Genomic DNA, 110,408 nt, shown 5'->3' with positions numbered 1-110,408 from the left:
GGCGGGCATGGCGTCGATCTTGAGCGGGTTGTTCTTGCCCTTGCCGGCGGCGATGATGTTGAAGCCGAGGCTCTTGGCGAAGCCGATGATCTCCAGCGTGCAGGCGGGTTCGTCGCCGGCCGCACCGGTGTAGACCACGCCGGCCTTGCGCGCTTCCTCCTTGAGGAAGCGGCCGATCGTAATGTCAGCCTCGACATTGAGCATGACGATGTGCTTGCCGTTCTTCATCACTTCGAGCGCAAACAGCGTGCCGATGTTGGGATTGCCTGTCGCGTCGATGATGACATCAATGCGGCCGGCCGCGGCCAGCGCATGCAGATCTTCGGTGACAGCGATCTTGCCGGCCTCGATGGCGCGGTCGATGGCAGAGGCGTTCGCAGCCTGGACGATGTCGGAGCGGTCATGGCCGGCGAGCAGTGCGGCATCGATCGCCGCTTGCGGGCGCACCTCGGAAATGGCACCGATCCGCATGCCCGGCATCAGCGCCACCTGGACGACGATGTCGGTGCCCATCTGCCCGGCGCCGGCGAGACCGATGGTGATGGGCCCGTGGGCTTCAGCGCGCTGCAGAAGTTCCGCTGCAAATTGCGGATGGGCCATATCGCTTCCTCCAGTCATGACGCGCCGCAGCGTCAAATCATCATTTTGAACATTCCTATTTCCATTTGAAAAATATTTCAACCCGCAAATCGGAGAATGGCTGCAGGACCAAATCTCCCACGGAGGATTCGTGGGGTGACAGCTTCATGCTGCGCTTGATCTCAGCCGATCTCTAGGAAAGGCTTGCCGAGCAGGTCGGGCACGACATCGATGCCGAGGCCGGGCCCGTCGGGAATGCCCATGTGGCTGCCGGTGACCGGTGGGGCGTTGGAGGCCGTGCGCACCGTCACCCACTCATGGAAGGCGATGGCGTGCAGCCGGCGTTCTTCCGGCGTTGACAGCGACAGATGCGCCATCGCCGCCGTGTCGATCTCGGCGCCGCCCGTATCCTCGACGGTGATCATGAAACCGAGATCGACGGCGACGTCGCGGATTTGCCTTGTCCTGGTTACGCCGCCAAGCCGCGAGATCTTCAGCGTCAGCCCGTCGGCGGCGCCCAGGCGATGGATTTCCAGCATCGCCTCGAGCGAGATGACGCTCTCGTCCAGCACCATCGGCTTGTCGAGCATGCGGCGCACCGACATGTTCTCCTCGATCGTCGTGCAGGGCTGCTCGAACGTGTAGTCGATGCCGCGCGTTGCATCGGCGAACTGCCGCGCCTGGTAGGGTGTCCAGCCGGCATTGGCGTCGCAGAAAATCACCGTGCCTTTCGGCACGGCCGAAGCGACTGCGCTCACCCGCTCGATGTCTTCATGCACATTGCCGCCGACCTTGACCTGCAGCCGGCGGCAGCCCTGGGCGATGATCCTTTTGGCCAGTGCCGCCATCTGGTCGAGCGTGCCGTGGGTGACGACGCGGTAGGTCTCCGCCATGTCGCTCTCGCGGCCGCCAAGCATGGTCACCAGCGGCACGTCGGCGGCCCGGGCCGCCAGATCCCAGCAGGCCATGTCGAGCGCCGACTTGATGTAGGGATGCCCCTTGAACACCGTATCCATCAATCGGCCGATGCCGGCGAGGCCACGCGGGTCCTGGCCGATCAGGTGCGGCGCGATCTCGACCACGCCCGCGCGCGTTCCCGCCGGAAAGGCGGCCGAATAGAAATTGCCGAGCGGCGCCATCTCGCCCCAGCCGGTCACGCCGCTGTCGGAGGTGATGGCGACGATCACCGCATCGAAGCAGTCTGCAACCCGCCCCTTTGACATGCGGTAGGGCCCGTCCACGAAGGGCTGCACGACGCGATAGGCCTTGATGGTTTTGATCTGCACTTGTCTGTCCGTTGTCTCTAGGCGTTGAGGAGGGTCAGTCCTTCGATGTTCCGCTGATCGAGGCCACGCGCAAAGGCAAGCAGCTCTTCGAAATCGAGGTCGATATGCTCGCGCGCATGGCGCTGGGCAGCGCGCATGTCGGCGCCCTTCAAGAGCCGCACATAGGTTTCGTGGAGATCTTCGGCCGGCACCGGCTCGTTGCGGGCCTGCTGGTGCAGGGCAAAGTACATCTGCAGCCGGCTGGTCAGCCGCTGCCAGGTTTCCAGCAGCACCGAATTGTCGGCCCATTCATAGATCAGCCCGTGCAATTGCAGTGCGGTCTCGATCTGGCGGGTGGTGTCGCGCGCGCGCGTTGCCTGCTTCACCGCTTCGTGGCGGCGGTCGAGTTCATCGAAGAAGCGCTGGTCGCGCAGCTTCCATGTCCGCTCGATGGCGAATTCATCGAGCACCTTGTTCAGCGAGTAGGCGTCGTCAATGTCCTTGGCGGTGACATCGATGACGAAGGTGCCGGCATAGGGAATGCTGGTCAGGATGCCTTCCTGCACCAGCTCGCGCATAGCTTCGCGCAAAGGCGCGCGGCTGACCCGCATCTGCTCAGCGATCCTCAGCTCGCTCAGCTTTTGGCCGGGTTCCAGCTGGCCGGTCAGGATCGCCCGCCGCAACAGCGCAACGATCTCGGCTCGGCGTGTCGTATCCGCGATCGGATTGAAGTCCAGCTTGGCCATTCCGTCACTCCAGTGAGAGCCGGAAACAGACAAGCAGATTGTCGACAATCCTACAATATGTCTGTTCCGGATTCTTGTGCCTTGCGGTTACTCCAAAAACGGCGTGCGGCGCTCCATAAAAAAACGGCGCCCTCGGCGTGGAAGCCGAAGGCGCCGCAGGACCGGGGCTGATGGGGGTTATCAGCTGGCCGGTTTCTCCTGGGGCAACGGCGAGATCGGCATTCCTGGTCCGATCTTCTGCAGATTGCCCGTTATCACCTGGTCGCCTTCGGCAACGCCGCTGAGGACCGCCACAAGGTCGCCGCTGGTCGCGCCAAGCGAGACGATGCGCTGGTCGACCGTGTTGCCCTTGCCGACGACATAGACATATTTGCCGAGCTGGCTCGAACCCAGCGCCACCTGCGGCACCATCAGCGCGTCGGGCAGCTGCTTGATGTGCAGCCGCACGCGGACATACTGGCCCGGCAGCAGCGAGAACTTCGCATTGCCGATGGTGGCGCGCGCCGTAATCGTGCCAGTCGAGTGGTCGACCGTGTTGTCGATGAAGGTGAGTTCGCCCTTCTGGCTGGCTTCGGTCTCGCCGGGCAGCAGCACCTCGACCTCGATCGGGCCGGCGGCCCGGGCCCGTTCGATTTCGGCCAGGTCCGTCTCGCTCGGATTGAAGGTGACGTAGATCGGGTCGAGCTGCACCAGCGTGTTCAGCACCGTGCCGGCGACGCTGACCAGCGTGCCGACCGAAGCCTGGTTGCGGCCGACGCGGCCGGCAAACGGAGCGTGGATTTCGGCGTAGCTCAAATTGAGCTCGGCCGTGCGCACCGCCGCCTGGTTGACGGCAAGCGACGCTTCGGCCTGGCGCAAGGTGCTCGTACGCTGGTCGAACCCATCCTTGGCCAGATAGCCGCTCTTGGCGAGTTCGGAGCCGCGGCCGAGATTGGAGCGCGCATAGTCGAGGCTCGCCTGGTCGCGCTGCACTTCGGCCTTGGCCTGGTCGAGAGCCGCCTTGAAGTCGTCAGGCGAGATCTTGTAGAGCAGATCACCCTGGCGCACATCCGCGCCGTCCTTAGCCGTCTGCTCCTGCAGATAGCCGGGCACGCGGGCCTGCAAGGTGACGCTGCGGATCGCCTCGATGCGGGCGGCGTAGTCAAGGTAGATCGGGATCGTCTTCTTGACCACGCTCGTCACCGGCACCGGCATGACGAATGCCGCAGGTGCTGCCGTCGCTGCCGCCGTGCCGGCATTGAGGCTGAGATTGCCCATGTCGAGGAAGTGGACGCTTGCCACCGAGATCGCTCCCAGGGCGACGGCCGTTCCCAAAGCTATTTTCCATTTACGCATTTTGGTCTCCAATTCTATTCGGCTGCTTCGGCCAGGCGCATCGGCGCTGGTTCGGCAGTCGGTTCATTATTGTCCTGGTCATGAGCGGCGTTCGGTTCGCTGCGCACGCGGCCTTCGCGCAGCTGCTCGATGACCGCGTAGAAGACCGGCACGAACACCAGCGACAGGATTGTCGCTGCCACCATGCCGCCAAACACGGTGGTGCCGATCGACTGCCGGCTTGCCGCACCCGCACCCGTCGCAAACATCAGCGGCAGCACGCCGAGGATGAAGGCGAAGGCCGTCATCAGGATCGGCCGCAGCCTCAGCCGCGCGGCTTCCATTGCCGCGTCGACAATGCTCAGTCCCTCCTCGCGCCGCCGCCTTGCAAACTCGACGATCAGGATCGCGTTCTTGGCGGCGAGGCCGATCAGCATGACGAAGCCGATCTGCGAGTAGACGTCGATCTGCATGCCGCGCAAGAACAGGGCTGCGAAGGCGCCGAACAGGGCCAGTGGCACCGCCAGCAGCACCATGAACGGCATCGCCCAGCTCTCATACTGCATCGCCAGGATCAGGAAGACGAAGACGATGGCGAGGCCGAAGACGACCGACGCGATCGATCCTGCCTTGAGCTCCTGGAAGGTGATGCCGGTCCATTCGAAACCGAAATCCCTGGGCAAAGCAGTGGCGGCGGCCCGTTCCATCGCGGCAACCGCCTGGCCCGACGAGAAGCCGGGGGCTGCGCCGCCATTGATCGTGGCCGAGGCGTTGTTGTTGTAGTGCGGCACGGTTTCCGGGCCGACGAACGGCACCAGTTTGCCCAGTGTGCTCAGCGGCACCATGCCGCCGGAGGCGTTGCGCACATAGAGCCGCGAAAGGTCGCCTGCGTCGGCACGTGCATCCTTGTCGGCCTGGATGGTCACCCGGAAGGTGCGGCCGAACAGGTTGAAGTCGTTGACGTAGAGCGAGCCGAGATAGATCTGCAGCGTGTTGAAGACGTCGGGCAGGTTGAGGCCGAGCAGTTTGGCCTTGCTGCGGTCGAGGTCGTAGTTGAACTGCGGCGTCGAGGTCGAGAACGGCGAGAACAGCTGCTGCGGGTTGATTTCCGGCTGCTTGCGCGCCTCGGCGATCACGGCTTGCGTCGCGTCGTTGAGGGCTGAACTGCCGCGCCCGGTGAGATCCTCGACGACGAATTCGAAGCCGCCCGTGGTGCCGATACCCGGGATCGAAGGCGGATCGAAGGACAGCGCGAAGGCTTCCGGAATCTGCATCAGCTTGCCGCGCACGTCGGCGACGAGCTTCGACGCGCTCTGGTCGGGGCCGCGCTCTTCCCACGGCTTCAGGATGGCGAACTCGACAGCCGAATTCGACTGCGCCGCACTGGTCAGGAAGTTCAGACCGCTGATCGAGCCGACAATCTCGACGCCGGGCGTAGCTTGGAGGATGTCGCGCGCCTTCTGGGCCACGGCGTCAGTGCGTTCCAGCGAGGCGCCGTCAGGCAGCTGGATGACGACGAAGAAGTAACCCTGGTCCTCGACCGGAAGGAAGGTCGAGGGCAGCTTCTGCCAGACGAAGTAGGTGGCGACCAGGCCGGCCGCGAACAGACCGAGCATGATCCAGCGCAGCCGGATGAGGATGCGTACGCCATGGGCATAGGCATGCGACAGCCTGTCGAAACCCGTGTTGAACCAGCGGAACGGGGCGAACTGCGTCTCCCCGCGATGGCGCAGGAAGGCGGCACTCAGCGCCGGGCTGAGCGTCAGCGAGTTGAAGGCGGATATGCCGACCGAAATCGCCACCGTCAGCGCGAACTGATTGTAGAGCTTGCCGGAGACGCCGGGAATGAAGGCGACGGGCACGAAGACGGCCATCAGCACCGCGGTGGTGGCGATGATCGGTCCGGTGACTTCGGCCATCGCGGCCTTGGTCGCCGCCAGCGGTTTCAGCCCGGCCTCCAATTGTCGTTCGACGTTTTCCACCACCACGATGGCGTCGTCGACGACGAGGCCGATGGCCAGCACCATGCCGAGCAGGGAGAGCATGTTGAGCGAGAAGCCCATCATTTCCATGACCACCATCGTCGCCACCAGCGACACCGGAATGGCGATGGTCGGGATGATCGTCGTGCGCCAGCTCTGCAGGAAGATGAACACCACGGCCACGACCAGCACCAGCGCTTCGCCGAGCGTGATCAGCACGTCATGCATCGATGCCGACACGAAGCGCGTGGTGTCGTAGTGCATGGCGTAGGAGACGCCCTTGGGGAACCGTGCCGACAGTTCCTGCATCTTGTCCTTGACGTGCTGCTGCAGATCGAGGGCGTTGGAACCCGGCATCTGGTAGACGGCCAGCACCACCGTCGGGTCCTTGCCGAAGAAGGCCGACGACGAATATTGCAACGCGCCGAGCTCGATGCGGGCGACGTCGCGCAGCCGCACCAGCGAGCCGGTGCCGGTGTTGGCGCGCACGACGATGTCGCCGAACTCCTTGGGGTCGCTCAGGCGGCCGACGGCGTTGACCTGCATCTCGAAGGCGGTGCCGGCGGGCGCCGGCGACTGGCCGATCTTGCCGGCCGCCACCTGGACGTTCTGTTCCGAGATGGCGTTCTGGACGTCGACAGCGGTGATGCCAAGATTGGCGAGCTTGTCCGGGTCGAGCCAGACGCGCATCGAATAGCGGCGCTCGCCGAATATCTGGACGTCGCCGACGCCAGGCAGCCGCTTCAGCGGATCGACGACCTGCAGATAGGCGAGGTTGCTCAGCGCCACCGGATCGACCGAACTGTCGGGCGAGGTCAGGTTGACGATGAGGACGAAATTCGGGTTCTGCTTCTTGATCGTCACGCCGCCCTGGTTGACGATCGCCGGCAGCGACGAGGCCGCTTGCGAGACGCGGTTCTGGACGTCGACGGCCGCGGTGCTCAAGGAATAGCCGACATCGAAGGTGATGGTGATGGTCGAGGAGCCGTCATTGGAGCTCGACGACGACATGTAGGTCATGCCTTCGACGCCGTTGATCTGCTGCTCCAGCGGCGTCGTCACCGTATCGGCGACCACTTGCGCGCTGGCGCCCGGATAATGGGCGCTGACCACGACCTGCGGCGGCGTGATGTCGGGAAACTGCGAAACCGGCAAAAGGAAATAACAAATCGTCCCGGCGAGCACCATGATGATGGCGATGGCCGAGGCGAAGATCGGACGATGGATGAAAAAATTTACCACGACACGCAAACCTCTTTAGAAGAACCGGCCTCTTTAAAAGAATTGGCAGACCGGGACAGCCGCCGGCCGCGCACCGAACCCGGGTCTTGCAAAAAATACGAAGACGGCGCCGCGCCGCTGAGGCCCTGCTCATCGGCAACGGTCCTCAGCATCGCTTCGAAGGCGCGCGGATTGACGCGGTCCGCTTTCATCACCAGCCGGATCATCGGATCCCGGATGGCTTCATCGATGGTCAAATCCTTGCGCTGCGACATTGGAGCGTCTCCATTCCAGCGGCCCGCATCGGACGATCGCGAACCGGTTTTCATCTCTTCACCGGCCGGAGCCGCATGACCTGCAATTTTCACCCTTTGTGATCTGGCAGGACCAGTTCACGGCCTTGTTATTGACGGAAGGCCACATAGGTGTTACCAGTAAGTAACATTCGGATAGTTACAGACCGGTAACACCCTAGTCAAGAGGTGAACCGAATTTTTAGGGAGACTGCGATGGCAGACGGCATTACCGATCGCGTGCGCCCCCGGGACCGAATCCTGGAGACGGCGCAGGACATGTTTCACAAGCATGGCATCAAGGGCGTCGGTGTCGACGCCATCACGGAAGCCGCCGGCACCAACAAGATGACGCTCTACCGTCATTTTGAGTCCAAGGACGAACTGATCGTCCAATGCCTGCGCGCGTCGGCGGCTAAAGGCGCCGCGATGTGGGACCAATTCGAGGCTGAGCATCCCGGCGACAAGCTCGCTCAGTTGCATGCCTGGATTCGCATGGCCGCTGCTTGCCTGGCGGCTGACGGTCGCGGCTGCGACATGGCCAATGCCGCCGCCGAATTGACCGAGCCGGACCATCCCGCCAGGAGCGTGATCAAGGAGCTCAAGAGCGCTCAGCGCGATCGCCTCGTTGCGCTGTGCCGGGATGCGGGCATCGGTCAGGCCGAGCTTCTGGCCGATACGCTGTCGCTGCTGTTCGAAGGGGCGCGCGTCAGCGTGCAGACCATGGGCTGCCAAGGCCCCAGCACGCAGTTCGTGCGCATGGCTGAAGGCCTGATCAGCTCTTTCAGGGCGCGCTGAATTCCAGCTTTCGGAGTTGAGGAGTCCCCATCCGGCGGGGTGGCTTTTGGCTATTCTCCGAACTTGCCAGTCAACTCTAATTTAGATTCATTTGAGAATGAAAAAAGCCCGCTGCCGGGAGGAGGTGGCAGCGGGCTCGATTTCGAGCGAGATGCGGGAGGAGGTGCACCGCGCTCAGCGTCGGCATCGCATCTGGGAGGAGTAGATGGCCGACACCCAGATGAGTACGGGTTGCCCAATGATTCGGCAAGAATGAAAGTTGCATGGCTGCTGTGCAGATTTGCGGCATCTGCCCGACTTGTCATACAAATCGGAAAAACCGCCACGGCGCGAAATCACTGCACCGGCACGTTTTCCTTGAAGATCAGCCGTGGCTCGATGAACTTCTTCGTCAGGTAGGGCGCGGCGGACGCGATCGAGCCGAGCAGGCGGATCACAGATTGCTCCGCGATCAGCCGCGCATTCTGGTCGATGACGACATCGGCGAGGTCGTCAACGAGATAGCCGCGCGTTTCCTTGGTCAGGTCGTGGCAGATGAAGACCGGCTTCTTCTTTGGCTTGGCCTCAAGCAGCGCTCTCGCCACACCTGAGCGCCCGGCGCCGACGCAGTAGATGCCGAGCAGTTCCGGCTCGTTGTGCAGCGCCTGCATCGTTGCGGTGTAGCTGCCCTCCGGTTCGTCATTGATCTCGACCGCACTCGAGACCGTGAGATTGGGGAATTCCTCTGTCAGCACCGACCGAAAGCCCATCTCGCGCTCCTCGTGCCCGCGATAGGAACGCGAGCCGACGACCATCGCCAGATGACCCTGGCGGCCATTGAGGAAGCGCCCCATCAACAGCGCCGCCGTGCGTCCGGCAACCCGGTTGTCGATGCCGACATAGGCCGAACGCGGGGCGGCTGGAACGTCGGAGACCAGCGTGACAAGGCGGATGCCTGCCTCGACCACATCGCGCAATATGTTGCGCGTTCGCGGATGATCGACGGCAATGACGCCGACGCCATTGGCCTTCAGCGACAGATTTTCAACCGCCGCCTGCAGCGCTGCCGGCGAGATGCCGCCGAGATTGTGGATCCGGCACGAGGCGACCAGCGGCAGGCGCCCCGCATAGTCCTCGATGTGCCCGGCGAGGTCGATCATGAAACCGTTGGCGCCGATCGGCAGGAAGAATTCAAGATGCGCCGGCCGCGACGGCAGCGTCACCTGATCGACCACCGGCAAATAGCCGAGCTGCTTGGCCGCCTCCATCACCCGTTGGCGGTTGGCGGCGCTCGCGCCGGCCCGGTTGTTCAGAACCCGGTCGACGGTCGCGGTCGACAGGCCGCAGCTCCTGGCTATGTCGGCAACGGTGGCTTTCATGGCTGTAGTCATAGAGCATGATCCCGAAAAGTGGGAACCGGTTTTCTCGGACAAACGGGAACCGTTTTGTCAAAAGGTCATGCTCTACAACGAGTTAGAGCGGATGCGTTTCCGTGCCAGACGGCGCGAAGACGGTTCAGCCGTGCGATGGCCCGCCTTCGATGATGGCGTCGCGGATCTCCTTGTCCGACATCCCGGTGATGATGCGTTCGACCTCGGCCACGCTGGTCTTCTTCGGGTCGATGTCGTCGGCCACCACCTTGCCCCGGCGCATGACGACGATGCGGTCAACCACCTGGAAGACATGGTGGATGTTGTGGGCGATGAAGATGCAGGAATGCCCGGAATCGCGCGCGTTGCGCACGAAGCTCAGCACGCCTTGCGTCTCGGCGACGCCGAGATTGTTGGTCGGCTCGTCGAGGATGATCAGGTCGCTGTCGAAGTGCATGGCGCGCGCGATGGCGACGGCCTGCCGCTCGCCGCCGGACAGGGAGCCGATCGGCGTCGTCGGCGGGATGTTCTTGGAGATGCCGACCTGTTTCAGCAGGTCGCGCGCGACATTGTTCATCGCCTCCTGGTCCATGCGGTTCAAAAAGCGCGGCGGTTTGATCGGCTCGCGGCCGAGGAACAGGTTGCGCGCGATCGACAGCTGCGTCACCAGTGCCGAATCCTGGTAGATCGTCTCGATGCCGTGCGCGATGGCGTCGCTGGTGCTGCGCAGATTGACCTTCTTGCCGCGGATGAAAATGTCGCCGCTGGTCAGCGGCACCGCCCCCGACAACACCTTGATCAGCGTCGATTTGCCGGCGCCATTGTCGCCGAGCAGGCCGACGATCTCCCTTTCGTTGACATGAAAATTGGCGTCTTCGAGCGCCTGCACGCGCCCGTAGGACTTTTTGATGTTGGACATGCGGATGAGCGGTTCAGCCATGGTTCTAGGTCCCTGCCTGATGCCGGCGTTCCAGCCATGAGTGCAGCGCCATCATGCCGAGGATGATGGCGCCGATGAAGATGTTGTAGGCCAGCCCGGGCACGCCGATCAGCACGATGCCGTTGCGCATGACGCGCAGGATGAGGATGCCGAGCACGGTGCCGATGATGGTGCCGCGCCCACCGGTCAGCGCCGTGCCGCCGATCACCACCATGGCGATGACTTCGAGCTCGTAGCCGGTGCCGCTGTTGGGGTTGGCGGCCGACGTGCGCAGCGACGAGATGACGCCGGCAAGCGAAGCCATCACCGACGACAGCACGAACAGGCCGATCTTGACGCCGCTGACGTTGACGCCGCGCGCCCTTGCGGCGCCTGGATTGCCGCCGGCTGCCTGGATCCAGTTGCCGGTCCGGCTTTGCGTCAGCACGTAGCCCAGCGCGATGGCCGCCGCGATGAACCAGAAGAGCGACATGTAGATGCGGAACGGGCCGATGAAGAAATCACCGACCAGCGCTTCGGCCAGCCAGCTGCCCTCGGCGCTCCACGTCCGCTGCGGAAAGCCGTCGGTGACGAACAGCGCGGTGCCGCGCACCACCAGCAGCATGCCGAGCGTCACCAGGAAGGATGGGATTTTCAACTGCGTGACGAACCAGCCATTGACCAGGCCGATGAAGGCGGCGATCAGCAGCGCGGCGAGGAAGCCGACCTCCAGCGAGGTCAGACCGCTGTTGAACAGCGTCCACATCAGCACCGGCGAAAAGCCGAACAGCGAGCCGACCGACAGGTCGAATTCACCCGACGTCATCAACAGCGTCATCGCCAGCGCGATCAGCCCGAGCTCGACGGTGAAGGCCAGCGTGTTGGAGATGTTCTGCGGCGACAGGAAATCGTGGTTGATGCTCCAGAACACCGCGATTTCGACGATGAGCAGAACGAAGGGCCCGAATTCCGGCCTCGCGATCAGGCGTTGGATGAGCGAACGGTTTTCCACTGATAACCCGCGACAGGAAGGGAAAGGCTGAAACCTCGCACGTCGTGCGAAGGGTTCGGCGAAAAAGGAAAAAGACAGTCGCGACCGCGGCTGCGGCCGCGACTGTTGAAGGTCTGGGTTATTTACCGGACAGGATGTCGTCGTAGACCTGCGCGGTGTCCTTTTCATAGAGCGCGCCGGTGATGACGTTGAAGCCCGGGGGAATGCCTGACGCCGCCATGTTGGCCAGCGACAGAGCGACATAGCTGGTCGCCTGCGGGTCCTGCCACTGGCCGGCATTGACGTAGCCGGTCAGCACTTCCTGGGTGGTGTCGAGCGAGTTGCCCCAGCCGACGACCGGGATTTCGCCCGGCTTGATGCCGGCCTGGTCGAACACCCGCTTGATCGAGCCGGTGACCAGATCGCCGAGGCCGATGATTGCCTTGACCTTGGCCTTGTTGGCGGTGAGATAGTCGACCATGCGGTTGATGGCTTCGGCCTGGTCGAGGGTCGCTTCGGTGATCTCATAGGTGATCCCCAGCGGTTCGAAGACGCTCTTGATGCCTTCCTCTTCCTGGACGCCGTAGGTGGCGCCGGGGATTTCGACCGGCATCCAGACGAAGTCGCCCTTCTTCACCAGGCCCTTGTCGACCAGATATTGCGCCCAGTGCTTGCCGAAGGTGACGTTGTCGCCGCCGACATAGGCGTCGAAGCTTGCCTTGGGATCGGGCGTGTTGAAGTTGATGATCGGGATCTTGGCCGTGTTGGCTTCCTTGGCGATTTCGATCAGGCTGCCCGGATCGGGGCTGGTGGTGACGATGCCGTCGGCCTTGGCCGAGATCGCGGCGCGCACGGCCTCCTGCTGCGAGGCAACGTCGCCATTGTGGAACGAGGTGTTGACGGTGTTGCCGGTGTCCTTCGCCCATTGCTTGGCGCCGGCCAGGAAGTAGGTCCAGACCGGGTCGGCCGGGCCGCCATGCGAAATCCAGTAGAACGTCTTGGCCTGTGCCGCCGCCGGAACGGCCAGCGCCACAATCAAGCCAAGCACGAGTAATCGTAGCCTCGTCAGCATTTGCTTTCCTCCCATGTTGAAAAACGACCTCCACGTCCGGCGATGATCCGGGCGATGCCCTTGATCCTCTCCTCCTGCCAGCGCCGACCCGGATGCGCAGAGCATCTTCTTTTGCGGCCGATGGCAAGCCTCCATCCGCTCAATGGATGGTGGCGCGATGCAACGCGCCATCAGCGATCCCATCAGATCGCATCAGTTAGAGAGCAATTCCAGGAAAAGTGTGAAAACGGTTTTCCGCCCGGAATTGCGTCAAACCAAGAGATAGAGATATTCCCCGGCAAGCAGGCGGGGCTCAAACTCAGGCGCGCGGATTTTCCTGAAAGCGCTCGGCCTGGCGGTTGCGCAGCACCTTGGCCAGCCGGTCGAGCGCGAGCGCCAGCACCATCACCGCGCCGATCACGAAGGGGCTCCATGCGGCGTCGATGCCGAACAGGGTAACGCCGCTCAAGATGACCTGGACGATCAGCATGCCGATCACCGCACCGAAGACGGTGCCGCGCCCGCCGGAAAGCGAGGTGCCGCCGATGATCGCCGCGGCAATCGCCATCAGCACGAAACCGCCGCCTTGGTCGACGTCGGTAACGGGAGAGCCAAGCCACAGCGCGCCCGCCAGCCCCGAGACGACGCCCATCAGCACCAGCGTCTGCAGCCGCACAGCACCTGTCGGGATGCCGGCATAGAGCGCCGCCTGCGGATTGCTGCCGACGGCCTGGATCCGGTAGCCGAAGCGGCTGCGGTGAAGCACGAGGTGCATCACCACCGCCATTGCGACGAAGACAAAGACAGCCGTCGGCACAAGGCCGAACAGCTTGCCGTGAACGATCTCAAAGAAGTCGCCGCCTGGGCTGGCCGGAGCTGTCGCTTGCATCTTGACGGCCACCGCCGCCAGGCCCCGGAACATTGCAAAGGTGCCCAGCGTAACGACGATGGCCGGCAGTCGCAGCGCCACCACCAGCAGGCCGTTGACGAGGCCGAGCCCGGCGCCGAGCAGCACGCCGGCAAGGGCGGCAAGCCACGGGTCGATGCCGGTGGCCAGAAGGAATGCGGTGAGAAGGGCCGCGAGATGGAATATCCAGCCGACGGAAAGGTCGATCTCGCGGAGTGCGAGCACGAACACCATGCCGATCGCCAGCATGCCGGGATACGCAGCGGTTTCCAGCAACGACAGCACATTGGCCTCATCGAGGAAATCCGGCCGGGCAAAGCCTGTAATCGCCACCAGGACAACGAGCCCGATGAGCGGCCTGAGTTCGACGGGCAGGCGAAGGCTGCGCTTCGGGTGGGCAGCCGAACCGGCAAGCTGTAGCATGGGATCCAATCGTGTCATGCCATGGCTCCCACGAGTTTCTTTTTCGGCCGCTCCGCCTCCGGCATCTCGCCGGTGGTGGTCAGTTGCAGCACTGTCCTTCGCTTCATCTCGGCGCCGGACAGCTCGCCGGCGACCCGGCCGCGGTGGAAGACAAGGACGCGGTTGCTGAGGTTGGTCAGTTCGGACGGCTCGACCGAACGCAGCAAAACGATACAGCCATTGGCTGCCATCTGCCGGATCAGCGCATAGATCTTGCGCTTGGCAGCCGCCTCGATACCGCCAGCCGGATTGTCTAGGAGCAGCACTTGCGGCGCCGTCTCCAGCCATTTGGCGACTACGATCTTCTGCTGATCGCCGGCCAGCAGCGAATTCACCGGCGCGTCCGGCAGGCCCTTGATGCGCAGCGCATCGATGTGCCTTGCGGCGGCGGCGATCGCGGCCTTGGGCGAGTAGCGGCGCGACCCCCAGTTGCGGGCGCCGGTAGCGATGTTGTCTATGTTGAAGGCCAGCGACCGGTCGGGCATCAGGCCGTTGCACAGGCGGTTGGCCGGCACCAGGCCGATGCCGCGCCGCGCCGCTTCGGTCGGATTTCCAGGCAAGCCGTAGCCGTCGGGGAGCCGCACCCTGCCGCTTTGCGCCTTGCGCAGGCCAAACAGCATCTCGAACAGGTGTTCAACGCCTGACCCCTCAAGCCCGGCCAAGCCGAGGATCTCGCCGGAGCGGGCGGTGAAGCTGACGCCGGAAATCCGGCCGCCGCTCAGACCCTCCACCGTGATCCGCGGCTTTATCGTGCTGGCATTGGCCGGCAGTGCAGGCGGGAACAGGCTGCCGCGCTGCTGGCCGATCATGGCGTCGATCACATCGGCTTCGCTCAACGCCGAGCGCCCACTTGTCAGCACGTCACGGCCGTTGCGCATCACGGTGACCTGGTCTGCGATCGCAAACACATCCTCCAGCCGGTGCGAGACATAGAGCACGCTCGTGCCCTTGGCCTTGAGGTCACTTAGTACGGTGAACAGGTGCTCGGTCTGGCGCCGGTCGAGCGCAGAATTCGGTTCATCGAGGATCAGCAGCCTCGGGCCTTCCAGAATTGCGCGGCCGAGTTCGACATATTGCCGTTCGCCCATGCCGAGTTGTCCCACAGGAGCGTGGACATCGACGTCGAGCTTGAGTTGCCGAAGCAAGGTGCGGCTGCGTGCCTCCATCTCGCGCCTGGAGACGAAGCCATTGCGCAACGGCTCGCGATTGACGAACAGATTGGCCAGCACCGAGCGGTCGGCAAACAGGCCGAGCCCCTGGTGGACGACGCCGAAGCTGTGCTTGCGTGCAGCGATCGGGCTGTCGACGGTGACGATCTGGTCGCCGACGCGGATGGTGCCGCTGTTGGGCCGGAGCACGCCGGCAAGCACCTTCACCAGCGTCGACTTTCCGGCGCCGCTTTCACCGACGACAGCATGGATGGTCCCCTGTCCGACAGACAGGTTCATATCCCTGAGCGCGACAACGCCGCCATAACGCATGGCGAGATTGCGCACCGATATCATCGGCAAACCGAGCATGCGATTCGGCCCCCACAGACCGCGCCCCGATCCTGGAGCGAATTTCCGATACAGTCACCCGGATTCCGCTAACAAACGGCTTACAGGGACCGGATACGAACGTTTATCGGCTATCCGTTCGTCCCGCTGCTCCGAAATCAGATCAGGTCGGCCTTGGCGAGGTCCCGCATGAGATGGCTGGCGCCGTAGGTCCAGTGCGGGCAATCGGGCGACAGAAGCACGCGGTTCACCAGCGCGCCGAATTTCTCCGACGAGATGGTGACGATGTCGCCGATCTTGTGGGTGAATCCCTTGCCCTTCTCGCCGCGATCCTTCGACGGCACGAACATGGTGCCGAGATAAAGCGCCAAGCCGTCGGGATACTGGTGGTGCGGCCCCATGGCGGCCGCGACCAGCTCTTCGGGCGAACGGCTGATCTCGGCCATCGAGCTCGCGCCCTCCAGCGAAAACCCGTCCTCGCCCTCGACCTTCAGCCGCACAGTGGCGCGCTTGACATCGTCGATGGAAAAGCTTGCGTCGAACAACCGGATGAAGGGCCCAAGCGAGGCCGAGGCATTGTTGTCCTTGGCCTTGCCGAGCAGCAGCGCCGAGCGTCCCTCGACGTCGCGCAGATTGACGTCGTTGCCGATGGTGGCGCCGACGATCCTGCCGGTGCTGGCGGCGATCATGGCGATCTCCGGCTCGGGGTTGTTCCAGGTGGAGACAGGATGCAGCCCGACATCGGCACCGAAGCCGACGGACGCCATCGGCTGGCATTTGGTAAAGATCTCGGCGTCGGGGCCGATGCCGACTTCCAGATATTGCGACCAGGCGCCGCGCTGGATGAGCTTGGCCTTGATCTCCATCGCCTCAGGCGAGCCGGGCTTCAGCTTCGACAGATCGTGGCCGATCAGCCCGGCAATGTCGGCGCGGATGGCGTCGGCCTTTTCCGCCGAACCGCGCGCCTGCTCCTCGATGACGCGTTCGAGCAGGCTGACCACGAAGGTCACGCCCGACGCCTTCACCGCCTGCAGGTCGACAGGCGAGACCAGATAGGGTTTTGCCGGGTCGCGGGTGGCCTGAAAACTGTTGGCGGCGATCGCGTCGAGCGAGCCGATCGGTTCGCCCTTGGCAGAGCGCACGTGTCCGGCCGGATCGGCCATCTCGCAGATGTCGCGCACTGTGGGTGCGGTGGTCGAGGTGATGTCGAAAACGATGCCGTCGCGCACGGTGACCACCAGCGGATGCGAGGCATCGCTTGCCCTGGCTCGGCCGATGAAGAGCCCGTCGGCGGGAAGCTGCGTTGGGTTCGTCATGGCTTACGGTCCTTTGATGATCGGGATGGCAGCTGGGCCGCGGCACTTTCACCGGATTCACGCCAAAGGTCTATCCCGTGGCAGGCAATTGTCGGTTCTGAGGCCCGCTCTTTCAAAAAAATGAAACTGGTACTAGAATTTTCATTTTTCCGCATACTCCAGGTGAAGCCTTGCCCGTACCGTTTTCCGTTCCGATCTGGCAGAAGCCGCAGACCGCATCCGCCTTCCAGTCGCTCGTCACTGCGCCGGTCGACGTTGCAATCGTCGGCGGCGGCTTCATGGGCCTGTCGACCGCCTTGCACGCGGCCCGGCTCGGTCTCGGTGTACAGGTGCTGGAGGCCGGCGAGATCGGCCAGGGCGCCTCGGGCCTCAATGGCGGTCAGGTCATTCCCGGCCTGAAATACGATCCCGAATGGCTGCTTGAGCATTTCGGCCCCGAGCGTGGCCAGGCGCTGGTCGATTTCGCCGCCTCGACGGCGGATACGGTGTTCGACTTCATTCGTGACGAGAAGCTGGCGGTGCCGTTCACCCGCAAGGGCTGGATCCAGGCCGCACATACCGAAACCGCATTGAAAGCGGCGGCGAACAGGGATCGTCAATGGCGGGCGCGTGGCGCCGATGTCCGGCTTCTGAATGAAAGCGAGATCGCCGATATGACCGGAGCGCAAGGCTATCTCGGCGGCTGGCTCGACCGCCGCGCCGGCATCATCGATCCGCTCGCCTATACAGTGGAACTGGCGCGCATCGCCGCCGCCGCCGGCGCCAGCATTGCCGAGCGGCAGAAGGTGGTGAAACTCCGCAAGGAGGCCGGCCTTTGGCGTGTCTCAACCGAAAGCGGCGCCGAGGTGCGGGCGAAAGCGGTTGTCCTGGCGACGAACGCCTATACCGATGGACTGCTTCCGGGCCTCGCGGAAACGATCGTGCCGCTGCATTCCTTCCAGGTCGCGACCGCGCCGCTGTCATCCAACCTTGCGGCGACGATCCTGCCGGAAGGGCAGGCGGTGTCCGACTCCAGGCGCATTCTCGTCTACTACCGCAAAACAGCCGACGGCCATCTGGTGCTTGGCGGCCGCGGCCGCATGGCGCGGCCGAGGAGCGAGGCCGACTGGGCGCATCTGCAGCGCGCGCTGGTGCGGCTCTATCCGGCGCTCTCCGATGTCTTCATCGAGAAGCGCTGGTTCGGCCGCGTGGCGATGACACCGGATCACCTGCCGCACATCCATGAGCCGGAAAAGGGCCTGCTCGCCGTGGTTGGTTGCCAGGGCAGGGGCGTCGGCCTGATGACCGCGCTGGGAAAACGCATGGCGGGCTACCTCGCGGGCGGCGATGTCAATCAATTGCCGTTCCCGCTGTCGCCGGTCCGGCCGATCCCGTTCCACGCCTTCCGCCAGGTCGGCGTCGCCGCGACCATCGCCTGGTACCGGATGCTCGACGCCTTCGAGCGCTGATTGGGCGCCGGTCGCCTAGGCCTCGTGGATTCAGCTTGACAGTTTCACAAATATGAAAAAAGCTAAGCCGATTTCATATTTCCGTTGAGCAGTCCGATGTCGAGCATCGTTGCAACAGAAGCGCCGGCAGGGTCGTCCCGAGGCTTCCGCTTGGCCATGTTGCTGCCGGGCGGGCTGGTCACCTTGTTCCTGATCCTGTTTGCCCTTGGCCTTGTGCTCTTCCTCTCACTTCGCGGCAATGACGGTTCGCTGCTCGGCGCCGGCTTCACGGCAGGCAACTTCATCACCGTGGTCTCCGATCCGCTCTACTGGACGGTGACGCTGCGCTCGCTGGTGATCGCCGGCCTGGTGACGCTGGCGACCGTCGTCACCGCCTATCCCGTCGCCTACTATCTCGCCTTCTATGCCGGCCGCCGCCGCAGCCTGCTTTTGTTTCTGGTGACCCTGCCGTTCTGGACCAGCTATCTCCTGCGCGTCTTCGCCTGGAAGATCGTGCTCGCCTACAACGGCGTCTTGAACTCGGCGCTGATCGAAAGCGGCATCTGGTCGGAGCCGACGCTGGCCTTCCTCAACACGCCGGCGGCGGTGGTCGTCACGCTGGCGCATGCCTATGCGCCCTTCGCCATCCTGCCGATCTATGTGGCGCTGGACACCATCCCGAAATCACTGCTCGAAGCCGCCTCCGATCTCGGCGCCAGACCGTTCACGGCGTTTCGCCGCGTCGTCTTGCCCAATTCGATGCCGGGCGTTCTGGCGGCCGCCCTCGTCGTCTTTGTGCCGACGGTCGGCGACTATGTCACCCCGGCCATGGTCGGCGGTCCCGCCAGCACCATGATCGGCACATTGATCCAGTCGCAGTTCGGCAAGGCCAATGACTGGCCGTTCGGCGCGGCACTTTCAGTCTGCGTGATGCTGGTCATCCTCTGCGTGGTGCTGGTCGCACGCGGCGCCGACCGCAAATTCGGCAGCCGCACATGAGCGCGGCGCGGAGAGATGATGGCCGCGGCTGGCTCGGCGTCTATGTGCTTGCCTATCTCGTCTTCCTCTATCTGCCGGTGCTGTTGATCCCGCTGTTTTCCTTCAACAACTCCATCCAGGCCGCGTTTCCACTGCAGGGCTTCACGCTCGAATGGTATGCCACGCTCTATGGCAATCCGGCGCTGTCCGGCGCGCTTTTGAACAGTCTCGTCATTGGCGTCGTGGCCGCCGCCGGCGCCACGCTCTGCGGCATCACCGTCTCCTATATGGACCTCTACGGTCGTTCGCCGCTCGCCGCCACCATCAGCGCCATCTCCAGGCTGCCGATCCTGATCCCCGGCGTCATCGTCGGCATATCGTTGCTGATCCTCGTCAATCTCATCGGCCTCGGCCCGTCGCGCATCGCCATCGTTCTCGGCCACATACTGGTGGCGCTGCCGACCACCGTGGTGATCATGCGCAGCCGGTTTGCCGCAATTCCGAAAACCATTCGCGAGGCCGCACTCGATCTCGGCGCTTCCGACTGGACGACCTTCCGGCGGGTGATGTTGCCGCTCTCGCTGCCGGCCATCGTCTCGGCCTTCATGCTGGCCTTTCTGATTTCCTTCGACGAGTTCATCGTCGTCTTCTTCCTCGCCGGCACCGAGCCGACGCTGCCGCTCTACATCTGGAGCCAACTGCGTTTTCCTCGCTCGCTGCCGACCGTGATGGCGCTGGGGACAGCTATCCTTGCTGTGTCCGTCATCATCGCCGGCATCGCCGAAATCCTGCGCCATCGCGGGCTGAGCACAGCCCGTCGGACGGCGCCCACCAGTCCAGCCTGAACCATAACAAAAGAGGAGAACCGAAATGGCATTCGACCCGAAATCAATTACTGGGCTGAAATCGATCACTGGCCCGAAATCGATCACTGCAAAGACAGCCCGCACCGGGCTTGCCGCGCTTGCAATCGTCCTGTCGTCGACTGTCGCCTTCGCCGCCGACAAGCTGCAATATTTCACCTGGTCCGGCTATGAACTGCCCGACTTCAACAAGAGCTTCCTGACGGCCCATCCCGATGGCGTCGAGGCCTCGATCTTCGGCGACGACGACGATGCCTTCACCAAGGTCAAGGCCGGCTTCCGCCCCGATATCGCCCATCCCTGCTACGACAAGGTGGCGCGCTGGAACAAGGAAGGCCTGCTGCAGCCGATCGATACCAAGCGCATCAAGAACTGGGATTCGATCTTCCCGGTGTTCAAGAACCTGCCCGACATCCAGGCCGGCGACGGCAAGGTCTGGATGGTGCCGTGGGACTGGGGCAACACCTCGATCCTCTACCGCACCGATCTGGTGAAGAACCCGGAAGCGAGCTGGAACCTTCTGTGGGACAAGCAATATGCCGGCCGCATGGCGACCATCGATGCCGTGCATGACACGCCGATCGTTGCAGCACTTCTGGCCGGCGTAAACCCCTTCGATATGACGCCGGAGCAGATGGACAAGGTGGCGGAAAAATTGCGCGAGCAGCGTCCGCTGCTCTCCAACTACACCACCGAGATGACCTCGGTCGAACAGGCGCTGGCCAGCGGCCAGCTGGTCGCCGCCATGACCTGGAACGCGTCGGCAACCTCGCTGAAGAAGCAGGGCGTGCCGGTCGAGTTCATGAAGCCGAAGGAGGGCATGCTGACCTGGGCCTGCGGCTTCGTCATGCTCAAGGACGCCAAAAACGTCGACCTCGCCTATGACTTCATCAACAGCCGGCTCGACGCCGACTCGGGTAAGTACCTGATCCAAGCCTACGGCTATGGCAGCTCGCTGAGCACCGCCTTCGCCGGCGTGGCGAAGGACGAACTGGACAAGCTGCAATTGCCGGCCGACCCGGAGGTGATGCTGAAGACCACCATCTTCACCGGCCCGATGAAGCAGAACGACGATGTGGCGAAGATGTTCGAGAAAGTGAAGGCGGGCGGGTGAGGGATCCATCGCCGACGGTTGCGCTGCCCCTCACCTGCCTGCCGGCATCCTCTCCCCGTATAGAGACGGGGAGAGGGGCGCTGTCACCAGCGATTTCGCAAACCGCAAACGTTGCAGAAATGGCGCCGAGTTTGCGACCAGCCGCTTTCTCCCCGTCACTATACGGGGAGAAATGTCCGGCGGGGAGGGGCAGCGCCGACGGCAGGTAATTGTGACTAATCTCCTGAAGCCCGCGGGTCTTGCCGCCGCGCCAAAGACTGCAACAAGGACCAACTGATGGACATGCTTGAAGCGAAACCAAAGGCCGACGCCGACATTCGCGTCGGCCGGCGCGTGCGGGCGCTGCGGCTGGAGCGCAATTTGTCGCTGGCCGAGCTGGCAGCAAAAGCCGGCGTCTCCATCGGTGCGCTGAGCCAGATCGAGCGCGGCCTGTCTTCGCTGCGCGTCAAGGTGATCTGGCCGCTTGCGGCCGCGCTCGACATCGAGCCTTCGGCGCTGATCACCGACGGCAACGAAGCCGCCAACGATCTCTATTGCGTGCGCGCCGACAAAAGGCGGCAGCTCCCGGTCAAGTCGGAAGGCATCGCCAAGGCGCTGCTGTCGCCGCCGGGCGCGGCGCTGACCGGCCTCTTGGTGACCGTGGAAGCCGATGGCGGCACGGCGGAAGCCTATGCGCATATCGGTCACGAGTTCGGCTATGTCCTGTCGGGCGAGGTCGAACTGGTGGTGGACTCGACAAAATACGTGCTGAAGAGCGGCGACTCCTTTGCCTTCAAGAGCACGCTTCTGCACGCCTTCCGCAATCCCGGCACCGAGCCTTGCCAGATCCTCTGGGTCAACACCACCAAGCCGTCCGAGGTTCGCGATGGCGCCTGATGCGCTGGTACGCCTGGACACGGTCTCGAAGGTTTTCCCCGGCGGCATTGTCGGGCTCGACGCCGTCGATCTCGACATTATCAGCGGCGAGTTCATCACCCTGCTCGGGCCCTCGGGCTGCGGCAAGACCACCAGCCTGCGCGTCATTGCCGGTTTCGAGAGCCCGTCGAGCGGCAAGGTGCTGCTCGATGGTCGCGACATCACCGCGCTCAGGCCGTTCGACCGTCCCGTCAACACCGTGTTCCAGGATTATGCGCTGTTCCCGCATATGAACGTCGCCGAGAATGTCGGCTTCGGCCTGTCGCTGCGCAAACTGTCCGGCGCCGAGCAGGCAAAGCGCGTCCGCGAAGCCCTCGACATGGTCGGCCTCGCCGACAAGCTCGGCGCCCGCGTTTCCGAACTGTCGGGTGGCCAGCGCCAGCGCGTCGCGCTCGCCCGAGCCATAGTCTGCGAGCCGCGCGTTCTGTTGCTCGATGAACCGCTGTCGGCGCTCGATGCGCATCTGCGCGAACAGATGCAGGTTGAACTGAAGCGGCTGCAGTCGCGGCTCGGCACCACCTTCGTCATGGTCACCCACGACCAGACCGAAGCGCTGTCGATCTCCGACCGCATCGTCGTCATGAACAAGGGCCGCATCGAGCAGATCGCGCCGCCGGCCACGCTCTACGACCGGCCGGCGACGAAATTCGTCGCGAGCTTCATCGGCACGATGAACCTGCTGCAATCGCGCTTCATCGGCCGCGATGGCGACCGCCTGCGCTTCGCCGCCGGCGGGCTCTCGCTGGAGGCGACATCCGAAACCGGCGACACGCCCGGCGAAGGTGCGACGCACACCATCGGCGTCCGTCCGGAGGATCTGCTGGCCACCACCGACGCCGCCGCCGGCACCACGCCGGCGCGCGTCAACTCCATCGTCTTCCACGGCCGCACGCTGCGCCTGCATGCCGAACTCGGGCAGGGGCTGCCGGTGGTGATCGATGCGCCGCGCCAGGCCGAGGGCTTTCAATTCAGCGTCGGCGACGTGGCGCATATCAGCCTGCGCCGTGGTGCCAACTGCCCTATGCTGCCGAGCTGATCCAACCCAATCCCTTCATCGACGGTTGGATTTAACCTGCTGTGAAGATCGCCAAGGTGGAATTAAGTGTGAATTGACTCGCAAAGGAACATATTCCTACTTTGCGGGATGCCCGAACTAAGCACCCGACCGCGCCGAAATGTGCAAACCCTCTGCTTGGCGCATGAAGTCGGGCAGCTAATTCGTGTTCGATGTCGGAACTGCAACATCACTCGACACTATCTGCCTGGCGATCTCGCAAAGCTGGTTGGTGATATCCCCTTTTGGGATGTGGAGCGGCACATGCGGTGCGAGCGCTGCAAAGGTCGTGAGCTCGATGCAGGCATCATTCTGCCAAGCGCTGCTGAACGCCTTAAAATTCGCGTCAGACGTCTTGTCGAAATCCGCATGGTTCGCCGGGTAATCTGGCGAGACGACGATTGAGGAGAGCCGATTTCGGGCTAAAACAGAGACCCTTGGGCCGGGGCCCGTGGTGGGAACTTGATCTGTGTGGCTGGCTTCTCAACGATCACCAACGCGTCGTTGGGCGCCGTCCGCTGCAAATGCCGTGCTTCCGACCATGGCGCCGTCAGCCAAGCCTCGGTTTCCTCCGGCGTGGTGAGGATCACGGGCATAGCCTTCTCATGGATCGGCGCAATGAGAGCATTAGGCTTGGTGGTCATGAAGGCGTATAGCTCGAAGTCGCCGGGACCGTCCTTGACCTTTCGCACGCCCTGCCAAGACGTCCAGAAACCAGCGAAGAAGAACAACGGCCGGCTCTCGCCACGGGCAAACCAGTAATTTCGCTGGATTCCTGTTTCCGGGTCTTTATCGTTCGCCGCAGGGCTGGGCTCGGCAAAGCTGGTCACCGGCACGACACATCTGTGCTCGACGCCCACATATTGCTGCCAGTGCGAATATTGCGGATTGCGAACGTTGGTGGTGCCGTAGTCGGCCTTACCTTTCATGCGCTCGGGCGGCGTTGGCAAACCCCAAAGCAGTTTCGCCAGTTCACGCTCCCCATCCGCCCTGTTGCGAACGACAAGCCCAGGTTGATTGGGATAGACATCAAGCGAAGGTTCGAGGTTGCCGCTGATATCGCGCAATGTGCGGGTCCATTGGCGGACCGCCTCTTGCGTCGTCGTGATGTTGTAGAGGTTGCACATGCACCCAGCATTGCGGAATTGGCTTTTGTCTGCAACCGAAGTCGCTGTCCGACGCCGCCGCAATCGTCGTCACACAGCCGCGCTGTATCATCGTCCTGACACACCTTGTCAGCTGTCGTGCGGGTAAAGGTGGCGGGCCGGCAAGCGCTTCCCTACTTCAAACCAGTCTGAACAGGAGGAACACACATGACCATCGCGGATGTTGCCAAGGATTTCACCGAAATGCTCCAGCAGGGGGATCACCTGGGTGCTGGTGAAAAGTACAATGCCGATGATATCGTCAGCCTCGAAGCGATGGAGGGCCCGATGGCCATTGCCCGTGGCAAGGAAGCTCTCAGGCAAAAGGGCGAATGGTGGCAAGCGAACCACGAAGTCCATGGCGGCTCTGTCGAAGGCCCCTATGTCAACGGCGACCAGTTCGCGGTGCGCTTCAAGTTCGACATAACGCCCAAGGCCACCGGCGAACGGGTCACCATGGACGAGGTTGGCCTGTACACGGTCAAGAACGGCAAGATCACCGAAGAGCGCTTCTACTACTGAGCCCGGGTGCCGTAGGGTTCCGGCGCACTTCGCTGCACGACCCAAAAACCAGGCGGCCGGGACAAAGTCCTGGCCGCAGTGGGAAAAGCTCAAATGGTCTTCACATACTGCGCCAACTGATCGGCCACCGTGCCCCAGCCGTCGAAGAACCCCATCTCTTCATGATTGTTGCGGGTAGCCTCGTCGCGATGGATGGCCGTTGCCGTGTAGCGCGTGCCCTTGTCATCCGACTGAAGCGAAATGACTGCGGTGATGAAGGGCTCGCCGGAGGGCCGATAGCCCGGCAGCAGCGCATCGGTCCACACCAGCCGCTCGTTCGGCACGATCTCGAGATAGCAGCAATGGCGGTCGTTGACCTCCTTGCCGTCGGGTGATTGCATGCGCGTCCGGAACAGTCCGCCCGGACGAAGGTCGATCTCGCAATCGGTGATCAGCCAGGGCTTGGGCGTGAACCATTGCTTGACATGCTCCGGCACCGTCATCGCGCTCCACAAGAGTTCGCGCGGCGCGTCGAGCTTGCGCTCCAGCACAAGGTCCAGTCTGGGGTCGGGCTTGAAGGGATAGCTCACTTTTCTTGCTCCTTGAGGCTCATCACATAGGCGTCGAATTGATCGAGTCGGCGCTCCCACAGCGTGCGCTGTTCGGCCAGCCAGTTTTCGGCGAGCTGCAGCGGTTCGGGCGCCAGCTGATAGGTCCTGGTGCGGCCGATTTTTTCCGATCGCACCAGACCGCAGCCTTCCAGCACTTTCAGATGCTCGATGAAGGAAGGCAGCGCCATCTCGAAAGGCTGCGCCAACTCGCTGACCGAGGCCGGACTGCGGTTCAACCGCTCGACCACGCGCCGCCGCGTCGGGTCAGCCAGCGCGCGGAAGATGCCGTCGATCGGCGGGAGACTTGTAGTTGGGGCGTGGAGGCTTGGCATGGGCGATCCTGAGGTCCGTCGACGGGTATAGAAAGATACTTAGGAAAATTCCTTAGTATTGGCAAGCCCTAAAAATGGGCTGATGTGACCGGGGTGCTGGCAAAGCGGGAAGGACGGTTTTAGGCTGTCCGGCGGATTCGACCATCAGCCCAAGGGAAGTGCGTTTTGACGATCACCATGTACGGCATCACCACCTGCGACACGATCAGGAAGGCGCGCACCTGGCTGGAGGGCCACGATGTGCCTTACCGTTTTCACGACTACCGGGCCGAGGGGATAGAGGTGGGCAGACTGGATGGATGGATCGGCAAGGTTGGCTGGGAAAAGCTGCTCAACAAGGGCAGCACGACCTTCCGCGAACTGCCCGACAAGCACAAGCAAGGGCTCGACGAGAAGAAGGCCAGGAAGCTGATGCTGGCCAACCCGACGATGATCAAGCGCCCGGTGCTCGAGGTCGGGGATGAGATTTTGGTGGGGTTCAAGCCGGAGGCTTATGAAGGGGTGGTGAAGTAGCGTAGCCTCGCTTCGTCATCCTGTGGCGAAGCTAGGTTCGAAGCGACGCAGCGCAGACCATGGGATCCTGTCGGTCTCCTTCCCACCCCAAACATAGCATGGGAACAACACACAGGATCCTCGGGTCAGCCCGAGGATGACGAACGCGTGGAGGGCGATCGCTAATTGTGAAGGCTTTCGCTTGCGGCGTATGCAGCGGTTCGCTGTCTCTCAACCCGTCCCGCGCAAATACCCCGCCAACGCCACCGCATTGTTATGCGCCTCGTCATGCGCGCCATAAAGCAGCGTCACCTTGGCCTTGCCGAGCAAGCCACGCAGTTGCGCCACCGCTTCGCTATTCCCATCCAGTTCGACCGAATACCGCACCTGAAACTCCGCCCACCGCGCCGGCTCATGTCCGAACCACCTCCGCAATTCATCGCTCGGCGCGATGTCCTTCAGCCACAGCGTCAGCGCGGCATCCTCCTTGCTGACGCCGCGCGGCCAGATGCGATCGACCAGCACCCGCTGCCCGTCATCGGGCGCGGGTGCTTCGTAAATTCGCTTGACCGTCAGGTCGAAGGCCATCCGCCCCCTTTACGCCCACTCGCCCTTGCGCATCACCGGCACGCGGCGGCCATCCTTGTGCACGCCGTCTATGTCGATCTTGTCCGAGCCGATCATCCAGTCGATGTGGATAAAACTCTTGTTGCCGCCGCGCTGGGCGATTTCGTCCTGGCTGAGCGAGGCGCCGTCGACGAAGCATTTTGAATAGCACTGCCCGAGCGCGATGTGGCAGGCGGCGTTCTCGTCGAACAGCGTGTTGAAGAACAGCAGGCCGCTGGCCGAGATCGGCGAGGAATGCGGCACCAGCGCCACCTCGCCGAGCCGGCGCGAACCCTCGTCGGTGTCGAGCACTTTCTTCAGCACGTCCTCGCCCTTCGAAGCCTTGGCCTCGACGATCCTGCCCTCTTCGAAACGCACCGAGATATCGTCGATCAGCGTGCCCTGGTAGGACAGCGGCTTGGTCGAGGAGACATGGCCGGAGACGCGCCGTGCATGCGGCGTGGTGAAGACCTCCTCGGTCGGGATGTTCGGATTGCAGGTGACGCCGTTCTTGGCGGTCGAGGCGCCGCCCATCCATTCATGGCCATCGGCCAGCCCGACGGTGAGGTCGGTGCCCGGGCCGCTGAAATGCAGATCATGGAAATTGTGCTCGTTCAGCCACTTTGTGCGGCCGCGCAGCGCTGCATTGTGCGCCGTCCAGTTTGCGATCGGGTCTTCCACATCGACCCGTGATGCCGAAAAGATCGCATCGGCAAGCTTGACCACGGCGACATCGTCGGCATCGCCGGGGAAGACCTGCTTGGCCCAGGCGAGATCCGGGTAGGCGACGATGTTCCAGTTGATGTCGAAGCCGGTGATCTTTTCCAGCGCCGGCTGGTAGGCCATCGAGTTCGCCTTGTTGGCGCGCGCCACTTTCGCCGGGTCCTGCGCCGACAACAGCGACGGGTCCTCGCCGCGCACGGCAAGCCGCGCCGCATTGTTGGAAAAGGCCTTCGCCATGCCTTCATATATCCAGCCGGCGGCGCGGTCGAAGCCGGCATCCGCGCCGTAGCGGAAGCGCGCCAGCGTGATCTCGTCATCATTGAAGATCGGCGTTACCAGCCCGGCGCCCGCCTTGTAAGCGTGCTCGACGATGCGCCTGGTCAGCGGCAGGGCTGCGATCGACGAGGTCAGCACCAAATCCTGCCCCGGTTGCAATTGCAGCCCCACCTTGATGGCGACTTCCGCCAGCCTGTCGAGCTTCACCGGGTCGATGGTTGCGGAAACGCCGCGCGAATGTGTGGTCATGATCCTGCCTGCCTTGGTCTTGGAGGTGAAGCTTCCAACATAGATCGGCGCGGCTGTGCTTTCCAGCACCGTCGCGACGGACAGCCCTAGGCAGCGCTTTCCAGCGCGCTGAACTGCGCCACGGTCGCCGCGATTTCCTCGCGGATCCAGATCTTGAAATCGCGCACCTTGCGGCTTTCGGTCTTGGTCGCCGAGGTCACCAGCCAGTAGCCGAGGCCGCTCTGCGCCCGCACGCCGAAAGGCGCGACGAGGCGGCCGTCGGCCAGCGCATCGGCGGCCAGCAATTGCCAGCCGAGCATGACGCCATGGCCGGCGATCGCCGATTCCAGGCACAGCATCGGGTCGGTGAAGCGCGCGCCCTTGCGGAAGCTGACCGGCTCGGCCCCGGCAGCCTTGAACCAGCTCTCCCAGTTGATCATCGCCCGCTCGTCGGTGATGGCGCAGGTCTGCGCCAGGTCTTCGATCGACTTCAGTTTCTTGGCGATCACCGGCGCGCAGACCGGAAAGACTTCCTGCGCCAACAAAAGTTCCGCCCGGCCGCCCGGCCATTTGCCGTCGCCAAGCCGGATGGCGATGTCGATGTCGGAACGTTCGAGATCGGCGAGGCGCACCGAGGCGTCGATGCGCAGCAGCACGTTGGGATGGCGGTCGAAATGCCGCGACAATCGCGGCAGCAGCCATTTCGAGGCGAAGGCCGGCGCCACCGAAACCACCAGCGTGCATTGGCTTGCCTCATCGGCCAGCGCCACCGCCTGCGCCAGCTCGCGAAAACCGGCGCCCAGCCGGGCGGAAAAAACCGTTCCGAATTCGGTCAGCACCAGCCCGCTTGCGGTGCGTTCGAACAGCGCCTGTCCGAGCTGCTTTTCAGTGCGGTTGATCTGCTGGCTGACGGCGCTGACCGAGACGTTGAGTTCGCCGGCCGCCGCCGCGAGCGAGCCGAGGCGGGCGACGGTTTCGACGGCGCGCAGGCCGTTGAGATGGACGCGGTTCAGCATAGCCATTTCAGTTTTTCTAAACCGGCGCGGCTGAAATCTCAATTGAAAGACAGCCCGACAAGGCAGATTTTAGTGGGACAGTCAGACCGAGGAGGCGAGGATGACGATCGTATCATTGTTCAAGATCTTAGCCGCTGCCGGCCTCCGGCCGGACCGCTATGATGGGATGCACGGCGGCGATGTCATCGACTGGGTTACCGACCCATTGTCGCATCCGGTGCTGGACACCATGTCGGAACGCGAACTCGGAGATATCCCGTTCCGGCTGACGGCGCGCCGCACCGCCTACGAGACCGGGGCGGTCGGCTGCGGCTGAGATGCGGGGGCGTTAGTCGCGCCCGCTGGCCCAACACAAAGCGGATTGTTTCATCGGTCGCCAATTCTATGGTGCGCTGCAATGAACGCCGCTCCATCACCCTTGCGCCAAGCTCTCGCTGGCATGATCGCCATGGCCGTTGCCATGGGCATTGGCCGTTTCGTCTACACGCCGATCCTGCCCGGAATGATGGAAGAACTGCATCTGTCGCCGGCCGATGCCGGCTGGATCGCGTCGGCCAATTATCTCGGCTACCTCGTCGGCGCGCTTGCGGCGGCAGGCGGCTGGGCGCATGGGCGCGAGCGCCTGCTGATGTTTGGCGGCCTTGCCGCCAGTGCTGCGCTCGCCGCCCTGATGGGGCTGAGCGAGACGATGACCGCCTTTGTCGTCCTCCGCTTCCTTGCCGGTCTCGCCAGCGCCTTCGTCATGGTGTTCATGGCCTCGATCGTCTTCGGTCACCTGGCAGCCGCCAACAGAAGCGACCTGCAGGCGCTGCATTTTGGCGGCGTCGGCCTCGGCATCGCGGCATCCTCAGCGCTGATGGCGGTTCTGGTCACCGAACATGCCGGCTGGGCTTCGGGCTGGCTGTGGTCGGCAGCGATTTCCGCCGGCGGCCTTGCGATGGTCGCCTTGCTCGCCGGCAGCACCGCACCTGGCCGCGGCGTGGCCGACCGCGAACCGGCACTGCCGAGGGACCGGTCGTTGGCAAAAGTCATCGTTGCCTACGGCCTGTTCGGCTTCGGCTATGTGGTGACGGCGACCTTCCTGGTCGCCATCGTGCGCCAGGGCGGCGGCGGCCGCGTCTTCGAGGCAAGCGTCTGGATGGTCACCGGCCTTGCCGGCTTTCCCTCGGTCTGGCTGTGGCAGAAGGTAGCGGCACGGATCGGGCTTTATACCGCCTATGCCGTGGGCTGCCTGGTCGAGGTGGTCGGCGTCACCGCCAGCGTCGCCATCGGCGGCACCGCCGGGCCGCTGCTGGCGGGCGTCCTGCTCGGCGGCACCTTCATCGCCATCACCGCGCTCGGCCTGCAGACGGCAAGGCAGCTCGTGCCGGAGGCGCCGCGCCGGATTTTTGCGCTGATGACCGCTTCCTTCGGCATCGGCCAGATCGTCGGCCCGATCGTCGCCGGACTGCTGGCGCAAGCCTCGGGCAACTTCTTCCTGGCCTCGATCGTCGCTGCTGGCGTATTGCTGGTATCTGCTGGGATCACCTGGTCGGCCGCGCCAAAATCGCCATGATTGTGGTCTTGCTCGATGCCGGGCATCGGGTACGGGCATTTGCTTTCCACCTAATGTGTGACTTTATGCCCGCTGAACCCCGCTGATTTGCGCACCGACCGAGGATTTCACCACAGTGTTCGTATCCTTCTTCCCGCAGCCGAAGCTGTTTTTCACCTCGGCCGCCGTCTGGAGCCTTTTGCTCATCATAATTTGGTTTTTCGGCGGCCAAGAGCTGGGTACCCTGATTGGGCTTGCTCCGGTGGCAGCCGACACGCCCGTTGGCGTTGAAGTCTTTTGGTCTGACCCGTTCGTCTGGTTCTACCTATACTACGGCACGGGCGTAGCGCTTTTCGCTGGCTTTTGGAGGTGGTATTCACCCCATCCTTGGCAGAACTGGTCGATCCTTGGGTCCGCGCTCATTCTCTTCGTGATCTATTTCCAGGTTCAAGTGGATGTAGCCTTTAACGCTTGGTACGGACCGTTCTACGATCTCATACAGCGGGCGCTCGGCAAGGCGTATTCGACAACGCCGTGGGATTTCTACAGCCAACTGCTGACCATCTCCTGGGTCGCTGGATTGGCCGTTGCCGTGGGTGTCCTTAACCTATTTTTTGTGAGCCATTGGATCTTCCGCTGGCGCACGGCGATGAATGAATACTACATGTTCTATTGGGACAGGCTTCGCACTATCGAAGGAGCGTCGCAGCGTGTCCAGGACGACACCATGCGCTTTTCCACGACGATGGAAGCACTCGGTGTGAATTTGGTCCGCTCGGTAATGACGCTGATCGCATTCTTGCCCGTTCTCCTCGTTCTGTCGAAAAATGTAACTGAATTGCCAATCGTCGGAGAGGTCCCTTACTCCCTAGTGGTGGTAGCGATTGTTTGGTCGATTTTTGGGACTACTTTCTTGGCGCTCGTCGGCATCAAGTTGCCAGGCCTCGAATTCCGTAACCAGCGCGTCGAGGCTGCCTATCGAAAAGAACTTGTTTATGGTGAAGATGATCCGAATCGTGCTCGGCCGCCCACTGTCGCCGAACTATTTAACAACGTGCGGCGAAATTACTTTAGGCTTTACTTCCACTACATGTATTTCAATGTGGCTCGCATATTCTATCTTCAGATAGATAATATATTCCCTTATATAGTATTGGTCCCAACGATGGTGGCCGCCAAAATCAGTTTGGGTCTATTGAACCGAATTCTCGATGCCTTCGGGCAAGTGCGCTCCTCGTTCCAATATCTCGTCAATGCGTGGACAACGATTGTCGAGCTTCTGTCCATTTACAAGCGCCTGCGTGCCTTCGAGGCAATTATCCACGGCGAGCCGCTTCCCGATATCGATCGTCGTTTCCTCGCGCGCCAGGCAAAGGAACCCGACCCGGCTTGATCCTATCTGCATAGACGGTTGGCGGCTCAGCCGCCCACCGCCGCCTGCCTCTCGCTACCACGTTGCCGCTGCACATAATCGCGAAAACTGATGCACTCGACATCTGATTTGACGCAGTTTTCGCCGGCAAAGCGCTCCAGCGCGTCCCAGTAGGCGCCGTTGTTCATCGGCGTGAAGTGGAAGCTGAGCACCAGCGGGATGCGCTTGCCCTGATATTGCCTGTCGAAGGCGGCGCGGAACGCCTGGTACGTCCGCTCGGTGAAGTCTGCCGCCTGGCTTGGCCGCTCGAAGCCGCCGGAATGCCTGACATAGAGATTGTAGTCCATGGCGATCACCAGCCTACCATCAGGGCCTTCCGGGATCTGCGGCAGCGAAAAGCGGGTCAAGCCGCCGCCGGTCGGCGGCTCGACCGGGCCTTTCGAAACGCCGCTGGCATCATAGTGGTAGCCGGCTTCAGGCAGGGCCTCATAGAGCCCTTTGCTGGTCGAGAGGTACGGCGCGCGAAAGCCGACAACGGCATGGGCAATATCGCGCCATCCCTTGGGCTCGGGTTCAATACCGTTGATCGCATAGGCGTTTTCCAGAATGCGCTCGAACGAGGCGAATTCCTTCAGCCAGTCGGCCTTGCTCCAGTCCTTGCCGTCGAAATGGCCGCAGCCATGGCTGGCGATGTCGTGGCCTTCCGAAGCGGCGAGCCCGATCTGATCGAGCCGATCGGCGACGTCCTGCTTCGAAGCGGCAAAGCCGATGTTGGATTTGCCCGCGGACTTGGCCGGAGCTGTGTAGTCGGCCCGCGTCTGCGGCGACAGCAGGAAGACGCAGGACAAAAAGTAGGTGAAATGCGCGCCGGTGCGCTTGGCCAGCGCCCGGCTGCGCTGCCATTGCGAGATCTCCCGGGCGCTATCGAACGAGATGATGACGATTTGCTTCGGCTTTGCCGGGGCAGGCGGCGCCGGCGGGTCGGCGAAAGCCGCACCAGCCATGGCAAGCACGGCTGAGGAAAACGCAACAACGCGGGACAAACGTGGCATCGGCAATCTGGGCTTGATCTGGAGGCAGTCCAAGCCGGCTATCGGCAAAATGTGGCGTGGGTGCGATCAACGTCGGCAGCTATGCGCCCGGCGATTAGCCGATTTTCCTGCCGAGCCCCTTCCATGCCCGCGAAATTTCGCTAAAACGCGGGCTCAAGAAGCGCCCCTGTTAGGGCAGCAATGGTTTTGATTGATGTCCGACGACAGTTTTATCCGCGAAGTCAACGACGAGATCCGTCGCGAGCAGGCGCAGGCGCTATGGGACCGCTTTGGTCCGGCGATCCTTGGCCTCGCCATCCTGGTGGTGCTTGGCACCGCCGCCTTCGTCGGCTACCGCTATTGGGACGAGACGCGCGCCAACCGCTCCGGCGATGCCTTCTCGCAGGCGCTGAAGCTTGCCAATGACGGCAAGAGCGACGAGGCGCTGACCGCCCTCGAACAGCTGGAAAAGGACGGCTACGGCGCCTATCCGCTGCTCGCCCGCATGCGCGCGGCGACCGTCAAGGCCGACAAGGGCGACTTTGCCGCCGCCGTCGCCGATTTCGATGGCGTCGCCGCCGACAACGCCATTCCCCAGGGCATTCGCGACATGGCGCGCCTGCGGGCCGCCCTGCTGCTCGTCGATCACGGCTCCTTCGCCGACGTCTCCAGCCGCGTCGAGGCGCTGACCGCCGACAACAACACGCTGCGCCACACAGCGCGCGAAGCGCTCGGCCTTGCCGCCTGGAAGGAAGGCAAGACCCAGGATGCGCTGAAACTGTTCGACCAGATCGCCGCCGATGACGGCGCCCCGCGCAACGCGCGCCAGCGGGCGACGCTGATGTCGGAATTGATCCGCGGCTCGGGCGCGTCATGATACGCATCGCCCAAAGCCTGCCCTCGGGCCTGACCCAAGGGCGCGCTGCGGTTTGGGCGATGATATGGATAGCCGGATGAGCTTCAAAGTCGCCATTATCGGCCGGCCCAATGTCGGCAAATCGACGCTTTTCAACCGATTGGTGGGACGGAAGCTGGCGCTTGTCGACGACACGCCGGGCGTCACCCGCGACCGTCGCGTCCACGCGGCCAAACTCTACGATCTGCATTTCGATGTCATCGACACCGCCGGTTTCGAAGACGCCGCCGCCTCGACGTTGCCCGGCCGCATGCGCGCGCAGACCGAGATCGCGATCCGCGAAGCCGACCTGATCTTCTTCACCATCGACGCCAAATCAGGCCTTTTGCCCGACGACCGCACCTTTGCCGAGATCGTGCGCAAATCCGGCAAGCCGGTCGTGCTGGTCGCCAACAAGGCCGAGGCCAAGGGCGCCCAGGGCGGCATGCTGGAGGCCTGGGAACTCGGCCTCGGCGAGCCGATCCCGGTCTCGGCCGAGCACGGCCAGGGCATGCCCGATCTGCGCGACGCGGTGATCGAGGCGCTGGGCAAAGACCGCGCCTTCGGCGAGGAAGAAGACGAGGCCGAGGACGTCGCCGCCAGCGAGGTGCTGATCGGCGAGGACATCACCGATCCCGACGCCGAACCTGCCTATGACGACACCAAGCCGATGCGCATCGCCGTCGTCGGCCGTCCCAATGCCGGCAAGTCGACGCTGATCAACGCGCTGATCGGCGAGGAGCGGCTTTTGACCGGCCCGGAAGCCGGCATCACCCGCGATTCCATCTCGGTCGACTGGGACTGGCATGGCCGTCGCCTAAAACTGTTCGACACTGCCGGCATGCGCCGCAAGGCCAGGATCCACGAAAAGCTGGAAGTGATGTCGGTGCAGGACGGTCTGCGCGCCATCCGCTTTGCCGAGATCGTCATCATCGTGCTCGACGCCACCATCCCATTCGAGAAGCAGGACCTCCAGATCGCCGACCTGATCATCCGCGAGGGCAGGGCGCCGGTCATCGCCTTCAACAAATGGGACCTGATCGACAATCCGCAGGAACTGCTGGCCGAATTGCGCGAAAAGACCACACGGCTTTTGCCGCAAGTGCGCGGCATCCAGGCGGTGACGGTTTCGGCCGAGACCGGGCGCAGCCTCGACAAGCTGATGGATGCCGTCATCAAGACGCACAAGGTGTGGAACAGCCGCGTTTCCACCGGCAAGCTCAACCGCTGGCTGGAAAGCATTCTTGCGCATCATCCGCCGCCCGCCGTCGCCGGACGCCGGCTCAAGGTCAAATACGTCACCCAGGCCAAGACCCGGCCGCCGGGTTTCGTCGTCCAGTGCTCGCGGCCCGACGCGATGCCGCAATCCTATGTCCGCTACCTCTCCAACAGCCTGCGCGAAGCCTTCGACATGCCCGGCGTGCCGATCAGGATAGCGCTGCGGACTTCGGACAACCCGTTCGCGGGGAGAGCGAACAAGCGCAAGTGAGCGGTGACGGTTGCGAAATTCTCCGCAAGATTGGCGGGGCAGCACCCCCCTCTGCCCTGCCGGGCATCTCCCCCGCAAGGGGGGAGATCAGTCGTTTCGTCTTTGGAGCCTCTCTTGCAACGTTGAAAATTGGCGAAAGCATTCGCGAGATCCAATCTCCCCCCTTGCGGGGGAGATGTCCGGCAGGACAGAGGGGGGTGTGACGGAACGCTACGCTGGACAGCCGCTTCCGTCTAAGCGACCTCTCTCAACCGCTCGTCCTGCGGCAGCGCCGCCACCGCCGCGTGCCACAATATATCCGCCAGCCGCGCCGCCACCGGGTCCAGTTCGGCGTCTTTCTGGTGCAGCACCAGCGCCATGGTCGGCAGCGCGGGTAAGCCCAGCGTTTGCGGCGCCATCGCCCTGACATTGGCCGGCAGGCCGATATCGGTGCGGATCGTCAGGCCGAGGCCGGCGGCGACCGCCGCCCAGATGCCGCCAAGGCTGGGGCTGGAGAAGGCCATCCGCCATGGCAGGCCGGCGCGGTCGAGCGTTTCCGTCGTCACTCTGCGCAGCAGGCATGGCGCTTCCAGCGCCACCAGCGGCAGTGCCTCGCCCTCGCGCAGCCTGGTCTCGATCAGCTTTGCCGGCCCGATCCAGCGCAATTGCGCGTCGCCGACATGCCGGCTGTAAGGCAGCGCCTGGCCGCTGTCCCAGGCCAGCGCAATGTCGAGATTGCCTGATGTGATCCGCTCGGCGAGTTCATAGCTGCGCCCGATCCGCGCCTCGATCTTGACCTTGGGGTGCGCGCGGGCGAAGCGTCCGAGCACCTCCGGCAGCACCGCCTCGCCGAAATCCTCCTGCAGGCCGAGCCTGACCCAGCCTTCCAGTTCCACGTCGTGGATGGCCGAGGCCGCCTCGTCGTTCAACTCGAGCAGCCGCCTGGCATAGCCGAGCATGGTTTCGCCGGCTTCGGTCAACGCCAGTCCGCGGCCCGACTTGCGGAAGATCGGCGTCGCCGCCTGGTCCTCCAGCTTCTTCAGTTGCGCGCTCACCGCCGAGGTCGAGCGTCCAAGCCGGTCGGCGGCCTTGGCGAAGCTGCCGAGTTCCATGCCGGTGACGAAGCTTCGGAGGACATCGAGGTCGAAGGTTACGCGGCGCATCTCAACGATCCTGTTTTTCGGGAACGATTGTCAAAAAATTCCCGATATTCGGGATGAAGTTATGGCGGTAAAGACGAGGCGTCAAGGTCCCGAGAGGGCATCAACAGGAGTCCCGCCATGTCGATTGCCGACGCAAATTGTGAGCCAGGCCGGGTTGGCCGAGCCGCCGCCGTCACGTCGAAGGCTGAACGATTTCGCGCCAATCATCGCTGGAAGGTGCTTGGCATCGGCGTTGCCGCCAATGCCAGTTTCTCCGCCACCTTCGCCGGCATACCGGCGGCGGCGGTGTTTCTGCGGTCGGGCTATCACTTGAGCAATGGCAATCTCGGTCTGGTCCTCGGCCTTCTCGGACTGGGCGTCGCCTTGAGCGAACTGCCCTGGGGTCTGCTCACCGACCGCTGGGGAGATCGCGGCGTGCTGTTGACCGGCCTTGGTGCGACCGCGGCGTGGCTCGCCCTGATGGCGTTGTTCATCGTGCCCTCAGTGACCTATGTGCCTGGCGTCGCAATGCTGGCCGCATGCCTTCTGGTCGCCGGCCTGCTCGGCGGCAGCGTCAACGGTTCCAGCGGCCGCGCCATCATGGCCTGGTTCCACGAAGGCGAACGTGGCTTTGCCATGAGCATCAGGCAGACCGCGGTGCCGCTCGGCGGCGGGCTCGGCGCGCTGGTCCTGCCGTCGCTGGCATCGGTGCACGGTTTCGCGGCGGTCTTCGGGCTGCTGGCCGCCATGAACGCCGTCTCTGCGCTGTTTGCCTGGCGATGGCTGCACCAGCCGCCGGAACTGGACAATGCCGGCAGCATGGCCATGGCAAAGTCGGGCGGTCCGGCGCCGCTGCGCAATGTCGAGGTCTGGCGCATCGCCACCGCCATCGGCCTGCTCTGCTTTCCGCAAGTGGCGGTGCTCACCTTCGCCTCCGTCTTCCTGCACGATTTCGCCGGCATGGCCACGCTCACGATCAGCGCCAGCCTTGCCGCGGTGCAGACCGGTGCGATGGTGATGCGCGTCTGGAGCGGCCGCTTCACCGACCGCCATGGCAACCGCCGCTGGTTCCTGCGCCTCTGCAGCATGACGAGCGCGCTTGGCTTCGCGGCCGTCGGCCTGCTGGTCCTGGCGGCAGGAGCCACGCCAGACGCCCATGCCGCGTTGATCCCGGCGATCGACGTGCTGCTGGTCGTTGCCGGCATTTCGGTCTCCGCCTGGCATGGCGTCGCCTACACCGAACTCGCCACGCTTGCCGGCGCCAGCCGCGCCGGAACCGCGCTCGGTCTTGCCAACAGCTTCGTCTTCATCGCCTTCTTCGTGGTGCCGACCGCCATTCCGGCTTTGCTGCTCATCTGGTCGTGGCCTGGCGTCTGGCTGGTGGGCGCGCTCTGCGCCATGATTGCATGGCCAATTTTCCTGCGGCCGAACTGACGGGTTGGCCGGCCTGCAAGCGGCGTCCCATTTCGGGCCGCTTCGGAAAAGCACGATCGACCACGTTAACCCCGCATCAAGGTTAATGCTTCACTTTGGCTCTCCAGTGGCTCAGTGGCGTTTCTGGAGAGTTCCCCGTGCATCGACGTGTCCTGAAGCGGCTGGCCGCCGCCGCCGGTGAGAAAAAACGTTCCTTCGTATCGCCATTGGTCGTCGGGCTCGGCATCTGGATCGGCTTTCCAACTGTCGTCGCTTACCAGGACATGGGCAGCTTGATTTCCGGCCTCGAAGCATCGGGCTCCCGCTGGAACTCTTATGTCGAGCGCTCCGTCGCCGGCTCGGTTCATGCCGCCGAAATGCCTTTCATCGATTCCGTCACCACCGGTTCGCTCTCGGGCTCGGGCGTACGCCTGCCCGGCGTCGGCAAGGTCTCGTTTCGCGGCAAGGGCAATGTCGCCGGCGTCACGCCCGACGAAGACCGCGTGATGCGCGCCGACAAGAAGGGCCGCATCATCCAGGTCTCGCCGGTGGCGCCGCCGAAGAACTTCAATGCCGGCTCGATCTTTCAGCGCACGTCCTCGCTGCTGCGGCCGAGCATGGACAGCGGCCTGAAGCTCGCCTTCGCCAAGCCCGGCATCAAGGGCAAGGAAATCCAGATCGCCCAGGCCTTCCATACCAACTTGGACAAGAAGCCCGATCCCGGCGTGCCGGCCATGCTTGCCGCGTTGGTCAACAATGACAGACCGGACGTGCTGGCCACCGCCTATGCCCAGGCCGAACCCGATTACGCCAAGGCCTCACCCTTCGAGGCGCTGCTGCAGGACGAGGAGCCGAGCAGCGGGCGCTTCATTCCGCCGATGGCCAAGGGTGACCACTCGTGGATCCAGAACCCGCTGCCGGCCAGCGTCTTCTCCACGAAGGAGCAGGCCTGCCTTGCCAACGGCATCTATTTCGAGGCGCGCGGCGAATCCGTGCGCGGCCAGGCCGCCGTCGCCCAGGTCATTCTGAACCGCGTCCGCAATCCGGCCTATCCAAACTCGATTTGCGGCGTCGTCTACCAGAACGACAACTGGCGGAACCGCTGCCAGTTCTCCTTCGCCTGCGACGGCCGCAAGAAGCGCATCGAGAGCCCCGCCCACTACAAGACCGCGCAGGACGTCGCGATGGCGGTCACCGCCGGCAAGATCTTCATTCCCGAAGTCGGCTCATCGACCCACTACTACGCCAACTACGTCCATCCGGGCTGGGCGCGCACGATGCAGAAGATGACCAAGATCGGCCTGCATATCTTCTACCGCACCTATGGCGGCGGCTGGAGCTGAGTCCTTCGGCTTGCCTGTCCCAAACGGACCGCAAAAGGTCCCGGAACCCGAAATCGGACAGCGGTCGCCGGACGGATTCGGGGCATGTGCCGACCCGATAGTGCCGGGCACGATGTCGCACCTCGCCAAGTGATTGATTTCAATAGAAAAAATACATGGCTTTGAAGTCCCGCCCGTGGCTTGACGGGCGCAAACCCTCTAACTATGTTGCCGGCGACTTTAGAAGCGGACGGACGGCGACGGTCTGACCGGGCAGGGGGGTTACGATGGCCGACAAGAACGGGCCAGACGGAACCGGAGAAACCGGCCGCGGCAGCAAGCACGAGGCCGACATCCGCGACGAAGATCTCGAACGCCGCCGGCGTGAGCTTGGAGCATCGCTTGCGACAAGACGGCCGGATCAGCTCGAGGGGAATGACGGCGCGAAAGCGACGGCCGGATATGGCCAGGCGCTCAAGCTGTCCAGCGAGTTCATCGCCGGGATAGTGGTGGGTGTGGGCCTTGGCTGGTTTCTGGATCGTGTGGCGGGAACCTCGCCATGGGGTCTGGTCGTCGGCTTGTTGCTGGGCTTTGGCGCCGGCGTGCTCAATGTCCTGCGTTCGTCAGGTGTTGTGGCGGAATTCGGAAAAAGCGAGAAGTCGCACGATCCGAAAGAATGAAATGGCGCCGCCAACGGCGCACAAGGACACTTAAGGCCGTTCGCGGCTTTGACGGGGATGTAAATGGCTGCTGACAAGGTCGATCCGATCCACCAGTTCCATATCGTCAAGCTGATTCCGATCAACATCGGAGGCTATGACCTGTCCTTCACCAATTCGTCCCTGTTCATGGTCGCGACCGTGCTCGTCGCATCGGCGTTTCTGTACCTCTCGACCTCGAGCCGCAGCCTTGTTCCCGGGCGCCTGCAGTCGGTTTCGGAAATGGGCTACGAGTTCGTCTCCAACATGCTGCGCGACGCCGCCGGAACGCAGGGCATGAAGTTCTTCCCCTTCGTGTTCTCGTTGTTCATGTTCGTACTGGTCGCCAACCTGCTTGGCCTTTTCCCGTACTTCTTCACCGTCACCAGCCACATCATCGTCACCTTCGGCCTCGCAGCCCTGGTGATCGGAACCGTCGTTGTCTACGGCTTCACGAAGCACGGTCTGGGTTTCCTCAAGCTCTTCGTGCCGCATGGCGTTCCGGTGTTCCTGCTGCCACTGGTGGTGCTGATCGAAGTGATCTCCTTCGTGTCGCGCCCGGTCAGCCTCTCGGTTCGTCTGTTCGCCAACATGCTGGCCGGCCACATCACACTGAAGGTGTTTTCGGGCTTCGTCGTCAGCCTGAGCGCGCTCGGCGCCGTCGGCGTTGCCGGTTCGGTGTTGCCGCTGGCCATGGCAGTCGCGCTGACCGCGCTGGAATTGCTGGTCGCTTTCCTGCAGGCCTACGTCTTTGCGGTACTGACCTGCATGTATCTGAACGACGCCCTGCATCCCGGGCACTGACCTAGAATTTCCGGCATCTTTCGCCGGATGGAATTGCAACGAATTACAGATCCAAAGGAGTTTAAAATGGACGCAGAAGCAGCAAAGTACATCGGCGCCGGTATCGCTTGCCTGGGCATGGGCGGCGCGGGCATTGGCCTCGGCAACATCTTCGGCAGCTACCTGGCGGGCGCCCTGCGCAATCCGTCGGCCGCCGATGGCCAGTTCGGCCGCCTGATTTTCGGCTTCGCCGTGACCGAAGCTCTGGGCATTTTCTCGCTTCTCATCGCGCTTCTCGCCCTGTTCGGCTGAGCCCCTGTTCGGCCAATTATTGGTCGGACGAGCATTGGGAAGAATTGGCTGGCCGCATTCCTGCGGCCATGCCTGATATCAGGGGATAGTCCATGTTCGTGACATCTGCGTTTGCGCAAGAGTCCGCACCCGCCGCTGAAGGCGCCCATACCGGTACGGAAGGCGACACGCATTCCGGCACCGGCGTGCCTGCCGAGGCGCACGGCACGTTCCCGCCATTCGATCCGGCGACGTTTCCGTCCCAGCTTCTGTGGCTGGCGATCACGTTCGGGCTGTTCTATTTGTTCCTGAAGAAGGTGGTGATGCCGCGCCTTGGCGGCATCATCGACGTCCGCAGCGATCGCATCACGCAGGACCTCGACCAGGCCGCCAGGCTGAAGGGCGAGGCCGACGCCGCCGTTGCCGCTTACGAGCAGGAACTGGCGGAAGCCAAGGCCAAGGCCAACGCGATCGGGCAGCAGGCCAACGACGCTGCCAAGGCTGAAGCCGAGGCTGCCCGCAAGAAGGTCGAGGCCGCCCTCGACAAGAAGCTCGGCGAGGCCGAGGCCAGCATTGCTTCCATCAAGGCCAACGCCATGAAGGAAGTCGGCACGATTGCCGAGGACACCGCTTCAGCCATCGTCGATGCGCTTGTCGGCGGCAAGACCAGCAAGGCCGAGATCTTGGCTGCGGTCAAATCCGTGGCCCGGTGAGGAGCACATCATGGACGCCACATCTCTCGCAACGCTCTGGGCAACGGTTGCCCTCGTCATTTTCCTCGGCGTTGCCGTTTACATCAAGGTGCCGGGCCTGATCGCCAAGTCGCTCGACGCCCGCGCGACCAAGATCAGCGACGAGCTTGCGGAAGCCCGCCGGTTGCGCGAAGAGGCCCAGCAACTGCTCGGACAGTACCAGAAGAAGCGCAAGGAAGCCGAGCAGGAGGCCGCAGCCATCGTCGCTGCCGCCAAGCGCGAGGCCGACATGCTTGCCGCCGAGGCGCACAAGAAGACCGAAGACTATGTCACCCGTCGCACTGCGCTTGCCGAGCAGAAGATCGGCCAGGCAGAGCGCGAAGCCGTGGCCGAAGTGCGCGCCAGCGCCGTCGACATCGCCGTCGAGGCGGCCCGCACGCTGCTCGCCGGCAAGATCGACGCCAAGGCCGGCGCGGATCTTTTCAAGTCCGCGCTGCAGGACGTGAAGGCCAGGCTGAACTGAGCGGGGTTAACTCGCTGACATCAAGCCGCCCGGGCAACCTGCCGGCTTTTTTGTTGAGCGGCGACGGAGATTGGCGAAGGCGGTGTGCGCCTGATCTCCCCCCTCGAGGGGGAGATGTCGCCAAAGGCGACAGAGGGGGTCCGTTCGACCGGGCGCGACGCATTCTGCTGCGAAGAAGGGCTGGCGCTTCACGCGCGGTGACCCCCTCTGGCCTGCCGGCCATCTCCCCCTCAAGGGGGGAGATTAGCTGTCCAACCCGACAAACCCTTCTTCTTCCACCACCTCAACCCCACCCAGCCTGAACGGCGCGAATGATGCCCGGTGCAGCCTTGCCACCGGCCCATGCGCTTCGATCGCGGTGCGGTGCCGCACGGTGGCGTAGCCCATATGGACCTCGAACCCGTAGCGCTCGTGATGGCTGCCGCAGCCGCACATCATGCGGTCGCGCATCACCTTGGCGACGATCGAGGCGGCGGCGATCGATTGCGAGCGCTGGTCGCCCTTGATCAGCGCGCGGCCTTCGCAGAGGAGGCCCGGCGGCACATCGCGGCCATCGGCCAGCGCCAGCTTCGCCTGGATCGGCAGGCCGGCAAGGGCGCGGCGCATGGCTTCCAGGCTGGCCTTGAGGATGTTGCTGCCGTCAATGCCTTCGGCGCTGACCGAGGCCATCGACACGCCGAGCGCTGACCCCAGGATTTTCAGGAACAGCGCCTCGCGCTGCAAATGGTTGAGCCGTTTGGAATCGTCTAGCCCGTCGGGAATGTTGGCGGGATCGAGGATCACCGCCGCCGCCACCACCGGCCCGGCCAGCGGACCGCGGCCGGCCTCGTCCATGCCTGCCACCGGCCACAGGCCTTCAGCCATCGCCTTCGTCTCGAAGGAGAAGTCGGGCTTTTCGACGATTTCGAAAAGAAGCGGAGAATCGGAACGCGCGCGAGCCATGTTGCGGCGAGGTTCGCATCGGCTCCGATTCTCCGCAAGTCCCTCCAGGGTCGAGTGGGGCAAGACCGGGAGGGCACCGTCTGCAGGCCGGGGGACAGGCCGGACGGGATTCGTGGGTCGCCTGCCAACCACGAGGGCAGGGCAGGCGCTACTCTCAGAGCAGCATCAGCTGCTCGGTCGCCTTGGCGGCGGCGACAAACTGGTCGGTTCGGAGCGTGCGCCGCTCGGCGTTGAGGCCGAGCCGCTTGGCCGTGATCTCGAAGCGCCGGCCGATCTGCCAGGCATAGGGGCCGGCGCCTTTCATCCGCTTGCCCCATTCCGAATCATAGTCCTTGCCGTCGCGCATCGAACGGATCAGCGACATCACGTGCCGGTAGCGGTCGGGATAATGGCGCAGCAGCCAGTCCTTGAAGATCGGCGCCACCTCGAGCGGCAGGCGCAGGATGACATAGCCGGCCTCGCGGGCGCCTGCGGCGCGTGCCGAATCGAGGATGCGCTCCATCTCCTGGTCGGTCAGGCCGGGAATGATCGGCGCCACCATGACAGAGGCCGGGATGCCGGCATCGGAAAGCTGCCGGATTGCCTCAAGCCGCTTGGTCGCCGTCGACGCGCGTGGCTCCATGGTGCGCGCCAGCATGCGGTCCATCGTCGTCACCGACAGCGCCACCTTGGCCAAGCCCCGTTCGGCCATGCGCGACAAGATGTCGATGTCGCGCGTCACCAGATGGGATTTGGTGACGATGCCGACCGGATGGCCGCGCGCCTCCAGCACTTCGAGGATCTCGCGCATAATCCGGTATTGTTTCTCGATCGGCTGGTAGGGATCGGTGTTGGTGCCGATCGCGATGGTGCGCGGCTGATAGCCATCTTTCGACAGTTCCTTGTCGAGCAGCCGCGCCGCATCCGGCTTGGCAAACAGCTTCGCTTCGAAATCCAGCCCCGGCGACAGGCCCATGAAGGAATGCGTCGGCCGGGCGAAACAATAGACACAGCCATGCTCGCAGCCGCGATAGGGGTTGATCGAGCGGTCGAAGGAAATGTCGGGCGATTCGTTGCGGGTGATGATGGTGCGCGGCTTCTCGACCTGCACTTCGGTCTTGAACGGCGGCAATTCCTCCAGCGAATTCCAGCCGTCGTCGAACACATGCCGGCTGACCGGCTCGAACCGGCCGGATGGGTTGATGCCGGCGGAACGGCCGCGGTTGCGATCCGGACGGACGCGCATGCCGCTCTGTTCGATCATCGCATTGGCCATCTCGGCTCGCCCTGCTCCGAAAGCAGCAATGTCCGCACGCACGATATGTTCCATTTTGGCCCTTTCCCAAGGACTGTCGGCTGGCTGTCGAATCGCTCTGTTCATGAAAATAATCCTATTTCGCTGATGAGAACAAAGCAAGAACTTTTTCGTTGGGCCATGCACAACTGGCGCTGCGCCGGGCTTTCCGCTATTCGGCTAAAAATGCTCAGCGTTCTCATCGAAACCCGGGATGACGAAGAAGGCCTTGCCCGCACGCTCGCCTCGTTGATCGGCGGCGCGGTCGAGGGCGTGGTGCGCGATGTCATCGTCTGCGACACCGGCTCGACCGACCAGACGCATCGGGTTGCCGATCATGCCGGCTGCCACTTCGTGGCCGGCGGCATTGCCGCGGGAATCAGGCAGGCGAAGGGTGACTGGCTGCTGTTTCTGGAACCCGGCGCAAGGCTGGCGGAGGGCTGGATCGACGACGTTGTCGCTCACACGGCGCGGCAAACCATGCCGGCGCGCTTTTCCCGTGCGCGCGGCAGCCGCACGCCGTTCCTGTCACGGGTGTTTTCGGGCAACCGGGCGCTGGCCGAAGGGCTGGTCATCAGCAAGCGCCAGGCCGCTGCCCTGTCGAAGAACGCGCACAGCGCCGAAGCCCTTGCGCGCGGTCTCGCCACCAGGCGGCTCGACGCCGAAATCTGGCTGGCGCCGAAGAAGTGATGTTTCTCCCTTCTCCCCGTTCCCAGGGAGAAGGGTGCCCGAAGGGCGGATGAGGGGCAGCGTCGGCGTCCCCCCGGAATTGACACTGTCCGCTGCGCCGTCCGGCTTTTTCGCCGCAAAAACCTATTGTGCATTGCACAAAAGCTGACGCGGGATTAGCATTCCGTTGATGCGGGATATCGGGGTTTGGGTAGTGCCGGAGCGGTAAGCAAGCGCCGCGTCGTCGTTGCTGCCGTTCATATCTGAGGACCCCGATGAACCTTTCGACCCCTGACAAATCCGGCGCCCCCAGTCTGGAAGCCGTTGCCCGCAACGGCAGCCTGCTCCGCCGCATTGCGGTGCGTATCCCGACCTATCTGTCCGACCTGCGCGAAAATCCCGCATGGCTGCCGATGTTCGTGCTTGCCCGCACCATGCCGGCGCGCAAGCTGCACTGGCTTGGCGCCAAAGCCGCGCGCCCCGCGCAGAGTGCCGGAGCGACGATGTTCAGGGGCGTCGACCTCAAGTCGATCGTCGCGGCGCTGCGCACCGATGGCCTGTTCTCCGGACTGGTCCTTCCGCAGGCAATCCACGAAGAGATCGCCAGCTTTGCTCAGAGCACGCCGTGCTTCGGCAATTTCGACCGCCGGCTCGAATTCATGCCCGGAGAACACGCAGAAGCCGAGAAGCGGTTCGGCCGCTCTTTGCTCAGCGGACACTATTTCGAGCGCATCCTCGGCTGCAAGGCGGCACTCGCCATCCAGAACGACCCGCTGCTGCTCGACATCGCCCAGCACTATCTGGGCGGGCAGGCAAAGCTGATCACCACGCGTGTCTGGTGGAGCTTTCCGACCGGCGAGGCTTCCGACGCCGACAAGAACCTTGCCTCGCTCGGCAAATATCATTTCGATCTCGACGACTGGCGGATGCTGAAATTCTTCTTCTATCTCAAGCCCTGCGATGCCGGCACCGGCCCGCATGTCTATGTCAAAGGCAGCCACAACAGGCGCAGCCTCAAGCACCAGTTGACGCTGCTGGTCGGCCATCCGGCGCAAGACGTGCTCAAGGTCTATGGCGACGACAGCCCGGTCACGCTGACCGGCGAGGCCGGCCTCGGCTTCGTCGAGGACCCGTTCGGCTTCCACATGGGCACCGTGCCGTCCACCACGCCACGGCTGATGATGGAGGTCGGCTTCGGCGTCTCGCCGCCCTCGCGCCGCCGCTTCCACGGCGAACCGGTCATCCGCTGAGGCCGGAGCGGATCTCGACCGGCATCCAGCGCGCTTGCCGCCGGGCAATGCGACCCTCTTTGTTCTCGGCATCATAGTCCATTGGGACCGGCTCGCGGTTGAACCGCGGCCGGTCATCCAGCGCATTGACGATGACGATCGCTCTCGGTTCGCCGTCGGTGGTCACAGCAGCGGCATAGACGCCGCAGTCCCGGCAGATGAGATAATCGGCCGTGCGCAATCCGAACCGGTATCGGTGCAGCCGGGCCTCGTCCTCGACCGCGACGATCAATCGCCCCTGCGGATCGGCGGCGGCGCGTGAGCCATGCCGGACGCAGAAGGCGCATTGGCAGGCGCGGATCTCCATCTCGGACGGCACGATTCCGGTTTCGAATGTCAGGTGGATGTTGCCGCAATGGCAGCCGCCGCGGTGCGCGCTCATTGGATCTCTTCCGTCTTGACTTGGCGACAGACTATCCGCCCGACGACCCGGAGGAAATGACCTCTCGAAGGCGCAGCCGCCATTCTGCCTGACAAAGGCAGCACTTGGCCGGCACTTTGCCTTGGTTTACGAGGCGGCCTTGCCGCGCCGCAAATGCTCGTCCAGGCGCGGCATGATCTCGACGAAGTTGCAGGGCATGTGGCGGTAGTCGAGCTGCGGTTTCAGGATGCCGTCCCAGGCGTCCCTGCAGGCGCCGGGCGAGCCCGGCAGCACGAAGACGAAGGTGGCGTTGACGACGCCGCCCGTCGCCCGACTCTGCACTGTCGAGGTGCCGATCTTGTCGTAGGAAATGCGGTGGAACACTTCGGAAAAGCCATCCATGCGCTTCTCGAAGATCGGCTCCAGCGCCTCCGGCGTCACGTCGCGGCCGGTAAAACCGGTGCCGCCGGTGGTGATGACGACATCGATGTCTTCGTCGCGCGACCAGCCCAGCACCTTGTCGCGGATTTTCTCCCGGTCGTCGGTGACGATGTCGCGCGCGGCCAGGACATGGCCGGCCTCGGCGATGCGATCAGCCAGCGTCTGGCCGGATTTGTCGTCGGCAAGGCTGCGCGTATCGGACACCGTCAGCACCGCGATGCGCACCGGGATGAACGGCCGGCTCTCGTCAATTTTGGCCATCGGCCCCCTCCGAAGCGATGCTTCGTGTCGCGGCGACAAACCACTCCGGTTCGCGACTGCGAATCTCGGCGGCGGCGCGCTTGGCGACATTGCCGGTCTCGAACAGCCCGAAGCATGTCGCGCCGGATCCCGACATGCGCGAGAATCCAGATCCGGCCCTGTTCAGCAGGGAAAGCGCTCGGCCGATGGGCGGCTGGATCGCCTGCGCCGCCGGTTCGAGATCGTTGCGGGTGATCTCCAACCAGTTGCGGACACTGTGGAAGTCAAATGCACGCGGCAGCGGCGGCAATCCCTCATTGTCGCGTTTCTCAAGTGCGTTGAACACATCAGGCGTCGAGACGGCGACGCCGGGATTGACCAGCACCAAAGCGAGCGCCGGAAAATCCGGCACCAGCGACAGCTCGTCGCCGACGCCACGCGCAACCAGCGGTTTTGCCGCAAGACACATCGGCACGTCGGCGCCGAGCGTGAGACCGATCCGGCTCAGTTCGGCCTCACCGATGTCGAGACCCCATGTCCTGATAAGACCGTGCAGAACGGCGGCCGCGTCGCTTGAGCCGCCCCCGACGCCGGAGGTGACCGGCAGGTTCTTTTCAAGTCGGATGGCAACCGGCGGCGTGCGCTGCTGGCCGGCCTGCCTGCGCAGCGCCTCGCGCGCCTTCACCACCAGATTGCTGTCGTCGATCGGTACGGAGGTCGCGTAACGGCCCGATACGGAGAACCGGTCGGCGTCGGCAGGCTCGATCTCGACCCTGTCGCCGAAGCGGGTGAAAACGACCAGGCTCTCAAGCAGATGATAACCGTCGGCGCGCCTGCCGGTGACGTGCAGGGCCAGATTTATCTTGGCGGGCGCAAGCCACGTCCGGGCTGCGGCATCCAAACTGTCGGCTGCTGACGGGATGATGCTCAGTCCTTGGCCAGGCGGTATTCGCCGGTCTTGGGATCCTGGACCAGCGTGCCGTTGGTGCCGTTGGCTGCCTGCTTTTCGGTGCGCCGCACCTTGGCGGTCACACGTTCGGCCTCGCGGACGAAGGTGCGGTAGCCGAAATAAGCGGCTGCGCCGACAACTGCGAAGAAAATGATCTGTGGCATTTCAAAGCTCCTCCCTCGCAAGGCGGCAAGGCAGACTGTCAAGCCCTCATGCTAGACGCTTTCCCTGCTTTTTCAAAGCCCGAAGCGCGCCCACAATGCGCGCTCTTCCGCCGCATCGATCACGCCGCTTGCGGCGGCGGCGGCAATATCGGGCGCTGAAAAGTTCGAGCCGAACAGGCCGATGCGGCCAAACAGGCCACGCGGCGCGGTGACCAGCCTGAGCTGGGTTTTCGCGCCGAAGCGGGTTTTCAGTACCGTGCGCATGTCGCTCAACGCATCGACGAGGCCAAGCTCCAGCCCTTTCTTGCCGGTCCAGAACAGGCCGGTGAACAGGTCCGGATCGTCCTTCAGCTTGGTGCCACGGCGTTCCCTGACCAGGTCGATGAAGGTCTCGTGCACTTCCAGCTGCAGCGCCTTCAGGCGCTCGACGTCTTCCCTCTTCTCCGGCTTGAACGGGTCGAGCACCGCCTTGTTCTGGCCGGCGGTGTGGACACGGCGCTCGACACCGATCTTCTTCATCAGTTCGGGAAAGCCGAACGAGGCCGAGACGACGCCGATCGAACCGACGATGGAGGACGGATCGGCAAAGATCTCGTCGCCGGCGACCGCGATCATGTAGCCGCCCGAGGCCGCCACATCCTCGACGAAGACCAGCACCTTCTTGTTCTTCTCGACCGCGAGGTCACGGATGCGCTTGAAGATCAGCCGCGACTGCACCGGCGAGCCGCCAGGCGAATTGATCGAAATGGCGACGGCGGGCGCATCGAACAGGAACGCCTTTTCGATGAGGGCGGCGGTGGACGCCAAGGACAGGCTCGGCCGGAACGGGCCGCCGCCGGCCATGATGGTGCCATGCAGCCTGATGACGGGAATGGTGACGACGCTGGATCGCCAGGATTTCGGCAGCAGGCGGTTGAAAAGGCGTTTCACGAGGTGGCTGTCTCCAAATGGCTTCAACGCATGTAGGGATTTGCCGGTCAACGGCAATGCTGCAATCCATCTCAGCCAACTGTGTGCCGGTTTTGCGGCAACGACACTGACGGGCCTAAATCAATCGCCAAACAGCGACGCCAGTCCGTTGTTGATCATCTCGGTTCGTTCCGACGGGCCGTCGCCCGTTTGCCCATGCAGCATCAAAGGCGGGCGGATCGACAGCTTGCCGCGCGCGCCGAGCGCTGCCCTGACGACAATGCGGATTGCGGCTGCTTCCGGGCGCGGATGCACGGCCAGCATCTCGGCGTCGCCGAAGCGGCCCGACAGCGCATGGAGGAGGTCGCCAAGCTGTTCCGGCCGCGCAATGACGGCCATGCCCCCGCGCGGCTTGGCGACGGCAGCCGCACTCCGGATCCAGCTTTCGAACAGCCCGTCGTCCATGACATGCGCCTGCCGCCGCAGCGGATCTGGCGTGGCGCGGTCTTGCGCCGCGTTGAAGGGCGGGTTCATGATGACGAAATCGAAGGAATTGTCGGCGAGGCCGGCTTGCGTCCGCGCCCGGCCTGACAGCGTGACGTCGGCGGTCAGCACCGAGGCGCGATTGCCGAGATGCGCATTGCCGGGATGGGCGAGCGTGGTTGTGGCGAAGCCTGCCATCTCGGCCGACCGTTCGACGAGCACGACCTGCGCCTCTGGGCAGCGCGACAGCACGGCGAGACCCGCCGCACCGGCGCCGGCGCCGAAATCAGCGAGGCGTCCAGAAAAGCCGGATGAAACTGCTGCCGCCAGCATCATGGCATCCATCCCGGCGCGATGCCCTGTCCTGGGCTGGACAAGCCAGAAGCGGCCGCGATGGAAGGCATCGACCGTATGGGCCGGCGTATCGCTGGTAAGCGCGCTCGCTTCAGCCATTATGTCTGGCGGATTTCGTTCTCGATGCCGGCGTCTTTCAAGATGCGCCGCGCCTGATCGGCCTGGTCGGCATCGACCATCACGCGCTTCTGCAAAAGACCGATCGACCCTTCGAGAATGCTCATGTTCTGGTCGGCGACGAAGCAGGCAATCCCGGCATCGCGCATCAGCGATTCGACAAAGGAGATGATCACGGCATCGTTGGTGCGCACGAGTTCTATCATCGGACGAAGTTCGCAGGTTGCAGCGTTGATGTAAACGCTGGAGCATGGCGCCGAAAGTGTGGAGCGGTTTTCGGGCAACGGCATGCGGTCGCTAAGGTTGACACGCCGTCACCGCAGCCGCGCCAATTCGCCTCTTGCCGTGCCCGTATGTGCCGCCCTAGAGTCCCAGGCGGGACCAGGGTGCCGTCGCACGCGTGATCAAAGACGGGAGTGTTTGTTGGTGGGTGTCGTTCTCAACATCGAAAACGGGAAGCGGGAACCCGCCTCCATCAAGGATCTCATCGACCTGACAGCAGCCGATATGGGGCGCGTCAACAAACTGATCCTGTCCAAGGCCGGCTCCGACGTCGAGATGATCCCGGAGGTCGCCAATCATCTGATCTCGTCGGGCGGCAAAAGGCTGCGTCCCATGCTGACGCTCGCGGCGGCCCAGATGTTCGGCTATTCCGGCGAGGGCCACGTCAAGCTCGCCACCGCGGTCGAGTTCATGCACACCGCCACGCTGCTCCACGACGACGTCGTCGACGAGAGCGGCATGCGGCGCGGCAAAAAGACTGCCCGCATGATCTGGGGCAACCAGGCGAGCGTGCTGGTCGGCGATTTCCTGCTCGGCCAGGCTTTTCGCATGATGGTCGATGTCGGTTCGCTGGAAGCGCTCGACATCCTGTCCAGCGCCGCCTCGATCATCGCCGAGGGCGAGGTGATGCAGCTGGCGGCAGCCAAGAACCTGGATACCACCGAGGACGAGCATTTCGCCGTCATCAAGGCCAAGACCGCGGCGCTGTTCTCGGCTGCCGCCGAGGTCGGTCCGGTCATCGCATCGGCGACGCGCAACGATCGCGCCGCATTGCGCTCCTACGGCATGAATCTCGGCCTTGCCTTCCAGCTCATCGACGATGCGCTGGATTATGGCGGCTCCAGCCAGGAGCTGGGCAAGAATGTCGGCGACGATTTCCGCGAGGGCAAGGTTACGCTGCCGGTCATCCTCGCCTACCGGCGCGGCACCAAGGCCGAGCGCACCTTCTGGAAGCGCGCCATCGAGGACAATGTCACCGACGATGCCGGACTGGAAAAGGCGATCGGCCTGATGACCCGCCATGGCGCCATTGCCGACACCATCGGCCGCGCCCGCCATTTCGGCGAGATCGCCCGCGACGCGCTGGCGCCGCTGGAAGCGACGCCGCAGAAATCGGCGCTGATCGACGTCATCGACTTCTGCATCAGCCGGGTGAACTGACCCGCGCCTGGCGCCAAAGCAAGATTGCACGCAAAATCGGGCAATCACCGCTCGACAATCGGTTGCGGCGCAAATTATCTATAAAACATGGCAAAGACCGCAGACGACACCATCGCCGTGCGCATCAGCAAGGTGCTGGCGGATCGCATCATATCGGGTGCGATCGAACCCGGCGCCCGGCTGCGGCAGGATCACATCGCCGAGGAATTCCAGACCAGCCATGTCCCGGTGCGCGAGGCCTTTCGGCGCCTGGAGGCGCAAGGGCTGGCGGCCAGTGAGCCCAGGCGGGGCGTACGCGTCGCCGCCTTCGACCTCGGCGAAGTCAGGGAAGTCGCCGAAATGCGCGCAGCCCTCGAAGTGCTGGCGCTGCGCCATGCCGCGCCGCATCTGACGGCTTCCATTCTCAATCTTGCCGAAGAAGCCACAAAGGCCGGCGACAAATCCCGCGATGTCCGCTCTTGGGAGGAGGCCAACCGCACCTTCCACCGGCTGATCCTGGCGCCCTGCGGCATGCCGCGGCTCATCGCCACCATCGACGATTTGCACGCCGCAAGCGCCCGCTTCCTGTTCGCCGCATGGCGCTCGGAATGGGAAATCCGCACCGACCAGGATCATCGCGCGATCCTGAGCGCGCTGCGGCAGGGCAATACCGAATCGGCCGCCGCCACGCTTGGCCGGCACGTGCAGTGGATCGGCCAGAAACCAGTCAAGACCGCGTCGGGCAAGATGCGCGAAGCGTTTGCCATCGTTGGGTAGGGGACAAGAAGACACGGCCTGGTCGTGGCTCCTCTGAAGACCGCGAGCGCCGCGATCCTTCTGTCCTGCCGGACATCTCCCCCTAAGGGTCCAACGAGGGGGAGATGGCCGGCAGGCCAGAGGGGGGTGCTGTCCCGCCAGCTTTATTCGGCACGCAAGCCCAAGCCTTTTTAGGGCGAGGGTTGCCATTCCCGCGCAAATATGGATTCGATAATAGATCGAACAACAAAATTATCTATAATTCAAACCAAGCCAGGGAAGCCGCCATGACCGACATCGCCTTTTCGCCCTCCAAGCCCTCCTTCAGCCCGTTGCGCCTGCAAACCCGCTCGTACGCTCGGCAAGCCGCGGCCATCGTCATCGGCACGCTGTCCATTGCGCTCGCCTCCTACATCGAAGTGCCGATGCTGCCGGTTCCAATGAACATGCAGACCTTTGCGGTGACGCTGGTGGGCGCGCTCTATGGCTGGCGGCTCGGCGCGATCACCATCGCCGCATGGCTCGTCGAGGGCGCTGTGGGTTTGCCGGTGCTATCGGGCGGCGCTGCCGGCATCCAGCATTTTGCCGGGCCGACCGCCGGTTATCTCTTCGCCTTCCCGGTCGTCGGCGCGCTGGTCGGCTGGCTGGCCGAACGCGGCTGGAACGGCAACCGCGTGCTGCTCGCCTTCGCCGGCATGGTCCTCGGCAACCTCGCCTGCCTGGTTCTCGGCACGGCCTGGCTCGCCGTCATGATTGGCCTCGAACAGGCCATCACCTTCGGCTTCTTGCCCTTCCTCGTCGGCGGCCTGCTGAAATCGGCGCTCGGCGCCGCGACGCTCAAGCTGTTTTCCGGTAAGGCGGACCCGGCAGGAGCATGATCCCGAAAAGTGGAGTCCGGTTTTCGGAAGAGATCATGCTCAAACAAAAAGATGCAGCCCCATCCCGATATCTTCGGGATGGAACAGGCTCCGCAACCGCGTCCTAGAACCGATGACCGTCAGGTTGCGCTCCCACCATCTGCTTTGCCTGCTGACCTATGTCGGCAAAGGCTACAGCGGAGCCTTCGTCGCCAATTATGACGTCATCGCGAAACGTCTGGGCCGGGGCGAGGATACTCTGATCGTCTCCGGCCCCGACGACATCTGCCGGCCGCTGCTCGGCGAGGCCGAGCCCCACTGCTTGCGCGAAAGCGCCGCAGGCCGGGACGAGCTGGCAGCACGCGATGTCGGCAAGCTGCTGGCCCGGCCCATCGAGGCGGGCGTCCGTCTCAGCCTCGACGCGGCAACGCTTGCCGCCTCGCGCGCGGCCTTTTCAGCCGGCGTGACGCGTGAGGCCTGCCAGGGTTGCGAGTGGGCCGGCCTGTGCAGCACGATAGCGGCAGGCGGATATCGCGATGTCAGGCTGTAGCTCCCAACCCCGATCTGCTATTGTCGGAACCGACAGTGTCTGCGTCGCCATGGTTTGTTAATCGGGTGACCCGATTGTGAATTCGGCCCGGATTGCAGCCTGACCCCAAAAAGGCCATGCTTTGTCAGGAAACATCGAGTCTATGGCTTCTCCGCGCCGACGCGGGATGGCGCTTGGCTGAAAGGGATACGATGCGGCAAGGACGTGCGCGCTGGCTCGCGGGGCTGGCAATTGTGGCAGGAATGGCGATTTCTCCGCTGCCTGCCTACGCCAAGGAATCGACCGACCCGGTCAAGATCACCTCCTTCTCGGGCGCCTATCTCGCCGCCCGCATCGCCGAAGGCGACAACGACCTCGACAATGCCATCGGTTATTACAAGCAGGCGCTCGCCTTCAATCCCGGCGACACCTCGCTGCAGCAAAGCCTGATGCTGTCGCTGATCGCGCAAGGCCGCTTCGAGGAATCGCTGGTCTATGCCGACAAGCTCAAGGCAGTTCCCGACGTCGAGCGCTTCTCGCGTCTGGCTCTGGCGGTCGATTCCTTCCACAAGAAGGATTTCACCAAGGCGCAGTACTGGCTCAAGCTGTCGCTCGAATCCGATCTCGACCGGCTGATTTCCGGCGTCATGTCCGGCTGGGCACAAGAGGGCGCCGGCGACCCCACCGGGGCGATGGCCTCGATCGACAAACTGCAGGGGCCTGACTGGTTCGGCCTGTTCAAGTCCTTCCACCGCGCGCTGATCGCCGATGCCGCAGGCCTGTCGGACAAGGCCGACGCGCTTTATGACGCGACCCTGACCGACGTCACGGCCGGCGGTGCCGCGCCCGAGACATGGATGCGCAACGCCCAGGCCTACGCGTCTTTCCTGGCGCGCAAGGGAAACAAGAACAAGGCGCTCTACGTGCTCGACAAGGCCGAGGCGTTCGCGCCCGGCAAGCTCGACATCCAGGCGCTTCGCGACAGGATCAGCAAGGGCGACAAGATCGAGCCCTTCGTCGCCAGTCCCTCCGAAGGCGCCGCTGAAATCCTGCTCGACCTCGCCATCGCGCTCAATCGCGGCGGCGGCGAGCCGTTCGTGCGCCTCTATCTGCAATATGCGCTCGCGCTCAAGCCCGACAGCGACGCCGCTTTGGTGCAGCTTGCCGCCGTTGCGGAGCAGCTGAAGGATGGCGAAGGCGCCATTGCGCTCTATAGCCGCATTCCAGCCTCCTCGCCGCTGAAGGAGCTTTCCGACCTGCAGCTCGGCCTCAACCTTGCCGATCTCAACCGTCACGACGAGGCTATCGCCCATCTCAAAGCATTCGTCGAAGCTCACCCCGATGACATGCGCGCCTATCTGGCGCTGGGCGGGGTCTATGCCTCGAAGGAGGATTTCCGCTCCGCCGCCACTCTCTACGACAAGGCGGTCGCGGTGCTGAAGACGCCGACCAATGCCAACTGGAACATCTACTATCAGCGCGGCATCGCCTATGAGCGGCTGAAGGAATGGCCGAAGGCCGAACCGAACTTCCTCAAGGCGCTTGAGCTGTTCCCCGATCAACCGCAGGTGCTGAACTATCTCGGCTATTCCTGGGTCGACATGAACATGAACCTCAAGGAAGGCCTGGCGATGATCCAGAAGGCCGTCGACCTCAGGCCGAGCGACGGCTACATCGTCGATTCGCTGGGCTGGGCCTATTTCCGCATGGGCCGGTTCGACGACGCCGTGCGCGAAATGGAGCGCGCCGTGTCGCTCAAGCCGGAAGATCCGGTGCTCAACGACCATCTCGGCGATGCCTATTGGCGCGTCGGCCGCAAGCTCGAAGCCACTTTCCAGTGGAATCAGGCGCGCGACCTGAAGCCGGATCCCGATGTGCTTGCCATTTTGCAGCAGAAGCTGATGAAGGGCCTGCCGCCGATCGAATCCAACACGGCGCAGGAAACCCCGAAGGTCAAGCCGGCCACCCCGCCAGCGCCGAAGGGGTGATCGGGCCATACTTCTGATGAAACGGGGCTCGCTGAGCCCCGTTTTTTCGGCTTGGCGTCTTAGAGCAATTCCAGGAAAGTGTGCGCGGTTTCCGTTCGGAATTGCGACAGAAACAAAGAGATAGAGACGCCCTATCGCGATCGTCATTCTATGGCGGAGCAAGGAGCGAAGCGACGCGGCGCAGACCCAGCGTTGGCGCTCATTCTAGAACAGCTTTCGGTAGACGACGAACCCCGAGAGATCGCCGATCTTGTCGTAGAGCTTCATCGCCGTGTGGTTGGTTTGGTGTGTCAGCCAGTAGACGCGGCTGGAGCCTGCGGTTTGCGCCCTGGTATAGACGTCTTCGATCAGTGCCCGGCCGACGCCCTTGCCGCGCGACGCCTCATTGGTGAAGAGGTCCTGCAGATAGCAGTTCGGCGAAATCGCCGTCGTGGTGCGGTGATAGAGATAGTGGACAAGACCGAGAAGCTTGCCTTCGCTCTCCGCGACCAGCGCATGCATAGGCTCATAGGCATCGAAGAAGCGCGACCATGTCATTGCAGTGATGTCACCGGGCAGGGCGGTCTCGCCCGAGCGGCCGTAAAACGCATTGTAGCCGTCCCACAGCGGCAGCCATTGCTCGTAATCCTCTCGGGTGACGGGGCGTACGGTGAGCTGGCCTTGCATGGCTGAACCTCTGTCGTTGAAGCTGGGCGAGCAAACGGCCACCGGCACCGTCCGGCAATGGGCCAGTCCGAAGCAAAGCGTTCAACCTCTCATCAAGGCGGCGATAGGCGCTGCCTTGACGCTAGCCGGCCCGGCAACTAGGGAATGGCATCATTTCAGCGCTTTCCGAGGCCGCCGTGACGTCAGACAGTCCAGCCCATATACATCCCAGCCGCTCGTTCCAGGGGCTGATCCTGACCCTGCACAATTACTGGGCCGCCTATGGCTGCGTCATCCTGCAGCCTTACGACATGGAAGTCGGCGCCGGCACCTTCCATCCGGCCACCACGCTGCGCGCGCTCGGGCCCAAGGGCTGGAACGCCGCCTATGTCCAGCCCTCGCGCCGGCCCAAGGACGGCCGCTACGGCGAAAACCCCAACCGGCTGCAGCATTATTACCAGTACCAGGTGATCCTGAAGCCCAACCCGCCGAACCTGCAGGAGCTCTATCTCGGCTCGCTCAAGGCGATCGGCGTCGATCCGTTGCTGCACGACATTCGCTTCGTCGAGGACGACTGGGCAAGCCCGACGCTTGGCGCCTGGGGGCTCGGCTGGGAGTGCTGGTGCGACGGCATGGAAGTGTCGCAGTTCACCTATTTCCAGCAGGTCTGCGGCATCGAATGCGCGCCGGTGGCGGGAGAACTGACCTACGGCCTGGAGCGGCTGGCCATGTATGTGCAGGGCGTCGACAATGTCTACGACCTCAACTTCAATGGCCGAGAAGGCGCCGAAAAAGTCACGTATGGCGATGTCTTCCTGCAGGCCGAGCAGGAATATTCCAGGCACAATTTCGAATATGCCAACACCGCCATGCTGCTCAGGCATTTCGAGGACGCCGAAGCCGAATGCAAGGCGCTGCTCGCGGCCGGCGCCCCGGCTTCGAACGACAATCTGCCGATGCACCGCATGGTCTTCCCGGCCTATGACCAGTGCATCAAGGCCAGCCACGTCTTCAACCTGCTCGACGCGCGCGGCGTGATTTCGGTGACCGAGCGGCAGAGCTACATCCTGCGGGTGCGCAATCTGGCGAAAGCCTGCGGCGAGGCATTTTTGCAGACCCAGGCCGGCGGGCTCGCCGCCTGAGGCTCACTTCATCATTTCGGGGGAAATGTTGATTGGCGCCGAGAACTGGCCAGACGATCCCGCCATGGTCCGCATAGCCTGCCGCACACCCGGCATCGAGAAGGCGCCATGCACCTGCGCGGCGAAACAGGCGCTGAGCGCGATGATCTGGAGAAGTCTCGATGCCGTTTTCATGGTCGTTCAGCCAATAGGTCCCTGCCTGAGCGTTGGTCGCTTCAGCGCTGCGTTTGGTTCATGGAAATCTTTGATCAAAGGACGGGCGGGCTGGTTGCGGCCCGACAGGGGCGGTCAAAATTCCTGGAAACAGCGGTCAGCCGAGTAGCTATGCCCTCTTACCTCCCCCTAGATGGGGGAGGTCGCCGCGAAGCGGCGGGTGGGGGTGACAGCGCGACGTTCCATGCCAAAACTCGATCGATTCAAGCTGCAGTCTGCGCAAAGGCTTCGCGCGGCGATGACCGACGAGGAACGCATCCTGTGGCGGCATCTGTGGCGCATTCCAGTAGAAGGCACTCATTTTCGCAGGCAGGCGTAGGTAGGCGTTTACTTCCCTGATTTCATCTCCCACCGGCTGAAGCTGATCATTGAGGTGGACGGTGCCCATCACAGCTTCGATGACCAGCTGCGCCATGACGAGCGTCGAACGAAATGGTTCGAGAGCCAAGGCTACCGTGTCATTCGCTTCTGGAACCATGAAATCAAAAACGAACTGGATTCCGTGCTCGATACGATCTATGCGGCGGTGGAAGAACGAAAATCACACCTGCGTTTGCGCGATGGTGCCGAAGGTATCGGCGGCTGAGAGGTCGCCACCCCACCCCGGCGCTACGCGCCGACCCTCCCCATCGAGGGGAGGGTGGGAGCCTAACTATGCCTGATCTGCTTCTAGAACTTCGCTCCGAGGAAATCCCCGCCCGGCCGCGCAACCGCAGCGCCGGAGGCGCGAGGACGCGCAATCAGGGAGAAGGCATGCGGGTGGAGAAACTCTGATGCCGGATCTTTTGCTAGAACTTCGCTCCGAGGAAATCCCCGCCCGTATGCAGCGCAAGGCGGCGGGCGATCTCGGGAAGATGCTGACCGACGGTCTGGTCGAGGCGGGTCTGACCTATGACGCCGCGCGCGAATACTGGACGCCGCGGCGCCTGGCGCTCGATGTCAGGGGCCTGACCGCGCGCTCGAAGGATATCCACGAGGAGATCAAGGGGCCGTCGACGACGGCGCCGGAACAGGCGGTGCAGGGTTTTCTGCGCAAGGCAGGCCTTGCCTCGGTTGCCGAGGCGCATGTTCATTCCGATCCGAAGAAGGGCGATTTCTACGTCGCCCATATTTCGAAGCCGGGCAGGGCGGCGGAAGAAATCATCGCCGAACTGGTGCCGGCCATCATTCGCGGCTTCCCCTGGCCGACATCGATGCGCTGGGGGCCGGCTTCAGCCAAGCCCGGTTCGCTGCGCTGGGTGCGGCCGCTGCAGACGATTCTGTGCACCTTCGGCCCGGAGACCGAGGAGCCGGTGGTGGTCGATTTCGAGATCGATGGCATCCGCTCGGGCAATATCACCTACGGCCATCGTTTCATGGCGCCGGGAGAAATCACCGTGCGCCGCTTCGACGATTACGTGACCAAGCTGGAAGCGGCCAAGGTCGTGCTCGATGGCGACCGCCGCAAGGAGATCATCCTTGCCGACGCCCGCAACCTCGCCTTCGCCAACGGGCTCGATCTGGTCGAGGACGAAGGGTTGTTGGAAGAAGTGTCGGGCCTGGTCGAATGGCCGGTGGTGCTGATGGGCGAATTCGAGCAGGCCTTTCTTGCCATACCGCCAGAAGTGGTCCGGCTGACCATCCGCGCCAATCAGAAATGCTTTGTCACCCGGCCGCAGGGCGACGGCGAAAACCTCTCCAACCGCTTCATCCTCACCGCCAACATCGAGGCCAAGGACGGCGGCAAGGAGATCGCGCACGGCAACGGCAAGGTGGTGCGTGCCCGCCTGTCGGACGCGCTGTATTTCTGGAAGACCGACCAGGGCGATCTGCCGGATCTGGAGCAGCTCGAGGCGTCGGCGAAGAAATTCGGGCTCGATCTGAAAAAGCCGCTCGACCAGCGCATGGCCCGCCTCGACCATCTCAATGTCACCTTTCACGCCAAGCTCGGTACGCAAGGCGATCGGGTGGAGCGGATCAAGCGGCTGGCGCAGGAGCTGGCGCCAACAGTGGCGCAGTCGATCTCCCCCCTTGAGGGGGAGATGGCCGGCAGGCCAGAGGGGGTCGCTTCGGCTGCCGCGACGCCGTCCGGTCTCTCGAAGAAAGAGGGAGTTGGCACTCCACGCGAGACGACCCCCTCTGTCGCCTTCGGCGACATCTCCCCCTCAAGGGGGGAGATTACCGCGCTCGCCGCTCGCGCCGCCGTGCTGGCCAAGGCTGATCTCACGACAGAAGCAGTGGGCGAGTTTCCGGAACTGCAAGGCGCAATGGGCCGCAAATACGCGCTGCTGCAGGGTGAGCATCCGTCCGTGGCTGCGGCGATCGAGGAGCACTACAAACCGCAAGGTCCGTCGGATAGCGTGCCGACCAATCCGGTGTCGATTGCCGTCGCGCTGGCCGACAAAATCGATACGCTGGTCGGCTTCTGGGTCATTGATGAAAAGCCGACGGGGTCGAAGGACCCTTACGCGCTGAGAAGGGCCGCACTGGGCGTGGTGAGAATCCTGATCGAGAATGGGATCTCACTGCCGCTGACATCGCTCTTCGATAGTGCCTATCAAACGGCGAGTTATCTCGCGTCTAAGGCTGGACGGGCATTTGGGCCCGACCTCCTCGCCTTCTTCCACGACCGCCTGAAAGTCTATCTCCGCGACCAGGGCGCTCGGCATGATCTCATTGACGCCGTGCTGGCAGGTGGTGGAAGCGCGCCAATCTCCCCCCTTTTGGGGGCGGCGAAGCCGACAAAGGGGGGCGCTGTCCCGCCGACCTCTCATTCTGGCGCGCCCCCCTCTGCCCTGCCGGGCATCTCCCCCACAAGGGGGGAGATCGGCCAATCGCACTCGGACGACCTCCTGCAGATCGTGCGTCGCGTCGAAGCTCTGGGGTTCTTCCTCGACACCGAGGCCGGCAAGAACCTGCTCGCCGGCGCCAAGCGGGCGGCCAACATTCTGGCTGCCGAAGAGAAGAAGAAAACGCTCGTCGCCGAGACTGTTGAGCCGGCGCTGTTTCGCGAGGAGGCCGAGAAATCGCTGTTTGCAGCGGTGAATCAGGCGGAGAGAGAAGCCGGCGAAGCGATTCAAAACGAAGACTTTTCCGCCGCCATGCTGGCGCTTAGCGTGCTGCGCGAACCGGTTGATTCATTCTTTGAACGTGTTCTCGTGAATGATGAGGACCAGGCCGTGCGCGCCAACCGTCTGGCATTGCTCGCCCGCATCCGCACGGCCACCGACCAGGTGGCTGATTTCTCCAGAATAGCTGGCTAGCTAAGGGACGGACAAGCCCGAACACGGGCGGCGTTCACACGCCGCCCGTCTTGTTTTCAGTCCTCCCGAGGCTGACTCCGTCAGTCCTCCAAAATGCTGACATGCACGCTGTCTGAATAGACGTCGACCTGGATCAGCGGCTCGCCATTGACGATGGCGTTCCGTGTCGAGGAGCTCATCGCGCCACCGCGCTTCAGCATGCGTTCCAGATACGCGCGATCATCGTTGCTGCGGAACCAGTCATCGCCCTGGTCGTCGGCATCGCGCCGGTGGAACTTGTGCCAGTTGGCACGGTCCTGCCGCACCATCTGTGCTGCGCTACTCAGCTCATAGCCGTCGCTGGCATGGTGGTCGCGATCGGAAATGCGCGCGACGTAGGACCCTAGCTCGTCACCGGCCTGCGCGCCGCCGACACCTATAGGTGACGCCAGCAACAGGCCGGCAATAATCAAAGATTTCGTTATGTTCATGATAACCCCTCGCTCTCCTACAACCCGGCGCGCTCATGCCAAAACCGATTGGCGAAATTGGGGCCGCCGCCGCCAAGCCGATCGTGCGCCGGGCTGTCGATTGGCGTCAAGCGGCATGGATTGGCCGACTGTCTTGGCCGACTGTTTTGGCTGAATGGCCTACTCGGCTTTGCCGACGCCCTCGATCGGCTGCTGCGGTGTTGTTGCCGGCTGCGGCGCTGCCGGTTGCGACTCGGGCTTGCCGTTCGATGCCGTTGCAGTTCCGGCTGGTGCGGTCTCTGCCGTCGGCTCAGTTGCCGGCGCCGCGGCGCTCGCCCTGGCCGGAGCCGGCGCGGCGAAGGCGCCGCCGACGATGCCGCCGCGAATGATCATCGGATCCTGCCTAGGCTTTTCGGGGATCGCCGCGACCTTTTCATAAGTCACATCGGGCTGGGCATCGCCGAGAGCGACGATCGATGGCGTCGAGGCGGTCCTGACCGGTTCGGATCCGCCAACCTTGATGACCGATGGCGTCGAGGTCGAGACGCCGAAAAAGACGATCGACGAGGCGTGCGCCCCACCGGTCATCGCCGCCAGGGTGAAACCAAGCGCTCCAAGCACACGCATCGACATCGAAACCGTCCCCTTGCCCGACAAGCCGCCAGCCCTAACCGCAAATAGCCTTAACCCCAGTGGATTGATGCCGGCTTGCAGGGAAACGTAGCATTTTAGGCATTGATAATTCGCCAACGCCGGCTTGCCCGAAAACCACTGCCGTATTAGAGCAATTCCAGGAAAAGTGAGTAGCGGTTTTCCGTCCGGAATTGCGCAAAAACAAATACTTAGAGCGTTTCAGCGAACCGCTGAACCGCTCTAATGCATGTCGCTCAAAAGTGGCCCCGGTTTTGAGAGAACGACATGCATCAAAACAAAGACCTAAAGCGCGTCGCATGAATCCGGTTCAGCGCGACGCGCTTTAGGTCCGGTGCCTGTGAGGTGAAGCGAGTGGCTGAGATACTATCCGTCGGCGAAGCGATGGAGCAGGCGTTGGCGCTGCTTGAGGGCGGCGACGTCGTCGCCATCCCGACGGAGACCGTCTATGGACTGGCCAGCGACGCGACCAATGGCGTCGGCGTCGCCCGCATTTTCGAAGCCAAGGGCCGGCCGCGCTTCAACCCGCTGATCGCCCATGTCGCCGATCTGGCGATGGCCGAGCGCATTGCGATCTTCGACCCGCTTTCGAAGCGGCTGGCCGAGGCGTTCTGGCCGGGGCCGCTGACGCTGGTGCTGCCGCTCCGACCCGGCAACGGCATCCATCCGCTGGTCACCGCCGGGCTGGACACGATCGCGCTGCGCATGCCCAGGGGGTTCGGCGGCGAGCTGATCGCCAGACTCGGCCGGCCGTTGGCCGCGCCCAGCGCGAACTCTTCGGGCAAGATCAGCGCCACGACGGCGCAAGCCGTCGCGGCCGATCTCGGCGCCAAAATCCAGCTGGTGGTCGATGGCGGCGCCACCCCGGTCGGGCTGGAATCGACCATCGTCAAGGTCGAAGGCAACAGCGTGCGGCTGCTGAGGCCAGGCGGCATCGCTGCCGCCGATATCGAGGCCGTCACCGGCATTAAGCTGCAGCGCGGCGCGACAGCCGGCATCGAGGCGCCCGGCATGCTGGCGTCGCATTATGCGCCGCGCGCATCGGTGCGGCTCGATGCACAGAGTGTGGCTGAAGGCGAGGCCTTGCTGGCCTTTGGTGGCGACCGCGCCGAAGGCTGGCAAGCGGCGGCCGCCTTGCGCAACCTGTCCGCGTCAGGCGATTTGCGCGAAGCCGCAAGCAATCTGTTCGCGTATTTGCAGGAACTCGACCGCAGCGGTGCGGCGACGATCGCCGTCGAGCCGATCCCGTTCGATGGGCTCGGCGAGGCGATCAACGATCGGCTGTTTCGTGCCGCTGCCCCCCGTGACAAGCTCGATTGAGCGCCATAGTTTGCGCCCATGAACGACGCACCCTTCGACCTCGATCCCGCTCCCATCGCCCGCTTCGCGGCAATCGTCGGCGACAAATATGCGCTGCGCGACCAGGCCGATATTGCGCCGTATCTGACCGAGCGGCGCGGCCTATGGCACGGCAGGACCGCCTTGGTGCTGCGTCCCGGCAGCGTCGACGAGATCAGCCGGATCATGCGCCTGGCGAGCGAGACGGGAACGCCGGTCGTGCCGCAAAGCGGCAACACCGGGCTGGTCGGCGCCCAGGTGCCGGATGCCTCCGGCCGCGAGATCGTGCTTTCTTTGTCGCGGCTGAACCGCATTCGCGAGATCGACGTCTTCTCGAACACGGTGACCGTCGAAGCCGGCGTCATCCTGCAGACGCTGCAGGAAGCCGCCGACGCCGCCGACCGGCTGTTTCCGCTGTCGCTTGCCGCGCAGGGCTCCTGCCAAATCGGCGGCAACCTCTCGTCCAATGCCGGCGGCACCGGCGTGCTCGCCTATGGCAATGCGCGCGAACTCTGCCTCGGCGTCGAAGTGGTGCTGCCGACCGGCGAAGTCTTCGACGATCTGCGCAAACTGAAGAAGGACAACACCGGTTACGATCTGAAGAACCTGTTCGTCGGCGCCGAAGGCACGCTCGGCATCATCACCGCGGCGGTGCTGAAACTGTTTCCCAAGCCCAAGGGGCGCGAAGTGGCCTTTGCCGGCCTGTCGTCGCCGGAAGCAGCGCTTTCGCTGTTCAGCCTGGCGATGGACCGGGCAGGGGCGGCACTCACCGCCTTCGAGCTGATCGGCCAGCGTCCTTATGATTTCACGCTGCGCCATGCGCAGGGCGTCACGCGGCCGCTGGCGCAGGATTGGCCATGGTATGTGTTGATGCAGGTGTCGTCGGGCCGTTCGGCCGAGGACGCCAGGGGGCTGATCGAAGAAGTGCTGTCGGCAGGCCTCCAGCAAGGCATCGTCGGCGACGCGGTGATCGCGGCCAGCCTGGCGCAGGGCGACGCGTTCTGGAACTTCCGCGAGGTGCTGCCGGATTCGCAAAAGCCCGAAGGCGCTTCGATCAAGCATGATATTTCGGTACCGGTGGCATCCATCCCGGCGTTTATCGAAAAGGCGGCCGGTGCAGTGGCTTCGGTCAGTCCGCAGGCGCGCGTGGTCTGCTTCGGCCATATGGGCGACGGCAATCTCCACTACAACATCTCCCGGCCGGAGGGCGGTGACGACGAAGCGTTTCTCGGCCTCTACCACGCCATGAACCATGCCGTGCACGATGTTGTGCGCTCCTTCCACGGCTCGATCTCGGCCGAGCACGGCATCGGCCAGTTGAAGCGCGACGAGCTGATCGCGACCGCGCCGCCAATGGCGATCGAACTGATGCGCCGGGTGAAGGCGGCCTTCGATCCGGCCGGGATCATGAATCCCGGTAAGGTTATCTGATCCTTTCAACATCTAGTGGCTGGTCTCATTCCGATAACCATCCACTGAGATCAGCAAAATTTAACTGACTTTCTTAAGCCGGGCGGTAAGGAGCCCGCGCTAATATTCTCCACAACGAGGCAGGGAAAACCGGCCCGGAGAGACCCGCAAAACGGCTCTCAGGAGAAACACAGGAAGGCAGTAGATGAACAGTGTACTGAAGCCCGTCTGGGCCGGGCGCAATATGCGTCTTGACCCATTCCGCCTGCCGCAAGTGGTGAGCTATGCCACGCGCGACGACTATGGCGACGTAACCTTCACCATCGACCAGCGTGGCGCCGTCATCCGCCGTACGCTCGAGATGAGCGGCGTGCCGGCGATCATCGCTCTGCCCGCCAACGCGTTTCGCGGCGTTGCCGCCCGCGCCATGGAGGATCCGGAAGGCAATGTCACGGTAACCCTGGAACTCCTGCACAACGACCCGATGCTGTCGGTGCCGCTGCTGGTGGCCGACGATCTCGAAGACGTCGCCGCCGACTGGCGCGCCTGGGCCGATGCCTATCGGCTGCAGATGCTTTTGATCGAATCCGACGGAATTGCCCGCACGCTTGAGGAATCGCTGGGCGCCGCCATCAAGGCGCTGCCGGCCAAGGATCGCCGCAAAGGCCGGGTCTCGACCACGCGCCGCCCACGCTTCCTCGCCCGCCGCAGGGCCGGCGACCTCGGGCTGAGGCTGGTTATTGATGGCCAGGAGATTATTTCGAGAGAATAGAGCGCTCTTCTCCTTCCCCCCTTGTGGGGGAAGGTGGATTGCCGCGAAGCGGCAAGACGGATGAGGGGTGTTCCAGGGAACGCCAACGCCTCACTCCGCTGGAGCACCCCTCATCCGTCTCGGCGCTGCGCGTCGATCCACCTTCTCCCACAAGGGGAGAAGGAAGAGGGAGCCTACACCAGCGGCTTCAGCGCCACCCACAGCGCACCGCCGATCAGGCCGAGGAAGATCAGCCAGCCGACCTGGTTGTTCGATTTGAACAGCCGCAGGCATTGATCGGGATCGTTGATATCCAGAACCGCTATCTGCCGCGCCATATGCGCGCCGGCGGCGATCAGCCCGGCCAGCGCCACCACCGGCGCCTGCACCGAGGCGAAGGCGATGGCAAAGCAGACCAGCGTGCCGCCATAAAGCCCGACCAGCCAGGTCTTGGTGTTGTCGCCGAACAGCCGCGCCGTCGAGCGCACGCCGACAATGGCGTCGTCTTCCTTGTCCTGATGCGCGTAGATAGTGTCGTAGCCGATCACCCACAGGATTGAGCCGATATAGAGCATGACGGCCGGGCCATCGAGATCGCCGAACTCGACCGCCCAGCCCATCAGCGCACCCCAGGAGAAGGCGAGCCCGAGCACCAATTGCGGCCAGTTGGTGAAGCGCTTCATGAAGGGATAGACGGCAACGATGACCAGCGAGGCGATGCCGAGCGGAATGGCGAAGTCGTTGAACTGCAACAGCACGACCAGCCCCAGCAGCGCCTGGATGACCAGGAATATCCAGGCCTGGCGGCGCGTCACCTTGCCGGCCGGCAGCGGCCGCGAACGGGTGCGCTCGACCTTGTTGTCGATGTCCTGGTCGACAATGTCGTTATAGGTGCAGCCGGCGCCGCGCATGGCGACGGCGCCGACGAAGAACAGGAACAGGAACCATGGCGACGGGAGCAATGTGAGCAGCGGGTCGCTTGCGCGCGGATAGGCGCTGGCCGCAAGCGCTGCCGACCACCAGCAGGGCCACAGCAGCAATTGCCAGCCGATCGGCCGGTCCCAGCGCGCAAGCTGCGCGTAAGGCCACAGCCAGCGCGGCAATATCTTGTAGACCCAATGGCCGCTCGGCGCGTCGGCGACGCGGCCCTGTGCGGCTTTCGACTGGATGGTTTCCATCGTGCTGGAGTGGCAGCAGCGGCGTGCGCCGTCAAGCGGCCGCATTGTCGCTCAGGCGGTGAAAATATCGTGGCTGGCAAACCATTCCTTCGCCACCTCCGTGAAGGCCAGCGCCGCCTTCGACAGCCTTTGCCTTGTGTCATGGGTGAGGATGATGCGCTGCATCGGCAGCGGATCGGACAGCGGCTTGCAGACCAGCGGCAGCCCGTCATAACTCCTGTCGCCATAAGGCCTGGTGTAGCTCACCGCGACGCCGAAGCCGTTGGCGACCATGCTGCGCTGCAGTTCGAACGAACTCGCCGTCGATTGCGAGACCGGCGACAGGCCGCGGCTGAGGAACAGGTCCAGCATATGCTGCCAGCTATGCGGCTGGTCGGTGGTGATCAAGGGATGGGTCGCCAGCTCCGCCAGGCTGACGCTGGCCTGGCTGGCCAGCGCGTGGCCTTGCGGCAGAAGCGCGTGTGGCCGCAGCTCATGCAGCAGGGTGCGGGCGAAGTGCGAGGGCAGGCCGAGATCGTAGGTCAGGCCGAGATCGATTGCCGCATCGCCGAGCCGCCGGCCGAGCGTCTCGAAGGTCTCGTCGCGGACCACCACGGTGACCGCCGGGCAGCGTTGCGAAAAAGCGCGGATCAGCGCCGGCGCGAAATAGGGCGCCAGATCCTCGAAGCAGCCGAGCACCAGCTCGCCGCCGACATCGGCGTCACGCGTCCCGAGCCCAACCAGTTCATCCACCTCGGCCAGCACCTGCTTTGCCTTCGCCACCGCGCTGCCGCCGAACGAGGTCAAAGCGATGCCGCTGCCGCGCTGGCGCACGAACAATTTCTGGCCGAGCGCCGCTTCGACATTGTCGATCGCCACCGAGATCGACGGCTGCGAGACGTTCAGCATCCGGGCGGCCGCGGTGACGCTGCCGTGGCGGGCAACGGCGACGAGGTAACGCAACTGGGTGAGGGTAAGGTTCATAGGTCAAGACTATAAGAGAGATGAGAAGTTATTATTTTACGCGATGTGCGGCGGCTGCGAAGTCGGTCATCGAAACAGGGGAGACATGAGATGGCCGCCAGACACATCGACGCCGCAGCGATTGCCGACTACCAGCGCGACGGCGCGGTCTGCGTCCGCGGCGTCTTCAAGGACTGGGTCGGCACCATCGCCGCCGGCATCGAGCGCAACATGCAAAACCGCAGCGCCGCAGCGTCCGACATCGCCAATGGCAAGGGCAGCTTCTTCGACGATTATTGCAACTGGGAGCGCATTCCTGAATTCGTCGACGTCGTGCGCAATTCCCCGGCCGCCGAAGTCGCGGCGGCAGCGATGCAGTCGCGTAGCGCCCAGTTCTTCCACGACCATGTGCTGGTCAAGGAGCCGGGCACGCAGAAGCCGACGCCCTGGCATCAGGACATTCCGTACTATTTCGTCGACGGCAGCCAGACCGTCAGCTTCTGGATCCCGATCGATCCGGTCAAGGAGGCGACGCTGCGGCTGATCGCCGGCTCGCACAAATGGGACAAGATGGTGCTGCCGGTGCGCTGGCTGAACGATGACAATTTCTACGCCGGCGAGGGCGATTATCGGCCGGTGCCCGATCCCGACAACGACCCGTCGCTGAGGGTGCTCGAATGGGAGATGGAGCCGGGCGACGCAATCCTGTTCGACTTCCGCACTGCGCACGGCGCGCGCGGCAATCTGACCTCGGCGCGGCGCCGGGCGCTGTCGCTGCGCTGGGTCGGCGACGATGTGCGCTATGTCGAGCGCCCCGGCCGCACCTCGCCGCCCTATCCCGGCCATGACATGAAGCCCGGCCAGAAACTGCGCGAGGACTGGTTTCCGGTTGTCTACCAGAGCTGAGTCGCGAGAGCCGCGCTTCTGCTTCGGCTTGCCGGTGCGTGCGACGTTGCCGTGCGCAACCGGCAAGCAGCGGACCAAAAGTCTTGACCCGCGCCGCGCAGCGCAATAGCGCAGTCCCTGTCGTGAAATGACAAGGGACATCGGCATGCGCGTTTTGTTGATCGGCTCCGGCGGCCGCGAACATGCCCTGGCCTGGAAGATCGCGGCCTCGCCGCTTTTGACCAGGCTCTATGCCGCGCCCGGCAATCCGGGCATCGCCCACGAGGCCGAACTGGTCAAGCTCGACATCGCCGACCATGCCGCTGTTGCCAGCTTCTGCCAGGACAACGCGATCGATCTCGTCGTCGTCGGGCCGGAAGGGCCGCTGGTCGCCGGCATTGCCGACGATCTGCGTGAGCAGGGCATCCGCGTCTTCGGCCCGTCGAAGCGGGCAGCGCGGCTCGAAGGCTCGAAAGGTTTTACCAAGGACCTTTGCGCCAAATACGGCATCCCGACCGCCGCCTATGGCCGCTTCACCGATCTTGCCTCGGCGAAAGCCTATGTCGAAAAGGTCGGCGCGCCGATCGTCATCAAGGCCGACGGGCTTGCCGCCGGCAAGGGCGTCACCATCGCCATGACGCTGGACGAGGCGCGCGCCGCCCTCGATGCTTGTTTCGACGGCGCATTCGGTGACGCCGGCGCTGAGGTAGTAGTCGAGGAATTCATGACCGGCGAGGAGGCGAGTTTCTTCTGCCTGTGCGACGGCACGACCGCACTTCCCTTTGGCACCGCGCAGGACCACAAGCGCGTCGGCGATGGCGATACCGGCCCCAACACCGGCGGCATGGGCGCCTATTCGCCGGCGCCGGTGATGAGCCCCGAAATGGTCGAGCGCACCATGCGCGAGATCGTCGAGCCGACCATGCGCGGCATGGCCGAGCTTGGCGCGCGGTTCGCCGGCATTCTGTTTGCCGGGCTGATGATCACCGACAAGGGGCCGAAGCTGATCGAATACAACACCCGCTTCGGCGATCCCGAGTGTCAGGTGCTGATGATGCGGCTGAAGGACGATCTGCTGGTGCTGCTCAACGCCGCCGTCGACGGCCAGTTGGCGCACAGTTCGATCCGCTGGCGCGACGATGCCGCGCTGACCGTGGTGATGGCGGCACAGGGCTATCCCGGGACGCCGGAAAAAGGCTCGGTCATTCGGGGTCTCGACGAAGCCGCTGGCGAAGGCGTTGAGATTTTCCATGCCGGCACCGCCATCAATGGCGGCGCGCTGGTCGCCAATGGCGGCCGCGTGCTCAACGTCACGGCATCAGGCAAGACGGTGGGCGAAGCGCAAAGCCGCGCTTACGCCGCGCTCGACCGTATCGACTGGCCGCAAGGCTTCTGCCGCCGCGACATAGGCTGGCAGGCGGTGGCGCGGGAAAATGCCAGCGCCGCCACATAAGCCTCAGCGCTCGCGAACCAGTTCCGTCGAAGCGGTGCTGACCGGGTCGGCGGCCTGCGAGAAGGCGGCCTCGAGCAGAGCCTCCGAACGATACGTGGTCCGCTTCCAGGCGACATACTCGGCAATGCCGAAGCGCGCGCGGCGCGGCACCATCTTGACCACCGGCATGCGGAAGGCAGTGCGGAATGTCTGCCAGCGCGCGCCGAGCACCGCCACCATCTCCTCGACCGTCGGTGGCGTCGCCACATCGGCATAGGTGATGGTGACTTTTCCGGCGAGCCCGGCTGCGCGCGAGACTGGCACCGGTATCGAGGCGAGGTAGTCGGGCGGCACGTCGATCAGGCCGCCGAAGGGCCATTGCTGGCGCAGTGCCGCCGCGTCCATCGGCGCGACGTTGACGTCGATATCGTTGGGCGTGCCGGCGACCCGGTAGGGGCAGCGCAGGCGTCCGCAATTGGCCTGCGCCGAGAACTGCCACAGCGCATAGCCCTGCCAGTTGCCCATCGGAAAATGCACGTCGATGTCGGGCTTGTAGCGCGCATACCAGAGCGGCAGCCGCGACAGCAGACGGTATTGGTAGCGGTTGTCGGCGATGTACTGGGCGGTCTTGCCGTTGGTGTAGAGGATCGGGAAACGGCCGAGCCGCCGGTGCACCTGGCGCACGAATTCCTCGGCATCCTCGAGCGACATCCATTGCGAGGGGTCGTTGCCTTCGAGATCGAGGGCGAGCAGATCGTCCGCCGCCGGTTCGGCGAAGTCGATGAAGCTGTTGGCCTGCTCGAGCGGGTTGCCGGGCCGGGCAAGATGATAGGCGCCCCATTTCAGCCCGAGCGCCTTGGCCACCACCTTGCGCGTCTGGAACAGCTCGCGCGTCACCGCAAAGCGTTTCCACAGCGTCTTGCAGAGTTTGACGGCGATCTCGTCGCCATAGCAGAAATAGGGCGGCGGCAGCCCGTCGGAGGCCTTGTTGATGAAGCCGACAATGCGCTTGTCGGTGGCAAGCTGCGCCCACTCGATGGAATTGTATTCATAGGCGTCGACCACCAGCGCGCGGTCGCCATCCCGCCAAGGCTCGGAAAAGTCCGAGGCTGTAGCCGCTGACGTCAGCGCCATCATCGCCGCGAGAGCGATCGCTGAGCGGCGAAGAAGATGCGCCGGCGTTTTCAAACAGGGGATCCCCGCTGACCAAACACCGATGGTGGACCGGTATGGTTAAGGAAGTGCTTTCGGGCAGGAGTCCTGTCGCTCTCGCGACTTCTTCATTTTATGGCGAAGCAAGGAGCGAAGCGACGCGGGGCGGACCATAGTATGCATTCCGCGACTTCGAAGCGTTGCCACGGCGCAGAATTCTGCACCGTTGCGCCCTAGCGCGAGGTCGCGACATGGTACTCGGCGTCCGCTACGCTCCCTCTCCACCTGTGGACGACGAAGTTCGATGAAAATCCGCGTGACAAAGTTTGACGTTTACGTAAAAAGAAGGCCGGAGGCCGCCCAGAGGCGGATGGTTTTGCATCGGCCCGGGTCCTAGGATCGAGCGATCGGAGCAGCGGAGGAGAAGCGGCATGTACAAGGCCCCGGTCGACGACATTTCGTTCACGCTCAAGCATGTCGCCGGGCTCAAGCCGGCACTCGACAGCGGCGCGTTCGGGGACCTCGGCGAAGACCTTGTCGACGCCATCCTGGCCGAGGCCGGCCGCTTCGCCAGCGAGGAGGTGGCGCCGCTCTACAAGATCGGCGACGAACACGGCGCGATGCTGAAGGATGCAGCCGTGACCATGCCGCCCGGTTGGAAGGCGCTTTACCGCAGCTGGATCGACGGTGGCTGGAACGCGCTGTCGGGGCCGGAAGAATTTGGCGGCCAAGGCCTGCCGACCATGTTGGGCATGGCCGCGCTCGAAATGTGGAACTCCGCCGCCATGGCCTTCGGCATCGGCCCGACGCTGACCATGGGCGCCGTCGAGGCGCTGGACAAGCATTCCTCCGAAGCGCTGAAGGCAAAGTATTTGGCAAAGCTCGTCTCCGGCGAGTGGATGGGGACGATGAACCTGACCGAGCCGCAGGCCGGTTCCGATCTCGCAGCCCTGCGCAGCCGCGCCGAGCCTGCCGGCGACGGCACCTACCGCATCTTCGGCCAAAAGATCTTCATCACCTATGGCGAGCATGATTTCACCGACAACATCATCCATCTGGTGTTGGCGCGGCTGCCCGACGCACCGGCCGGCACGCGCGGCATCTCGCTGTTTTTGGTGCCGAAATTCCTGGTCAATGATGCCGGCTCGCTCGGCGCCCGCAACGACGTCTTCTGTTCCGGCCTCGAGCACAAGCTCGGCATCCATGCCTCGCCGACTTGCACCATGATCTATGGCGACGGGTTCCAGGGTGCTGCGCCCGGCGCCATCGGTTGGCTGATCGGCGAGGAGAACAAGGGGCTCGCCTGCATGTTCACCATGATGAACAACGCGAGGCTTTGCGTCGGCATGCAGGGCGTGGCAGTGGCAGAAGCCGCGACGCAGAAGGCGATCGCCTATGCCAATGAGCGCCGCCAGGGCAAGGCATCGGACTTTTCAGGCGCCGGGATGGCGCCGATCGTCCATCACCCCGACGTGCAGCGCAATCTCTTGACCATGAAGGCTTTGACCCAGATCGCCCGCGCCATCTCGTATTCCTGCGCCTATGCCATCGACTTCGCGCGTGTGTCGACAGGCGAGGAGGCCGCGCATTGGCGCGATCGCGCCAATCTGCTGACGCCGCTGGCCAAGGCCTTTTCCACCGATATCGGCGTCGACGTTGCGTCGCTGGGTGTCCAGGTCCACGGCGGCATGGGCTTCATCGAGGAGACGGGCGCGGCCGCGCTCTATCGCGACGCCCGCATTGCGCCGATCTATGAAGGCACCAACGGCATCCAGGCGATCGACCTTGTAGCCCGCAAATTGCCGCTTGGCGGCGGCGAGCATGTGCACGGCTATATCGCCGAACTGAAGGCCATCGCCGACGAGGTGCGGACCTCGAACCTGCGGGGCTTCGGCCGCACCGCCGAAGCGCTTGACCAGGCGTTCGACGATCTCACCGAGGCGACGCGCTTCCTGCAGAAGCTGCTGGCCGACGGCCGTCTGGACGAAGCGCAAGCCGGTGCGACCCCCTATCTCAGGCTGATCTCGCTTGCTGCCGGCGGCGCTTATCTGGCGCGTGGCGGACTTGCCCAGCAGAGCCGCATCGCCCTTTGCCGCTTTTTCGCCGAAAACCTGCTCGGCGAAGTCAGCGCCTTGAAGGAACGCGTAATCGATGGCGCCGAGAGCCTCGCCGCCGCCGGCAAGGCGCTGATATCGGCCTGAATACCACAGCGCTCACCAGGGAAATGACCGTGACAGACCATATCCTCGTCGAGCGCCAGGGCGCCATCCAGATCATCCGCATGAACCGTCCCGACAAGAAGAACGCACTGACGCGCGCCATGTACGCGACAATGTCCAAGGCGCTGGCCGATGGCGATGCCGACCCGGCGGTTCGCGTCCATATCTTCCTCGGTGTTTCTGGCGCCTTCTCTTCCGGCAACGATCTCGCCGATTTCCTGGTCATCGCCACCGGCGGTGAGGGCGGCAACGAGGTCTGGGACTTCCTGATGGCGCTGGCCAAAACGGAGAAGCCGATGGTCTCCGGCGTCGACGGCATTGCGGTCGGCATCGGCACCACGCTCAATTTGCATTGCGACCTGACTTTCGCCACGCCGCGCACGGTGTTCCGCACACCCTTCGTCGACCTCGGCCTGGTGCCGGAGGCGGGCTCCAGCCTGCTGGCCCCGCTCATCCTCGGCAGGCAGGGCGCCTTCGCGCTGCTTGGGCTGGGCGAAGGTTTTTCCGCCGAGCGCGCCAAGGCCGCCGGCCTGATCTATGAGGTGGTCGAGGAGGACGGGCTAGAAGCCGCGGTACTCGCAGCGGCCGGCGCGATCGCCGCCAAGCCGCCGCAGGCGCTGAAGATCGCTCGTGACCTGATGCGCGCCCCGCGCCACGAGCTTGTCGCCCGCATCAAGGTGGAGAGCGAGCATTTCTCCGAGCGGCTGAAGTCCGACGAAGCGCGCGCCGCGTTGACGGCCTTCATGACGCGCAAGAAGGCCTGAACCTCTCCTCAGGGATAAAGCCGTGTCTTGTCCCAGCCGCCTTCGGCGTTGCGCGAAAAGACCAGCCGATCGTGCAGCCGGAATGGCCGGTCGTGCCAGAACTCGATCGCCTGCGGCACGATGCGGAAGCCCGACCAGTGCTTGGGCCGCGGGATTTCGCCGATAGGGTAGCGCGCCGTGTATTCGGCCACCGCCTTCTCCAGGGCAAAGCGGCTTTCCAGCGGCCGCGACTGTTTCGAAGCCCATGCGCCGATCCGGCTGCCGCGCGGCCGCGTCGCGTAATAGGCGTCGGCTTCAGCGTCGCTGACGATCTCCACCGGACCGCGTATGCGCACCTGGCGGCGCAGCGATTTCCAGTGGAAGCACATCGCCGCCTTCATGCTGCCAAGAATCTCGCGGCCCTTGGCGCTCTCGAAATTCGTGTAGAAGACAAAGCCGCTTTCATCGAAACCCTTGAGCAGCACCATCCGCACATCCGGCATGCCGTCGGCATCGACGGTTGCAAGTGCTACGCCGTTGGCGTCGTTGATTTCGCTTTTCTTGGCGTCCTCCAGCCACTCAGCAAAGAGCCGGAACGGCTCGGCGGCTTCGGTAAAGTCACTACTTGTTAACTCAGTGTCACTCATAGTTTTTCTCAAATTGTCTCGAGCTTCAGGAGGTTGCCGATTGTCGCGTATCGCGCAAGCTTTTGACAGCGGGCAATGGAGCGTTATCGCTTCGGCCAGTTCGAAAGCCGTGATCGTGATTATCGCACTGCCGCTTGCCGCCTGCGGCGCCGGCGGCTTCAGCCTGGAAAAGGCCGAGGTCGATCGTTCCATCGTCACCTCAAGCGCGCCGGCCAGGGTGACATCGACGGACGCCGACAGCGCTTCCGACCAGACCACGATCGGCAATGCGGTGTCTTCGGCCGACATCGAGGAGCTTCGCGGCCAGGCCGTGCCGTGGGCGAATGCCGACACCGGCTCGCGCGGCTCCATCACCGAACTCGCCGAAGTGCAGGACAACGGCCAAGACTGCCGCAGCTTTACCGCCTCGCGCGAAAGCTTCGACGGCGTCACTTTGTTCAAGGGCCAATTGTGCATCGCCGCGGCCGGCGGCTGGCACATGCAGGACTTCAAACCGCTCTGATTTTCCAGGGTTTGCGGGCGCCGCAATTTCAGCCTCGATAAGCCTGCGCGCCACTGGAATTTCTTCCTATGGGAGCGCATATAAGGGCCAACGTGGATTTAACTCATTTTCCAGGGCAGGACGCATGCGCGACCCCTATGAGGTGCTGGGCGTTGCCAAGAACGCATCGGCCAAGGACATAAAATCGGCCTACCGCAAGCTCGCCAAAAAGTATCATCCGGACCAGAATCCGAATGATCCCAAGGCCAAGGACCGTTTTGCCGCCGCCAATCAGGCCTATGAGGTCGTCGGCGACGAGAAGAACCGTGCGGCCTTCGACCGCGGCGAGATCGACGCCGACGGCAAGCCGAAATTCCAGGGCTTCGAGGGCGCAGCCGGCGGCGGCGATCCGTTCGGTGGCTTCCGCCGCCAGCAGGGCGCCGGCGGCCCGCGCTTCGAATTCCGATCCGGGCGTCCGGGCGGCGATCCGTTCGACGGCAACAGCGATATCTTCAGCCAGATCTTCGGCGACGCCTTTTCAGGCGCGCGTGGCGCCGGAACAGGCGACCGCCGCCAGCAGGCGACCGCCGCCGATCTCAACGTCACGCTCGACGTCACCATCGAGGAGATAGCGACCGCAGAAAAGGTGACGGCGATGTTCCCCGACGGCCGCAAGATTGCGGTCAAGCTGCCGGTCTATGTCGAGGACGGACAGACCATCCGGCTGAAGGGCCAGGGCGAGCAGGGGCCGGGACAGCCGGGCGATGCGCTGGTCAAGATCCGTATCCGCAGGCACCCGCGCTACCGCATCGAGGGCCGTGACCTGCATGCCGATCTGGAGGTAGCGTTGGCCGACGCGGTGCTGGGCGCCAAGGTGCCGGTCGACACGCCGACCGGCAGGCTGGCGGTCAACATTCCGGCCTGGTCGAGCTCCGATAAGGTGCTGCGCCTGAAGGGCAGGGGCTTGCCGGAAAAAGCGGGTGGCCATGGCGATCTCTACGCCCATGTCCGCATCATGCTGCCGGAAGGCGGCGACAGCGAACTCGAAGCGCTGATGCGCAGCCGCAAAGGCTGACGCGGCCCGACTTGGCTGGCTAGCTGCCGGGCGCTGCTTCCTCCATCCGCCGGATGGTTTCGCCGAAGCGGCGCAACGCCTGCCGCACCGGGACATGCGGGCTCTCGATCTCAAGCAGGATCATCGTCTCGCTGCCGAGGAATGCGGCGCTGACCAGGCTGGTCACTTCGGCGGCGGAGAATGGCCCGAGGCCGCCGAACCGCCGCTCCGCCTCTTGCGCCAGTCCGTCCAGCAGTTCGAACCAGCCGCGCAGGTCGCGGCGCACCGCCTTGGCGATCTCGGGGCTCGACAGGCTTGCCGCGATCATCTCGTGCAGGATCCGGACATAGCCGGACGCCAGATCATCGTCGAGGAAATCGCAAGCGCGCTCCCAGCGTTGCCACAGCGGCATAGGTGCCGCAAAAGTCTCCGCCTGGCGCTTCAGCAGGCCCTCGTTCAGATGGTCGAGCAGGGCCAGGAACAGCCGTTCCTTGGAGCCGAAATGGTAATGGATCTGGCTGAGCGGAACGCCGGCGATCTCGGCAACGCGGCGCGTCGACAGATCGGCATAACCGCCTCGATGGAGGCATAACTCGGCAGCCGAAATCAGTTCGGCGCGCGTGTCGCGCTTTTGCTTGTTCTGCGGCGGGGTAACGGCTTCGGCAGCGTCCGTCATGCGGCGTGGCTGCCGCTGGTAGCGATGCAATCTGGGCGGATCATAGCTTCTCCTGTCCGGGGCTGGACGTCCCTCCACTCTATCTCGGTCGAGCGACCGATCAAGTTGACTCGCCAGAAAATTTATGGTTTTTGACGCTGAATTCGGTCGACCGACCGAATCCTGATGCTTGCATGGAGGGCACTCATGGCGGGCGTAATCACCCTTATCTACGGCGTTGCCGCATACCTGATTTTTCTCGGTTCGTTTCTCTATGCGGTCGGTTTCGTCGGCAACCTGGTCGTGCCGAAATCCATCGATTCCGGAGTCGCTGGAAGTCCGGTCGAAGCCGTCATCGTCAATGCGCTGCTGCTCGGCCTTTTCGCCGCCCAGCACAGCATCATGGCGCGGCCGGTTTTCAAGCGCTGGTGGACACGGATTGTCCCGCACGCGGCCGAACGCAGCACCTATGTGCTTCTGGCCAGCCTCATCCTGCTGCTGCTCTACTGGCAATGGCGGCCGATCCCCGGTCTCGTCTGGACGGTCGAGAACCCGGTCTGGGTCGCCGTCATCCATGGCGTGTTCTGGCTCGGCTGGGCGGTATTGTTGACCAGCACCTTTCTGATCAACCATTTCGAACTGTTCGGCTTGCGCCAGGTTCTCGCCGCTTTGCGCAAGAGCGAACCGGCGCCGCCCGTGTTCAGGACGCCGCTGTTCTACAAATGGGTCCGGCACCCGCTCTATGTCGGCTTTCTCCTGGCCTTCTGGGCGACGCCGTCGATGACATGGGGCCATCTTCTGTTCGCGGCGGGCAGCACCGGCTACATCCTGCTCGGCATCTTCCTCGAGGAACGCGATCTCGTCGCGATGTTCGGTGACCAGTACCGCCTCTACCGCAAGCAGGTGGGAATGCTCATTCCCTGGCGCAAAATGGCTGGATAGGGCCGATGCGTTGCCGACCAGCCGATTCGGCTGGTCGGCCGGGCCTGGGCCATCAAGGCGCGCTGGCCGCAATGAGGCGTTCAAATCTCACAACAACGTTATTATCCCCCATTCGTTGTCACGCCGAGTGTCTGAATTGAACGCGCGCCCCGTCTGCGCTTGATGCGCCTTTCTGCCTGTGCGATAGGCACTCCAAAGCAGAAAATCTTTCGGAGAGCGCTGACATGGCGGGTGGACAGGGCCTTATGGCCGGCAAGCGCGGCCTTATACTGGGCGTCGCCAACAACAGATCGATTGCCTACGGCATCGCCAAGGCCTGCGTCGACCATGGCGCCGAGATCGCGCTGACCTATCAGGGCGAGGCGTTCAAGAAGCGCGTCGAGCCGCTGGCTGCGGAATTGGGCGCCTTTGTCGCCGGTCATTGCGATGTCACCGATCCGGCGAGCCTCGACGAGGTGTTTGCCAATGTCGCCAAGCATTGGGGCGGCAAGCTCGATTTCCTCGTCCATGCCATCGCTTTTTCCGACAAGGACGAGTTGACCGGACGCTATGTCGAGACGACGCGCGACAATTTCCTGCGCACCATGGACATTTCGGTCTATTCCTTCACCACCATCGCCAAGCGCGCCGAAGCGTTGATGACCGATGGCGGCTCGCTGCTGACGCTGACCTATTACGGCGCCGAAAAGGTCATGCCGCATTACAACGTCATGGGTGTCGCCAAGGCCGCGCTCGAAGCCAGCGTGCGCTATCTCGCCGTCGACCTCGGCGGCAAGAAGATCCGCGTCAACGCCATCTCGGCCGGGCCGATCAAGACCTTGGCTGCTTCGGGCATCGGCGACTTCCGCTACATCCTCAAGTGGAACGAATACAATTCGCCGCTGAAGCAGACCGTCACCCAGGAAGAAGTCGGCGATTCCGCCGTGTATTTCCTGTCGGACCTGTCGCGTGGCGTCACCGGCGAGGTGCACCATGTCGATTCCGGCTATCACGTCGTCGGCATGAAGGCGGTCGACGCGCCGGATATTTCGACCGTCAAGGAATAGTTCTGCCGCGGTTTCCGCCTGCCTGTCCTGATTTCCGGAAGACCTGATGGTTCCGCTCGTCTACATCGTGCGCCATGGCCAGACGCAGTGGAATGCCGAGTCGCGGCTGCAGGGCCAGGCCGACACCGATCTCAACGCGCTCGGCCGCGAGCAGGCGACCCGCAATGGACGGCGGCTGGCCGAACTGATCCAGAATCCTGAGGATTTCGACTTTGTCGCCAGCCCGATGAAGCGGACGCGCGAGACGATGCAGCGGCTACGCTTGGCGATGCAACTCGATCCCGATGCCTACCGCACCGACCCGCGTCTGGTCGAGGTGCACTTTGGCGAGTGGCAGGGCTTTACCTATGCCGAACTCGATGCGCGAATGCCGGGCTCGGCGAAGGCGCGACGGCGCAACAAATGGAATTTCCAGCCGCCGGGCGAGGGCGCCGAAAGCTACCAGATGCTGCTCGAACGGGTGAAGCCGTGGTTCGACGCGCTCGACCGCCAGACGGTCTGCGTCACGCATGGTGGCGTCGTGCGGACCCTGTTTCGGATGGTCAAGGGTGTTTCCGAACACGAAGCGGCAAACCTGGAAGTGCGGCAGGACCGGGTGCTCAGGCTGCAGGACGGGCGTCTGGATTGGCTTTAGGTTCGAGCAGATAAACAGGACGACCGTCCTGTTTATCCGGGCAGGGCTCCGCCGAGCGGCAAGGGCCTGTGCGATGTCGGTGTTACTCGGTGTCGGGCAGTTCCATGTCGGTGACGACGTTCTCGCCATTCGTCACGTCATAGGCAATGACGATATCCATGCCCGGTTTCAGCGAATCGAGATCGGTCTCGGCGTTGAGCTTGAAGGACTTGCCGTCCTCCAGCGTCAGCGTCAGCGCGTCCTTGTCGACCTTCTTGATCAGGCCTTCGGTCTGGCCGGCATAGGCGGCGGTGGAAATCAGCAACATGGCGGCAGCAGCGCCAATCAGGGTACGCATCGTCGTCCTCTTTGTCATTGCGCCTGCACGGATGGCGGCGAGCTTTCAACGGGCGGATGGAAGAGAGCAGAAACCAACCGAATGTGTCAAAACTAAAACCGCCGGATCACAGTTTGACCGCTGTGGAAAACGCCAATAGAACGCACCTTTGATCCGGTCCGCTGCCGGGCAGGGCTAAAATTCATGTCTCACAACACGTTCGGCCATCTCTTCCGCGTCACCACCTGGGGCGAAAGCCATGGCCCGTCGCTCGGCTGTGTCGTCGATGGCTGCCCGCCCGGCATCCGCTTCACACGGGCCGAAATCCAGGCCGAACTCGACAAGCGCCGCCCCGGCCAGTCGCGTTTTGTGACCCAGCGCCGCGAACCGGACGAGGTGAAGGTGCTGTCCGGCTTCATCCTCGACGAGGACGGCGAGTCGATGATCACCACCGGCACGCCCGTCTCGATGCTGATCGAGAATATCGACCAGCGCTCCAAGGACTATGGCGAGATCGCCCGCCAGTACCGCCCCGGCCATGCGGACTACACCTATGACGTCAAATACGGCCTGCGCGACCATCGCGGCGGCGGCCGTTCTTCGGCCCGTGAGACCGCCGCTCGCGTGGCGGCCGGCGCCTTGGCGCGCAAGGTGGTGCCCGGCATGGTGGTGCGCGGCGCGCTGGTCTCGATGGGCGAGAAATCCATCGACCGCGCCAACTGGAACTGGAATTTTATCGGTGACGCCGAAAACCCGTTCTTCACCCCCGATCCGGCGTCCGTTCCCGTCTTCATGCAATACCTCGACGGCATCCGCAAATCCGGCTCCTCGGTCGGCGCGGTGATCGAGATCGTCGCCGACGGCGTGCCCGCCGGACTTGGCGCGCCGATATACGCCAAGCTCGACCAGGACATCGCGTCCGGCCTGATGTCGATCAACGCCGTCAAGGGCGTCGAGATCGGCAACGGTTTCGAAGCCGCCCGCATCACCGGCGAACAGAATGCCGACGAGATGCGCATCGGCAATGACGGCAAGCCGGTCTTCTTGTCCAACAATGCCGGCGGCATTCTGGGCGGCATCTCGACCGGCCAGGCGATCGTCGCCCGCTTCGCCGTCAAGCCGACCTCGTCGATCCTGACGCCGCGCAAATCCATCGACAAGGACGGCAACGACGTCGACGTCATGACCAAGGGCCGCCACGACCCCTGCGTCGGCATCCGCGCCGTGCCGATCGGCGAAGCCATGGTTGCCTGCGCCATCGCCGACCATTATCTGCGGCACCGGGGACAGACAGGCCGGGGATTAGGCAGTAGGGATTAGGCAATAAGCCAGCCCGTACTTCCTTCCCTAACTCCTACTGCCCAACCCCTATTCCCTGCGAGCGAAGCGAGCCAATGCCATACGATCAGAAGAAAATCGTCGAAGCCATCCGCGCCTTCGAGCGCGGCGAGATCGTCGTCGTCATGGACGATGACGGGCGTGAGAACGAGGGCGACCTGATCGTTGCCGCCGTGCATTGCAGCCCGGAGAAAATGGCCTTCATCATCCGTCACACCTCCGGCATCGTCTGCACGCCGATGCCGCGCGAGGAGGCCAAGCGGCTCAATCTGCAGCCGATGGTCGCCGACAATGATTCCGCCCACACCACGGCCTTTACCGTCAGCGTCGATTTCAAGCATGGCACCACCACCGGCATTTCGGCCGAGGACCGCACGCTGACCGTGCGCAACCTGGCCAACGGCAATGTCGGCGGTTCGGATTTCGTTCGCCCCGGCCACATCTTCCCGCTGATCGCTAGGGAAGGCGGCGTGCTGATGCGTTCGGGCCATACCGAAGCCGCGGTCGATCTCTGCAAGCTTGCCGGCCTGCCGCCGGTTGGCGTGATCTCGGAGTTGGTCAATGACGACGGCACCGTCAAGCGCGGCCCGCAGGTGGCGAGCTTTGCCGAGGAACACGGCCTCAAGCAGGTCTCGGTCGCCGACCTCATCGCCTACCGGCAGCGCAAGGAAACGCTGGTCGAACGCGTCGCCTGCTCCGAAATCGACACACTCGGCGGCAAGGCACAGGTCTTCACCTACACGCTGCCCTGGGATTCCATGCACCATGTCGCGGTCGTTTTCGGCGACATCCGTGACGGCGAGGACGTGCCGGTGCGGCTGCATTCGGAGGATGTGGTGACCGACGTGTTCGGCACCAGCCACCGGCTCGACGCCATTATGAAGGCGATGGGCGAACGCAAGCGCGGCGTCATCGTTTACCTCCGAGAGGGTTCGGTCGGCGTCGCCCATCAGGAGCGCAACCGGCCGATGAGTGCCGACCGTGAGGACCACGAAGAGGCCCGCCGCCGTGAGAACGAGTGGCGAGAAATCGGCCTCGGCGCGCAGATTCTCAAGGATCTCGGCATCTCCTCGATCAATTTGATCGCCTCGCGCGAACGCCACTATGTCGGGCTTGAGGGCTTTGGCATTCATATCGCCAAGACCGAGATTTTCTAGGGGACAGGGGGCGGTCGGATGAGCTTCGAGGCCTATCTCAATTGCTTTGAAGATGGCGAAGAGAGCTACTTCCCCACATCGATCGTCGAGGATGCCTTCGCGCCGTTCGTCACCAGGCGTGAACCTGAATTCACCTGCTGGGTCGTCGCCTATGACGATGCGTCGTCGGCCGACCTCTATCTCAATTTCGACCCCGGCGATGCCTCGCGATGTTCAGGCTTCACCGTCGCGCGGCCGCCCGACGATCCGCGCCTCTACGAAGCGCTGTGGAAAATCCTGCGTGTCACCAGCTCGGTCGTGTATTGCGCCGGAGAATGTCCGCCGATGGTCGGGCGCGCTGAAACCATACCCCATCTGAACCCGGATATGGTTGAGACACTGGGAAGTCCTGTTGTCGTTCTCGATGGAAACGAGATCCGCAAGAGGCTTGAACAGTCGTAGGGAGCCGCGCTCCTTTGGAGAAGCTGCGTCCGATCCGCGTTCCCGACCGGACGCTTGTGCGTTTATTCCGCGGGAACGGCGGCTGCACCGCAGCCGTCCAGCTCGCAGGCGCGGGTGGCCAGGCTGCGCTGGCCCAGCAACACCGTCACCAATGCGATGACGCCGGCCGCCACCGAGACCCAGAACCCGTTGCGGGCGCCGAATTCATCCACCACCGCACCGGCGGCAAACGAACCGAGCGCCATGCCGATGCCGATGCCTGTCATCACCCAGGTGATGCCTTCGGTCAGCATCGCTTCCGGCACGTGGCGTTCGATCAGGCCGAAGGCGGTGATGAAGGTTGGCGAGATCGCCACGCCGCTGATGAAAACGGTCAGCGCCAGCAGCGGCACCGTGTCGGCGGTGAGCGGCAGCAGCGTGCCGAGCGCAACGAGGGCGACCGCGAGGGCCAACTGGCGCTGCAGCGGCGCTTTCAGGTTGAGCGCGCCGACGATAAGGCCGAGCACGAACGATCCCAGCGCATAGACGCCGATGACGAGGCTGGCGGCGCCCGGCTGGCCGAGTTCCTTGGTGATCGCCACCGTGCTCACTTCCGTGGTCGCGAAGGTGGCGCCGACGAAGATCAGGGCGAAGGTGATGATCTGCACCGACCTGAGCCGGATTGCCGAGCCGCTCGAGACATGATTCACCGGCCGCACTTGTGGTTCGGTCGAACGCTGCAGGATGAAGGCTGCCGAGCCAAGGGCGAGGAATAGCGTGCTGACCAGGACACCGGCTTCCGGGAACAGAGCGGCACTCAAGCCCACCGACAGCGATGCGCCTGCAATGTAGACGAGTTCGTCCGCCGCCGATTCGAAGGCGAATGCGGTGTTCATCTGCGGCCGGCCGCGAAAAATCTCGGTCCAGCGCGCGCGCACCATCGCCGGCATGCTGGGCATGGCGGCGGCCGCCAGTGCCGACACAAACAGCGTCCACACCGGCCAGTCCTGATTGGCTGCGGCAATCAGCACCGCGAAGGCGAGCACGGTGAGGATGGTGGTCGGAATCACGATCCGCGTCTGGCCGAGGCGATCGACCAGCCGTGATATCTGCGGCGCCACGAAAGCGTTGCTCAGCGCGAACGTCGCCGAGACAGCTCCCGCCAGCCAGTATTCGCCACGCGTCTGCGAGAGCATGGCCACGATGCCGATCGGCGCCATGGCGATCGGCAGCCGCGCGAGGAAGCCCGCGGCGGCAAACCCCTTGGCTCCAGGGGCACCAAAGATTTCCGAGTATGGGTTTTGCATGGCTGGTTCCTCGACAAAGGCCAATTCGACAATTACATACGGTCCGTATGAATATAGGTAGTCGATACGCCGCGTATGTCAATTGGCATACGAAGCGTATGTGAATAAGGCCAGAACCATGCACAGACCCCGCAAGGAGATGATTGCCGAAACGCGCGCCAAGCTGATCACGGCGGCCCGCCACGCTTTCGGCACAATCGGCTATGCCGAGGCGTCGATGGACGACTTCACCGCCTCGGCCGGGCTGACCCGCGGCGCGCTCTACCATCATTTCGGCGACAAGAAGGGCCTGCTGCAGGCTGTCATCGCCGAAATCGATGGCGAGATGGCCGTCCGCATCCATGAGATTGCGTCGCGGGCGCCAAGCCGCTGGCAGCGTTTCGTCGACGAATGCACGACCTATATCGAGATGGCGCTGGAGCCGGAAATCCAGCGCATCATGTTTCGCGACGGTCCGGCTGTGCTCGGCGATCCGGCGCAATGGCCGAATGCCAATGCCTGCGTCGGTTCAATGACCGATCATCTGACGGCTCTGCAGCAGGAGGGGGTGGTCGTCCCCGGCGTCGACCCCGAAACCGCCGCCCGGCTGATCAACGGCGCCAGCAGCCAGGCGGCACAGCGCATCGCCAATTCGAACGACCCCGAAGCCACGTCGAAGACCGTGGTGGCGGCCTTCCAGCAGTTGCTTGAAGGCTTGCTTAAAAAGCAGGACTCGCAGCCGGTCTGAAATCTCGCCAGCCGATCCCCGGCATTGCCGAGATTGACAATTCCCGGCCCGGGTTCATCCTCGCCGTCCATCTCTGAGGGGAGATTCGGGCGCATGTGGGATTTCGAAATCGGCAGGTCGGTGTCCATCATGATCAGGACATGGCCATTCATCGTCTTTCGCATGATCGTCTATTTCGGCATTACGCTCGCCTACATCGTGGCGACCGGCAGCGGCGCCTCGGTCGGCTATGGCGTCGGCCACATCTCCACCGATCCCGACGGGCCGCTGTCTTTTGCGCTCTGGGGCGGCATCGTCGGCATCGGCGTCGTTTCGATCGCGCTGTACTGGATCCGCGAATACATCCTCTATGTCGTCAAGGCCGGCCATATCGCCGTCATGGTCCATTTGATCGATGGCCGGGACGTTCCCAATGGGCAGGACCAGATCGCCTACGCCAAGGACGTGGTGAAGGAGCGTTTCGCCGAGGCCAACATCCTTTTCGTGGTCGACCAGCTGGTCAAGGGCGCCATCCGCGCCATCACCGGCCTGATCGGCGGCATCGCCGCCTTCCTGCCCATTCCGGGTCTCGGCGGCCTGATCGCTTTCATCAATACGGTCATCCGCCTGTCGCTGACCTATGTCGACGAGATCATCCTCGGCTACAACATCCGCATCAATTCATCATCGCCCTTCGAGACAGCCCGGCAAGGCGTCGTGCTCTACGCCCAGAACGGCAAGACCATGGTCAAGAACGCCATCTGGCTGGCGGTCATCATGTGGGGTGTGTCCTTCGTCATCTTCCTTTTGATGCTGGCGCCGGCCGCCGCCATCATGTGGTTCATTCCGGGGCAGCTCGGCGGCTGGGCCTTCGTGCTCGCCATCCTCCTTGCCTGGGCCTTCAAGGCGGCCTTCATCGAACCCTTCGCCATAGCCTGCCTGATGCAGGTCTATTTCAAGACCATCGAAGGCCAGGTGCCGAACGCCGAATGGGACCAGCGGCTGGCCGAGGGGTCGTCCAAGTTCAGGGAACTCAGGGATAAGGCGCTGGCCTCCTTCGGCGGCTCGCGCTGGACGCAGCCGGCGCCCGGGGTGTAATCCCTGTTGAACGTCGGGGCGGTGCGGCGTCAAACCATGGTCAAAGCGGCCGGGTGCGCCTATATCGGGTCATGGTCACCAGGCTCTACACCCATCCGATCTTCCTCGAACATCTGACGCCCCCCGGTCATCCGGAGCGGCCGGACCGCTTGCGCGCTATCGAGCGCGTGCTCGACGACGAGGCCTTCACCGCACTCGATCGGGTAACGGCGCCGCAAGGCGACGAGGCCACAATCCTCTACGCCCACCCCGAGGATTTCGTCGCCCGCGTCCGCGCCGCGATCCCTGAAAGCGGCATTGCCTCGATCGACGCCGACACGAGCGCCAGCCCGAAAAGCTGGCAGGCGGTGGTCACTGCCATCGGTGCGGCCAACGCTGCCGTCGACGATGTTTTCGAGGGCAGCGTTGCCAATGCCTTCGTCGCCGCGCGTCCGCCCGGCCATCATGCCGAAAAGACCACGGCCATGGGCTTTTGCCTGTTCAACACCGCGGCGATCGCGGCCCGCTACGCGCAGAAGAAACACGGCGCCGAGCGTGTCGCCATCGTCGACTGGGACGTGCATCACGGCAATGGCACGCAGGACATTTTCTGGGACGATCCCTCGGTGCTCTATTGTTCGACGCACCAGATGCCGCTCTATCCCGGCACCGGGGCTAAAAACGAAACCGGCGCCGGCAACATCGTCAACGCGCCGCTGGCGCCGCAGACCGGCTCGGACATGTTTCGCGATGCCTTGCTGTCGCGCGTCCTTCCGGCACTCGACAATTTCGCGCCCGATCTGATCATCATTTCCGCAGGCTTCGACGCTCACCATCGCGACCCGCTGGCCGAGATCAACCTCAGCGAGGACGATTTCGACTGGGCGACAGGCCAGTTGCTGGAACGCGCCGGGCGCCACAGCGGCAACCGGCTCGTCAGCCTGCTTGAGGGCGGCTACGATCTGCAGGGACTGGCATTTTCGGTCGCCGCCCATGTCGGGCGGCTGATGAAGGGGTAAAGTATGGCTGGCGAAGCAAATGAAGACGTGAAGGCGATGAGCTTCGAGCAGGCACTCGACGCGCTGGAAAAGATCGTCGATGATCTGGAACGCGGCGACGTGCCGCTCGACCAATCGATCAAGATCTATGAGCGCGGCGAGGCGCTGAAGGCCCATTGCGACCGGCTGCTGAAGGCGGCCGAAGACAAGGTCGAGAAGATCAGGCTGTCGCGTGATGGCAAACCGGTGGGAACGGAGCCGCTCGACGCGGAGTAGTGGAATGGGGCGGGCATAAAGCAGATAGGAGTTCAAGCATGTGCAGAAACATCAAGACCCTGTTCAATTTCGAGCCGCCGGCGACCCATGACGAGATCCGCGACGCCGCCCTTCAATTCGTGCGCAAACTGAGCGGAACGACGCGCCCCTCGCAGCGCAACCAGGCAGCCTTCGACCGTGCCGTCGAGGCGATCGCCGAATCGGCGCATGAATTGCTGCATTCGCTGGAAACCACGCATCATCCGCGCAATCGTGAAGAGGTGGCGGCCAAGGCAAAAGCCAAATCGGCGCTCCGCTTCGCCTGAGGACATCCAGATGAGTTTCTTCCCCGGCAAGGACCCTGAGCCTGGCGATGCCTTCGCCAGCGACCAGATCGAGCTCATGGTCATTCCAAACGCCAAGGACATTGGCGGCTTCCAGGTTCGTCGCGCTCTGCCGACGGCAAAGCGGCGGCTGGTCGGTCCCTTCATCTTCTTCGACCGCATGGGGCCGGCGATCTTGCGCGCCGGCCAGGCGATGGATGTGCGCCCGCACCCGCATATCGGGCTTTCCACCGTCACCTATCTGTTCGACGGCAATATCAGGCACCGCGATTCGCTCGGCACCGAGATGGTCATCCAGCCCGGCGACGTGAATTTGATGACCGCCGGCCGCGGCATTGTCCATTCCGAGCGCACGCCCGAAGAACTGCGCGGCGCGCCGATGTCGGTCTCCGGCCTGCAGACATGGCTGGCTTTGCCCGACGGCAAGGAGGAAGTGGCGCCGGTGTTCGAGAACACGGCCGCGCTCCTTCTGCCCGAGATCGACGCCGAAGGTGTTTCCGGCCGCGTGGTGATCGGCGATTTCCAGGGACTGCGCTCGCCGGTAAGAGCCGACACCGAGACGCTCTACGCCGATCTGAGGCTGGCGCCCGGCGCCAGCGTCAAAATTCCCGCCGACGCCGAGGAACGCGCCATCTACACGCTGGACGGCGATGTCTCGATCTCGGGCGACCGCTTTCCGGCCGAACGGCTGCTGGTGTTCCGGCCTGGCGACGAGATCGTCGTGTCGTCCGAGCGCGGCGCCCATTTCATGCTCTTCGGCGGCGCTTCGCTCGGCTCCCCGCGCCACATCTGGTGGAACTTCGTCTCGTCGTCGAAGGAACGCATCGAACAGGCCAAGCAGGAATGGAAGACGGGCCGCTTCGATATCGTTCCCGGAGACGAGGAAGAGTTCATTCCGTTACCGGACAATTAACGTCAGCATCACCCGCGTCACTGACACGCATTTACATTCCGGCGACGCAGGCATATTTCGCCATGATCGACGCGCATCATAGCTGAGCAGGCCCTTTAACAGTGAACGCAACGCTGCATACGCCGCTTCTCGACAAGGTCCGCATTCCAGCCGACCTGAAGAAGCTTGACGAAAGCGAGCTGCCGCAGCTGGCCTCGGAGCTGCGCGCCGAGCTGATCGATGCCGTCTCGCATACGGGCGGGCATCTCGGCGCCGGCCTCGGTGTCGTCGAACTGACGGTGGCGCTGCACTATGTCTTCAACACGCCGGAAGACCGCGTGATCTGGGATGTCGGCCACCAGGCCTATCCGCACAAGATCCTGACCGGCCGCCGCGACCGCATCCGCACGCTGCGCCAGGAGGGCGGCCTGTCCGGCTTCACCCGTCGCGCCGAGAGCGAATACGACCCGTTCGGCGCCGCGCACTCCTCGACCTCCATTTCCGCTGGCCTCGGCATGGCCATGGCGCGCGACCTCTCCGGCGGCCACAACAATGTCATTGCCGTCATTGGCGACGGCGCCATGTCCGCCGGCATGGCCTATGAAGCCATGAACAATGCCGGCGCGCTTGATGCCCGGCTGATCGTCATCCTCAACGACAACGACATGTCTATCGCGCCGCCGACCGGCGCCATGAGCGCCTATCTGGCGCGGCTCGCGTCGGGCAAGACCTATCTTGGCCTGCGCGATTTCGGCAAGAAGCTGACCTCCTATCTCGGCAAGCGCGCCGACCGCGCCATCAAGCGGGCGGTCGAGCATGCGCGCGGCTACGTCACCGGCGGCACGCTGTTCGAGGAGCTTGGCTTCTACCATATCGGCCCGATCGACGGCCACAATCTCGAGCATCTGATCCCGGTGCTGAAGAACGTCCGCGACCATGCCGACGGTCCGGTGCTGATCCATGTCGTGACCCAGAAGGGCAAGGGCTACGCGCCGGCCGAGGCTGCGGCCGACAAATATCATGGCGTGAACAAGTTCGACGTCATCACCGGCGCGCAGACCAAGGCCCCGGCCAATGCGCCGGCCTACACCAAGGTGTTTGCCGAAAGCCTGGTCCAGGAAGCCCGCCTGGACGAACGTATCGTCGCCGTCACCGCCGCCATGCCGAACGGCACCGGCCTCGATTTGTTCGGCGAAGCGTTTCCGACCCGGACCTTCGATGTCGGCATTGCCGAGCAACATGCCGTGACCTTCGCCGCCGGCCTCGCCAGCGAGGGCTACAAGCCCTTCGCCGCCATCTATTCGACCTTCCTGCAGCGCGCCTACGATCAGGTCGTCCATGATGTGGCGATCCAGAAACTGCCGGTGCGTTTCCCGATCGACCGCGCCGGTTTCGTCGGCGCCGACGGCGCCACTCATTGCGGCGCCTTCGACACCACCTTCCTGGCGACGCTGCCGGGCTTCGTGGTGATGGCGGCCGCCGACGAGGCGGAGCTTCGCCACATGGTGCGCACCGCCGCCTATTATGACGAAGGCCCGATCGCCTTCCGCTATCCGCGCGGCAATGGCGTCGGCGTCGACATGCCGGAGCGCGGCTCGGTGCTCGAAATTGGCAAGGGCCGCATCGTCAGGGAAGGCACCAAGGTGGCGCTTCTGTCCTTTGGCACAAGACTGCAGGACTGTCTGCTGGCGGCCGAGGAACTCGGCGCGGCAGGGCTTTCGACGACGGTTGCGGACGCCCGTTTCGCCAAGCCGCTGGACGAGGATTTGATCCGCCGTCTCGCCCGCTCGCACGAAGTGCTGGTGACGGTGGAAGAGGGGGCTGTCGGCGGTTTCGCCAGCCACGTGCTGCAGTTCCTCGCCCATGAAGGCTTGCTGGAAAGCGGTCTGAAAGTTCGGCCGCTGGTGCTGCCGGACGAGTTCACCGACCACGCCAAGCCGGAAAAAATGTATGCCGATGCCGGGCTCGACGCGGCCGGCATCGTGCGCACCGTGTTCGTCGCGCTCGGCCATTCCGCGCGCGCGCAGCGCGCCTGAATCAAACCTCACGCAGCTGAAGCAGTTGCCTGAGCAAGCCTGACACTTTGTTAACGCTTCTCTTTGGCGTTTCGCTTACCGTCTCTTTTGGCCGTTTTTCAACGCCGCCCTGCTAGAACTCTCCAGGCAGGGAGTTAAAAACAATGCGAACGCTTCTGTGCGGCGCGGCCCTTTTGGCCGTCATCGCCGCGCCGGCCATGGCCGAGACGCGCTATGACCGCAAGCTCGAACAGGCGGTGGCAGGCATCGTCGCCCGCAAGATGGGCGATATCAGGGGCGCTTTTTCCTACAAGCAGGTGCCGCAGCTTGTCGTCGTGCCGGACGCACCAGTCGTTGCTGTCGAGCGCCCGCGCAAGCAGGCTTCAGATGACGGAAGCGACGGCCTGATGCCGGCCGTTGAACGGCAGGTCTCACGGACGATCTTCTAAAACCACATATCGCGCACGCAGCGCCCATCGCGCGGCAGGTCGTCATAAGTGTCCAGCCCGTCGAAATGGTCGATCGGCAGGTCGGCGACCGCCTCCGGCGGTGCCAGCCTGACATTGACGGCGATCCGCGTGCGGCCGCTGTCGCTGCGGCGCAAACCGCGCCAGGCAAGCACACCAGGCACATGTCGGGCAAAACAGTATTTCCAGCGACGGCGTCTCCTTGCCAGCGCGGGTGTAGGACTGCACAGGCCCCACAAGCCGGATACGCTCGTCGACAAAGTCATAGGCCCAGAGTGTGCCATAGCGGCGGCAAAGCGTGCAATTGCAGGCCGTGATCGGGCCGGGATCGCCTTCCAGGGTCCAGTGGGCGGCGCCGCAATGGCAGGTTCCCGTCAGCATTCGTCTTCCTCCGCATTGCCTGAGCCTCTACATCTTGCCGGACTGGCTGCGCTATTCAACCGGGCGGACTGGCTTGCGGCCCGGGTCTCGACGTCCTCCTATGCCAATGTCCTTGCCTTCGCGGCCGGCTTTCGCCATGAAGGCCGATGAACTCCCCTCTGCCAGCCAGCACACGCCAGCGGCTCGACGAATTGCTCGTCCAGCGCGGCCTGTTTGCGAGCCGCTCGCGCGCCCGCGACGCGGTCGAGCGCGGCACCGTGACGGTCGACGGCGTGGTCGCCCGCAAGCCCGGCCAGACGGTTCTGCCGCACTGTCTCATCGTCATCGACGACCCGGCGCAGGGTTATGTCTCACGCGCGGCGCTGAAGCTGATCGCCGGGCTCGACCATTTCAGTCTCGATCCCGCGGGCAGTGAAGCCCTCGATATCGGCGCCTCGACAGGCGGCTTCACCCAGGTGCTGCTCGAACGCGGCGCGGCCCATGTCACTGCCATCGATGTCGGCCACGGCCAGATGCATCCCGGTGTCTCGTCCGACCCGCGCGTCACCGTGATCGAGGGCCTCAACGCTCGCGAGCTCGCGGCTGCCGATCTCGGCGGCCGTATCCCCGATTTCATCGTCTCCGATGTAAGCTTCATCTCGTTGAAACTGGCGATGCCACCGGCGTTGGCATTGGCACGGGACGGCGCTCGTGCGGTGTTTCTGGTCAAGCCGCAATTCGAGGCCGGCCGCGAGGCGATCGGCAAGGGCGGTCTTTTGAAAGACCCTTATGACGCCGCCCGTGTGGCCGGCTTGCTGCAGGAATGGCTCGAAGGCGTCCCTGGCTGGCGTACATTGGGCTTGCACATGTCGCCGATCGAAGGCGGGGACGGCAACCGCGAATTCCTGCTTGCCGGGATCAAGGATGCCGGGACCAAGGATGCCGGGACCAAGGACCGATGAGCACGGGCTTCACCATCAAGAGACTGGGTTCGCAGGGCGACGGCGTCGCCGAGACGGAAACCGGCGAGCTGTTCATTCCCTTCACCCTGCCCGGCGAGACCGTCACCGCCGCGCGCGAGAGGGATCGCGCCATGCTGATGGCGGTATTGGAGACGTCGCCGCTGCGTATCGATCCGGCCTGCCGGCATTTCACCGAATGTGGCGGCTGCGCCGTCCAGCATCTGCAAGCCGACGCTTACCAGCAATGGAAACGCGACAAGGTCGTGCATGCCTTGAAAGGCATTGCCGGCGACATCGGCGCCCTGGTGCCGTGTGCGCCACACACACGCCGCCGCGTCGTGCTTGCCGCCAGGCGCGCCGACACAGGCATGCTGCTTGGCTTCCATCGCCATCTGTCGCCGGAAATCATCCCCATCGAGGAATGTCCGATCTCGCTGCCGGAGATCGTTGCCGCGCTCGATCGCTTGAGGTCGGTCGCCGACCTGGTTTGCGCCACCACCAAATCGTTCCGGATGGCGGTCACTGTGACGGGCTCGGGGCTTGACGTCGCTGTCTATGAGTCGGGCAAGCTGGGCGAGAACCAGCGCCGGGTCGCCTCCAACTTCATCATGGCCAATGGCTTTGCCCGGCTTTCGATCGACGACGAGATTGTCATCGAGCCGAAAAAGCCGGTGGTCATGTTCGGCACCGTCGCTGTCGCCATACCGCCTGGCGCCTTCCTGCAGGCAACGCAAGCCGCCGAACAGACGATGGCCGATCTCGTTGGCGGACATCTGAAGCGTGCCAGGAAAGTCGCGGATCTTTTCGCCGGCTGCGGCAGCTTTGCGCTTCGGCTGGCGGCCAAATCCGAAGTCCACGCGGTCGAAGGCGACGCGGCAGCCCTTTCGGCGCTCGACCGCGGATCGCGCTTCGCCACCGGCCTGAAGCGGGTAACCGGCGAACGCCGCGACCTGTTCCGGCGGCCGCTGACGTTCAAGGAGCTGAATGCTTTCGATGGCGTCGTCTTCGACCCGCCGCGCGCCGGCGCCGAGGACCAGTCGAAGCAGATCGCCCGCTCGGATGTGCCGTTCGTCGCCGCCGTCTCCTGCAATCCGGTGACGCTGGCACGCGACCTGCGCATCCTGATTGACGGCGGCTACATCTTGAAGAGCGTCACGCCCATCGACCAGTTCCTGTGGTCGCCGCATGTCGAGGCAGTGGCGCTGCTGGAGAAGCCGAAACGGCGACGTTAATCCGCCGATTTTCACAAGGCCGTGCTTGAGTTTGCCGCCCCCCGCAAGACGTAGCCGGCTGGCAAACTAGCCTTCGCGAACGCTTTCGTACCCGGCCGCTTGTGCGGCCTTGATGAACTTACGGTCGAAGGACACAAATGCTAAGCAGTGCGAGGACTTGCCCAGATGGAGCGCATCGGCGAAATCCATTCCCGTCTCGGCTAGATCGACCGCGGAAGAGACCATCGCAGCATCCTCTATCTCGATAGTGGGAAGCCCGCCGAACACCCGCAGTGCATTGACGATCGAGGCCTGATCATAACCATAGCCGCTGCGCAGCACCCACTCAGCCTCCAGGATCACCGTGACGGCGACGAAAACGGGCTGACCGTCGATCAGCCGCCGGGCTCGCGGGGACTGCTCGGGATCGTCGTTCGTCAGATACCTGACGACAACGTTGGTATCAATCGCGAGCATGGCGCCGCCGTGCTTCAGCAAGGACGGCTGCGTCCATCTCCTCCAAGGTCTTCGGTCTGCCACTGTGCGGCAGGACACCAAAGACATCTTCTGGTCGTGTCGGGGCAAAGGCAGGCGCCGGTCTCAAAAGTACACCGTCCGGTGTGTCTTCGACCTGCAGGCGCGTGCCCGCGCCCCAGTCCCTCCGTTTGCGGATAGCGCTGGGCAGGATGACTTGTCCCTTGGTCGAGACGGTCGTTATAAGCTTTTCTATTGCACCCATTGCGGTATTACCCTTGTGTAAGACAAAGGTAAGATATCCCTGTGAGGGGAACTATTCAAGCCCGCCGACGTCTCCTCGCTCAAACCCTGGTGCCGCCGACGGTCATCTGGTTCATCCTGAGATGCGGCTGGCCGACGCCGACCGGCACGCCTTGTCCGGCCTTGCCGCACATGCCGATGCCGGTGTCGAGTTTCATGTCGTTGCCGATCATCGAAACGCGGTGCATGGCGTCCGGTCCGTTGCCGATCAGCATGGCGCCCTTGATCGGCTGCGTCACCTTGCCATTTTCGATCATGTAGGCCTCGGTGCAGCCGAACACGAACTTGCCCGAGGTGATGTCGACCTGGCCGCCGCCGAAGGATACGGCATAGATGCCGTTCTTGACCGAGGCGATGATCTCGTCCGGCTCCATGTCGCCTGCGGTCATATAAGTGTTGGTCATGCGCGGCATCGGCTGGTGCGCATAGCCTTCGCGCCGGCCGTTTCCGGTGGCTTTCATGCCCATCAGCCGGGCGTTCTGGCGGTCCTGCATGTAGCCGACAAGCTTGCCGTCCTCGATCAGCACATTGCGGGCCGAAGGCGTGCCTTCATCGTCGACGGTCAGCGAACCCCGCCGCTCGGGCATGGTGCCGTCATCGACCACGGTAACGCCCTTGGCGGCGACCTGCTGGCCGAGCAGGCCGGCAAAGGCGGAGGTCTTCTTGCGGTTGAAGTCGCCCTCCAGCCCGTGGCCGACGGCTTCGTGCAGCATCACGCCCGGCCAGCCGCTGGACAAAACGATGTCGAACGTTCCGGCCGGCGCGGGAATGGCTTCGAGATTGACCAGCGCCTGCCTGAGGGCCTCCCTGGCAGCATGCTTCCAGGCGTCCTCGACCAGGAACTCGCCGAACGCCTTGCGCCCGCCCATGCCATAGGAGCCGCTTTCCTGGCGGTCGCCGTCGCCGACGACGACGGAAACGTTGATGCGGACCAGCGGGCGGATGTCGCGCACGATCTGGCCGTCGGCGCGCACGATCTCGACATGCTGCCAGGACGCCGCGAGCGAGGCCGTCACCTGGCGCACGCGCGGGTCCTCGGCGCGCAGCCATGCGTCGATTTCCTGCAACAGCTTGGCCTTGACCTCGAAGGAAGGCGAGGGGATCGGGTTCTCCTCGCCATAGAGATGGCGGTTGGTGCGCGCGGGAGCCGCGGCAAGCGTGCCGGAATAGCCGCCCTTGACGGTCGAGACCGCGTCGGCGGCGCGCAGCAGCGACGCCTCCGAAAGATCGCTGGAATGGGCGTAGCCGCTGGCCTCGCCGGCCACGGCGCGCAGGCCAAAACCCTGGTCGGTGTTGAAATTGGCGGTCTTCAGCCTGCCATTGTCGAACATCAGCGCTTCGCTCTCGCTGTATTCGAGGAAGAGTTCGCCGTCATCGGCGCCGTTCAGTGTGTCGGCGACGATCCGCTTGATGCGATCATCTGAAATGTCGAATTGGCCGGTCAGGCTGTTCATGGCAGGTCCGCTCACAGGAGGAATGGTGTTGCCACGATGTAGGCGCGAAGACGCGCCTGCACAATCCGCAATGACGATCCGCAGCAGGTAGGAGCGGGTAGCCCCGCCCCTGAACATGACATCCATCTTGAAGTTCGACCCGTCACCCGAAAAGGCCTTCACCCAGCGATATTTCTTGTTCCATTCATTGGCCTGGTCGGCCGTGAAGGGGTCGGTATAGCCCGAGGAGAACTGGATCGACTTGCACTTCTCATGGTTTTCGCAGCCATAGAAGTAGATGACATATTTCATGCCCTGAAGCCGGCCCGAGACCATCGGATCGCCCCGTCGTCCTTGTCCATCTTGGCCGAGCCATAGCCTTTCGCAAGCTCGAAAATGACGGCCGGATCGGGCGCCGTGATGATTTCGGAATCCTCGGCAAAGGCGACGGAAACGGCGCCGGTCAGGATTAGACCGGTCGACAAAAGCAAAGAACAAGCACGCATGATGACCCCCACAGCCAAAGATCAAACCCGTGGGAATTGTGAGGAAAGACGGTTTCGCAAGCATCAAGCTCAGGGCAGGGCGGCAAAACCGTCGGCGAAGCCCTTGAGGTCGACGGGGATGCCGATGCCTTCTTCCGGCGTCTGGAAGACGATGAAGGTGGCCGACGTCCCGGTCTTCAGCGTATCGAGCAGCGGCTTTTCGAGAATGACCTCGGCATAGCAGCCGTCTTGGAAGCAGCGCACGAAATAGGCGCGGCCAATATCCTTGCCGTCGACATTGAGGCCCAGGCCATTGGGCAGCAGAACGCCGAGCGGGGCCAGCACGCGCAGGATCTCGGCCTTGTTGTCGGCGGTGCGCAGGACGACGACGGACAGTCCCATTTCCGGGCGATCCTCGGCAACGACGTTCTGCATCATCACACATTGTTCCGAGGTGGCGCCGGCCGGCGTGTCGCAGATGATCGACCACGCGCCATGCGTTGACTTGACCGTGCCGCTGGGCTGCGCTGCATTGGCGACGCCGGTTGCGGACGAGCCGATACCGATCAGGGCGGCGAGAAAAACGACCTTCGCCCCGCTTCTCGAAAGCCAAGCGCTTTTCGAATGCCAGGCGCTCTTCGAATGCCAGGCGTTTCTCGAAAGCCAAGAGGTCATGACGGCTCCATTGCGAATCACGGCACTTTAAGCCGCGCCAAGGCCAAGTAAAGGATAGGGCGACCGCCGGTCAGCCCCGGCAGGCGCAATAATGCGCTTTTCCCTAGCAAATTCGCCCGAATTGCGACCGTCAGGCGCATTCCGGACACAAGCCCGCATAGCCTGTCTGTCGACGACCCGCGCGGGCCACGAGGCCGTCGAAACAGCGCGGCAGCACTTGCGCGCAAAAATGCCGCACGGTTTCGCCCGCTCCTTTCTTGCGGAGGGAAATAGAGTATGGTTTGAACCACCCTTGGGACTGTCCGGGATTCCCATCCCGGCATTGTTCGATATTCTTGCGTCGCGATCGCGAGGAACCGGGAGATGAAGAGGGCGATGAGAAAATTCCCAGCAAGCGCCAAATTGATGGCAACGGCAGGCGCCGCCGCCGCATTTTTCGCCGGTGCCTCCGCCCATGCGGCCCAGCCGCAGCCGTGGGAGATGACTTTTCAGCCGCCGGCGACAGACATGATGCGGCAGATCGAGTGGTTCGGGAACTACACGATGTGGTTCGTCGTCCCGATCACTGCTTTGGTTCTGGCGCTTCTCGCCTGGTGCATCTTCAGGTTCCGCGCCAGCAAAAACCCGGTCCCGTCCAAGACCAGCCACAACACGCTGATCGAGATCATCTGGACAGTCGGGCCGGTCGTCGTCCTGCTGTTCATCGCCATTCCCTCGTTCCAGTTGCTGACGGCGCAGTACACGCCGCCGGAAGAGGCCAAGCTGACCGTCAAGGTAACGGGCAATCAGTGGAACTGGGACTATGAGTACCAGACCGAGAACACGCTCTCCTTCAACTCGGCCATCCTGCAGGACGCCGACCGAGCCGCGATCGGCAAGGAAGACCGCAAGGTCTATCCGCGCCTGCTGGCGGTCGACAACGAGCTGGTCGTGCCGGTCAACACCATGACGCGCGTCCTGGTTACCGCAGCCGACGTGATCCATTCTTTTGCCGTTCCGGCCTTCGGCATCAAGATGGACGCGGTTCCCGGCCGCACCAACGAGACGTGGTTCAAGGCGGAAAAGGAAGGCATCTATTACGGCCAGTGCTCGCAGCTCTGCGGCAAGGACCATGCCTTCATGCCGATCGCCGTCCGCGTCGTATCCGATGCGCAGTACAAGACCTGGCTGGCAGCAGCCAAGACCGACCTCCCCGGCGCCAACAAGGCGCTGATGGCCGAGGTCGACGGTACCAACAAGGTAGCGGCCGCCGGCAATTGATGCCGCGGGTTAGCAAGAATTAGGGAACGGAGCCGACCATGTCAGAAGCTGCAGCTCACGACGACCACGACCACAAGCCCTATCATGGCTGGGTCCGGTGGGTGTACTCCACCAACCACAAGGACATCGGCACGCTCTACCTGATCTTTGCGATCTTCGCGGGCATCGTCGGCGGCGCGCTTTCGGTCGTCATCCGCATGGAGCTGCAGGAGCCGGGCATCCAGATCTTCACCGGTCTGGCGCAGATGGTCTACGGCATGAACGGCGATGCCGCCATCGACGGCGGCAAGAGCATGTACAACGCCTTTGGCACCGCGCACGCGCTGATCATGATCTTCTTCATGGTCATGCCGGCGCTGATCGGCGGCTTCGCCAACTGGATGGTGCCGATCATGATCGGCGCCCCCGACATGGCCTTCCCGCGCATGAACAACATTTCGTTCTGGCTGCTGCCGCCGGCCTTCCTGCTGCTCATCGCTTCGGCTTTCATGCCGAGCGCGCCCGGCGCCTATGGCGTTGGCGGCGGCTGGACGCTCTATCCGCCGCTGTCGACCTCCGGCCAGCCCGGGCCGGCCATGGATCTGGCGATCCTGTCGATCCACATTGCCGGCGCGTCCTCGATCCTCGGCGCCATCAACTTCATCACCACCATTTTCAACATGCGCGCGCCGGGCATGACGCTGCACAAGATGCCGCTATTTGCCTGGTCGGTTCTGATCACCGCCTTCCTGCTGCTATTGTCGCTTCCGGTTCTGGCCGGTGGCATCACCATGCTGCTTACCGACCGCAATTTCGGCACCACCTTCTTCGCCCCGGACGGCGGCGGCGATCCGATCCTGTTCCAGCATCTGTTCTGGTTCTTTGGTCACCCCGAAGTGTACATCCTGATCCTGCCGGGCTTCGGCATCATCAGCCACATCGTCTCGACCTTCTCGAAGAAGCCGGTGTTCGGCTATCTCGGCATGGCCTACGCCATGGTCGCGATCGGCGCCGTCGGCTTCATCGTCTGGGCGCACCACATGTACACGACCGGCCTGTCGCTCGACACGCAGCGCTACTTCGTCTTTGCCACCATGGTCATCGCCGTGCCGACAGGCGTGAAGATCTTCTCCTGGATCGCGACGATGTGGGGCGGCTCGATCTCGTTCAAGACGCCGATGCTGTGGGCGCTGGGCTTCATCTTCCTGTTCACGGTCGGCGGTGTCACCGGCGTCCAGCTCGCCAATGCCGGCCTCGACCGCTCGCTGCATGACACCTATTTCGTCATTGCCCACTTCCACTATGTGCTGTCGCTGGGTGCGGTCTTCGCCATCTTCGCCGGCTGGTACTACTGGTTCCCCAAGATGACCGGCTACATGTACTCGCCGGTGATCGCCAACACCCACTTCTGGGTCACCTTCGTCGGCGTCAATTTGATCTTCTTCCCGCAGCATTTCCTCGGCCTCGCCGGCATGCCGCGCCGCACCATCGATTATCCCGACGCGTTCGCCGGCTGGAACATGGTGTCGTCCTACGGCTCCTATATATCGGCCGTCGGCGTGGTGATCTTCCTCTATGGCGTGTTCGAGGCCTTCCAGAAGAAGCGCGTCGCCGGCGCCAATCCGTGGGGCGAGGGTGCAACGACGCTCGAATGGCAGCTGCCTTCGCCGCCGCCTTTCCACCAGTGGGAACAGCTGCCCAAGATCAAGTGAAGGCAGCCCGAATACGAAACCGCCGGCCCGCCGGCGGTTTTCGGCCAACGGAATGATTGGACTTATGTACGCATGGCCCTTGTCGACGACCCAATGATTGACGAAGCGGGCTTTCGCATGTCGGAAGCCACGTCGGGCGATTTCTTCGCCCTGCTGAAGCCGCGCGTCATGTCGCTGGTGGTGTTCACGGCCTTTGTCGGCATGGTCGCTGCACCCGTGACCATCAACCCGCTGCTGGCGGTGATCGCCATCCTGGCCATTGCCATCGGCGCCGGCGCCTCTGGTGCGCTCAACATGTGGTACGACGCCGACATCGACGCAGTAATGAGCCGGACCGCCGGCCGCCCGGTACCCTCCGGCCGCATCCTGCCCGGCGAAGCCCTGAGCTTCGGCCTTGTGCTTTCGGTGCTATCGGTGATGACGCTGGGCGTACTGGTCAACTGGCTGTCGGCGGCGCTGCTTGCCTTCACCATCTTCTTCTACGCCGTCGTCTACACGATGTGGCTGAAGCGCTCGACGCCGCAGAACATCGTCATCGGCGGTGCCGCCGGCGCCATCCCGCCGGTCATCGGCTGGGCCGCGGTGACCGGAACGGTGAGCCTGGAAAGCCTCGTCCTGTTCCTGATCATCTTCCTGTGGACGCCGCCGCACTTCTGGGCGCTGGCACTGTTCAAGTCCGACGACTACGCCAAGGCCGGCATCCCGATGATGCCGAACGTTGCCGGCCAGGCCTCGACCCGCCGCCAGATCTTTGCCTACGCCCTGATCCTGGCGCCGATCGGTGTGCTGCCCTGGGTGCTCGGTTTCACCACCGCCTTCTATGGCGTCGCATCAGTGGCTCTCGGCGCCGGCTTCGTCTGGTATGCCTGGAAAGTGCTGTGCATGACCGATAGCGACCGCGTCATGAAGCCGGCCAAGGCTCTGTTCGCCTATTCGCTGCTCTACCTCTTCGCCATCTTCGCCATCTATCTTGCCGACTGTGTCGTCGGTCGCGCTTTGGCCATCGGTGGAGCATGACCATGATCGACAAGAAGCTTGAACTGGTCACGCTGACCGAAAGCCAGAAGAAGGCGCGGCGCAACCGTTCGGCGGCGATCGGCGTCGCGCTGGCGATTCTGGTCGTCATCTTCTACGTCGCGACCATCGTGAAATTCGGCCATACCGGATGAGGCCGATGATGACCCGCCAGACCGTGACCGATCCCAGGAAGAAGAACACCAACCGCGTCGTCGCCGCCGTCTGCGTCGCCTTCTTCGGCGGCATGATCGGCATGGCCTACGCCGCGGTGCCGCTCTACAAGATGTTCTGCCAGGCCACCGGCTATGGCGGCACGACGCAGCGCGCCGAAAAGCAATATGCCGGCCGCATCCTCGACCGCGACATCACCGTGCGCTTCGACGCCAACACCAACGGCATTCCGTGGCAGTTCCAGCCGGTCGCCCGTTCGGTCACCATCAAGATCGGCGAGACCACGCAGGCGCATTACAGCGCCACCAACAAGTTCGACCGCGCCGTTACCGGCCGCGCCACCTTCAACGTGCAGCCGGAACTGGCGGGCCCCTACTTCAACAAGGTCGAGTGTTTCTGCTTCACCGACACGACGCTGAAGCCCGGCGAGACGCTGGACATGCCGGTCGTGTTCTATGTGGATCCCGATATCGTCAACGTGCCGGAACTGAAGGACTTGAAGACGATCACCCTGTCCTACACCATGTTCCCGGTCCAAAAGAACAAGCCGGTGGCGTCATCGACGCCGGACAGCAGCAGCAAAGTTTCAGATACCGAAGCAAATCTCGGGGGTTGATATGGCAGACGCGCACGCAAAACCACAACACGACTACCATCTCGTCAACCCGAGCCCATGGCCCTTCCTGGGGTCGATCGGCGCGCTGGTGACTGCAGTCGGCGGCGTCGCCCTGATGCAGTATCTCAAGAACGGCGATTTTCCGATTTTCGGCCACAACATCGCGAATCCATGGCTGTTCTTCATCGGCCTGGTCATCGTCCTCTACACGATGTTTGCCTGGTGGTCGGACACCATCAAGGAAGCGCATGAGGGCCACCACACGCGCGTCGTGTCGCTGCATCTGCGCTACGGCATGATCATGTTCATCGCTTCGGAAGTGATGTTCTTCGTTGCCTGGTTCTGGGCCTATTTCGATGCCAGCCTGTTTCCGAGCGAAGTGCAGAATTACGCCCGCACCGCTTTCACTGGCGGCGTCTGGCCGCCGAAGGGTCTCGAAGTCCTCGATCCCTTCCATCTGCCGCTCTACAACACCATCATCCTGCTTCTGTCGGGCACCACGGTGACATGGGCGCACCATTCGCTCATCCATGGCGACCGCAAGGGCCTGATCAACGGCCTGGTGCTGACCGTCGGCCTCGGCATGCTGTTCACCATGGTGCAGGCCTACGAGTACATGCACGCTCCGTTCGGCTTCAAGGATTCCATCTACGGCGCCACCTTCTTCATGGCGACCGGCTTCCATGGCTTCCACGTCATCATCGGCACCATCTTCCTGCTGGTCTGCCTGATCCGCGCCTGGAAAGGCGACTTCACGCCCAAGCAGCATTTCGGCTTCGAGGCGGCTGCCTGGTACTGGCACTTCGTCGACGTGGTCTGGCTGTTCCTGTTCGCATCGATCTACGTCTGGGGATCGGTCGGCGCGGTGATCGAAGGCCACTGACGGCTTTCACCGAACCGACAAATCAGAAGGGCGGTCGCGGCAACGCGGTCGCCTTTCTTCTTTTCGGCGCCCGTTAATGTCCAACGGAATCGGCTGGTCGGGCTGGCTGCTTCAAATGGTCGACTGGACCGATGGCTGCATTGGGGTTACCGACTGCGACATGGATGAAATCTGGACTATGGTGCCGGATGGAACGCTGATCGAAATCGAGCCGTAAAGCATGACTATCCATGAGTGAAGATAGGGCGATCTGGCCACCCATCGAGCCGATCTCGGCCGGCCTGCACGGACGCTGCCCGCGCTGCGGCGAAGGACGGCTGTTTTCCGGCTTCCTCACCGTCGGCAAGCGCTGCAACAATTGCGGCCTCGACTATTCCTACGCCGATGCCGGCGACGGCCCGGCGGTGTTCGTCATCCTGATCATCGGCTTCATCGTCGTCGGGCTGGCGCTGTGGGTGGAGGTGACGCTGAGCCCGCCGCTCTGGCTGCATTTCATCATCTGGATACCGCTGGCCGTGGGACTGTGCCTGACGGCGCTGAGGTTGATCAAGGGGGTGCTGCTGACGCTTCAATACGCCAACAAGGCGGCCGAAGGCCGCCTGGACCAGGGGCAATGAGCGAGGCGCTGACCAAGCCCGCCGGCCGCTCGCGGCCGAAGACGGCATTGCTGCTCGGCCTCGGCCTGGTGGTGTTCGTCATCCTGCTCGGGCTTGGCACATGGCAGGTGCAGCGCCTGTACTGGAAGGAAGCCCTTCTGCAGACCATCGACCAGCGCACCCATTCAGCGCCGCAGCCGCTGGCGGACGTCGAGAAGGAATTCGCCGCAACCGGTGATGTCGACTACACGCCGGTCACCGTCAGCGGGACGTTCCTGCACTCCGGCGAGCGGCATTTCTACGCCACCTGGGACGGCGACGCCGGCTTCAACGTCTATACCCCGCTGGCCCTCGACGATGGCCGCTATGTCCTGATCAACCGCGGCTTCGTTCCCTATGATCTCAAGGATGCCGCCAAGCGCCCGCAAGGGCAGGTGACCGGCAAGGTCACGGTCACCGGCCTGGCGCGCAACCCGCTGCCGGCCAAGCCGTCGATGATGCTGCCCGACAATGACATGGCCAAGAACATCTTCTATTGGAAGGATCGTGACGTCATGGCGGCGAGTGCCGGCCTGCCGGCCGGTGCCGTGCTGGTGCCGATCTTCATCGACGCCGACAAGACGCCGAACCCGGGCGGGCTGCCGGTCGGCGGCGTCACCATCATCGACCTGCCGAACTCTCATCTGCAATATGCCTTCACCTGGTATGGCCTGGCGGCGGCTCTTGCCGCGGTTCTGATCGTCAGGCTGCGCCGTCCGGCAAAGACTGAATGATCCAGAGCATCATCCCGAAAAGTGGGAACCGGTTTTCGGACAAGATCATGCTCCAACAAAGAGTTAGATCAGGCTGACCATTCAACCTGATCTCAACTGCCCTTGACAGGGCAGGGGTGCACACCTCATTTCGCGTCACGATACGATCAACCGATCTGGAATCATGCTGCAGACCGCCACAAAACCACCGCTGACGATCCGGCTCTGCCAGCCGCGCGGCTTTTGCGCCGGTGTCGACCGCGCGATCCAGATCGTCGTGCTGGCGTTGAAGAAATACGGCGCGCCGGTCTATGTCCGCCACGAGATCGTGCACAACCGCTATGTCGTCAAGGGCCTGCAAAGCCTTGGCGCGGTTTTCATCGAGGAACTCTCTGAAATCCCGGCCGAGCACCGCAAGTCGCCGGTTGTCTTCTCGGCCCACGGCGTGCCGAAATCGGTGCCGGCCGACGCCAAGGCACGCGAGCTCTTCTATCTCGACGCCACCTGCCCGCTGGTGTCCAAGGTGCACAAGCAGGCGATGCGCCATCAGCGGCTCGGCCGCCATGTGCTTCTGATCGGCCATGCCGGCCATCCCGAAGTGATCGGCACCATGGGCCAACTGGCTGAAGGCGCCGTCACGCTGATCGAGACCGAAGCCGACGCTGGGACCTTTGCCCCCGCCGACCCGGAAGCGCTCGGCTTCGTAAGCCAGACAACGTTGTCGGTCGAAGACACTGCCGGCATATTGCGGGTGCTGCAGGAGCGCTTCCCGCAACTGCATGCACCGGCCGCCGAATCGATCTGCTACGCCACCACCAACCGCCAGGAAGCGGTCAAGGAAACCGCCGCCGGCGCCGATCTCTATCTGATCGTCGGTGCGCCCAATTCCTCCAATTCGCGCCGTCTTGTCGAAGTGGCGGAGCGCGCCGGCGCCACCATGTCGCTTCTCGTACAGCGCGCCGCCGAAATTCCGTGGAATGACATCACAAATATCTCGACGCTCGGCCTGTCTGCCGGCGCGTCGGCGCCGGAGATCATCGTCGACGAGATCATCGACGCCTTCCGCCAGCGCTTCGAGGTGAACATCGACCTGGCGATCACGGCCACCGAAACGGAGGATTTTCCAGTCATGCGGGTTCTGCGCGATGTAGAACTGACGCGGGCCGACATGGCCTTCGTCAACGGAGCCGCGTGAACAGCCCATGGCGGTCTACACCGACGTCAATGAGGGCGAACTCGGCGCGTTCCTGAGGGCATATCCAGTCGGCGAACTCTTGTCCTACAAGGGTATCGCCGAAGGCACGGAGAATTCGAATTTCCTGCTGCACACCTCAAGCGGCTCTTACATACTGACGCTCTACGAGAAGCGCGTCGACAAGGCCGACCTGCCGTTCTTCCTCGGCCTGATGGGCCATCTCGCCCGCAAAGGCATTTCCTGTCCGCTGCCGGTGACCGCGCATGACGGCACCGTCATCGGCACGCTGGCCGGCCGTCCCGCGGTCATCATCACCTTCCTCGAAGGCCTGTCGCTGCGGCGGCCGACAGCGGCGCATTGCGCGGAGGTCGGCAAGTCCCTCGCCGCACTGCATTTGGCCGGGCAGGATTTTGCGATGACGCGTGACAACGCACTGGCAATCGAGGGCTGGCGCAAATTGTGGAACGCCTCGCGCGACCGCGCCGACGAGGTGGAGCCGGGACTGGCGGCCGAGGTCGACGCTGATTTCGCCGACTTCGGACGCCATTGGCCGCAAGGCCTGCCGACAGGCATCATCCATGCCGATCTGTTTCCCGACAATGTCTTCTTCCTCGGCGAAAGACTGTCCGGCCTCATCGACTTCTATTTCGCCTGCAACGACCTCTACGCCTATGACGTCGCCACCTGCCTCAATGCTTGGTGTTTCGAGAAGGATTTCTCCTTCAACCTGACCAAAGGCACGGCGCTGCTGGCCGGCTATCAGAGCGTGCGGCCTTTGAGCGATGGCGAGAAAGCAGCGCTGCCGATGCTTTCGCGCGGTTCGGCGCTGCGCTTCATGCTGACCCGGCTCTATGACTGGCTGACGGTTCCCGAGGGCGGGCTGGTCATGAAGCGCGATCCGACCGAATATATCCGCCGCATGCGCTTCCACCGCGCGATCAGGTCGCCTTCGGAATACGGACTGACATGACCAAGCAGGTTGAAATCTTCACCGACGGCGCCTGCTCGGGCAATCCCGGTCCCGGCGGCTGGGGCGCCATCCTGCGCTTCAACGGCAAGACCAGGGAATTGTCGGGCGGCGAGGCCGAGACGACCAATAACCGTATGGAGCTGCTGGCCGCCATCTCGGCGCTGAATGCGCTGAAGGAGCCGTGCGCCGTCGAGCTTCACACCGACAGCAAATATGTCATGGACGGTATCTCCAAATGGATCCACGGCTGGAAGAAAAACGGCTGGAAGACCGCTGACAAGAAGCCAGTCAAGAACGGTGAACTGTGGCAGGCGCTGGATGAGGCCAATCGGCGCCACAAGGTGACCTGGAACTGGGTCAAGGGCCATGCCGGCCACTCCGAGAACGAACGCGCCGACGAACTCGCAAGGGAAGGCATGGCGCCGTTCAAGAGGGGCTCAGCCAAACCTGCGGCGCTGAAAGTGGCGCTGAAGCCGGCGGCATCCGAGAAGCAACCGGCGCCACGGGCACGGCGCTCGACCCAGAGCTATTGAGCTCAAGCTATCGGCAAGGGGATCTCACTCATGCCGATCGTATACTACATCACCCATCCCCAGGTTCAGATCGATGCCAACGTTCCCGTGCCGCACTGGGGGCTGTCCGAGATCGGACGAGCGCGAGCATCAGCCATGCTCGATCAGCCATGGGTCGGATCGATCCGCCGTGTCGTCTCGTCGGCCGAGCGCAAGGCGATCGAAACCGCCGAGATTCTTGGCAAACACCTCGGCCTCGCGGTCGAGGTGAGGGAGCGCATGCATGAGAACGTTCGGTCGGCAACCGGCTTCCTGCCGCCGCCGGAGTTCGAGGTGGTCGCCGACCAGTTCTTCGCCAACCCGCACAAAAGCATCCGCGGCTGGGAACGGGCCATCGACGCCCAGCAACGCATTGTCAGCGAGGTCGAAACGGTGCTGGGTGCTGCCGACGGCGGCGACATTGCCTTCGTCGGCCATGGCGGCGTCGGAACATTGCTGCTGCTCTCGCTCAGCGGCCGCGCAATCAGCCGCGCGGCGGACCAGCCGGCCGGCGGTGGTAATTACTTCGCCTATGATGTCGGCACGCGCCGCGTCGTCCACGGATGGCGGCCGATAGACAGTCTGGCGCCGCGCTAAAGCGGATGTCAGGAGATCATCGATACCGTAGCCGCGATGAAGCCGCGCGCGACCAACAGATAGAACCCGTCCTCAGCGGATCAGCAGGGCCGTGCCGTAGAGGCCGAGCGCGAACACCGTGTGCGAGATCACGTTGAAGGCGCGGATCTGCATCGCGTTGGGGCGCTTTGAGGCAGCCCAGCCGCCGCCCATGCCGGGCGCCAGCAGGAACCAGCCGGCGCCGATGGTGACCATGCCGAGGATGAAGGCCGGCAGGAAGGTCGGCGCGTCCAACCATGCCGTGCCCACCAGCGCCACCAGGATGAAGCCGTAGACGATGCCGGTGACATAGTGGAAAGCCCAGCCCAGCGCCTGCTCATGCGCATAGGGTGCGGCTTGGGCGATATCGTCGTGGAAAACCTTGCCTTCCCTAAGGTGCCAGACCCAGCGGCCGGGCGGCCCCCAGTTCGGCCGCGGCTGACTGAGCGCCAGATGCAGGAACAGCGCCCAAAGATCCATCAGCACCGTGGCGCCGATGCCAATCGCAATGCTGCGCCAGATGATGTCAAACATCGTCGATGTCCCCCAAAGCAGGCAATCCGGCTGGAAGCGCGTGGTCGTCAGGCCATGGCGTTCATGAGCCGAGGCGGCCGCCGCGGTTTAGAGCTGGCTCAGAATGTGAGCGGCACCCGACGTGTCGACTCCTGGCTTGGTCTCGACGTTGAGCGCGGTGACCTTGCCGTTGTCGACGATCATCGAGAAGCGCTTCGAGCGCAATCCCATGCCGCCGCTGGAATAGTCGGAGTCGAGGCCGATCGACCTGGCGAAGTCGCCATTGCCGTCGGCGAGATAGAGGATCTTGCCTTGACCGCCGGTGAAATTGGCCCAGGCGCCCATGACATGGACATCGTTGACGGACACGACGGCGATGGTGTCGACGCCGCGGGCCAGGATGGCATCGTGGTTCTCGAGATAGCCCGGCAGATGATTGTTGCTGCAGGTCGGCGTGAAGGCGCCTGGAACGCCGAACAGCACGACCTTCTTGCCCGCGAAAATCTCGGCCGAGGTGATCACCTTGGCGCCGTCGGCGGTCATTTCCTTGAAGGTCGCATCGGGCAGTTTGTCGCCAACGGCAATCGTCATGATGGTCCTCGTGTGAAAAGCAGGGAAGGTTTCTTGCGATAGCGAAATCGGGCATCTCCCGCAACCGCCGACAAGGCCTGGATCAAGGGAAAGCCCGGATCGGGTTCGGTATCAGGGGAACGGCAGAACGCCCTCGACCGCGCCTTCGGCACTTGTCAGGGTGTAATACAACCCGCCATCGGTCGGTGTCGTCGACGGCCGGTCGAGGATCGGAATGGTAAATACCAGCCGGCCGTCCTTTTCGCTGCGTGCAGGCGCCCCGAACATATAATCGCGTCCCCCGGCGACGAATAAATCCGCCGCCTCCGGATCTCCGGGAAAAGTCGCCTCGACCATCAGCGTCTCATGGTCGCCCGGCAGCACCTTGATCCCGAAATCGGGCTTGGCAGGCGCGGGCAAGGTGGCGAGTGCAGCCTTCACCAGCGCCGCATCCTCGGCATTGTCGGGATCGGCGGCGGGATCGACGCTCAGCCGCGTCTGCACCGGAATACAGATCGTCTCGCAGATGCCAAGAAAGATGTCGGCATCGATGACGGCCGCATCCCCAGGCGACGACAAAGTGAATGTCACCGGCAGCGAGACCGGATGGTTGTAGCCGGCCCATTTGCCGTAGCCGTCGTCATGGCGCTGCGGCGGCGGGAAGGAAAACGCCGCATCGGTGATGTTGGTGCTGGCCGAAACGTCGATCTGCGGCGGCACGCCGGCGTCGCCCGGATCGCGCCAATAAGTTTTCCAGCCGGGCTTGAGCGCGATGTCGAGCACGCCCTGTATGCGACCGGCCTCGTCGGCCTTGCCTGTTGTCACCAGCCGCACCTTGCCGCCTTCGCTGTTGTACCATTCCGACGAGGAGGCGGCGGCGGGCAGGACTGCTCCGCATCCGATAGCAATACCGAGCAGCAGGATTTTCAAGCTTTGCATGGCGTTGATTTGATCGTCAGTTCATGGCCGCGCAATGTTTTCATGGCGCTCTGCGTATCATATTTGCGTGACCTTCGGGCAAGGAACAGTTGGCTTCAAGCAATCGGCCGAGTGAAGTTCGCAGTCAAGATTCCGTTGTTCCAACCGTTGGGCTTTGGCCGAATCGCACGCGGCGCATCTTTTCGGCGTCCCGGAAACGCGTTACGCTCCAGTCCATGGACTTGTTGCGCCACAAAAAGACAGCCGGTGGACGCGGCTTTCTTGACGACCAGTTCCTGATTGCCATGCCCGGCATGAAGGACGATCGCTTCACGCGCTCGGTCATCTACATCTGCGCGCACAGCGATGAAGGCGCCATGGGCCTGATCATCAACCAGACGCAACAGATGCTGTTTCCCGATCTTCTGGTGCAGCTCGGCATCATGAACGAGCAGGAGGCGATCAGGCTGCCGGCGCAGGCTCGCGACTTCGTCGTGCGCAATGGCGGCCCCGTCGACCGTAGCCGCGGCTTCGTCCTGCACTCGGGCGACTACCGGGTGGAATCCTCGCTCACCGTCTCCGACGATATCTGCCTGACCGCGACGGTCGACATATTGCGCGCCATCTCGTCCGGCCGCGGCCCGCGGCGCGCGTTGATGGCGCTCGGCTATTCCGGCTGGGGCGCCGGCCAGCTGGAAACCGAGATCGCCGAGAATGGCTGGCTGACCTGCCCGGCCACGCCGGAGCTGCTGTTCGACGCCGACATCGAGCGGAAGTACGACCGCATCCTGGCATCGATCGGGATTGATCTGGCGCATTTGAGCCTGGCCGCGGGGCACGCCTGAGGCCTCGCCTTCGCCGACGTTCCGCCGAACCTTCGCGACTAGCCGAAGCCGCCCGCCACTTTCGTCATCCTAGGGTCTGCGCTGCGGCGCTGCGCTCCTTGCTTCGCCCCAGGATGACGAAGGCGCGGTCGCTTCAGCTAATTTTCGGGGTTCATTCCAATGTAACCACGCGCCTGCACGACGCATGCCTCACCCATCACGCCTGCGTCATCGGGTACTGCTCTTTCAACGCCTTCAGCACCTGGTCGCCTGGCATCGGCGCGCCGAACATGAAGCTTTGCACATATTCGCAGCCCATCTGGCGCAGTTCCAGCGCATC

General features: G+C 63.6%; 119 protein-coding genes and 2 pseudogenes (2 of these 121 cut by a window edge). 70 read left to right on the top strand and 51 right to left on the bottom strand.

The window, feature by feature from the left end:
* The 6 genes from NKH22_RS15240 to NKH22_RS15215 all read right to left on the bottom strand — a co-directional run.
* Window positions 1-600 carry the start of an NAD(P)H-dependent oxidoreductase gene (locus tag NKH22_RS15240; protein WP_352909989.1) on the bottom strand. The gene continues 723 nt to the left of window position 1, outside the view, so 600 of the gene's 1,323 nt are visible here — the first part of the coding sequence; it begins with the start codon at window positions 598-600; its stop codon lies beyond the left edge, outside the window.
* A 161-nt stretch (window positions 601-761) separates the two neighbouring features.
* On the bottom strand, window positions 762-1,865 hold the full coding sequence (locus NKH22_RS15235; protein WP_023696609.1) for a mandelate racemase/muconate lactonizing enzyme family protein: 1,104 nt from the start codon (window positions 1,863-1,865) through the stop codon (window positions 762-764).
* A gap of 17 nt (window positions 1,866-1,882) precedes the next feature.
* A complete protein-coding gene (locus tag NKH22_RS15230; RefSeq protein ID WP_023692136.1) occupies window positions 1,883-2,590 on the bottom strand; it encodes a GntR family transcriptional regulator in 708 nt (235 codons plus the stop codon).
* A gap of 180 nt (window positions 2,591-2,770) precedes the next feature.
* The gene (locus NKH22_RS15225) at window positions 2,771-3,925 is read right to left on the bottom strand and encodes an efflux RND transporter periplasmic adaptor subunit (RefSeq protein WP_023692135.1); all 1,155 of its coding nucleotides are present in this window, start codon (window positions 3,923-3,925) and stop codon (window positions 2,771-2,773) included.
* 14 nt (window positions 3,926-3,939) lie between these two features.
* Window positions 3,940-7,128: an efflux RND transporter permease subunit gene (locus NKH22_RS15220; protein WP_023687080.1), complete on the bottom strand. Its 3,189-nt coding sequence runs from the start codon at window positions 7,126-7,128 to the stop codon at window positions 3,940-3,942.
* Window positions 7,122-7,382, bottom strand: a complete 261-nt coding sequence (locus tag NKH22_RS15215) for a hypothetical protein (RefSeq protein ID WP_023692134.1) — start codon at window positions 7,380-7,382, stop codon at window positions 7,122-7,124. The genes NKH22_RS15220 and NKH22_RS15215 overlap by 7 nt, the downstream gene beginning before the upstream one ends.
* 234 nt (window positions 7,383-7,616) lie before the next feature.
* On the opposite strand from NKH22_RS15215, the gene NKH22_RS15210 reads away from it, so the two are divergent.
* Window positions 7,617-8,198, top strand: a complete 582-nt coding sequence (locus tag NKH22_RS15210) for a TetR/AcrR family transcriptional regulator (RefSeq protein ID WP_023668517.1) — start codon at window positions 7,617-7,619, stop codon at window positions 8,196-8,198.
* Window positions 8,199-8,533: 335 nt separating this feature from the next.
* Here NKH22_RS15210 and NKH22_RS15205 read toward each other — a convergent pair whose 3' ends face one another.
* From NKH22_RS15205 to NKH22_RS15175, 7 genes are all read right to left on the bottom strand, one after another.
* Window positions 8,534-9,556, bottom strand: a complete 1,023-nt coding sequence (locus tag NKH22_RS15205; RefSeq protein ID WP_023668516.1) for a LacI family DNA-binding transcriptional regulator — start codon at window positions 9,554-9,556, stop codon at window positions 8,534-8,536.
* A 136-nt stretch (window positions 9,557-9,692) separates the two neighbouring features.
* Complete coding sequence (locus NKH22_RS15200) at window positions 9,693-10,487, bottom strand: ATP-binding cassette domain-containing protein (RefSeq protein WP_023668515.1); 795 nt, start codon at window positions 10,485-10,487, stop codon at window positions 9,693-9,695.
* A gap of 4 nt (window positions 10,488-10,491) precedes the next feature.
* On the bottom strand, window positions 10,492-11,478 hold the full coding sequence (locus NKH22_RS15195; protein WP_023668514.1) for an ABC transporter permease: 987 nt from the start codon (window positions 11,476-11,478) through the stop codon (window positions 10,492-10,494).
* 118 nt (window positions 11,479-11,596) lie between these two features.
* Window positions 11,597-12,529 (bottom strand): substrate-binding domain-containing protein, encoded by a 933-nt coding sequence (locus NKH22_RS15190; protein WP_023687083.1) that lies wholly within the window; start codon window positions 12,527-12,529, stop codon window positions 11,597-11,599.
* 298 nt (window positions 12,530-12,827) lie between these two features.
* Entirely contained in the window at window positions 12,828-13,856 is a 1,029-nt protein-coding gene (locus tag NKH22_RS15185) for an ABC transporter permease (RefSeq protein WP_352803362.1), read from the bottom strand.
* Window positions 13,853-15,397 (bottom strand): sugar ABC transporter ATP-binding protein, encoded by a 1,545-nt coding sequence (locus NKH22_RS15180; RefSeq protein WP_050589115.1) that lies wholly within the window; start codon window positions 15,395-15,397, stop codon window positions 13,853-13,855. The genes NKH22_RS15185 and NKH22_RS15180 overlap by 4 nt, the downstream gene beginning before the upstream one ends.
* 137 nt (window positions 15,398-15,534) lie before the next feature.
* Window positions 15,535-16,692 carry a fumarylacetoacetate hydrolase family protein gene (locus NKH22_RS15175; RefSeq protein ID WP_023821002.1) on the bottom strand — a complete coding sequence of 386 codons (1,158 nt, stop codon included), beginning with the start codon at window positions 16,690-16,692 and terminating at the stop codon, window positions 15,535-15,537.
* A gap of 170 nt (window positions 16,693-16,862) precedes the next feature.
* Between NKH22_RS15175 and NKH22_RS15170 the strand changes: the two genes are divergently transcribed.
* The 6 genes from NKH22_RS15170 (at window position 16,863) to NKH22_RS15145 (ending at window position 23,025) form a co-directional block, all read left to right on the top strand.
* The gene (locus tag NKH22_RS15170; RefSeq protein ID WP_352909984.1) at window positions 16,863-18,140 is read left to right on the top strand and encodes an NAD(P)/FAD-dependent oxidoreductase; all 1,278 of its coding nucleotides are present in this window, start codon (window positions 16,863-16,865) and stop codon (window positions 18,138-18,140) included.
* 96 nt (window positions 18,141-18,236) lie between these two features.
* Window positions 18,237-19,118, top strand: coding sequence for an ABC transporter permease (locus NKH22_RS15165; RefSeq protein WP_352909981.1), 882 nt, complete (start codon window positions 18,237-18,239; stop codon window positions 19,116-19,118).
* A complete protein-coding gene (locus NKH22_RS15160; RefSeq protein ID WP_023709184.1) occupies window positions 19,115-19,942 on the top strand; it encodes an ABC transporter permease in 828 nt (275 codons plus the stop codon). Before NKH22_RS15165 ends, NKH22_RS15160 begins: the two co-directional genes overlap by 4 nt.
* 25 nt (window positions 19,943-19,967) lie before the next feature.
* Entirely contained in the window at window positions 19,968-21,074 is a 1,107-nt protein-coding gene (locus tag NKH22_RS15155; RefSeq protein ID WP_352909979.1) for an ABC transporter substrate-binding protein, read from the top strand.
* Window positions 21,075-21,350: 276 nt separating this feature from the next.
* Window positions 21,351-21,950 carry a helix-turn-helix domain-containing protein gene (locus NKH22_RS15150; RefSeq protein WP_023684396.1) on the top strand — a complete coding sequence of 200 codons (600 nt, stop codon included), beginning with the start codon at window positions 21,351-21,353 and terminating at the stop codon, window positions 21,948-21,950.
* Window positions 21,940-23,025, top strand: coding sequence for an ABC transporter ATP-binding protein (locus NKH22_RS15145; protein WP_023735598.1), 1,086 nt, complete (start codon window positions 21,940-21,942; stop codon window positions 23,023-23,025). The genes NKH22_RS15150 and NKH22_RS15145 overlap by 11 nt, the downstream gene beginning before the upstream one ends.
* Window positions 23,026-23,465: 440 nt before the next feature.
* Here NKH22_RS15145 and NKH22_RS15140 read toward each other — a convergent pair whose 3' ends face one another.
* Window positions 23,466-24,170 carry an SOS response-associated peptidase gene (locus tag NKH22_RS15140; RefSeq protein WP_023701482.1) on the bottom strand — a complete coding sequence of 235 codons (705 nt, stop codon included), beginning with the start codon at window positions 24,168-24,170 and terminating at the stop codon, window positions 23,466-23,468.
* Between the two features lie 186 nt (window positions 24,171-24,356).
* On the opposite strand from NKH22_RS15140, the gene NKH22_RS15135 reads away from it, so the two are divergent.
* Window positions 24,357-24,710 (top strand): nuclear transport factor 2 family protein, encoded by a 354-nt coding sequence (locus NKH22_RS15135; protein WP_023668502.1) that lies wholly within the window; start codon window positions 24,357-24,359, stop codon window positions 24,708-24,710.
* An 89-nt stretch (window positions 24,711-24,799) separates the two neighbouring features.
* On the opposite strand, the gene NKH22_RS15130 is transcribed toward NKH22_RS15135, so the two are convergent.
* Both NKH22_RS15130 and NKH22_RS15125 read right to left on the bottom strand, forming a co-directional pair.
* On the bottom strand, window positions 24,800-25,279 hold the full coding sequence (locus tag NKH22_RS15130; RefSeq protein ID WP_023668501.1) for an SRPBCC family protein: 480 nt from the start codon (window positions 25,277-25,279) through the stop codon (window positions 24,800-24,802).
* The gene (locus NKH22_RS15125) at window positions 25,276-25,632 is read right to left on the bottom strand and encodes an ArsR/SmtB family transcription factor (protein ID WP_023687094.1); all 357 of its coding nucleotides are present in this window, start codon (window positions 25,630-25,632) and stop codon (window positions 25,276-25,278) included. Before NKH22_RS15125 ends, NKH22_RS15130 begins: the two co-directional genes overlap by 4 nt.
* Before the next feature lie 165 nt (window positions 25,633-25,797).
* On the opposite strand from NKH22_RS15125, the gene NKH22_RS15120 reads away from it, so the two are divergent.
* Complete coding sequence (locus NKH22_RS15120) at window positions 25,798-26,145, top strand: ArsC family reductase (protein WP_023687095.1); 348 nt, start codon at window positions 25,798-25,800, stop codon at window positions 26,143-26,145.
* 210 nt (window positions 26,146-26,355) lie between these two features.
* Here the strand turns inward: NKH22_RS15120 and NKH22_RS15115 are convergent, their stop codons facing one another.
* From NKH22_RS15115 to NKH22_RS15105, 3 genes are all read right to left on the bottom strand, one after another.
* The gene (locus NKH22_RS15115; protein ID WP_023701480.1) at window positions 26,356-26,712 is read right to left on the bottom strand and encodes a DUF488 domain-containing protein; all 357 of its coding nucleotides are present in this window, start codon (window positions 26,710-26,712) and stop codon (window positions 26,356-26,358) included.
* 9 nt (window positions 26,713-26,721) lie between these two features.
* Window positions 26,722-27,978, bottom strand: coding sequence for an aminopeptidase (locus NKH22_RS15110; protein ID WP_023738452.1), 1,257 nt, complete (start codon window positions 27,976-27,978; stop codon window positions 26,722-26,724).
* An 86-nt stretch (window positions 27,979-28,064) separates the two neighbouring features.
* Window positions 28,065-28,979 (bottom strand): LysR substrate-binding domain-containing protein, encoded by a 915-nt coding sequence (locus NKH22_RS15105; protein WP_023687096.1) that lies wholly within the window; start codon window positions 28,977-28,979, stop codon window positions 28,065-28,067.
* A 94-nt stretch (window positions 28,980-29,073) separates the two neighbouring features.
* On the opposite strand from NKH22_RS15105, the gene NKH22_RS15100 reads away from it, so the two are divergent.
* From NKH22_RS15100 to sbmA, 3 genes are all read left to right on the top strand, one after another.
* Window positions 29,074-29,289 carry a hypothetical protein gene (locus tag NKH22_RS15100; protein WP_023668495.1) on the top strand — a complete coding sequence of 72 codons (216 nt, stop codon included), beginning with the start codon at window positions 29,074-29,076 and terminating at the stop codon, window positions 29,287-29,289.
* 81 nt (window positions 29,290-29,370) lie between these two features.
* The gene (locus NKH22_RS15095) at window positions 29,371-30,528 is read left to right on the top strand and encodes a YbfB/YjiJ family MFS transporter (protein ID WP_023738455.1); all 1,158 of its coding nucleotides are present in this window, start codon (window positions 29,371-29,373) and stop codon (window positions 30,526-30,528) included.
* 115 nt (window positions 30,529-30,643) lie between these two features.
* Complete coding sequence (gene sbmA, locus NKH22_RS15090) at window positions 30,644-31,900, top strand: peptide antibiotic transporter SbmA (RefSeq protein WP_023668493.1); 1,257 nt, start codon at window positions 30,644-30,646, stop codon at window positions 31,898-31,900.
* A gap of 26 nt (window positions 31,901-31,926) precedes the next feature.
* On the opposite strand, the gene NKH22_RS15085 is transcribed toward sbmA, so the two are convergent.
* Window positions 31,927-32,931 carry a polysaccharide deacetylase family protein gene (locus NKH22_RS15085; RefSeq protein WP_023834492.1) on the bottom strand — a complete coding sequence of 335 codons (1,005 nt, stop codon included), beginning with the start codon at window positions 32,929-32,931 and terminating at the stop codon, window positions 31,927-31,929.
* Between the two features lie 193 nt (window positions 32,932-33,124).
* Between NKH22_RS15085 and NKH22_RS15080 the strand changes: the two genes are divergently transcribed.
* Window positions 33,125-33,787 carry a tetratricopeptide repeat protein gene (locus NKH22_RS15080; protein WP_023729304.1) on the top strand — a complete coding sequence of 221 codons (663 nt, stop codon included), beginning with the start codon at window positions 33,125-33,127 and terminating at the stop codon, window positions 33,785-33,787.
* 76 nt (window positions 33,788-33,863) lie between these two features.
* Window positions 33,864-35,294 (top strand): ribosome biogenesis GTPase Der, encoded by a 1,431-nt coding sequence (gene der / locus NKH22_RS15075; protein WP_023692116.1) that lies wholly within the window; start codon window positions 33,864-33,866, stop codon window positions 35,292-35,294.
* Between the two features lie 233 nt (window positions 35,295-35,527).
* Here the strand turns inward: der and NKH22_RS15070 are convergent, their stop codons facing one another.
* Entirely contained in the window at window positions 35,528-36,436 is a 909-nt protein-coding gene (locus NKH22_RS15070) for a LysR substrate-binding domain-containing protein (RefSeq protein WP_023821010.1), read from the bottom strand.
* A 117-nt stretch (window positions 36,437-36,553) separates the two neighbouring features.
* Between NKH22_RS15070 and NKH22_RS15065 the strand changes: the two genes are divergently transcribed.
* From NKH22_RS15065 to NKH22_RS15035, 7 genes are all read left to right on the top strand, one after another.
* Window positions 36,554-37,849, top strand: a complete 1,296-nt coding sequence (locus NKH22_RS15065) for an MFS transporter (protein WP_023821011.1) — start codon at window positions 36,554-36,556, stop codon at window positions 37,847-37,849.
* A gap of 137 nt (window positions 37,850-37,986) precedes the next feature.
* Complete coding sequence (locus NKH22_RS15060; protein ID WP_023821012.1) at window positions 37,987-39,171, top strand: cell wall hydrolase; 1,185 nt, start codon at window positions 37,987-37,989, stop codon at window positions 39,169-39,171.
* A gap of 266 nt (window positions 39,172-39,437) precedes the next feature.
* The gene (locus NKH22_RS15055) at window positions 39,438-39,830 is read left to right on the top strand and encodes an AtpZ/AtpI family protein (RefSeq protein WP_023668486.1); all 393 of its coding nucleotides are present in this window, start codon (window positions 39,438-39,440) and stop codon (window positions 39,828-39,830) included.
* A gap of 63 nt (window positions 39,831-39,893) precedes the next feature.
* Window positions 39,894-40,652 carry a F0F1 ATP synthase subunit A gene (locus tag NKH22_RS15050; protein WP_023668485.1) on the top strand — a complete coding sequence of 253 codons (759 nt, stop codon included), beginning with the start codon at window positions 39,894-39,896 and terminating at the stop codon, window positions 40,650-40,652.
* Between the two features lie 66 nt (window positions 40,653-40,718).
* On the top strand, window positions 40,719-40,943 hold the full coding sequence (locus NKH22_RS15045) for a F0F1 ATP synthase subunit C (RefSeq protein ID WP_006206606.1): 225 nt from the start codon (window positions 40,719-40,721) through the stop codon (window positions 40,941-40,943).
* Between the two features lie 92 nt (window positions 40,944-41,035).
* Window positions 41,036-41,635, top strand: a complete 600-nt coding sequence (locus NKH22_RS15040; RefSeq protein WP_023738460.1) for a F0F1 ATP synthase subunit B — start codon at window positions 41,036-41,038, stop codon at window positions 41,633-41,635.
* 10 nt (window positions 41,636-41,645) lie between these two features.
* Window positions 41,646-42,137, top strand: a complete 492-nt coding sequence (locus NKH22_RS15035; protein ID WP_023668483.1) for a F0F1 ATP synthase subunit B — start codon at window positions 41,646-41,648, stop codon at window positions 42,135-42,137.
* Window positions 42,138-42,380: 243 nt separating this feature from the next.
* On the opposite strand, the gene rnhB is transcribed toward NKH22_RS15035, so the two are convergent.
* Together rnhB and NKH22_RS15025 are read right to left on the bottom strand one after the other, a co-directional pair.
* Window positions 42,381-43,079: a ribonuclease HII gene (gene rnhB, locus NKH22_RS15030; protein WP_023726390.1), complete on the bottom strand. Its 699-nt coding sequence runs from the start codon at window positions 43,077-43,079 to the stop codon at window positions 42,381-42,383.
* A 154-nt stretch (window positions 43,080-43,233) separates the two neighbouring features.
* Complete coding sequence (locus tag NKH22_RS15025; protein ID WP_023692111.1) at window positions 43,234-44,388, bottom strand: PA0069 family radical SAM protein; 1,155 nt, start codon at window positions 44,386-44,388, stop codon at window positions 43,234-43,236.
* 150 nt (window positions 44,389-44,538) lie between these two features.
* Between NKH22_RS15025 and NKH22_RS15020 the strand changes: the two genes are divergently transcribed.
* Both NKH22_RS15020 and NKH22_RS15015 read left to right on the top strand, forming a co-directional pair.
* Window positions 44,539-45,042 carry a glycosyltransferase gene (locus tag NKH22_RS15020; protein ID WP_023684377.1) on the top strand — a complete coding sequence of 168 codons (504 nt, stop codon included), beginning with the start codon at window positions 44,539-44,541 and terminating at the stop codon, window positions 45,040-45,042.
* A 254-nt stretch (window positions 45,043-45,296) separates the two neighbouring features.
* Complete coding sequence (locus tag NKH22_RS15015; RefSeq protein WP_023821013.1) at window positions 45,297-46,271, top strand: hypothetical protein; 975 nt, start codon at window positions 45,297-45,299, stop codon at window positions 46,269-46,271.
* Here the strand turns inward: NKH22_RS15015 and NKH22_RS15010 are convergent.
* The 7 genes from NKH22_RS15010 to NKH22_RS14980 all read right to left on the bottom strand — a co-directional run bounded on the left by NKH22_RS15010 (window position 46,261) and on the right by NKH22_RS14980 (window position 50,534).
* On the bottom strand, window positions 46,261-46,692 hold the full coding sequence (locus NKH22_RS15010) for a GFA family protein (protein ID WP_023692109.1): 432 nt from the start codon (window positions 46,690-46,692) through the stop codon (window positions 46,261-46,263). The genes NKH22_RS15015 and NKH22_RS15010 overlap by 11 nt on opposite strands.
* 126 nt (window positions 46,693-46,818) lie before the next feature.
* Complete coding sequence (gene moaB, locus NKH22_RS15005) at window positions 46,819-47,373, bottom strand: molybdenum cofactor biosynthesis protein B (RefSeq protein ID WP_023692108.1); 555 nt, start codon at window positions 47,371-47,373, stop codon at window positions 46,819-46,821.
* Window positions 47,360-48,253: a 4-(cytidine 5'-diphospho)-2-C-methyl-D-erythritol kinase gene (locus NKH22_RS15000; protein WP_023821014.1), complete on the bottom strand. Its 894-nt coding sequence runs from the start codon at window positions 48,251-48,253 to the stop codon at window positions 47,360-47,362. Before NKH22_RS15000 ends, moaB begins: the two co-directional genes overlap by 14 nt.
* A 26-nt stretch (window positions 48,254-48,279) precedes the next feature.
* Entirely contained in the window at window positions 48,280-48,465 is a 186-nt protein-coding gene (locus tag NKH22_RS14995) for a membrane protein (protein WP_023668475.1), read from the bottom strand.
* Between the two features lie 72 nt (window positions 48,466-48,537).
* On the bottom strand, window positions 48,538-49,395 hold the full coding sequence (locus NKH22_RS14990) for a S49 family peptidase (RefSeq protein ID WP_023668474.1): 858 nt from the start codon (window positions 49,393-49,395) through the stop codon (window positions 48,538-48,540).
* Between the two features lie 120 nt (window positions 49,396-49,515).
* Entirely contained in the window at window positions 49,516-50,310 is a 795-nt protein-coding gene (locus NKH22_RS14985; RefSeq protein WP_031197932.1) for a tRNA1(Val) (adenine(37)-N6)-methyltransferase, read from the bottom strand.
* Window positions 50,310-50,534 carry a putative signal transducing protein gene (locus NKH22_RS14980; protein ID WP_023692106.1) on the bottom strand — a complete coding sequence of 75 codons (225 nt, stop codon included), beginning with the start codon at window positions 50,532-50,534 and terminating at the stop codon, window positions 50,310-50,312. The genes NKH22_RS14985 and NKH22_RS14980 overlap by 1 nt, the downstream gene beginning before the upstream one ends.
* 220 nt (window positions 50,535-50,754) lie before the next feature.
* Between NKH22_RS14980 and NKH22_RS14975 the strand changes: the two genes are divergently transcribed.
* The 5 genes from NKH22_RS14975 (at window position 50,755) to NKH22_RS14955 (ending at window position 55,880) form a co-directional block, all read left to right on the top strand.
* The gene (locus NKH22_RS14975) at window positions 50,755-51,771 is read left to right on the top strand and encodes a polyprenyl synthetase family protein (protein WP_023668471.1); all 1,017 of its coding nucleotides are present in this window, start codon (window positions 50,755-50,757) and stop codon (window positions 51,769-51,771) included.
* An 87-nt stretch (window positions 51,772-51,858) separates the two neighbouring features.
* Entirely contained in the window at window positions 51,859-52,527 is a 669-nt protein-coding gene (locus tag NKH22_RS14970; protein ID WP_023702055.1) for a GntR family transcriptional regulator, read from the top strand.
* A 266-nt stretch (window positions 52,528-52,793) separates the two neighbouring features.
* Window positions 52,794-53,384, top strand: coding sequence for a biotin transporter BioY (locus NKH22_RS14965; protein WP_352803326.1), 591 nt, complete (start codon window positions 52,794-52,796; stop codon window positions 53,382-53,384).
* 112 nt (window positions 53,385-53,496) lie between these two features.
* Entirely contained in the window at window positions 53,497-53,913 is a 417-nt protein-coding gene (locus NKH22_RS14960) for a DUF1284 domain-containing protein (protein WP_352803323.1), read from the top strand.
* 191 nt (window positions 53,914-54,104) lie between these two features.
* Window positions 54,105-55,880 (top strand): tetratricopeptide repeat protein, encoded by a 1,776-nt coding sequence (locus tag NKH22_RS14955; RefSeq protein ID WP_023821016.1) that lies wholly within the window; start codon window positions 54,105-54,107, stop codon window positions 55,878-55,880.
* Window positions 55,881-56,084: 204 nt separating this feature from the next.
* On the opposite strand, the gene NKH22_RS14950 is transcribed toward NKH22_RS14955, so the two are convergent.
* Complete coding sequence (locus NKH22_RS14950) at window positions 56,085-56,546, bottom strand: GNAT family N-acetyltransferase (RefSeq protein WP_023821017.1); 462 nt, start codon at window positions 56,544-56,546, stop codon at window positions 56,085-56,087.
* A 176-nt stretch (window positions 56,547-56,722) separates the two neighbouring features.
* Here NKH22_RS14950 and NKH22_RS14945 point away from each other — a divergent pair, with 176 nt between their 5' ends.
* Entirely contained in the window at window positions 56,723-57,667 is a 945-nt protein-coding gene (locus NKH22_RS14945) for a glycine--tRNA ligase subunit alpha (protein WP_023684365.1), read from the top strand.
* Between the two features lie 3 nt (window positions 57,668-57,670).
* On the opposite strand, the gene NKH22_RS14940 is transcribed toward NKH22_RS14945, so the two are convergent.
* Entirely contained in the window at window positions 57,671-57,841 is a 171-nt protein-coding gene (locus tag NKH22_RS14940; RefSeq protein WP_023702047.1) for a hypothetical protein, read from the bottom strand.
* 172 nt (window positions 57,842-58,013) lie between these two features.
* On the opposite strand from NKH22_RS14940, the pseudogene NKH22_RS14935 reads away from it, so the two are divergent.
* Window positions 58,014-58,466: pseudogene (locus NKH22_RS14935) on the top strand (endonuclease domain-containing protein).
* Window positions 58,467-58,653: 187 nt separating this feature from the next.
* On the top strand, window positions 58,654-61,122 hold the full coding sequence (gene glyS, locus NKH22_RS14930; RefSeq protein ID WP_352909970.1) for a glycine--tRNA ligase subunit beta: 2,469 nt from the start codon (window positions 58,654-58,656) through the stop codon (window positions 61,120-61,122).
* 80 nt (window positions 61,123-61,202) lie between these two features.
* Here glyS and NKH22_RS14925 read toward each other — a convergent pair whose 3' ends face one another.
* Entirely contained in the window at window positions 61,203-61,592 is a 390-nt protein-coding gene (locus tag NKH22_RS14925) for a hypothetical protein (protein ID WP_023821019.1), read from the bottom strand.
* A gap of 159 nt (window positions 61,593-61,751) precedes the next feature.
* A complete protein-coding gene (locus NKH22_RS14920) occupies window positions 61,752-62,204 on the bottom strand; it encodes a hypothetical protein (RefSeq protein WP_352909967.1) in 453 nt (150 codons plus the stop codon).
* A 372-nt stretch (window positions 62,205-62,576) separates the two neighbouring features.
* On the opposite strand from NKH22_RS14920, the gene NKH22_RS14915 reads away from it, so the two are divergent.
* The 3 genes from NKH22_RS14915 to NKH22_RS14905 all read left to right on the top strand — a co-directional run bounded on the left by NKH22_RS14915 (window position 62,577) and on the right by NKH22_RS14905 (window position 65,742).
* Window positions 62,577-63,542: an L-threonylcarbamoyladenylate synthase gene (locus NKH22_RS14915; RefSeq protein WP_023709889.1), complete on the top strand. Its 966-nt coding sequence runs from the start codon at window positions 62,577-62,579 to the stop codon at window positions 63,540-63,542.
* Between the two features lie 18 nt (window positions 63,543-63,560).
* A complete protein-coding gene (locus tag NKH22_RS14910) occupies window positions 63,561-64,991 on the top strand; it encodes an FAD-binding oxidoreductase (protein ID WP_023821020.1) in 1,431 nt (476 codons plus the stop codon).
* A gap of 184 nt (window positions 64,992-65,175) precedes the next feature.
* A complete protein-coding gene (locus tag NKH22_RS14905) occupies window positions 65,176-65,742 on the top strand; it encodes a DUF6101 family protein (protein ID WP_023743668.1) in 567 nt (188 codons plus the stop codon).
* Between the two features lie 173 nt (window positions 65,743-65,915).
* Here the strand turns inward: NKH22_RS14905 and ubiA are convergent, their stop codons facing one another.
* Together ubiA and NKH22_RS14895 are read right to left on the bottom strand one after the other, a co-directional pair.
* Window positions 65,916-66,899 (bottom strand): 4-hydroxybenzoate octaprenyltransferase, encoded by a 984-nt coding sequence (ubiA, locus tag NKH22_RS14900; RefSeq protein WP_023727500.1) that lies wholly within the window; start codon window positions 66,897-66,899, stop codon window positions 65,916-65,918.
* Between the two features lie 51 nt (window positions 66,900-66,950).
* Entirely contained in the window at window positions 66,951-67,862 is a 912-nt protein-coding gene (locus NKH22_RS14895) for a LysR family transcriptional regulator (protein ID WP_023821021.1), read from the bottom strand.
* A 90-nt stretch (window positions 67,863-67,952) separates the two neighbouring features.
* Here NKH22_RS14895 and NKH22_RS14890 point away from each other — a divergent pair, with 90 nt between their 5' ends.
* On the top strand, window positions 67,953-68,747 hold the full coding sequence (locus NKH22_RS14890) for a phytanoyl-CoA dioxygenase family protein (protein ID WP_023698496.1): 795 nt from the start codon (window positions 67,953-67,955) through the stop codon (window positions 68,745-68,747).
* Between the two features lie 145 nt (window positions 68,748-68,892).
* Window positions 68,893-70,179, top strand: a complete 1,287-nt coding sequence (gene purD, locus NKH22_RS14885) for a phosphoribosylamine--glycine ligase (RefSeq protein ID WP_023821022.1) — start codon at window positions 68,893-68,895, stop codon at window positions 70,177-70,179.
* Between the two features lie 3 nt (window positions 70,180-70,182).
* Here the strand turns inward: purD and NKH22_RS14880 are convergent, their stop codons facing one another.
* Complete coding sequence (locus tag NKH22_RS14880) at window positions 70,183-71,295, bottom strand: glycoside hydrolase family 25 protein (RefSeq protein WP_032902059.1); 1,113 nt, start codon at window positions 71,293-71,295, stop codon at window positions 70,183-70,185.
* Between the two features lie 446 nt (window positions 71,296-71,741).
* On the opposite strand from NKH22_RS14880, the gene NKH22_RS14875 reads away from it, so the two are divergent.
* Window positions 71,742-73,511, top strand: coding sequence for an acyl-CoA dehydrogenase family protein (locus tag NKH22_RS14875; protein ID WP_352909962.1), 1,770 nt, complete (start codon window positions 71,742-71,744; stop codon window positions 73,509-73,511).
* A gap of 29 nt (window positions 73,512-73,540) precedes the next feature.
* The gene (locus tag NKH22_RS14870) at window positions 73,541-74,293 is read left to right on the top strand and encodes a crotonase/enoyl-CoA hydratase family protein (protein WP_023821025.1); all 753 of its coding nucleotides are present in this window, start codon (window positions 73,541-73,543) and stop codon (window positions 74,291-74,293) included.
* 8 nt (window positions 74,294-74,301) lie between these two features.
* On the opposite strand, the gene pdxH is transcribed toward NKH22_RS14870, so the two are convergent.
* Window positions 74,302-74,931 (bottom strand): pyridoxamine 5'-phosphate oxidase, encoded by a 630-nt coding sequence (gene pdxH, locus NKH22_RS14865; RefSeq protein WP_081725434.1) that lies wholly within the window; start codon window positions 74,929-74,931, stop codon window positions 74,302-74,304.
* Window positions 74,932-74,959: 28 nt separating this feature from the next.
* On the opposite strand from pdxH, the gene NKH22_RS14860 reads away from it, so the two are divergent.
* Window positions 74,960-75,421, top strand: coding sequence for an RT0821/Lpp0805 family surface protein (locus NKH22_RS14860; protein ID WP_023702032.1), 462 nt, complete (start codon window positions 74,960-74,962; stop codon window positions 75,419-75,421).
* A gap of 124 nt (window positions 75,422-75,545) precedes the next feature.
* Entirely contained in the window at window positions 75,546-76,475 is a 930-nt protein-coding gene (locus NKH22_RS14855; protein ID WP_023702031.1) for a DnaJ C-terminal domain-containing protein, read from the top strand.
* Between the two features lie 19 nt (window positions 76,476-76,494).
* On the opposite strand, the gene NKH22_RS14850 is transcribed toward NKH22_RS14855, so the two are convergent.
* Window positions 76,495-77,130 (bottom strand): TetR/AcrR family transcriptional regulator, encoded by a 636-nt coding sequence (locus tag NKH22_RS14850; protein WP_023692089.1) that lies wholly within the window; start codon window positions 77,128-77,130, stop codon window positions 76,495-76,497.
* Between the two features lie 186 nt (window positions 77,131-77,316).
* On the opposite strand from NKH22_RS14850, the gene mddA reads away from it, so the two are divergent.
* From mddA to NKH22_RS14835, 3 genes are all read left to right on the top strand, one after another.
* Window positions 77,317-78,051 (top strand): methanethiol S-methyltransferase, encoded by a 735-nt coding sequence (gene mddA / locus NKH22_RS14845; protein ID WP_023692088.1) that lies wholly within the window; start codon window positions 77,317-77,319, stop codon window positions 78,049-78,051.
* 224 nt (window positions 78,052-78,275) lie between these two features.
* Window positions 78,276-79,097, top strand: a complete 822-nt coding sequence (gene fabI, locus NKH22_RS14840) for an enoyl-ACP reductase FabI (RefSeq protein WP_023727494.1) — start codon at window positions 78,276-78,278, stop codon at window positions 79,095-79,097.
* 46 nt (window positions 79,098-79,143) lie between these two features.
* Window positions 79,144-79,731, top strand: coding sequence for a histidine phosphatase family protein (locus NKH22_RS14835; RefSeq protein WP_023821027.1), 588 nt, complete (start codon window positions 79,144-79,146; stop codon window positions 79,729-79,731).
* A gap of 82 nt (window positions 79,732-79,813) precedes the next feature.
* Here the strand turns inward: NKH22_RS14835 and NKH22_RS14830 are convergent, their stop codons facing one another.
* Window positions 79,814-80,068 carry a DUF1344 domain-containing protein gene (locus tag NKH22_RS14830; RefSeq protein ID WP_023685405.1) on the bottom strand — a complete coding sequence of 85 codons (255 nt, stop codon included), beginning with the start codon at window positions 80,066-80,068 and terminating at the stop codon, window positions 79,814-79,816.
* Window positions 80,069-80,251: 183 nt separating this feature from the next.
* Here NKH22_RS14830 and aroC point away from each other — a divergent pair, with 183 nt between their 5' ends.
* The 3 genes from aroC to NKH22_RS14815 all read left to right on the top strand — a co-directional run bounded on the left by aroC (window position 80,252) and on the right by NKH22_RS14815 (window position 82,983).
* Entirely contained in the window at window positions 80,252-81,367 is a 1,116-nt protein-coding gene (gene aroC, locus NKH22_RS14825) for a chorismate synthase (protein ID WP_023821028.1), read from the top strand.
* A 74-nt stretch (window positions 81,368-81,441) separates the two neighbouring features.
* Window positions 81,442-82,542: a 3,4-dihydroxy-2-butanone-4-phosphate synthase gene (ribB, locus tag NKH22_RS14820; RefSeq protein WP_023685407.1), complete on the top strand. Its 1,101-nt coding sequence runs from the start codon at window positions 81,442-81,444 to the stop codon at window positions 82,540-82,542.
* A gap of 18 nt (window positions 82,543-82,560) precedes the next feature.
* Window positions 82,561-82,983: a hypothetical protein gene (locus NKH22_RS14815; RefSeq protein WP_023685408.1), complete on the top strand. Its 423-nt coding sequence runs from the start codon at window positions 82,561-82,563 to the stop codon at window positions 82,981-82,983.
* Between the two features lie 62 nt (window positions 82,984-83,045).
* Here NKH22_RS14815 and NKH22_RS14810 read toward each other — a convergent pair whose 3' ends face one another.
* Window positions 83,046-84,269 (bottom strand): MFS transporter, encoded by a 1,224-nt coding sequence (locus NKH22_RS14810; RefSeq protein WP_023716104.1) that lies wholly within the window; start codon window positions 84,267-84,269, stop codon window positions 83,046-83,048.
* A gap of 118 nt (window positions 84,270-84,387) precedes the next feature.
* Here NKH22_RS14810 and NKH22_RS14805 point away from each other — a divergent pair, with 118 nt between their 5' ends.
* The 8 genes from NKH22_RS14805 (at window position 84,388) to NKH22_RS14770 (ending at window position 91,005) form a co-directional block, all read left to right on the top strand.
* Complete coding sequence (locus NKH22_RS14805) at window positions 84,388-84,996, top strand: TetR/AcrR family transcriptional regulator (RefSeq protein ID WP_023685410.1); 609 nt, start codon at window positions 84,388-84,390, stop codon at window positions 84,994-84,996.
* A gap of 93 nt (window positions 84,997-85,089) precedes the next feature.
* Window positions 85,090-86,073: a hypothetical protein gene (locus tag NKH22_RS14800; protein ID WP_023685411.1), complete on the top strand. Its 984-nt coding sequence runs from the start codon at window positions 85,090-85,092 to the stop codon at window positions 86,071-86,073.
* 71 nt (window positions 86,074-86,144) lie between these two features.
* Window positions 86,145-87,071, top strand: a complete 927-nt coding sequence (locus NKH22_RS14795) for a histone deacetylase family protein (RefSeq protein ID WP_023685412.1) — start codon at window positions 86,145-86,147, stop codon at window positions 87,069-87,071.
* 3 nt (window positions 87,072-87,074) lie between these two features.
* Window positions 87,075-87,326: an exodeoxyribonuclease VII small subunit gene (locus NKH22_RS14790; protein ID WP_023668433.1), complete on the top strand. Its 252-nt coding sequence runs from the start codon at window positions 87,075-87,077 to the stop codon at window positions 87,324-87,326.
* 38 nt (window positions 87,327-87,364) lie between these two features.
* Complete coding sequence (locus NKH22_RS14785; RefSeq protein ID WP_023668432.1) at window positions 87,365-87,631, top strand: DUF2277 domain-containing protein; 267 nt, start codon at window positions 87,365-87,367, stop codon at window positions 87,629-87,631.
* A 10-nt stretch (window positions 87,632-87,641) separates the two neighbouring features.
* On the top strand, window positions 87,642-88,562 hold the full coding sequence (locus NKH22_RS14780; protein ID WP_023685413.1) for a pirin family protein: 921 nt from the start codon (window positions 87,642-87,644) through the stop codon (window positions 88,560-88,562).
* 101 nt (window positions 88,563-88,663) lie between these two features.
* Complete coding sequence (gene dxs / locus NKH22_RS14775; protein ID WP_023685414.1) at window positions 88,664-90,577, top strand: 1-deoxy-D-xylulose-5-phosphate synthase; 1,914 nt, start codon at window positions 88,664-88,666, stop codon at window positions 90,575-90,577.
* Window positions 90,578-90,720: 143 nt separating this feature from the next.
* Window positions 90,721-91,005, top strand: coding sequence for a hypothetical protein (locus NKH22_RS14770; protein WP_023668429.1), 285 nt, complete (start codon window positions 90,721-90,723; stop codon window positions 91,003-91,005).
* On the opposite strand, the pseudogene NKH22_RS14765 reads toward NKH22_RS14770, so the two are convergent.
* Window positions 91,002-91,404, bottom strand: a pseudogene (locus NKH22_RS14765) (GFA family protein). The gene NKH22_RS14770 and the pseudogene NKH22_RS14765 sit on opposite strands and share 4 nt — an antisense overlap.
* Window positions 91,405-91,550: 146 nt before the next feature.
* Between NKH22_RS14765 and NKH22_RS14760 the strand changes: the two are divergent.
* On the top strand, window positions 91,551-92,345 hold the full coding sequence (locus tag NKH22_RS14760) for a TlyA family RNA methyltransferase (RefSeq protein ID WP_023702017.1): 795 nt from the start codon (window positions 91,551-91,553) through the stop codon (window positions 92,343-92,345).
* Window positions 92,342-93,577, top strand: a complete 1,236-nt coding sequence (locus NKH22_RS14755) for a class I SAM-dependent RNA methyltransferase (RefSeq protein ID WP_023668426.1) — start codon at window positions 92,342-92,344, stop codon at window positions 93,575-93,577. Before NKH22_RS14760 ends, NKH22_RS14755 begins: the two co-directional genes overlap by 4 nt.
* Before the next feature lie 66 nt (window positions 93,578-93,643).
* Here the strand turns inward: NKH22_RS14755 and NKH22_RS14750 are convergent, their stop codons facing one another.
* From NKH22_RS14750 to NKH22_RS14730, 5 genes are all read right to left on the bottom strand, one after another.
* The gene (locus NKH22_RS14750; protein ID WP_023727489.1) at window positions 93,644-94,033 is read right to left on the bottom strand and encodes a type II toxin-antitoxin system VapC family toxin; all 390 of its coding nucleotides are present in this window, start codon (window positions 94,031-94,033) and stop codon (window positions 93,644-93,646) included.
* Window positions 94,020-94,295: an AbrB/MazE/SpoVT family DNA-binding domain-containing protein gene (locus tag NKH22_RS14745; RefSeq protein ID WP_081725433.1), complete on the bottom strand. Its 276-nt coding sequence runs from the start codon at window positions 94,293-94,295 to the stop codon at window positions 94,020-94,022. Before NKH22_RS14745 ends, NKH22_RS14750 begins: the two co-directional genes overlap by 14 nt.
* Before the next feature lie 79 nt (window positions 94,296-94,374).
* Entirely contained in the window at window positions 94,375-96,078 is a 1,704-nt protein-coding gene (tldD, locus tag NKH22_RS14740) for a metalloprotease TldD (RefSeq protein WP_023702015.1), read from the bottom strand.
* Window positions 96,075-96,272: a hypothetical protein gene (locus NKH22_RS14735; RefSeq protein WP_155923284.1), complete on the bottom strand. Its 198-nt coding sequence runs from the start codon at window positions 96,270-96,272 to the stop codon at window positions 96,075-96,077. The genes tldD and NKH22_RS14735 overlap by 4 nt, the downstream gene beginning before the upstream one ends.
* A 69-nt stretch (window positions 96,273-96,341) precedes the next feature.
* Window positions 96,342-96,926, bottom strand: coding sequence for an invasion associated locus B family protein (locus NKH22_RS14730; protein ID WP_023668422.1), 585 nt, complete (start codon window positions 96,924-96,926; stop codon window positions 96,342-96,344).
* A gap of 363 nt (window positions 96,927-97,289) precedes the next feature.
* Between NKH22_RS14730 and coxB the strand changes: the two genes are divergently transcribed.
* The 13 genes from coxB (at window position 97,290) to NKH22_RS14665 (ending at window position 107,225) form a co-directional block, all read left to right on the top strand.
* Window positions 97,290-98,186: a cytochrome c oxidase subunit II gene (gene coxB / locus NKH22_RS14725; RefSeq protein WP_050485823.1), complete on the top strand. Its 897-nt coding sequence runs from the start codon at window positions 97,290-97,292 to the stop codon at window positions 98,184-98,186.
* 38 nt (window positions 98,187-98,224) lie between these two features.
* Window positions 98,225-99,877 (top strand): cytochrome c oxidase subunit I, encoded by a 1,653-nt coding sequence (gene ctaD, locus NKH22_RS14720; RefSeq protein ID WP_023702013.1) that lies wholly within the window; start codon window positions 98,225-98,227, stop codon window positions 99,875-99,877.
* A gap of 72 nt (window positions 99,878-99,949) precedes the next feature.
* The gene (locus NKH22_RS14715; RefSeq protein WP_023668419.1) at window positions 99,950-100,894 is read left to right on the top strand and encodes a heme o synthase; all 945 of its coding nucleotides are present in this window, start codon (window positions 99,950-99,952) and stop codon (window positions 100,892-100,894) included.
* A complete protein-coding gene (locus NKH22_RS14710) occupies window positions 100,891-101,046 on the top strand; it encodes a cytochrome c oxidase system small membrane protein (protein WP_023668418.1) in 156 nt (51 codons plus the stop codon). The genes NKH22_RS14715 and NKH22_RS14710 overlap by 4 nt, the downstream gene beginning before the upstream one ends.
* An 8-nt stretch (window positions 101,047-101,054) precedes the next feature.
* A complete protein-coding gene (locus NKH22_RS14705) occupies window positions 101,055-101,681 on the top strand; it encodes a cytochrome c oxidase assembly protein (protein ID WP_023692073.1) in 627 nt (208 codons plus the stop codon).
* A 1-nt stretch (window position 101,682) separates the two neighbouring features.
* Window positions 101,683-102,564 carry a cytochrome c oxidase subunit 3 gene (locus NKH22_RS14700; protein WP_023668416.1) on the top strand — a complete coding sequence of 294 codons (882 nt, stop codon included), beginning with the start codon at window positions 101,683-101,685 and terminating at the stop codon, window positions 102,562-102,564.
* A gap of 76 nt (window positions 102,565-102,640) precedes the next feature.
* Window positions 102,641-102,781, top strand: coding sequence for a L,D-transpeptidase family protein (locus NKH22_RS14695; RefSeq protein ID WP_023702012.1), 141 nt, complete (start codon window positions 102,641-102,643; stop codon window positions 102,779-102,781).
* Between the two features lie 13 nt (window positions 102,782-102,794).
* Window positions 102,795-103,181 carry a DUF983 domain-containing protein gene (locus tag NKH22_RS14690; protein ID WP_023685423.1) on the top strand — a complete coding sequence of 129 codons (387 nt, stop codon included), beginning with the start codon at window positions 102,795-102,797 and terminating at the stop codon, window positions 103,179-103,181.
* A complete protein-coding gene (locus NKH22_RS14685) occupies window positions 103,178-103,933 on the top strand; it encodes an SURF1 family protein (RefSeq protein ID WP_023702011.1) in 756 nt (251 codons plus the stop codon). The genes NKH22_RS14690 and NKH22_RS14685 overlap by 4 nt, the downstream gene beginning before the upstream one ends.
* 163 nt (window positions 103,934-104,096) lie before the next feature.
* Window positions 104,097-105,107 (top strand): 4-hydroxy-3-methylbut-2-enyl diphosphate reductase, encoded by a 1,011-nt coding sequence (gene ispH, locus NKH22_RS14680; RefSeq protein ID WP_352909954.1) that lies wholly within the window; start codon window positions 104,097-104,099, stop codon window positions 105,105-105,107.
* Window positions 105,108-105,114: 7 nt separating this feature from the next.
* Window positions 105,115-106,077 carry a homoserine kinase gene (locus NKH22_RS14675; RefSeq protein ID WP_027050051.1) on the top strand — a complete coding sequence of 321 codons (963 nt, stop codon included), beginning with the start codon at window positions 105,115-105,117 and terminating at the stop codon, window positions 106,075-106,077.
* Window positions 106,074-106,610: a ribonuclease HI gene (gene rnhA, locus NKH22_RS14670; RefSeq protein ID WP_023706667.1), complete on the top strand. Its 537-nt coding sequence runs from the start codon at window positions 106,074-106,076 to the stop codon at window positions 106,608-106,610. The genes NKH22_RS14675 and rnhA overlap by 4 nt, the downstream gene beginning before the upstream one ends.
* Window positions 106,611-106,640: 30 nt before the next feature.
* On the top strand, window positions 106,641-107,225 hold the full coding sequence (locus NKH22_RS14665) for a histidine phosphatase family protein (RefSeq protein ID WP_027050050.1): 585 nt from the start codon (window positions 106,641-106,643) through the stop codon (window positions 107,223-107,225).
* Window positions 107,226-107,297: 72 nt separating this feature from the next.
* On the opposite strand, the gene NKH22_RS14660 is transcribed toward NKH22_RS14665, so the two are convergent.
* The 3 genes from NKH22_RS14660 to NKH22_RS14650 all read right to left on the bottom strand — a co-directional run bounded on the left by NKH22_RS14660 (window position 107,298) and on the right by NKH22_RS14650 (window position 109,265).
* A complete protein-coding gene (locus NKH22_RS14660; protein ID WP_023706669.1) occupies window positions 107,298-107,777 on the bottom strand; it encodes a DUF2938 domain-containing protein in 480 nt (159 codons plus the stop codon).
* A gap of 87 nt (window positions 107,778-107,864) precedes the next feature.
* On the bottom strand, window positions 107,865-108,347 hold the full coding sequence (locus NKH22_RS14655; RefSeq protein ID WP_023698522.1) for a peroxiredoxin: 483 nt from the start codon (window positions 108,345-108,347) through the stop codon (window positions 107,865-107,867).
* Between the two features lie 111 nt (window positions 108,348-108,458).
* Window positions 108,459-109,265 (bottom strand): protein-disulfide reductase DsbD domain-containing protein, encoded by an 807-nt coding sequence (locus NKH22_RS14650; RefSeq protein WP_023706670.1) that lies wholly within the window; start codon window positions 109,263-109,265, stop codon window positions 108,459-108,461.
* A gap of 215 nt (window positions 109,266-109,480) precedes the next feature.
* Between NKH22_RS14650 and NKH22_RS14645 the strand changes: the two genes are divergently transcribed.
* The gene (locus tag NKH22_RS14645) at window positions 109,481-110,089 is read left to right on the top strand and encodes a YqgE/AlgH family protein (RefSeq protein WP_023668405.1); all 609 of its coding nucleotides are present in this window, start codon (window positions 109,481-109,483) and stop codon (window positions 110,087-110,089) included.
* A 196-nt stretch (window positions 110,090-110,285) separates the two neighbouring features.
* On the opposite strand, the gene NKH22_RS14640 is transcribed toward NKH22_RS14645, so the two are convergent.
* A protein-coding gene (locus NKH22_RS14640; RefSeq protein WP_352909949.1) for an EAL domain-containing protein crosses the window boundary here: on the bottom strand, window positions 110,286-110,408 show its end. 2,766 nt of this gene lie beyond the right edge of the window; only the last 123 of its 2,889 coding nucleotides appear in the window; the start codon falls outside the window, past its right edge — the gene reads right to left on this strand; it ends in the stop codon at window positions 110,286-110,288.

Origin of the sequence: Mesorhizobium sp. M1252, from assembly GCF_040318265.1 — a bacterium.
Lineage (GTDB): Bacteria > Pseudomonadota > Alphaproteobacteria > Rhizobiales > Rhizobiaceae > Mesorhizobium.
Note: the sequence above shows the minus strand (reverse complement) of the source record. Positions and strands in the feature narration are given on the sequence as shown.

Coding starts and splice junctions, on each gene's coding strand:
- NKH22_RS14960 (WP_352803323.1), top strand. CDS start 53,497: ATGACCGTCAGGTTGCGCTCCCACCATCTGCTTTGCCTGCTGACCTAT.
- ribB (WP_023685407.1), top strand. CDS start 81,442: ATGCCATACGATCAGAAGAAAATCGTCGAAGCCATCCGCGCCTTCGAG.
- NKH22_RS14675 (WP_027050051.1), top strand. CDS start 105,115: ATGGCGGTCTACACCGACGTCAATGAGGGCGAACTCGGCGCGTTCCTG.
- NKH22_RS14815 (WP_023685408.1), top strand. CDS start 82,561: ATGAGCTTCGAGGCCTATCTCAATTGCTTTGAAGATGGCGAAGAGAGC.
- NKH22_RS14905 (WP_023743668.1), top strand. CDS start 65,176: ATGAACAGTGTACTGAAGCCCGTCTGGGCCGGGCGCAATATGCGTCTT.
- NKH22_RS15200 (WP_023668515.1), bottom strand. CDS start 10,487: ATGGCTGAACCGCTCATCCGCATGTCCAACATCAAAAAGTCCTACGGG.
- tldD (WP_023702015.1), bottom strand. CDS start 96,078: ATGAAATATGTCATCTACTTCTATGGCTGCGAAAACCATGAGAAGTGC.
- NKH22_RS14655 (WP_023698522.1), bottom strand. CDS start 108,347: ATGACGATTGCCGTTGGCGACAAACTGCCCGATGCGACCTTCAAGGAA.
- NKH22_RS14735 (WP_155923284.1), bottom strand. CDS start 96,272: ATGCGTGCTTGTTCTTTGCTTTTGTCGACCGGTCTAATCCTGACCGGC.
- NKH22_RS15125 (WP_023687094.1), bottom strand. CDS start 25,632: ATGCCAAGCCTCCACGCCCCAACTACAAGTCTCCCGCCGATCGACGGC.
- NKH22_RS15205 (WP_023668516.1), bottom strand. CDS start 9,556: ATGAAAGCCACCGTTGCCGACATAGCCAGGAGCTGCGGCCTGTCGACC.
- NKH22_RS14880 (WP_032902059.1), bottom strand. CDS start 71,295: ATGATGGCGCTGACGTCAGCGGCTACAGCCTCGGACTTTTCCGAGCCT.
- NKH22_RS15065 (WP_023821011.1), top strand. CDS start 36,554: ATGTCGATTGCCGACGCAAATTGTGAGCCAGGCCGGGTTGGCCGAGCC.
- NKH22_RS15150 (WP_023684396.1), top strand. CDS start 21,351: ATGGACATGCTTGAAGCGAAACCAAAGGCCGACGCCGACATTCGCGTC.
- NKH22_RS14835 (WP_023821027.1), top strand. CDS start 79,144: ATGGTTCCGCTCGTCTACATCGTGCGCCATGGCCAGACGCAGTGGAAT.
- NKH22_RS14950 (WP_023821017.1), bottom strand. CDS start 56,546: ATGCAAGGCCAGCTCACCGTACGCCCCGTCACCCGAGAGGATTACGAG.
- ctaD (WP_023702013.1), top strand. CDS start 98,225: ATGTCAGAAGCTGCAGCTCACGACGACCACGACCACAAGCCCTATCAT.
- NKH22_RS14800 (WP_023685411.1), top strand. CDS start 85,090: ATGTGGGATTTCGAAATCGGCAGGTCGGTGTCCATCATGATCAGGACA.
- NKH22_RS14965 (WP_352803326.1), top strand. CDS start 52,794: ATGACCGACATCGCCTTTTCGCCCTCCAAGCCCTCCTTCAGCCCGTTG.
- NKH22_RS14895 (WP_023821021.1), bottom strand. CDS start 67,862: ATGAACCTTACCCTCACCCAGTTGCGTTACCTCGTCGCCGTTGCCCGC.
- aroC (WP_023821028.1), top strand. CDS start 80,252: ATGTCTCACAACACGTTCGGCCATCTCTTCCGCGTCACCACCTGGGGC.
- NKH22_RS15025 (WP_023692111.1), bottom strand. CDS start 44,388: ATGGAACATATCGTGCGTGCGGACATTGCTGCTTTCGGAGCAGGGCGA.
- NKH22_RS14925 (WP_023821019.1), bottom strand. CDS start 61,592: ATGAACATAACGAAATCTTTGATTATTGCCGGCCTGTTGCTGGCGTCA.
- NKH22_RS14650 (WP_023706670.1), bottom strand. CDS start 109,265: ATGCAAAGCTTGAAAATCCTGCTGCTCGGTATTGCTATCGGATGCGGA.
- NKH22_RS15175 (WP_023821002.1), bottom strand. CDS start 16,692: ATGACGAACCCAACGCAGCTTCCCGCCGACGGGCTCTTCATCGGCCGA.
- NKH22_RS14805 (WP_023685410.1), top strand. CDS start 84,388: ATGCACAGACCCCGCAAGGAGATGATTGCCGAAACGCGCGCCAAGCTG.
- NKH22_RS15185 (WP_352803362.1), bottom strand. CDS start 13,856: ATGACACGATTGGATCCCATGCTACAGCTTGCCGGTTCGGCTGCCCAC.
- NKH22_RS14855 (WP_023702031.1), top strand. CDS start 75,546: ATGCGCGACCCCTATGAGGTGCTGGGCGTTGCCAAGAACGCATCGGCC.
- NKH22_RS15215 (WP_023692134.1), bottom strand. CDS start 7,382: ATGTCGCAGCGCAAGGATTTGACCATCGATGAAGCCATCCGGGATCCG.
- NKH22_RS14695 (WP_023702012.1), top strand. CDS start 102,641: ATGTCCAACGGAATCGGCTGGTCGGGCTGGCTGCTTCAAATGGTCGAC.
- NKH22_RS14665 (WP_027050050.1), top strand. CDS start 106,641: ATGCCGATCGTATACTACATCACCCATCCCCAGGTTCAGATCGATGCC.
- NKH22_RS15140 (WP_023701482.1), bottom strand. CDS start 24,170: ATGTGCAACCTCTACAACATCACGACGACGCAAGAGGCGGTCCGCCAA.
- NKH22_RS15035 (WP_023668483.1), top strand. CDS start 41,646: ATGGACGCCACATCTCTCGCAACGCTCTGGGCAACGGTTGCCCTCGTC.
- NKH22_RS14980 (WP_023692106.1), bottom strand. CDS start 50,534: ATGATAGAACTCGTGCGCACCAACGATGCCGTGATCATCTCCTTTGTC.
- NKH22_RS15230 (WP_023692136.1), bottom strand. CDS start 2,590: ATGGCCAAGCTGGACTTCAATCCGATCGCGGATACGACACGCCGAGCC.
- NKH22_RS15225 (WP_023692135.1), bottom strand. CDS start 3,925: ATGCGTAAATGGAAAATAGCTTTGGGAACGGCCGTCGCCCTGGGAGCG.
- mddA (WP_023692088.1), top strand. CDS start 77,317: ATGGCGGGCGTAATCACCCTTATCTACGGCGTTGCCGCATACCTGATT.
- NKH22_RS15115 (WP_023701480.1), bottom strand. CDS start 26,712: ATGGCCTTCGACCTGACGGTCAAGCGAATTTACGAAGCACCCGCGCCC.
- NKH22_RS14760 (WP_023702017.1), top strand. CDS start 91,551: ATGAACTCCCCTCTGCCAGCCAGCACACGCCAGCGGCTCGACGAATTG.
- NKH22_RS15105 (WP_023687096.1), bottom strand. CDS start 28,979: ATGGCTATGCTGAACCGCGTCCATCTCAACGGCCTGCGCGCCGTCGAA.
- moaB (WP_023692108.1), bottom strand. CDS start 47,373: ATGGCCAAAATTGACGAGAGCCGGCCGTTCATCCCGGTGCGCATCGCG.
- NKH22_RS14920 (WP_352909967.1), bottom strand. CDS start 62,204: ATGTCGATGCGTGTGCTTGGAGCGCTTGGTTTCACCCTGGCGGCGATG.
- NKH22_RS14755 (WP_023668426.1), top strand. CDS start 92,342: ATGAGCACGGGCTTCACCATCAAGAGACTGGGTTCGCAGGGCGACGGC.
- glyS (WP_352909970.1), top strand. CDS start 58,654: ATGCCGGATCTTTTGCTAGAACTTCGCTCCGAGGAAATCCCCGCCCGT.
- NKH22_RS14940 (WP_023702047.1), bottom strand. CDS start 57,841: ATGAAAACGGCATCGAGACTTCTCCAGATCATCGCGCTCAGCGCCTGT.
- NKH22_RS15020 (WP_023684377.1), top strand. CDS start 44,539: ATGCTCAGCGTTCTCATCGAAACCCGGGATGACGAAGAAGGCCTTGCC.
- NKH22_RS14830 (WP_023685405.1), bottom strand. CDS start 80,068: ATGCGTACCCTGATTGGCGCTGCTGCCGCCATGTTGCTGATTTCCACC.
- NKH22_RS14710 (WP_023668418.1), top strand. CDS start 100,891: ATGACCATGATCGACAAGAAGCTTGAACTGGTCACGCTGACCGAAAGC.
- NKH22_RS14985 (WP_031197932.1), bottom strand. CDS start 50,310: ATGGCTGAAGCGAGCGCGCTTACCAGCGATACGCCGGCCCATACGGTC.
- NKH22_RS14715 (WP_023668419.1), top strand. CDS start 99,950: ATGGCCCTTGTCGACGACCCAATGATTGACGAAGCGGGCTTTCGCATG.
- NKH22_RS14875 (WP_352909962.1), top strand. CDS start 71,742: ATGTACAAGGCCCCGGTCGACGACATTTCGTTCACGCTCAAGCATGTC.
- NKH22_RS14700 (WP_023668416.1), top strand. CDS start 101,683: ATGGCAGACGCGCACGCAAAACCACAACACGACTACCATCTCGTCAAC.
- NKH22_RS15040 (WP_023738460.1), top strand. CDS start 41,036: ATGTTCGTGACATCTGCGTTTGCGCAAGAGTCCGCACCCGCCGCTGAA.
- NKH22_RS14770 (WP_023668429.1), top strand. CDS start 90,721: ATGCGAACGCTTCTGTGCGGCGCGGCCCTTTTGGCCGTCATCGCCGCG.
- NKH22_RS15190 (WP_023687083.1), bottom strand. CDS start 12,529: ATGCTGACGAGGCTACGATTACTCGTGCTTGGCTTGATTGTGGCGCTG.
- NKH22_RS14645 (WP_023668405.1), top strand. CDS start 109,481: ATGGACTTGTTGCGCCACAAAAAGACAGCCGGTGGACGCGGCTTTCTT.
- NKH22_RS14690 (WP_023685423.1), top strand. CDS start 102,795: ATGAGTGAAGATAGGGCGATCTGGCCACCCATCGAGCCGATCTCGGCC.
- NKH22_RS14910 (WP_023821020.1), top strand. CDS start 63,561: ATGAACGACGCACCCTTCGACCTCGATCCCGCTCCCATCGCCCGCTTC.
- ispH (WP_352909954.1), top strand. CDS start 104,097: ATGCTGCAGACCGCCACAAAACCACCGCTGACGATCCGGCTCTGCCAG.
- NKH22_RS14955 (WP_023821016.1), top strand. CDS start 54,105: ATGCGGCAAGGACGTGCGCGCTGGCTCGCGGGGCTGGCAATTGTGGCA.
- NKH22_RS15110 (WP_023738452.1), bottom strand. CDS start 27,978: ATGACCACACATTCGCGCGGCGTTTCCGCAACCATCGACCCGGTGAAG.
- NKH22_RS15210 (WP_023668517.1), top strand. CDS start 7,617: ATGGCAGACGGCATTACCGATCGCGTGCGCCCCCGGGACCGAATCCTG.
- NKH22_RS15165 (WP_352909981.1), top strand. CDS start 18,237: ATGTCGAGCATCGTTGCAACAGAAGCGCCGGCAGGGTCGTCCCGAGGC.
- NKH22_RS14995 (WP_023668475.1), bottom strand. CDS start 48,465: ATGCCACAGATCATTTTCTTCGCAGTTGTCGGCGCAGCCGCTTATTTC.
- NKH22_RS14745 (WP_081725433.1), bottom strand. CDS start 94,295: ATGGGTGCAATAGAAAAGCTTATAACGACCGTCTCGACCAAGGGACAA.
- NKH22_RS14785 (WP_023668432.1), top strand. CDS start 87,365: ATGTGCAGAAACATCAAGACCCTGTTCAATTTCGAGCCGCCGGCGACC.
- NKH22_RS14730 (WP_023668422.1), bottom strand. CDS start 96,926: ATGACCTCTTGGCTTTCGAGAAACGCCTGGCATTCGAAGAGCGCCTGG.
- NKH22_RS15100 (WP_023668495.1), top strand. CDS start 29,074: ATGACGATCGTATCATTGTTCAAGATCTTAGCCGCTGCCGGCCTCCGG.
- ubiA (WP_023727500.1), bottom strand. CDS start 66,899: ATGGAAACCATCCAGTCGAAAGCCGCACAGGGCCGCGTCGCCGACGCG.
- rnhB (WP_023726390.1), bottom strand. CDS start 43,079: ATGGCTCGCGCGCGTTCCGATTCTCCGCTTCTTTTCGAAATCGTCGAA.
- NKH22_RS15045 (WP_006206606.1), top strand. CDS start 40,719: ATGGACGCAGAAGCAGCAAAGTACATCGGCGCCGGTATCGCTTGCCTG.
- NKH22_RS14790 (WP_023668433.1), top strand. CDS start 87,075: ATGGCTGGCGAAGCAAATGAAGACGTGAAGGCGATGAGCTTCGAGCAG.
- NKH22_RS14750 (WP_023727489.1), bottom strand. CDS start 94,033: ATGCTCGCGATTGATACCAACGTTGTCGTCAGGTATCTGACGAACGAC.
- NKH22_RS15145 (WP_023735598.1), top strand. CDS start 21,940: ATGGCGCCTGATGCGCTGGTACGCCTGGACACGGTCTCGAAGGTTTTC.
- NKH22_RS14795 (WP_023685412.1), top strand. CDS start 86,145: ATGGTCACCAGGCTCTACACCCATCCGATCTTCCTCGAACATCTGACG.
- NKH22_RS15180 (WP_050589115.1), bottom strand. CDS start 15,397: ATGCTCGGTTTGCCGATGATATCGGTGCGCAATCTCGCCATGCGTTAT.
- NKH22_RS14780 (WP_023685413.1), top strand. CDS start 87,642: ATGAGTTTCTTCCCCGGCAAGGACCCTGAGCCTGGCGATGCCTTCGCC.
- NKH22_RS14890 (WP_023698496.1), top strand. CDS start 67,953: ATGGCCGCCAGACACATCGACGCCGCAGCGATTGCCGACTACCAGCGC.
- NKH22_RS14660 (WP_023706669.1), bottom strand. CDS start 107,777: ATGTTTGACATCATCTGGCGCAGCATTGCGATTGGCATCGGCGCCACG.
- NKH22_RS14705 (WP_023692073.1), top strand. CDS start 101,055: ATGACCCGCCAGACCGTGACCGATCCCAGGAAGAAGAACACCAACCGC.
- NKH22_RS15010 (WP_023692109.1), bottom strand. CDS start 46,692: ATGAGCGCGCACCGCGGCGGCTGCCATTGCGGCAACATCCACCTGACA.
- NKH22_RS14810 (WP_023716104.1), bottom strand. CDS start 84,269: ATGCAAAACCCATACTCGGAAATCTTTGGTGCCCCTGGAGCCAAGGGG.
- der (WP_023692116.1), top strand. CDS start 33,864: ATGAGCTTCAAAGTCGCCATTATCGGCCGGCCCAATGTCGGCAAATCG.
- NKH22_RS14970 (WP_023702055.1), top strand. CDS start 51,859: ATGGCAAAGACCGCAGACGACACCATCGCCGTGCGCATCAGCAAGGTG.
- NKH22_RS14850 (WP_023692089.1), bottom strand. CDS start 77,130: ATGACGGACGCTGCCGAAGCCGTTACCCCGCCGCAGAACAAGCAAAAG.
- NKH22_RS14685 (WP_023702011.1), top strand. CDS start 103,178: ATGAGCGAGGCGCTGACCAAGCCCGCCGGCCGCTCGCGGCCGAAGACG.
- NKH22_RS15155 (WP_352909979.1), top strand. CDS start 19,968: ATGGCATTCGACCCGAAATCAATTACTGGGCTGAAATCGATCACTGGC.
- coxB (WP_050485823.1), top strand. CDS start 97,290: ATGAAGAGGGCGATGAGAAAATTCCCAGCAAGCGCCAAATTGATGGCA.
- fabI (WP_023727494.1), top strand. CDS start 78,276: ATGGCGGGTGGACAGGGCCTTATGGCCGGCAAGCGCGGCCTTATACTG.
- NKH22_RS15095 (WP_023738455.1), top strand. CDS start 29,371: ATGAACGCCGCTCCATCACCCTTGCGCCAAGCTCTCGCTGGCATGATC.
- NKH22_RS15055 (WP_023668486.1), top strand. CDS start 39,438: ATGGCCGACAAGAACGGGCCAGACGGAACCGGAGAAACCGGCCGCGGC.
- purD (WP_023821022.1), top strand. CDS start 68,893: ATGCGCGTTTTGTTGATCGGCTCCGGCGGCCGCGAACATGCCCTGGCC.
- NKH22_RS15160 (WP_023709184.1), top strand. CDS start 19,115: ATGAGCGCGGCGCGGAGAGATGATGGCCGCGGCTGGCTCGGCGTCTAT.
- rnhA (WP_023706667.1), top strand. CDS start 106,074: ATGACCAAGCAGGTTGAAATCTTCACCGACGGCGCCTGCTCGGGCAAT.
- NKH22_RS15085 (WP_023834492.1), bottom strand. CDS start 32,931: ATGCCACGTTTGTCCCGCGTTGTTGCGTTTTCCTCAGCCGTGCTTGCC.
- NKH22_RS15070 (WP_023821010.1), bottom strand. CDS start 36,436: ATGCGCCGCGTAACCTTCGACCTCGATGTCCTCCGAAGCTTCGTCACC.
- NKH22_RS15080 (WP_023729304.1), top strand. CDS start 33,125: ATGTCCGACGACAGTTTTATCCGCGAAGTCAACGACGAGATCCGTCGC.
- NKH22_RS15135 (WP_023668502.1), top strand. CDS start 24,357: ATGACCATCGCGGATGTTGCCAAGGATTTCACCGAAATGCTCCAGCAG.
- NKH22_RS15015 (WP_023821013.1), top strand. CDS start 45,297: ATGAACCTTTCGACCCCTGACAAATCCGGCGCCCCCAGTCTGGAAGCC.
- NKH22_RS15050 (WP_023668485.1), top strand. CDS start 39,894: ATGGCTGCTGACAAGGTCGATCCGATCCACCAGTTCCATATCGTCAAG.